This window comes from Citrobacter europaeus, from assembly GCA_020099315.1.
Lineage (GTDB): Bacteria > Pseudomonadota > Gammaproteobacteria > Enterobacterales > Enterobacteriaceae > Citrobacter > Citrobacter europaeus.
Genome location: CP083650.1, coordinates 576,715 through 692,057, shown reverse-complemented (window position 1 = coordinate 692,057; position 115,343 = coordinate 576,715). Strand labels below are relative to the sequence as shown.

Below are 115,343 nucleotides of genomic sequence, written 5' to 3'. Positions count from 1 at the left end.
GAGAGTTGCATTTTTAATTCGGCATAATTTAAGAATCAATTTCAGATAATTCTAAAGAATATTCTTAATTATAATGCGGTTATTTCTGAGAATGGAATAATTGATGACGTCAGAGGCTTATCCCGCCGACATCATCAATTGAGGCTCTTAGTTACGGCTAAGTATACCGCGACGGTACAGATTACGCCGTATACGCGTTAATCCTGGTTTTGGTTTTCGCGGCTCATCCAGGCTTGCCAGCACAATCTCCAGCACGCGCTCAGCAACATCGCGATGACGCTGCGCTACCGCCAGTACCGGGCACTGCAGGAAGTCGAGCAGTTCGTGGTCGCCAAACGTCGCAATCGCCAAATCAGACGGTAACTGCCCGTCGCGACGCAGGGTCACATCCATCACTCCCTGCAGCAGAGCAAACGACGTGGTAAACAGCGCCTGAGGCATTGGATGCGTTTCCAGCCATTTATCAAACAACTGCGCGGCAGCTTCACGTTCATAGCTGTTGGCATAGAGGAAATGCACTTCACGCGGATCGTCTTTCCATGCGGTACGGAAACCCTGTTCGCGCAAGAAACTGACGGATAATTCAGGGAGCGCCCCCAGATAGAGCACGGTTTCAGCAGGGAATTTACGTAACTCCTCCGCCAGCATTTGGGCATCATCCTGGTCTGCGCCCACCACGCTGGTGAAATGTTCGCGATCCAGCGCGCGGTCCAGCGCCACAATCGGGAATGAACTGTTCGCCCAGCGCTGATAGAACGGGTGTTCAGGCGGCAAGGAGGTCGACACAATAATGGCATCAACCTGGCGTTGTAAAAGATGCTCAATACAACGCATTTCGTTATCCGGCTGATCTTCAGAGCAGGCAATCAACAGTTGATACCCGCGCTGACGCGCCTGGCGCTCCAGATAGTTTGCGATCCGAGTATAGCTCGTGTTCTCGAGATCCGGGATCACAAGCCCAATAGAACGTGTGCGTCCAGCACGTAGCCCGGCCGCCACGGCGTTCGGGTGGTAATTATGCTCACGCACCACCGCCATGACTTTTTCGACCGTTTTGTCGCTTACGCGATATTGCTTTGCTTTGCCGTTAATAACGTAGCTTGCAGTCGTTCGCGAAACGCCGGCCAACCGAGCGATTTCATCCAGTTTCACAATTGCCCCTTGCGTAAAATGTACAAACCATAACCTTTTAGATGGCATGGGTTAAACTTCTTAACATCTAAGCGCAGAATAATGACTGCGGCAACCGCTTTTGTCTCTGGTTACTGCTGATTTCGCAAAAAAAAGCAACCGATAGCCAATGCTTCTCGCCCAGGCCGGATAAGCATTAGCACCATCCGGCAAGGTATTATTGCCTGATGCCGACGCTAGCGCGCCTCATCAGGCCTACGTTATCCCTGCACGTTAGCGCATAATTTTATCGCCGCGAGAAAGTCCCACCACGCCGGAACGGGCAACCTCCACAATTTTGGCGACTTCACGCAGGGTTGCCAGAAACGCATCCAGCTTATCGCTGGTGCCCGCCAGTTGTACGGTGTAGATCGACGGCGTAACGTCGATGATTTGCCCGCGGAAAATCTCCGTGTTACGTTTCACCTCTTCCCGGCCATAACCGCTGGCCTGGATTTTCACCAGCATGATTTCTCGTTCAACGTGCGCGCCCTGCCCCAGTTCGCTGACGCGCAGAACATCCACCAGCTTGTGAAGCTGCTTTTCGATCTGCTCCAGGACTTTCTCATCCCCAACCGTCTGAATCGTCATCCGCGATAAGGTCGGATCGTCAGTCGGCGCGACGGTCAGGCTTTCAATGTTGTATCCGCGCTGGGCGAAGAGGCCAATCACACGCGACAATGCACCCGACTCGTTTTCCAGCAATACTGATAATATCCGGCGCATAATCAGGTCCTCTCCGTTTTGCTTAACCACATTTCATCCATCCCGCCCCCACGAATCTGCATCGGGTAGACATGCTCACTGCCATCGACGGTGACATCGACAAACACCAGACGATGGTTACGCACATGTTCCAGCGCTTCGCCCAGCTTGTTCTCCAGTTCATCTGGATGATTAATCTGGATACCAATATGCCCATAAGCCTCGGCAAGGCGTACAAAATCGGGCAGCGACTGCATGTAAGACTGGGAGTGGCGCCCGGAGTAGATCATGTCCTGCCATTGTTTGACCATGCCGAGATAGCGGTTGTTAAGGTTGAGCACCAGCACCGGCAGTTCATATTGCAGCGCCGTCGACAGCTCCTGGATGTTCATCTGAATGCTGCCATCTCCGGTCACGCACACCACCGTTTCATCGGGCAGCGCCATTTTCACCCCCAACGCCGCGGGTAAACCGAATCCCATGGTGCCGAGGCCGCCTGAGTTAATCCAGCGGCGTGGTTTATCGAACGGATAGTAAAGTGCGGCAAACATCTGATGCTGACCAACATCAGAGGTCACATATGCCTCCCCTTTCGTCAGACGCCAGATGGTTTCTATTACCGCCTGTGGTTTAATACTTTCGCTTTGCGTGTCGTATTTCAGGCACTGACGGGCGCGCCATTGTTCAATCTGTTGCCACCAGTCACGGTTATCATCCAGCGGCTGCTGTGATTTTTCCTGCTCCAGCAACTCAAGCATCTGATCCAGCACCAGGCGAGCATCGCCCACAATCGGAATATCCGCCGTGACGGTTTTTGAAATGGAGGTCGGATCGATGTCGATATGCAGTACGGTCGCATTCGGGCAATATTTTGCCAGGTTATTGGTCGTTCGATCGTCAAAGCGAACGCCGACGGCAAAGATCACATCGGAATGATGCATGGTCATATTGGCTTCGTAAGTACCGTGCATGCCCAACATACCCAGCGCCTGGCGATGCGTGGCCGGAAACGCGCCTAACCCCATCAGCGAGGAAACAACCGGCAGATTCAGTGCTTCGGCAATCTGCCCCAGTTGTTGGTGGCAGGCGGCATTCACCGCGCCACCGCCCACATAGACCACCGGTTTCTTCGCCGCTACCAGCGTTTGCAGAGCACGTTTTATCTGACCTTTATGTCCGGTCGTTGTCGGATTATATGAACGCATACTTACAGACTCCGGCCAGCTGTAAGGCAGTTTTTTCGCCGGATTCAGAATATCTTTCGGCAAATCCACTACCACCGGTCCCGGACGACCGCTTGCCGCCAGCCAGAAGGCTTTTTTCAGCACCTGCGGGATGTCTTCCGTTTGTTTAACCAGGAAGCTGTGTTTTACCACCGGGCGGGATATGCCCACCATGTCGCACTCCTGAAAGGCATCGTAGCCAATCAGGGAGGTGGCAACCTGTCCGGAGAGGATCACCAGTGGAATGGAATCCATATATGCCGTTGCAATCCCGGTGATTGCATTGGTTGCCCCCGGTCCGGAAGTGACCAAAACAACGCCGACTTCCCCCGTGGCGCGCGCCAGGCCATCAGCCATATGTACCGCGGCCTGTTCATGACGGACCAGCACATGATCAACACCGCCGACCGTATGTAGCGCATCATAAATATCGAGGACGGCCCCCCCGGGATAACCGAATACCTGCTTCACACCCTGATCGATGAGCGATCGGACGACCATCTCGGCTCCAGACAACATCTCCATGGCTTGCCTCACTCTTATAATGAATTACGGTTTAACAACACATTAACCGCTGACGATGACGCATGGCAATTGACTCCGAAGGGGTGGCACTGGAGTAAATTAGAATAAAACGGAGGAAAGAATCGAATAAATGGAGAATTAAACCATCATAAGCAATTGATATGATAAATAATCGCTTAAAAAGGGAGACTTACAGCAATTACTCTATTTTTTTACAGGTCAGGGTATATATAAAAAGTAGAGTTCAGCATAAAATTTCAGACATAAAGAAAAAAGCAGAATAAACCAGATGTATCCCCCGATTTATTCTGCCAACTGCTACTGCTTGCAGACGGAGACCAACAGCTCTTCCATCCATTGATGTCCTTTATCGCGACCCGCAGCCTCATGCCATGAAAGATAACATGTGCGGCTATTCAATTTTAAAGGTAAAGGCAATATTTGCAGTTCTAAAGAATCGGCGAACTCTTCTGCCAACCAACGCGGCGCAATAGAAACCAGATGCGTTTGCGACACAATATTAAGCACGCTAATTAATGCCATTCCCTGATAAGCCACGCAGGATTGTTTATCCGGTGTGTCATACCACGGCTGGCTGAATGATGCGAAGCGATCGAGGGAAACCACGGCATGCTGTTCATTATAGAGATCGCTTTCCAGCAATGGGCCACTAATACGCGGATGCTTTTTACTCGCCACTAACACCATTTCGTCATTGAATAATGGAATACTGGAGAATTCTGGACGACGGAACTCTTCATAGCTAATAACAAACTCAGTTTCCTGATAACGTAATTGATGCTCAGTATTTTGATTGAGTGAAGATTTAAAAACGACATTAATATTCGGTGCGACTTGCTCAACTCGATTATAAATCAATGAAGTAAGAATATTATCCAACGGGCTACATACACAGAGATTGAAAACACGCTCACTGCTGGCAGGTTCAAAGCCGGAACCAGGCAGTTCATTCTGCACTAATTGCAATGCCTGGCGAACAGAGCCAAACAACTGAAAAGCTCTTGCTGTAGGCTGTATCCCGCGTCCATATCGAACAAAAAGCTCATCGTTAAACATGACCTTCAGGCGCGCGACCGCATTACTGACAGCGGGTTGCGACATCCCCAACGTATGCGCGGCACGGGTAATATTTTGTTCCTGCATCACCGCATCGAAAACGGTTAATAGATTGAGATCAACCATACGAAGCTGTGGCTTACCCATCTCTATAAGATTCGTTTTATCTATTATTTTTACTTCTGGCATATTTAACTCCACTGTCACTCTAAACTCCCTTTTCCCAGACGGAGTGAAGAAATAATCTCCGTTAATATGATTTACCATGCATATAAAATGAGAAAAAGAAAAAACATTAAAATTAGGAAAACATAAAGGCACAAACCTAAATGAACAAAAGACCAATGCGAGCGCAGTGTGGCAGAGGTCACTGCACGATGATTCATATGTTTAAATTTCAAAAACAATATAACCATAAGCACGACGAATACACAATCATACGTATTATGAATGTATATTTAAGTTTTAATTAAATGTTTATATTATTAATACATTAAAAGTTAACATTAATTTATCAATTATGTGGCGTCAGGCTGGCTTAACACATTCAGAGTTACTATAAGAACAGGCAAATCATAAAGATATGAAATCTCAATAGAGTAGTTTTCTTCGATTCATCGTTACAATAAATGCAAATAAATATGCTCAAATATGTCAAACCGTGAAAAGTATGTTCAGCCATCAGCGGATTAATTTTATATACCCAGAAAAATTCAGCACAATTCGCTTAAGTTTTGCAGAAATTTCATCCCTCAATCAGAGCCTTCCCGAGGGATGGGGTTGACATCAGTCTTCATATCCAGTACCACTAAAAGCATATCGCATTCGCCTGGAGCTTGATTGATGACTTACATTGCTCGTTTCAACGGTCTACTACTACTAAACGCACCTTCGTTGCGCGGTAGACTGGTGGACGACATTCAGCATTAAGTCAGCTCCAGTTAAGACAAAAAACCCGCGCCGTTGCGCGGGTTTTTTTATGCTCGAAGCAAGGCGCCCTAAAGACCAAGGACCTAAACCATGAGCCAGCAAGTCATTATTTTCGATACCACCTTACGCGACGGTGAACAGGCGTTACAGGCGAGCCTGAGTGTGAAAGAAAAACTGCAGATTGCGCTGGCCCTCGAACGAATGGGCGTTGACGTGATGGAAGTCGGTTTCCCGGTCTCTTCACCGGGTGACTTTGAGTCCGTACAAACCATCGCTCGTCAGGTTAAGAACAGCCGCGTTTGTGCCTTAGCACGCTGCGTAGAAAAAGATATCGACGTCGCCGCAGAATCTCTGAAAGTCGCCGAGGCTTTTCGCATTCATACGTTTATCGCCACTTCGCCGATGCATATCGCGACGAAATTACGCAGCACGTTGGATGAAGTAATCGAGCGCGCTGTCTACATGGTTAAGCGTGCGCGTAATTATACGGATGACGTGGAGTTCTCATGCGAAGATGCTGGTCGAACCCCTATCGCCGACCTGGCCCGCGTGGTTGAAGCGGCGATTAATGCGGGTGCCAAAACCATTAATATCCCCGATACCGTTGGCTACACTATGCCTTTCGAATTTGGGGCAATCATTTCTGGTCTGTATGAACGCGTACCGAATATCGATAAAGCCATCATCTCCGTACATACCCATGATGACTTAGGCCTTGGCGTCGGCAACGCGCTGGCAGCCGTCCACGCCGGTGCTCGCCAGGTGGAAGGTGCGATGAACGGCATCGGCGAACGCGCCGGTAACTGCTCACTGGAAGAAGTGATCATGGCGATCAAAGTGCGCAAAGATATCCTGAACGTACAGACTCGTATTAATCACCAGGAAATCTGGCGCACCAGCCAGTTAGTCAGCCAAATCTGCAACATGCCTATTCCGGCCAACAAAGCCATTGTCGGTAGCGGGGCGTTTGCCCACTCCTCCGGCATCCATCAGGACGGCGTGCTGAAAAATCGTGAAAACTACGAAATCATGACGCCTGAATCCATCGGCCTGAACCAGGTGCAGCTGAACCTGACTTCCCGTTCCGGACGCGCCGCGGTTAAACACCGTATGGACGAGATGGGATATAAAGAGAATGAATACAGCCTGGACAACCTGTACGACGCGTTCCTGAAGCTGGCGGATAAAAAAGGTCAGGTATTTGATTACGACCTGGAAGCACTGGCCTTTATTAATAAACAGCAGGAAGAGCCGGAGCATTTCCGTCTGGATTACTTCAGCGTACAGTCCGGCTCAAATGACATTGCCACCGCCTCCGTCAAGCTGGCCTGCGGTGAAGAAGTCAAAGCCGAAGCGGCGAACGGTAACGGTCCGGTCGATGCCATTTATCAGGCCATCAACCGTGTGACTGAATACAACATCGAACTGGTGAAATACAGCCTGACCGCCAAAGGGCACGGTAAAGATGCGCTGGGTCAGGTAGATATCGTGGCCAACTATAACGGTCGTCGTTTCCACGGCGTCGGTCTGGCTACGGATATCGTCGAATCTTCTGCTAAAGCAATGGTTCATGTGCTGAATAACATCTGGCGCGCCGAAGAAGTCGAAAAAGAATTGCAACGCAAAGCTCAGAACAACGAGAACAACAAGGAAACCGTGTGATGTCGAAGAATTATCATATTGCTGTTTTGCCGGGTGACGGTATTGGCCCGGAAGTGATGGCGCAAGCCCTGAAGGTACTGGACGCAATCCGCAACCGTTTTAACATGCGTATTACCACCAGCCACTACGACGTGGGTGGTGCCGCTATTGATAACCACGGTCAGCCGCTGCCGCCTGCAACGGTTGAAGGCTGTGAGCAAGCTGACGCCATTCTGTTTGGCTCCGTTGGCGGTCCGAAATGGGAAAATCTGCCGCCAAACCAGCAGCCTGAACGCGGCGCGCTGCTGCCATTACGTAAGCATTTCAAATTATTCAGCAACCTGCGCCCGGCTAAGCTGTACCAGGGTCTGGAAGCATTTTGCCCTCTGCGGGCAGATATCGCCGCGAACGGTTTCGACATCCTGTGCGTGCGCGAGCTGACCGGCGGGATCTACTTCGGTCAGCCAAAAGGCCGCGAAGGCAGCGGTCAACATGAAAAAGCATTTGATACCGAGGTTTATCACCGTTTTGAGATCGAGCGTATTGCGCGTATCGCGTTTGAATCCGCTCGCCAGCGCCGCCGCAAAGTCACATCGATTGATAAAGCCAACGTACTGCAAACATCGATTCTTTGGCGCCAAATCGTCAATGAAATTGCGAATGAATATCCAGACGTTGAACTGGCGCATATGTACATCGACAACGCGACAATGCAGTTGATTAAAGATCCGTCCCAGTTCGACGTGCTGCTGTGCTCCAACCTGTTTGGCGACATCCTGTCTGACGAATGCGCCATGATCACCGGATCAATGGGTATGTTACCGTCCGCCAGCCTGAATGAGCAGGGCTTTGGTCTGTACGAACCCGCAGGCGGTTCCGCCCCGGATATCGCCGGGAAAAACATTGCCAACCCTATCGCCCAAATCCTGTCGCTGGCGCTGCTGTTGCGCTATAGCCTGGATGCCAATGATGCGGCCACCGCTATTGAGAGCGCCATCAATCGCGCATTAGAAGAAGGCATTCGCACCGGTGACTTAGCCCGTGGCGCTGCCGCAGTCGGTACTGATGAAATGGGTGACATCATTGCCCGTTACGTCGCAGAAGGGGTGTAATCATGGCTAAAACGTTATACGAAAAATTGTTTGATGCGCACGTTGTCTTTGAAGCGCAAAACGAAACCCCGCTGTTGTATATCGACAGGCATCTGGTGCATGAAGTGACCTCTCCGCAGGCGTTTGATGGCCTGCGCGCGCATGGACGTCAGGTGCGCCAGCCCGGTAAAACCTTCGCCACCATGGACCACAACGTCTCCACGCAGACCAAAGACATTAACGCCTCCGGCGAAATGGCGCGTATTCAGATGCAGGAATTGATCAAAAACTGCAATGAATTTGGCGTCGAACTGTACGACCTGAACCACCCGTATCAGGGTATCGTCCACGTGATGGGACCTGAGCAAGGCGTAACGTTGCCGGGTATGACCATCGTCTGCGGCGATTCCCACACCGCCACACACGGCGCATTTGGCGCACTGGCCTTTGGTATTGGCACCTCTGAGGTTGAACACGTTCTGGCAACGCAGACCCTGAAACAGGGGCGCGCCAAAACCATGAAGATTGAAGTCAACGGTCAAGCAGCGGCTGGCATTACCGCTAAAGATATCGTACTGGCGATTATCGGTAAAACCGGTAGCGCAGGCGGTACCGGACACGTCGTTGAGTTTTGCGGCGAAGCCATCCGCGCGCTGAGCATGGAAGGCCGCATGACCCTGTGCAACATGGCCATTGAAATGGGCGCCAAAGCGGGTCTGGTCGCACCGGATGAAACGACCTTTAACTATGTGCAGGGTCGTTTACACGCACCGAAAGGCGAGGATTTCGCCCACGCGGTAGAGTACTGGAAAACGCTGAAAACCGACGACAATGCAACGTTTGATACCGTCGTTACTCTGCAGGCAGAAGAGATCGCGCCGCAGGTCACCTGGGGTACGAACCCGGGTCAAGTCATCTCAGTGAACGATAATATTCCCGATCCGGCTTCATTTGCCGATCCCGTTGAGCGCGCATCGGCTGAAAAAGCGCTGGCGTATATGGGGCTGAAACCGGGCATTCCTTTAACTGAAGTGGCTATCGATAAAGTGTTCATCGGTTCCTGCACCAACTCGCGTATTGAAGATTTACGTGCCGCGGCGGAAATCGCCAAAGGACGTAAAGTCGCGCCTGGCGTTCAGGCGCTGGTAGTGCCGGGTTCTGGTCCGGTGAAAGCGCAGGCGGAAGCGGAAGGTCTGGACAAGATCTTCATCGAAGCAGGATTTGAATGGCGTTTGCCTGGCTGTTCCATGTGCCTGGCCATGAACAATGACCGCCTGAACCCTGGCGAGCGTTGCGCATCCACCAGCAACCGTAACTTTGAAGGTCGTCAGGGCCGCGGTGGTCGTACGCACTTAGTCAGTCCGGCCATGGCTGCCGCTGCCGCCGTCACCGGTCATTTTGCCGACATTCGCAGCATCAAATAAGGAAACTACCATGGCAGAGAAATTTACCCAGCATACCGGCCTGGTTGTCCCACTGGATGCCGCCAACGTTGATACCGACGCAATTATTCCTAAACAGTTTTTGCAGAAGGTTACGCGCACCGGTTTTGGCGCACATCTGTTTAACGACTGGCGTTTCCTGGACGAAAAGGGGCAACAGCCTAATCCAGAGTTTGTGCTGAACTTCCCGGAATATAAAGGCGCCTCAATTCTGCTGGCACGGGAAAACTTTGGCTGCGGCTCTTCACGTGAACATGCGCCATGGGCGCTGACCGATTACGGCTTTAAAGTGGTGATCGCGCCAAGCTTCGCCGACATCTTCTACGGCAACAGTTTCAATAACCAACTGTTGCCGGTGACCCTGAGCGACGCGCAGGTAGATGAATTGTTCGCGCTGGTGTTAGCCAACCCGGGGATTAAATTTGAAGTGGATCTCCAGGCGCAGGTGGTGAAAGCAGGCGATAAGTCCTACAGCTTTAAAATCGACGACTTCCGCCGCCACTGCATGCTGAATGGTCTGGACAGCATCGGGCTGACGCTGCAGCATGAAGCGGCCATCACCGAGTATGAAGACAAGCAGCCAGCGTTTATGCGCTAGTCATTGCGATACCGGATGCGCTGCGCTTATCCGGCCTACAAACGCACTCCAACTGTAGGCCGGATAAGCGCAGCGCATCCGGCAACATGATTAGACGTCCTTCACCCGCCCGGTCATCACCAACGTAACGACAGAAATTGCCGCAATCACCCAATAGACGGCAAAGTGGCCGTAGCTTTGCGCAACAGCTCCCTGAATCACTCCCGCCAGGATGACTCCCGTTGAAATACTGTTGGTAAATAGTGTGGTCGCTGACCCCGCTCGTCCGGGCATCAAATCCTGAAACCACAGCATGCCTATCCCGGCGATAATACCGATAAATACCGCGTTAAACAGTTGCAGCACCAGCAGCGCCGTACGGCTGTGAAAGAAGATTAAACCCAGATAAAACAGCACGCCCGCCGCAACTGCCGCGATCATCATTCGCCGTTTACCAAAGCGCTTCACGTAATAGCCCGCCAGAATCATCGCCGGAATTTCCAGCCCAGCCGCCGTTCCCATCAGGATCCCGGCCAGCTTGTCCGGCAAGCCCAGCTCAAGGCTTATCCACAGCGGCATATCGATGATGTACATGGTATTGCAGGTCCACATCAGCGTGGAGGCAATAAACAGCATGCGCACATTTTTGTCCTGCCAACCACCAGTGTGTTCGAGCGGCACATCTACAGGCTGCTCCACCCGCGCGACGGACGGCAGTATCAGCGCAATTAGCACCAGGCTAATGGCAAAAATCCCTGCGGCAATGGAAAACATCGCCGTAAAGCCGTAATTCAGGGCCAGCATGAAGGCCAGCGGCGGTCCAATCACCCATGCCAGTGAAAGCTGCGCACGCATCACCGAGCTAAACATCACCACTTCACGCGCGGAGTTATCAGCATATTCTCGCGCCAGCGCAAACAGCTGCGGCATCGCGGTATTCGCCAGCGAGGCCAGCAGCACACCGCAGGTGATCAGCGTAAGATAGTGGCGATTAAACGCAAACAGCAGCGCGTTGCCAATTGCCATCAGGCAACAGAACATGATCAGCTTGCGCCGATCGCCCTGGCTGTCGGATCGTTTCGCGAGACCCAGGCTGACAACGATCCCGACAATCGCATTGACGGTGTAAAACAGCCCGACCCAAAATGGCTGCGCCCCGACTTCACGGCTCAGGAACAGGCTCAGCGTGGGAGCCTGCAATGCACCCGCCACGCCCATCATAAAAGCGACCAGCATAAATGCCGCGTAAACGCCGTTGAGGCGCCGTCCCATGGTCATAATCCAGAGCATATCTTTCCTTTTAAGCGCAGCTGAAACGAAAAAAGCCAGCAGAAAAAATCTGCTGGCGGGTGATTTTACACCAATACTCAGTCACACATGATGTCTGCAATTCCCAATTCAGGAGTCAGGCTGTCACCTCCCACTGCATCAGCTCTTCGAGCATCTTTAAGCGCTGCGGTGCGCTCAGGCAAGCCAACCAGGACGATTTTTCCGTCGCGGTAAAGTACTCCAACCAGAACTGACGCATAGATGACCCCTTCGTTGTCTCATCGCTTCATCGGAATCTATTATTGGCTTAATATAGGGATTATAAAATTGCTGAGTTTTCCGCAGGAGTTCCCCTTTTATGTCTTCTGGTCGTTTGCAACAACAGTTCATCCGTCTGTGGCAATGCTGCGACGGCAAAACGCAAGACACAACGCTTAACGAGCTGGCGGAGCTTCTGAGCTGCTCGCGCCGCCATATGCGTACGCTGCTTAATACCATGCAGGAACGTGGCTGGTTAACGTGGGAAGCCGAAGTTGGACGAGGTAAACGCTCGCGCCTGACATTCCTCTATACCGGGTTGGCGCTCCAGCAACAGCGGGCAGAAGACCTGCTGGAACAGGATCGCATCGATCAACTGGTGCAACTGGTCGGTGACAAAACGGCCGTACGGCAGATGCTGGTTTCCCACCTCGGCCGCAGTTTTCGCCAGGGTCGACACATCATGCGCGTTCTCTATTATCGTCCCATGCACAACCTGCTTCCGGGTACGGCATTGCGCCGCTCCGAAACCCATATCGCCCGGCAAATCTTCAGCGCCCTCATACGGGTAAATGAGGAAAATGGGGAACTGGAAGCGGACATCGCCCATCATTGGCAGCAGATTTCACCTTTACACTGGCGATTTTTCCTGCGCCCGGGGATCCATTTCCATCATGGCCGCGAACTGGAAATGGAAGATGTCATCGCCTCGCTGATGCGCATTAACGCTCTGCCGCTGTACTCACACATCACGCAAATCGTCTCGCCCACGGCCTGGACGTTGGATATCCATCTGTCCCAGCCTGACCGCTGGCTTCCCTGGTTATTGGGGCAAGTCCCCGCCATGATCCTGCCGCGAGAATGGGAAACGTTAAATAACTTCTCCAGTCACCCGATTGGCACTGGTCCATATGCGGTGATTCGCAATACCAATAATCAACTGAAGATTCACGCATTTGATGATTACTTTGGCTACCGGGCGCTGATCGACGAAGTTAACGTTTGGGTGCTGCCCGACATCGGCGAAGAGCCTGGCGGCGGGTTGACGCTAAAAGGCCCCACGGAGGATGAAAAGGCGATCGAGAGCCGTCTCGAAGAAGGCTGCTACTACCTGCTGTTTGATACGCGCACCCACCGTGGCGCTAATCAGGAGGTCCGCGAGTGGGCTAGCCGCGTTCTCTCGCCAACCCATTTAATCTGCCACGCCGACGAACAGTACCAGCGACTGTGGTTCCCCGCCTACGGTTTGCTTCCCCGCTGGCACCATGCCAGGCCCGGCCATGGTGAAAAACCAGCCGGACTGGAAACGCTGACTCTCACTTACTATCGCGATCACATCGAACACCGGATTATCGCGCAGATCATGAAAACGCTGCTGGCGGAACATCAGGTACAGTTGAATATTCAGGAGATCGACTACGATCAATGGCATGCGGGTGAAATAGTCAGTGATATCTGGCTCAACAGCGCCAACTTTACCCTACCGCTGGACTTCTCGTTGTTCGCGCATCTCTGCGAAGTCCCATTACTGCAAAACTGTATCTCGCGGGACTGGGAAAACGATGCCGCCCGCTGGCGAACGGGCGAAATGAGCCTGGCGGCATGGTGCCAACAACTGCTCGCCACAAAGGCCATTGTGCCGTTGATCCACCACTGGCTGATCATTCAGGGCCAGCGCAGTATGCGCGGGCTACGCATGAATACTCTAGGCTGGTTTGATTTTAAATCGGCGTGGTTTGCACCGCCGGATCCTTAATTGCTGCTGAGCAACAAAATCATTACACTAACGCCGTTCTCAACGGGGTGCTAAATAAAAAACATACACAAAATCATTCGATCTGCGTATGGGCTGAGAGATACCCGTCGAACCTGATCCGGATAATGCCGGCGAAGGGATTTGAGTCAGTTCCTCAAGTCCTTTGCCACCCAACTCTTGAGGTGCAAAGTGTTTAAAAAATGTCTTCCGCTTTTACTGCTGTGCGCAGCGCCTGCCTTCGCTAAACCGGTACTGACCGTCTACACCTACGACTCGTTCGCAGCTGACTGGGGCCCGGGCCCGACAATCAAAAAAGCCTTTGAAGCTGACTGCAACTGCGAGCTGAAACTGGTCGCGCTGGAAGATGGCGTCTCACTGCTTAACCGCCTGCGCATGGAAGGAAAAAACAGCAAGGCCGACGTCGTGCTGGGTCTGGATAACAACCTTCTGGAAGCCGCAACGCAAACCAAATTGTTCGCCAAAAGCGGTGTACCAGGTGACGCCGTTAACGTGCCCGGCGGCTGGAAAAACGATACCTTCGTTCCGTTTGACTACGGCTATTTCGCCTTCGTTTACGATAAGAACAAGCTGAAGAATCCGCCCAAAAGTCTGAAAGAACTGGTAGAAAGCGACCAGAAATGGCGCGTCATTTATCAGGATCCGCGCACCAGCACGCCTGGTCTGGGTCTGCTGCTATGGATGCAGAAAGTCTATGGCGATAAAGCGCCAGAGGCGTGGCAGAAACTGGCAGCCAAAACCGTCACCGTCACCAAGGGATGGAGCGAAGCCTACGGCCTGTTCCTGAAAGGTGAAAGCGATCTGGTGCTCAGTTACACCACCTCTCCGGCCTATCACATCATCGCCGAGAAAAAAGGCAACTACGCCGCAGCCGACTTTAGCGAGGGCCATTATTTGCAGGTGGAAGTCGCCGCCCGTACCGCGGCCAGCAAGCAGCCGGAACTGGCCGAGAAATTCCTGAAGTTTATGGTGTCTCCAGCATTCCAGAATGCAATTCCGACCGGCAACTGGATGTATCCGGTAACGCAGGTCGCCCTGCCGCCAGGATTCGAGCAACTGAATAAACCAGCCACCGCGCTGGAATTTACGCCGCAGCAGGTTGCAGCTCAACGCCAGGTATGGATTAGCGAATGGCAACGCGCCGTCAGCCGTTAATTCCCGGCTGGCTGGTTCCAGGGCTTACCGCCGCCACGCTGATGGTGGCCGTTGCCCTGGCCGCGTTTCTGGCACTGTGGTTTAACGCCCCGCAGGGAGAATGGATCTCGCTGTGGCAGGACGACTACCTGTGGCACGTGGTGCTCTTTTCTTTCTGGCAGGCTTTTTTATCCGCAGTGCTGTCGGTCATCCCGGCGATTTTCCTGGCCAGAGCGCTCTATCGTCGTCGTTTTCCTGGACGTCTGGCGCTGCTGCGCCTGTGCGCGATGACGTTAATCCTGCCAGTGCTGGTGGCGGTCTTCGGTATTCTTAGCGTCTATGGTCGTCAGGGCTGGCTGGCCTCGCTCTGGCATACATTGGGGCTGGAATGGACCTTTTCGCCATACGGTTTACAGGGCATTCTGCTGGCGCACGTCTTTTTCAATCTGCCGATGGCCAGTCGTCTGCTGTTGCAATCACTGGAAAATATTCCCGGCGAACAACGACAGTTAGCCGCTCAGTTGGGTATGCGCGGCTGGCATTTCTTCCGCTTTGTTGAATGGCCATGGCTACGCCGTCAGATCCTTCCCGTTGCGGCGCTCATCTTTATGCTCTGTTTCGCCAGCTTCGCCACCGTTTTGTCGCTGGGCGGCGGGCCGCAGGCCACCACCATCGAGCTGGCGATTTATCAGGCGCTTAACTTTGATTACGATCCCGGTCGTGCAGCCATGCTGGCGTTGATCCAGATGGTTTGTTGTTTAGCGCTGGTACTGCTCAGCCAACGTCTGAGCCGCGCTATTGCTCCCGGCACCACGCTGGTTCAGGGCTGGCGCGATCCCGACGATCGTTTGCACAGCCGCCTGACAGACGCTCTGCTGATTATTCTGGCCCTGCTGCTGTTGTTGCCGCCGCTGCTGGCGGTGATTGTCGATGGCTTTAACCGCCATATGCTGGATGTTCTTAGGCAACCTGTACTGTGGCAGGCGCTGGGAACCTCGCTGCGCATTGCGCTGGCGGCAGGAGCGTTGTGCATTGTACTCACCATGATGCTGTTATGGAGCAGCCGTGAACTACGTGCCCGACAGCAGGTGCTGGCAGGTCAAATGCTGGAGCTGAGCGGCATGATGATCCTCGCCATGCCGGGTATCGTGCTAGCTACCGGCTTCTTTCTGCTGCTCAATAATACTATTGGGCTCCCCGAATCTGCCGACGGCATTGTCATTTTTACCAATGCGCTGATGGCGATCCCTTACGCGCTGAAAGTGCTGGAAAACCCAATGCGTGACGTCACTGCGCGCTACAGTATGTTGTGCCAGTCGTTGGGAATAGAGGGATGGTCGCGCCTGAAAGTGGTTGAACTGCGCGCCCTGAAGCGTCCGCTAGCGCAGGCGATGGCTTTTGCCTGCGTGCTGTCGATTGGCGATTTTGGCGTGGTGGCGTTATTTGGTAATGAGGATTTCCGCACCCTGCCGTTTTATTTATATCAGCAGATTGGCTCTTATCGCAGTCAGGATGGCGCGGTTACGGCGTTATTACTGCTGATCCTGTGCTTTACGCTGTTTACCGTTATTGAAAAATTGCCGGGTCGAAATGTTAAAACTGATTGATATCACATGGCTTTATCACCATTTGCCCATGCGCTTTACGCTGTCGGTCACGCGCGGCGAGCAGGTAGCGGTCCTCGGGCCCAGCGGCGCCGGGAAAAGTACGTTGCTGAATCTGATTGCCGGCTTTCTCACGCCAGCCAGCGGCACGATGATGATTGAAGGTGAAGATCACACCGCCACGCCGCCATCACGCCGCCCCGTTTCCATGCTGTTTCAGGAAAATAACCTGTTCAGCCACCTGAGCGTGCAGCAAAACATTGGCCTGGGCCTTAATCCGGGATTGAAGCTGAACGCGCTTCAGCGGGAGAAAATGCGCCACATCGCCCAGCAAATGGGGATCGACTCTCTGCTGGAGCGCCTCCCCGGTGAGCTTTCCGGCGGACAGCGACAACGCGTGGCGTTGGCGCGTTGCCTGGTGCGAGAACAACCCATTTTGCTGCTCGATGAACCGTTCTCTGCGCTCGATCCTGCGCTGCGCCAGGAGATGCTAACGCTGGTCGCCGAGGTCTGTCGCGAGAAACAGCTTACATTGCTGATGGTTTCTCACAGCGTAGAAGATGCGGCGCGAATTGCGCCCCGATCGGTTGTGGTCGCCGACGGGCGCATCGCCTGGCAGGGCGAAACGGATGAGTTATTACGCGGTCAGGTCAGCGCCTCGGCGCTGCTGGGCATTAAAGCATAGTGCGTTGCCGGATAAGGCGAAGCCGCCATCCGGCAAAAGATTCGTCAGTAACCCACAACCTTACGCAGAATATCGATATACACCGGCATCAGCGGATGACGCAGTAACGCCACCAGCGCGACCACGCCGATCCCGAGCGTCAACGGCGCCAGATACAGCAAACGGCTGCGGGGGAAATACGCGGTTAGGCGATCGACAGCCGCTTTGCCACTGCGCCACAGCCGCCAGCACAGCCAACCCCCCACCCATAGCAGCAGCGCCGTCCCCAGCAGCAACCATTTGAAATCTCCGCTCTGCATATCAGAAGGAATATCGATTGCCGCCCCCGCCAGGATCCCCGGCAAGAAGTAGAACGGTGGCCACAGGATGCAGCCAATAATGTTCGGGACGATAAATTTAGCGACAGGCAGATCCAGCATGCCCGCCACCATTGGCACCAGCGGACGCGTCGGCCCGACAAAACGGCCCACCAAAATAGTAAACATGCTGTGCTGATGCAGCGCGTGCTCGGTTTTATCCAGCAACGCCTTGTTCTTTTTCATAAACGACCAACGGTGCAGCGGCTTTTTAAAGCGCCAACCCAACCAGAAGGAGATCCAGTCCCCCAACAGGCAACCAATGATGCCCGCAAGCCAGGCATGCCAGAAGTTCAGTTCGCCGCTGCCAATCAGCGCCCCCAGCCCCGCCATCATCACGGTCCCGGGCAGAATCAGGCCAACCAGCGCCAGCGACTCCAAAAAGGCCACCAGAAGTACGGCGATCAGAGAGTACAGGGCGGACTGGAGAATAAAGTGTTCAAGCAATGCTTGCATAATGTGTCCGTCAGATTTACGAATCAGGGATTTTGATAACCCTTCTCAACTTCGTCAAGCCATCAATTGTCTGAATAGATTGCGAGTTATGACAACTGTCAGGACACATCATTCACTTTTTATTCACATCCAGCGCGAAACTCGCTCGGGCTGGCGCCGGTACATTTTTTGAAAACACGAGAAAAATAGAGCTGATCGTCAAAGCCAACATTGCGCCCGACGGTGGCGATCGGCATACGTGTGGTACTCAGCAATAGCTTTGCCTGGCTGATGCGCTGATCCTCACGCCAGCTTAATACGCTAATTCCAAGCTGTTGGCGGAAGAGATGCGACAAGCGGGAGGGCGACAGGCAGACATGCTGCGCGACGCTGGCGATGTCAAAATTACTGTCCGCCAGGTGATCGCTGATGTACTGGCAGGCATCGCGTACGCGGTTGTCCATGGGCGGGTGCAGCGATTCGTTAATAGCTTCCATCCGTCGCAGCAATAACTGCTCCAGTAAATTAATCGCTAACAGTTCGGAATAGCGGCCTTCTCCCTGCCCGGCGTTGATTATCTGCCCAAACAGTTCATTAAAATGCGGCTGATGCGCTTCATCCGGACGAAAGAAACCGGTCTGGGCAAAAATGGCCGGCCAGGCCAGCCACTCCTGCCAGTAAGCGCGCGGGCGAAAGTAAACCCACTGGTGATACCATTCGCTGGCGTCAGGATGACGTCCATAATGGTGAATTTCTCCAGGTGGAAATAGCAAAATATCACCAGGCCGGCAGACAAACTGCTTGCCCTGATTATTAATAACCCCTTCGCCACGGATGGTGAGATTGAGGATATAACCCTTCATCCCCAGCGGTCTGTCGATAAAAAAATCCAGGTACCCGTTTGCCTCAATGGGGGTTAATCCGGCCACCAAATGCGCGTTAAACGAATAGCCTGGCAGCAAGGGATCGTTTTGCGTTTCAGCCATAATTTCAATACTCCCTATATTCTGCTAAGAAACAATTTGTCCATATAACGCCAGACATCATCGGCGTCGCCCCTGCGTGCCGCAGTGTTTGCGGTAATGGACCATCAACCCCGCTTGTGAAAAGCAATTTGTAAAAAACATGTACTGGGCCAACGTCAAAATCAGCTAACAAAAGTGTCTATAACTACGGCAGAAATGTCCACATTGATTATTTGCACAGCGTCACACTTTGTGATCCCACAGCATTTTAGTCCATAAGATTAGCGGATCCTGCCTGACGGTTTTTATCCCCACTCACTACTGTTTATCCATACCCGTATTTTTGGATGGAGTAAGACGATGGCGATTGCAATTGGCCTCGATTTTGGCAGTGATTCAGTACGCGCATTGGCAGTGGAATGTGCCACCGGTGAAGAAATCGCCACCAGCGTAGAGTGGTACCCACGTTGGCAGCAAGGGCAGTATTGCGACGGCCCGAACAACCAGTTTCGCCATCATCCGCGCGACTACATTGAATCCATGGAAGCGGCGCTGAAAACCGTACTGGCCGAACTGAGCGCGGAACAACGCGCGGAAGTGGTCGGCATTGGCGTTGACAGTACCGGTTCAACCCCGGCCCCCATCGATGCCGACGGCAACGTACTGGCGCTGCGTCCGGAGTTCGCGGAAAACCCAAATGCAATGTTTGTTCTGTGGAAAGATCACACCTCAGTAGAAGAAGCTGAAGAAATCACCCGCCTGTGCCACACGCCGGGCAAGAGCGATTACTCCCGCTATATCGGCGGTATTTATTCCAGTGAATGGTTCTGGGCCAAAATCCTGCATGTGACTCGCCAGGACCATGCGGTTGCCGAAGCTGCGGTCTCGTGGATTGAGCTATGCGACTGGGTTCCGGCCCTGCTCTCCAACACCGTACGCCCGCAGGATATTCGCCGCGGTCGCTGCAGCGCCGGGCATAAATCCCTGTGGCATGAAAGCTGGGGCGGTCTGCCGCCAGCCAGCTTCTTTGACGAACTTGACCCCATCCTCAACCGCCATCTGCAATACCCAATGTTTACCGATACCTTCACGGCCGACCTGCCGGTTGGCACCCTGTGCGCCGAGTGGGCACAGCGTCTGGGGTTAGCGGAAAGCGTGGTGATTGCCGGCGGCGCTTTTGACTGCCATATGGGTGCGGTCGGCGCGGGCGCACAGCCCAATACGCTGGTGAAAGTCATCGGCACGTCGACCTGCGACATTCTGATTGCCGACAAGCACAGCGTCGGCGAGCGCGCGGTGAAAGGCATTTGCGGCCAGGTTGATGGCAGCGTGGTGCCGCATTTTATTGGCCTCGAGGCAGGTCAGTCTGCATTCGGCGATATTTATGCCTGGTTTAGCCGCGTGCTGAGCTGGCCGCTGGAACAGCTTGCCGCGCAACACCCGGAGCTGCAGTCCCAGATTAAAGCCAGCCAAAAACAGCTGCTGCCAGCGCTAACCGAGGCCTGGGCGAAAAATCCATCGCTTGATCATCTGCCGGTAGTGCTCGACTGGTTCAACGGTCGACGTACGCCCAATGCCAATCAGCGTCTGAAAGGTGTAATCACCGATCTGAATCTGGCAACCGACGCGCCGGCGCTGTTCGGTGGTCTGATTGCCGCCACAGCCTTTGGCGCACGCGCCATCATGGAATGCTTCACCGAACAAGGCATTGCGGTTAACAACGTCATGGCGCTTGGCGGTATCGCGCGTAAAAACCCGGTCATCATGCAGGCCTGCTGTGACGTGCTAAACCGTCCGCTGCAGATTGTCGCTTCAGACCAGTGCTGTGCGCTCGGTGCGGCTATCTTCGCCGCTGTTGCCGCGCAGGTCCATGCAGACATTCCAGCCGCCCAGCAGCACATGGCAAGTGCAGTAGAAAAGACGATGCAACCTCGTCCAGAACAGGCTCAACGCTTTGAACAGCTTTACCGCCGCTACCAGCTGTGGGCGGTAAGCGCTGAACAACAGTACCTTCCGACTGCCGCACCGGCGCAGCAAGCCCCGGTAGACCTGGCAACCCTGACTCATTAAGGACACGACAATGACAATTTTTGATAACTATGAAGTGTGGTTTGTGATTGGTAGCCAGCATCTGTATGGCCCGGAAACACTGCGTCAGGTAACCCAACATGCCGAGCACGTTGTTAACGCACTGAATACTGAAGCTAAACTGCCCTGCAAACTGGTATTAAAACCGCTGGGTACTTCACCTGACGAAATTACCGCTATCTGTCGTGATGCCAACTATGACGATCGCTGCGCAGGCCTGGTGGTCTGGCTGCATACCTTCTCCCCGGCCAAAATGTGGATTAACGGTCTGACTATCCTCAACAAACCGCTGATGCAGTTCCACACCCAGTTCAACGCCGCCCTGCCGTGGGACAGCATTGATATGGACTTTATGAACCTGAACCAGACCGCACACGGCGGTCGCGAGTTCGGCTTCATCGGGGCGCGTATGCGTCAGCAGCATGCCGTGGTCACTGGTCACTGGCAGGATAAACAAGCGCACGAACGCATTGGCTCCTGGATGCGCCAGGCCGTGTCCAAACAGGATACCCGCCATCTGAAAGTCTGCCGTTTTGGCGACAATATGCGCGAAGTTGCGGTCACCGATGGCGATAAAGTCGCTGCGCAGATCAAGTTCGGCTTCTCGGTAAATACCTGGGCCGTAGGCGATCTGGTGCAGGTAGTGAACGCAATTAGCGATGGCGAAATCAACGCGCTAATCGATGAATATGAAAGCACCTACACCATGACGGCGGCGACGCAAGTCCACGGTGAAAAGCGTCAAAACGTACTGGAAGCGGCCCGTATTGAGCTGGGGATGAAGCGCTTCCTGGAACAGGGCGGATTCCACGCCTTCACCACCACATTTGAAGATTTGCACGGCCTGAAACAGCTTCCGGGTCTGGCCGTACAGCGTCTGATGCAGCAAGGCTACGGCTTTGCGGGCGAAGGCGACTGGAAAACCGCCGCTCTGCTTCGCATCATGAAGGTGATGTCAACCGGTCTGCAGGGCGGCACCTCATTTATGGAGGATTACACCTACCACTTCGAGAAAGGTAACGATCTGGTGCTCGGTTCGCACATGCTGGAAGTGTGCCCGACCATCGCGGTGGAAGAGAAACCGATCCTCGACGTACAGCATCTCGGCATTGGTGGTAAAGACGATCCTGCACGTCTGATCTTCAACACCCAAACCGGTCCGGCAGTGGTTGCCAGCCTGATCGATCTCGGCGATCGTTTTCGCCTGCTGGTTAACTGCATCGACACGGTGCAAACGCCGCACTCCCTGCCGAAACTGCCGGTGGCTAACGCGCTGTGGAAGGCACAGCCGGATCTGCCAACCGCATCTGAAGCCTGGATCCTCGCCGGTGGCGCGCACCACACCGTGTTCAGCCACGCGCTGGATCTGAACGATATGCGCCAGTTCGCTGAAATGCACGATATCGAGATCGCAGTGATCGACAACGATACCCGTCTGCCGGCCTTTAAGGACGCACTGCGCTGGAACGAAGTGTATTACGGCTTCAAACGTTAACAACTGCCGGTTGGCGGCGTAGACACCTTATCCGGCCTACAGGGCTGTGCGATTTGTAGGCCGGATAAGCGTAGCGCCATCCGGCAAGATTCATCGGAGAGCATCATGTTAGAAGATCTCAAACGTCAGGTACTGGAAGCCAATCTGGCGTTACCTAAGCACAATCTGGTCACCCTGACCTGGGGGAACGTCAGCGCTGTCGATCGCGATCGCGGCGTGTTTGTGATCAAACCTTCCGGGGTCGATTACAGCGTAATGACCGCAGAAGATATGGTCGTCGTCAGTATCGCTACCGGTGAAGTTGTAGAAGGTACGAAGAAACCCTCTTCCGATACCCCGACGCACCGTCTGCTGTATCAGGCATTCCCAACCATTGGCGGTATTGTTCATACTCATTCACGCCATGCAACCATCTGGGCGCAGGCCGGTCAGTCGATTCCGGCCACGGGTACCACCCATGCGGATTATTTCTACGGTTCTATTCCCTGCACGCGGAAAATGACCGAGGACGAAATCAACGGCGAATATGAGTGGGAAACCGGTAACGTGATCGTTGAAACCTTTGAGAAACAAGGCATTGACGCTTCGCAGATGCCTGGCGTGCTGGTGCATTCTCACGGTCCGTTTGCCTGGGGAAAAAATGCCGAGGATGCGGTGCATAACGCCATTGTGCTGGAAGAAGTCGCCTATATGGGGATCTTCTGCCGTCAACTCGCGCCACAGTTGCCGGATATGCAACAAACCCTGCTGGATAAACACTACCTGCGCAAACACGGCGCAAAAGCCTACTATGGGCAGTGAAATTAATACAAGCGCGCCCGGAAAGAGTGGCGCGCTTTCTTTTTATTCCGTTATATATTCTGCAAACGAACTGCGATACATACAATTATTAGCACAAACGTATTTAATCACGTTATCATAATGTCCCAGAGTATCCTCCCCATCCAGTGAATGAAAGAAAATATAATCTGCAATTGTTGATTGCCAGCGTTGTCCGTTCAATAAATAATTAATAACCGTATCACGATGCCCATTTATTCTGTCATGTCCTTGCCAGTGAAAAAAAGCATTCCCTCGTTCAATAACCTCAGTACGCCAGATTTGCCCTGACCACGTTCTATACTCAATGTATCGACTTACCGACTTAATTGTAGGATTAGATAACTGAGTATTCACGAAGAGATAGTGATCATATCCTACCTGTAACGCCTGAGTATAAACATTCATAATACCTCTCCATCATACAACACACCCAAGCTATTGATATAAAACACTCGAGCTATCAGATGAATAAAATTATATTAAGCGATAAAAATCAAATTATACAGAGAGATATTCCCGACGAAATCGAACTGAAAATCCGTTTTTATCCAGACAATAGCAAGCCATATAAATATATTATATTCAACCTGATAACCCGAATGTTTCGATTAAAATAGTTACACTAACCATGAATAAAAACAAATAAAAATAGGGACAATTTTCTCTGAACCGAGGGATAAGTAACAAAACTGGATGAGCACAATTCCGAAAATGACATAAAAATCCTGATGCGGACTTCCAACTTATGAAAAATACATAATCGAATCACAATAACATAAAAAAACGTCTCAATCATGTGAATAGAATAACTTTCCAGCGTTACTTTAATTAACCATATTCACAAATAAAATATAACTACAGCTTTTACGCAATTGACCGTTATGCTGGTAAAATAGTGTTCGTTTTTTTAACGGTGCGCGGGTATTACCCATGAAATTTCAACGCATAATCACGTTGTCCTTCACTATGTTTACCGCAGTGATAGCTCACAACGCATTCTCCATTTACCAGTTCAGCCATGAAGATCACACGCGAAAGGCGGATTGCGCAATCGTAGCAGGTGCTGGTGTTAACGGAGATCGCCCTTCCCTGGTCTTTCAGGCAAGACTGGATCATGCTGTCTGGCTTTACCAACATAAATTAGTTAATGCACTGGTACTCACCGGCGGTTACAGCGCTGGGGCTTCCACTTCCGATGCCTCGATAGCCCGTCAATATGTAATGGCACAAGGCATCCCTGCAAACGTCATTTTTCTTGAAGAACGTTCTACGGTAACTCGCGAAAACATCCGCTATGCGCAAAAAATACTGAAGCATCAACACTGGCAAACGGCATTGCTAGTCAGCGATCCGTTGCATATGTTGCGATTACAAACAATTGCAAGAGATAACGGAATTAACAGTTGGTCATCGCCCACGCCTTCAACCCGTTATCAATCCTGGTGGTTGCAAACGCGCTTTTTACTTAGGGAATCAGTTTACTACAGCGGATACCATCTTATACGCCTCATACCTGTACAAAATAACAGTACAATCATGTAAACCAGGCTATAATAATGCCTGGTTTTTTAATGGATACGCAGCGTGGCGCAGGCAGGCTTTATTTTAACCCGGCACTGGCGGGACACCCCGCAGGGAACTGAGGTCTCATTCTGGCTGGCTACAGACGACGGGCCGCTGCAAGTCACGCTCGCGCCTCAGGAGTCGGTGGCGTTTATTCCTGGCAGTCAGGTTCCTCGCGTAACATCATTATTACGCACTGAAAACGGCTATCGCCTGACGCCGCTTCAGTTGCAAGACTTCCACCGCCAGTCCGTTTCCGGCCTGTATTGCCGCTCACATCGCCAGCTTATGCGCCTGGAAAAACTGCTGCGCGAAAACGCGGTTACTGTCTATGAGGCTGACGTGCGCCCGCCGGAGCGGTATCTGATGGAGCGCTTTATCACGTCCCCTGTTTGGGTTGAAGGCGACAGACATAATGGCACGCTGGTTAATGCCCGGCTGAAGCCGAACCCGGATTATCGACCGCCGCTGAAATGGGTATCGCTGGATATCGAAACCACGCGCCACGGCGAACTCTACTGTATCGGTCTTGAAGGCTGTGGGCAGCGTATTGTCTACATGCTCGGCCCGGAAAACGGCGACGCCTCAGCGCTGGATTTTGAACTCGAGTACGTCGCAAGCCGCCCGCTGTTGCTGGAAAAACTTAACGACTGGATTGCCCGTCACGATCCCGATGTGATAATCGGCTGGAACGTCGTGCAATTCGATTTACGCGTCCTGCAAAAGCATGCCGAACGTTACCGTATTCCTCTGCGTTTTGGTCGTGATCATAGCGAGCTGGAGTGGCGCGAGCATGGCTTCAAAAACGGCGTGTTTTTCGCACAGGCTAAAGGCCGCCTGATTATCGACGGCATCGAGGCGCTCAAATCCGCATTCTGGAATTTCTCGTCATTTTCGCTGGAGACGGTGTCGCAGGAGCTGCTGGGCGAAGGGAAGTCAATTGATAATCCCTGGGACAGGATGGACGAAATCGATCGCCGGTTTGCCCAGGATAAGCCCGCGCTCGCTACCTATAATCTCAAAGACTGTGAACTGGTCACGCGTATTTTTCATAAAACCGAGATCATGCCATTCCTACTGGAACGATCGACGGTCAATGGCCTGCCGGTCGACCGGCACGGCGGCTCCGTTGCCGCCTTCGGCCATCTCTACCTGCCGCGAATGCATCGGGCGGGTTACGTGGCGCCAAATCTGGGGGAGGTTCCCGCGCACGCCAGCCCCGGCGGCTACGTAATGGACTCACGCCCGGGTTTGTACGACTCCGTACTGGTGCTGGATTACAAAAGTTTGTATCCGTCAATTATCCGTACATTTTTGATCGATCCGGTGGGACTTATTGAAGGGATGGCGCATCCGGATCCGGAGCACAGCACCGAAGGATTCCTTGACGCCTGGTTCTCACGCGAAAAACATTGCCTGCCGGAAATCGTTACCCAGATCTGGCATGGGCGCGATGAAGCCAAACGCCATGGCAATAAACCGCTCTCGCAGGCGCTGAAAATCATCATGAACGCATTTTACGGCGTGCTTGGCACCACCGCCTGCCGTTTTTTCGACCCGAGGCTGGCTTCGTCTATCACCATGCGCGGTCACGCGATCATGCGTCAGACCAAAGCGCTGATTGAAGCTCAGGGTTACGACGTTATCTATGGCGATACCGACTCGACCTTTGTCTGGCTTAAAAAGGCGCACTCAGAAGAGGATGCCGCCCGGATTGGCCGTGAGCTGGTGAGCTATGTCAACGACTGGTGGGCGCAGTCGCTGAAGCAACAAAACCTGACCAGCGCGCTGGAACTGGAATTTGAAACCCACTTTTGCCGCTTTCTGATGCCAACCATTCGCGGTGCAGATACCGGCAGCAAAAAACGCTACGCCGGGATGATTCAGGCGGGCGCTGAGCAGCGCATGGTGTTTAAGGGGCTGGAAACGGTACGAACCGACTGGACACCGCTGGCCCAGCAGTTTCAGCAGGAGTTGTACCTGCGAATTTTTCGTAACCAGCCCTATCAGGAGTTCGTTCGCGAGACTATCGACCGTCTGATGGCGGGTGAACTGGATGAACAACTGGTGTACCGTAAGCGTCTGCGCCGCCCGTTGAGCGAATACCAGCGCAATGTTCCGCCACACGTGCGCGCTGCGCGGCTAGCCGATGAGCAGAATGTCAAACTGGGGCGTCCACCGCAGTATCAGAATCGCGGTACGATTAAATATGTCTGGACGATTAATGGTCCAGAACCTGTTGATTATCAGCAGTCTGCTCTCGATTATGAGCATTATCTGACCCGTCAGATCCAGCCGGTCGCCGAGGGAATTCTTCCCTTTATTGACGATAATTTTGCTACACTACTCACAGGACAACTGGGGTTATTTTGACGCGTGACGAAACCGCCGCCATCCAGTACCATAGCGCCCTTTCCATTCCTGGACCCATTTAACACCACTACCACTGATTTATTAGCCTGGTAGCGGGGTCGTATGCTCTCAATAACGGGGATTAGCCCGGAAAATGACGAGTATTGCCTGCAATTAAAGATATAGAGCCGAACATATATGCCTTTTACACTTGGTCAACGCTGGATCAGCGATACAGAAAGCGAATTGGGACTTGGTACTGTTGTCGCCATGGATGCGCGAACCGTCACTTTACTTTTCTCATCGACGGGCGAAAACCGTCTGTATGCGCGCAGTGATTCCCCCGTGACCCGCGTGATGTTCAATCCTGGTGATACGATAACGAGCCATGAAGGCTGGCAACTGCATGTCGATGAAGTAAAAGAAGAAAACGGCCTGCTTGCCTATATCGGAACCCGCCTTGATACAGAAGAAACCGGTGTAACGCTGCGTGAAGTGCTGCTCGACAGCAAACTGGTATTCAGCAAACCGCAGGATCGCCTGTTTGCCGGTCAGATTGACCGTATGGATCGCTTTGCGCTGCGCTATCGCGCGCGTAAATTTCAGAGCGAACAGTACCGTATGCCGTGGAGTGGTTTGCGTGGTCAACGTACCAGCCTTATCCCCCACCAGCTCAACATTGCCCATGATGTTGGCCGCCGCCATGCTCCTCGCGTTCTGCTGGCTGATGAAGTTGGTTTAGGTAAAACCATTGAAGCCGGGATGATATTGCATCAACAGCTACTTTCCGGCTCTGCAGAACGCGTGCTGATCATCGTCCCGGAGACGCTACAGCACCAGTGGCTGGTCGAAATGCTGCGCCGTTTCAACCTGCGCTTTGCGCTGTTCGATGATGAGCGTTATGCAGAGGCGCAGCACGACGCCTACAACCCGTTTGAAACCGAACAGTTGGTTATCTGTTCGCTGGACTTTGCCCGTCGCAGTAAACAGCGTCTGGAGCACCTGTGTGACGCCGAATGGGATCTGCTGATCGTCGATGAAGCCCACCACCTGGTGTGGAGCGAAGACGCGCCCAGCCGTGAATATATGGCCGTTGAACAACTGGCAGAGCGCGTGCCGGGTATCCTGTTGCTGACCGCAACGCCTGAACAGCTGGGCCTGGAAAGCCACTTTGCACGCCTGCGCCTGCTGGATCCAAACCGTTTCCACGATTTCGCCCAGTTTGTTGAAGAACAGAAAAACTACCGTCCGGTCGCCGACGCCGTCGCCATGCTGCTGGCCGGCAACAAGCTGAGCAACAATGAGCTGAACATGTTAGGCGACATGATTGGCGAACAGGACATTGAGCCGTTATTGCAGGCGGCAAACAGCGACAGCGAAGACGCCCAGAGCGCACGCCAGGAACTGGTTTCGATGCTAATGGACCGCCACGGTACCAGCCGCGTGCTGTTCCGTAATACCCGTAACGGTGTGAAAGGCTTTCCGAAACGCGAACTGCATACCATCAAATTACCGTTGCCAACCCAATACCAGACGGCGATTAAGGTCTCCGGCATTATGGGCGCGCGTAAGAGTGCGGAAGACCGGGCGCGCGACATGCTCTACCCGGAACAGATTTATCAGGAGTTCGAAGGCGACACTGGCACCTGGTGGAACTTTGACCCACGCGTGGAATGGCTGATGGGCTACCTGACCAGCCACCGCTCGCAAAAAGTACTGGTCATCTGCGCGAAAGCCACCACCGCGCTTCAACTGGAGCAGGTACTGCGCGAGCGTGAAGGTATCCGCGCCGCCGTGTTCCATGAAGGGATGTCGATCATTGAACGTGACCGCGCGGCGGCCTGGTTTAGCGAAGAAGATAGCGGCGCCCAGGTGATGCTGTGCTCTGAAATCGGCTCCGAGGGACGTAACTTCCAGTTCGCCAGCAATCTGGTGATGTTTGATCTGCCGTTCAACCCGGACCTGCTGGAACAGCGTATTGGCCGTCTGGACCGTATTGGTCAGGCGCATGATATCCAGATCCACGTTCCATACCTGGAAAAAACCGCGCAATCCGTGCTGGTGCGCTGGTACCACGAAGGTCTGGATGCGTTCGAACACACCTGTCCGACCGGACGCACCATCTATGACACAGTCTATAACAATCTAATCGGCTACCTGGCTGAGCCAGAAAACACCGATGGCTTTGACGATCTGATCAAGACCTGCCGCGAACAGCATGACGCGCTGAAAGCACAGCTGGAGCAAGGGCGCGATCGCCTGCTGGAGATCCATTCGAACGGCGGCGAAAAAGCTCAACGGCTTGCTGAAAGTATTGAAGAGCAGGACGACGATACCAGTCTGATCGCCTTCGCGATGAACCTGTTTGATATCGTTGGTATTAATCAGGATGACCGTGGCGACAATTTGATCGTGCTCACACCGTCCGATCATATGCTGGTGCCAGATTTCCCTGGGCTGCCGGAAGATGGTTGCACCATTACGTTTGAGCGCGATGTCGCTCTGTCGCGTGAAGACGCGCAGTTTATTACCTGGGAACATCCGTTGATCCGTAATGGTCTGGATCTGATCCTCTCCGGCGACACCGGTAGCAGCACCATTTCGTTGTTGAAAAACAAAGCGTTACCGGTCGGTACTCTGCTGGTTGAACTGGTCTACGTTGTGGAAGCGCAAGCGCCGAAACAGCTGCAGTTAAACCGTTTCCTGCCGCCAACGCCGGTACGTATGCTGCTGGACAAAAACGGCAATAACCTTGCCGCGCAGGTTGAATTCGAAACCTTTAACCGTCAGCTCAGCGCCGTTAACCGCCATACCGGTAGCAAACTGGTCAACGCCGTCCAGCAGGATGTTCATGCCATTCTGCAGCTCGGCGAAGCGCAGGTGGAAAAATCGGCCCGCGCGTTGATCGACGCGGCGCGTAAAGAAGCGGACGAGAAGCTGACGGCAGAACTCTCCCGTCTGGAAGCGCTGCGCGCCGTTAACCCGAATATCCGTGATGACGAACTCAGCGCAATTGAAAGCAACCGTCAACAGGTGATGGAAAGCCTGGATCAGGCAGGCTGGCGTCTGGATGCCCTGCGCCTGATCGTCGTGACGCATCAGTAACGGAGCCATACATGGGGATGGAAAACTATAATCCGCCGCAGGAACCCTGGCTGGTTATCCTGTATCAGGATGAGCACATTATGGTGGTCAACAAACCGAGCGGCTTGTTGTCCGTGCCGGGCCGTCTGGATGAGCACAAAGACAGCGTGATGACGCGCATTCAGCGCGATTATCCGCAAGCTGAATCCGTACATCGTCTGGATATGGCCACCAGCGGCGTGATTGTAGTGGCGCTAACGAAAGCGGCAGAGCGCGAACTAAAGCGCCAGTTTCGCGAACGTGAGCCGAAGAAACAGTATGTTGCGCGCGTGTGGGGGCATCCCGCTCCTGCCGAGGGACTGGTTGATTTACCGCTGATTTGCGACTGGCCGAACCGGCCAAAGCAGAAAGTGTGTTATGAGACCGGAAAATCGGCGCAGACCGAGTATGAGGTGGTGGAGTTCGCGGCGGATAACACCGCCCGGGTTGTGCTCAAACCCATTACCGGACGCTCCCACCAGCTGCGTGTGCATATGCTGGCATTAGGGCATCCGATCCTGGGCGACCGCTTCTACGCCCCGCCACAAGCCCTGGCGTTAGCACCGCGCCTGCTGCTGCACGCAGAGATGTTAACCATCACGCATCCCGAATACGGCAACAGTATGACGTTTAAAGTCCCGGCGGATTTTTAAATTCTGAGCCAATTTATGCCGGGGGCGCTTCGCTTGCCCGGCCTACATTCATCAACGTAGGTCGGATAAGGCGCTAGCCGCATCCGGCAATTCAATCACTTGAATCCTTTTTGATCCTTAATCAGCTCGTACGCCTTCTGAATTTCCTGCGCTTTTTGCTTCGCCATTTCCATCATTTCTGGCGGCAGGCCTTTCGCCACCAGTTTGTCCGGATGGTGCTCGCTCATCAGCTTACGGTATGCGCGCTTAATGGTGGTCGCATCATCGGTCGCTTTCACTCCCAGTACATTACAGGCATCTTCCAGCGTCGGGCCGCGTTGCGCTTGCTGCCAGCCGCCGCCGCCGGACTGCTGTTGATACCCGCCGCCAAACTGCGCGCCGCCCTGCATCATGCGCAGGAACTGATCAAATTGGGTACGTGAGATCCCCAACTCTTCAGCAATCACATACAGCACTTCACGCTCGTTAGGATGCAACGACCCATCGGCAAATGCCGCCTGGATCTGAATCTCCAGAAACATGCGGATCAGATCGAATCGACCAAAACAGACGCTGCGAAACTGACGCATCTTTTCACGTAATGGGTAATTGTCTGATTTTCCCACCCGGAAGGCGTGTTGCGCGGCGGTGCGCGAATCTCCGTGCAAATTCATCCGATCCATCAATTGGCTGGCGATATGAATATCGGCTTCCGTGACGCGACCTTTGGATTTGGTCAGATGCCCCATCACCTCAAAGGTGGTGGCAAAAAACAGCGCCTGGCGTTCACGTTGGTTGGCAAACCAAGCCATTTTGCGCATGCGGGCTTTGTCGAACATGTGGCCAACTAACAGGCCCAGAACCACACCCCAGAAGCCGCCGCCCATCATTAAGGCCACGGCTACACCAATTATCTTTCCCCAATACTGCATAGACTCCCCAAACCTTTATGCTCTCAGCCAGGCTATGTCCCACAATATAAGGTGCTTTTACCGATTTGCGGCTGCGGTCAATTGTGGGACATCGCCTATAATTTGCATTATCATACCTGTCATTCAATGCCGTGCCTAACACCACAAACGCTATACCCGTTGGATTTCGAGTTGCAGCAAGGCGGCAACGTAGTGAGTCCCCTGTAGCTTACTCATGTAAGTGACTGGTGTGAACGAGGAAGACAACGACGATGCAGCTTGAAAGGTGGCGGGTATAAAATGGGCAGGATTAATACTAGCGAAGTGAAGATGAGATAAGTTAGGCTGTGACCGTTTGTCACGCGCGACGCTACTGATGATGGAACAATAAATACAACGTATGAAAAAACGTATTCCCACTCTTCTGGCCACCATGATTGCCAGCGCCCTCTATAGCCATCAGGGCCTGGCAGCCGATCTCGCCTCACAGTGTATGCTGGGCGTGCCAAGCTATGACCGTCCTCTGGTACAGGGCGAGACCAATGAATTACCCGTCACCATCAATGCCGACAACGCCAAAGGGAATTACCCGGATGACGCGGTGTTTACCGGCAACGTGGACATCGCACAGGGTAATAGCCGCCTGCAGGCAGACGAAGTGCAGCTTCACCAGAAGCAAGCCGATGGCCAACCGGAGCCAGTACGTACCGTCGATGCGCTGGGCAATGTCCATTATGATGATAATCAGGTTATTCTGAAGGGGCCGAAGGGCTGGTCTAACCTGAATACCAAAGATACCAACATCTGGGAAGGTGACTACCAGATGGTAGGCCGTCAGGGGCGCGGAAAAGCCGACCTGATGAAGCAGCGTGGGGAAAACCGCTATACCATTCTGGAAAACGGTAGCTTCACCTCCTGTCTGCCTGGTTCCGATACCTGGAGCGTTGTCGGTAGCGAAGTCATTCATGACCGTGAAGAACAGGTCGCGGAGATCTGGAACGCCCGCTTTAAACTGGGTCCGGTTCCGATCTTTTACAGTCCTTATTTACAGTTGCCCGTTGGTGATAAGCGCCGTTCCGGTTTCCTGATCCCGAACGCAAAATATTCTACCAAGAACTATTTTGAGTTCTACCTGCCGTACTACTGGAACATTGCGCCCAATATGGACGCCACTATCACGCCGCATTATATGCACCGTCGTGGCGGGATCATGTGGGAGAACGAATTCCGCTACCTCACTCAGGCTGGTGCGGGCCTGATGGAGTTCGATTATCTGAACTCCGATAAAGTGTACGAGGATGAACATCCGAAAGATGACAATTCACGTCGCTGGCTGTTTTACTGGCAACACGCCGGTGTAATGGACCAGGTGTGGCGTTTCAACGTCGACTACACCAAAGTCAGCGACTCCAGCTACTTTAATGATTTCGATAACAAATACGGTTCCAGTACCGACGGCTACGCCACGCAAAAATTCAGCGTTGGCTACGCGGTACAGAACTTTGACGCCACGGTTTCGACCAAGCAGTTCCAGGTCTTTGACGATCAGAATACAAGTAGTTATTCCGCTGAGCCGCAGTTAGATGTCAACTTCTACCAAAATGACGTTGGTCCGTTTGATACCCGCATTTATGGCCAGGCGGTGCATTTCGTTAACACCAATGACGACATGCCGGAAGCCACACGTGTTCACCTGGAACCGACTATCAACCTGCCGTTATCGAATAACTGGGGAAGTATCAATACCGAAGCGAAACTGCTGGCAACGCACTATCAGCAGACCAACCTGGATTGGTACAACAATAACCCGAGTAACGTTAACAAGCTCGATGATTCAGCCAACCGCGTCATGCCGCAGTTTAAAGTTGATGGCAAGATGGTGTTCGAGCGTGACATGCAAATGCTGGCGCCGGGTTATACCCAGACGCTGGAGCCACGCGCTCAGTACCTGTACGTCCCGTATCGCGACCAAAGTCATATCTATAACTATGACTCGTCCCTGCTGCAAGCTGACTATAGCGGCCTGTTCCGTGACCGTACCTATGGCGGCCTGGACCGTATCGCTTCCGCCAACCAGGTGACGACCGGGGTCACATCTCGCGTTTATGATGACGCAGCCGTTGAACGTTTTAATATTTCTGTGGGTCAAATCTACTATTTCACCGAGTCTCGCACCGGCGATGACAACATTAAATGGGAGAATGACGACAAAACAGGTTCACTGGTATGGGCGGGCGACACCTACTGGCGCATCTCCGATCGTTGGGGTTTACGCAGTGGGATCCAGTACGACACGCGTCTGGACAGCGTCGCAACCAGCAGCAGCAGTATCGAATACCGTCGCGACGAAAACCGTATGCTGCAGCTGAACTACCGTTACGCCAGTTCGGAGTATATCCAGGCCACTCTGCCGTCTTACTACTCCACGGCAGAGCAGTATAAAAACGGGATTTCGCAGGTGGGCGCAGTGGCAAGCTTCCCGATCGCCGATCGCTGGTCGATTGTCGGAGCTTACTACTTCGACACCAACGTGAACAAAGAAGCGGACTCCATGCTGGGCCTGCAGTACAACTCCTGCTGTTACGCCATTCGCTTCGGCTACGAACGTAAGCTGAACGGTTGGGATGACACTCAGAAACATGCAGTTTATGACAACACGATCGGCTTTAATATCGAACTGCGCGGCCTGAGCTCCAACTACGGTCTCGGCACCAACCAAATGTTGCGTTCGAACATTTTGCCGTATCAAAGCTCTTTATGATCTGATTGATTTACAACGTAATCCGCATTGCGGTTAATTGAAATGGAAAAAGTATGAAGAACTGGAAAACGCTGCTTCTCGGTATCGCCATGATCGCGAATACCAGTTTCGCTGCCCCACAGGTAGTCGATAAAGTCGCAGCCGTCGTCAATAACGGCGTCGTTCTGGAAAGCGACGTCGATGGCTTAATGCAGTCAGTAAAACTTAATGCAGGTCAGGCTGGTCAGCAGTTACCGGACGATGCCACGCTGCGTCATCAGATCCTGGAACGTTTGATCATGGATCAAATCCTCCTGCAGATGGGTCAGAAGATGGGTGTGAAAATCTCTGACGAGCAGTTGGATCAGGCTATCGCCAATATCGCCAAGCAGAACAACATGACGCTGGATCAGATGCGCAGCCGTCTGGCACAGGATGGCTTAAGTTATTCGACCTATCGTAGCCAGATCCGCAAAGAGATGACCATCTCTGAAGTGCGTAACAACGAAGTTCGCCGTCGCGTCACTATCCTGCCTCAGGAAGTGGATGCCCTGGCACAGCAGGTCGGCAACCAGAACGATGCCAGCACCGAGCTGAACCTGAGCCACATTCTGATCCCATTACCGGAAAACCCAACCTCCGACCAGGTTAACGCGGCTGAAAGCCAGGCGCGCTCGGTTGTTGATGAAGCGCGTAACGGTAGCGATTTCGGCAAACTGGCCATCACTTATTCAGCCGACCAACAGGCGCTGAAAGGCGGCCAGATGGGTTGGGGACGTATTCAGGAGCTGCCGGGTATCTTCGCCCAGGCGTTAAGTACCGCGAAAAAAGGCGATATCATCGGCCCAATTCGTTCAGGTGTCGGCTTCCACATCCTGAAAGTGAACGACATGCGTGGCCAAAGCCAGAGCATCTCCGTGACTGAAGTTCACGCCCGCCACATTCTGCTTAAGCCGTCGCCGATCATGACCGATCAACAGGCGCGTCTGAAGCTGGAACAAATCGCGGCAGATATTAAGAGCGGTAAAACTACCTTCGCGGCAGCGGCTAAAGAGTTTTCTCAGGATCCCGGTTCTGCTAACCAGGGCGGCGATCTGGGCTGGGCTGCAGCGGATATTTTTGACCCTGCTTTCCGCGATGCGCTGACCAAACTTAATAAAGGCCAGATGAGCGCCCCGGTGCACTCCTCTTTCGGTTGGCATTTGATCGAACTGCTGGACACGCGTAACGTTGATAAAACTGACGCGGCGCAGAAAGACAGAGCTTACCGTATGCTGATGAACCGTAAATTCTCGGAAGAAGCAGCAACCTGGATGCAGGAACAGCGCGCCAGCGCCTACGTTAAAGTTCTGAGCAACTAATGACTCGTACTCAACGCGTTGTTATCACTCCCGGCGAACCCGCCGGGATTGGCCCGGACCTGGTGGTTCAGCTCGCCCAGCGCAAGTGGCCTGTAGAACTCGTTGTCTGTGCGGATGCAGCACTCCTCAGTGACCGGGCAGCGATGCTCGGTTTACCGCTTTCACTCCTCCCATACTCTCCAGATATCCCAGCCAAACCGCAATCAGCAGGCACATTGACGCTGTTACCGATTGCGCTGCGGGCACCTGTTGTCGCGGGTCAGTTGGCGGTAGAGAACGGGCAATATGTAGTGGATACGCTGGCTCGCGCCTGCGATGGTTGTCTGCAAGGTGAGTTTGCGGCGCTGATCACCGGTCCGGTTCACAAGGGTGTAATCAATGACGCAGGCGTCCCGTTTACCGGGCATACCGAGTTTTTTGAAGAGCGCTCACAGGCAAAGAAAGTCGTCATGATGCTGGCGACGGAAGAGCTGCGCGTTGCCCTGGCAACCACGCATTTGCCGCTCAGAGCCGTTGCCGACGCCATTACGCCCGCCCTGCTTCAGGAAGTGATCGGCATTTTGCATCATGATTTGCGCACCAAATTCGGCATTGCCGATCCGCATATCCTGGTGTGCGGTCTAAACCCGCATGCCGGTGAAGGCGGTCATATGGGAACGGAAGAGATAGACACCCTCATTCCGGTACTCGATGAACTGCGTGCGCAAGGGATGAAATTAAACGGTCCGCTGCCCGCAGATACGCTGTTTCAGCCCAAATATCTCGACCACGCGGATGCCGTGCTGGCAATGTACCACGATCAGGGTCTCCCCGTGCTAAAATACCAGGGATTTGGTCGCGGTGTGAATATCACGCTGGGCCTGCCCTTTATTCGCACATCCGTCGATCACGGCACCGCACTTGAACTTGCGGGTCGTGGGCAAGCAGATGTCGGCAGTTTTATTACGGCGCTTAATCTCGCCATCAAAATGATTGTTAATACTAATGAATAATCGAGTCCATCAGGGCCACTTAGCCCGTAAACGTTTCGGGCAAAACTTCCTCAACGATCAATTTGTGATCGAAAGTATTGTCTCTGCTATCAACCCGCAGAAAGGTCAGGCTATGGTCGAAATCGGCCCGGGCCTGGCAGCATTGACCGAACCCGTTGGCGAACGCCTGGACAAGCTCACGGTCATTGAGCTGGACCGCGATCTCGCCGCGCGCCTGCAAACACACCCGTTTTTAGGGCCAAAGCTGACGATTTATCAGCAAGATGCCATGACCATGAACTTTGGCGAACTGGCACAAACGATGGGTCAGCCGCTGCGCGTATTCGGCAACCTGCCGTACAACATCTCCACGCCGCTGATGTTCCATCTTTTTACCTATACTGATGCCATTGCCGACATGCATTTCATGTTGCAAAAAGAGGTGGTCAATCGTCTGGTTGCAGGGCCAAACAGTAAAGCGTATGGTCGATTAAGCGTCATGGCGCAGTATTACTGCAATGTGATCCCGGTACTTGAAGTGCCGCCATCTGCATTTACGCCTGCGCCTAAAGTCGATTCCGCCGTCGTGCGTCTGGTCCCTCACGCGACAATGCCGTACCCGGTTAAAGATGTCCGTGTGCTGAGCCGTATTACCACCGAAGCGTTTAATCAGCGCCGTAAAACGGTGCGTAACAGCCTCGGTAACCTGTTTAGCGTTGAAGTACTGACAGAGCTGGGCATTGATCCGGCGATGCGAGCGGAAAATATCTCTGTCGCGCAATACTGCCGGATGGCTAACTATCTGTCAGAAAACGCGCCATCGAAGGAGAGTTAAACATGATCAATTCGCCCCGAGTGTGCATTCAGGTACAAAGCGTCTACATTGAGGCGCAATCCTCACCTGATGATGAACGTTACGTTTTTGCTTATACCGTGACTATCCGCAATTTGGGGCGAGCGCCTGTGCAGCTGTTGGGGCGTTATTGGCTGATCACCAATGGTCATGGTCGCGAAACCGAAGTTCAGGGCGAAGGTGTGGTTGGCGTTCAGCCCCACATCGAACCTGGCGAAGAGTACCAGTACACCAGCGGTGCAGTGATTGAAACGCCGCTGGGCACCATGCAGGGTCATTACGAAATGATTGATGAGCAAGGAATCGCCTTTACCATCGACATTCCCGTGTTCCGACTCGCCGTTCCTACACTCATTCATTAAAACAATAGCTATGGCAACATACCTCATTGGCGACGTTCACGGTTGTTACGATGAACTGGTAGCCTTGCTGCACCAGGTAGACTTTAATCCAGAACAAGACACCTTATGGCTCACCGGCGATCTGGTCGCCCGTGGGCCAGGGTCGTTAGACGTTTTACGCTACGTTAAATCGCTGGGCGACAGCGTACGGTTAGTCCTCGGCAATCACGATTTACACCTGCTGGCCGTGTTTGCCGGCATCAGTCGGAATAAACCAAAAGATCGGCTTACGCCGCTGCTTGAAGCACCGGATGCTGATGCATTGCTTAACTGGCTCCGCCGCCAGCCACTGTTGCAGGTAGATGAAGAGAAGAAACTGGTGATGGCGCACGCAGGGATTACCCCACAGTGGGACCTGCAGACGGCGAAGGACTGTGCTCGCGATGTTGAAGCCGTATTGTCGAGCGATTCGTATCCCTTCTTCCTGGATGCGATGTATGGCGACATGCCAAACAACTGGACCCCGGAACTGACCGGTCTGGCCCGCCTGCGTTTTATTACCAATGCGTTTACCCGCATGCGTTACTGCTTTCCCAATGGTCAGTTGGATATGTACAGCAAAGAGTCGCCAGAAGATGCGCCAGCCCCGCTGAAGCCGTGGTTTGCCATTCCAGGCCCAGTCAGTGAAGCCTATAGCATTGCTTTCGGGCACTGGGCATCGCTGGAGGGCAAAGGCACGCCAGAAGGTATTTACGCGCTGGATACGGGGTGTTGCTGGGGAGGCGATCTCACCTGTCTGCGCTGGGAAGACAAACAGTACTTCGTGCAGCCATCAAATCGCCATTTGAATCTGGATCCCGGCGAGGCGGTCAACGCCTGATAGTCGTCTGCCGGATGCGGTGCTCGCACCTTATCCGGCCTACGAATCTGCCATCAGGCACCCAAATTAACGACGCTCCAGAATCTCGAAGCAATAGCTGTGGGAGTTTTGCGCGTCGGCATCGTGGAATTCACTGAACACCGATTCCCAGTCATCCGGTTCGTAGTCCGGGAAATGCGTATCCCCTTCAACTTCCGCATCGATGTGCGTCAGATACAGTTTCTGCGCTTTCGGCAGGAACTGCTCATACACACGTCCACCGCCAATCACCATAATTTCAGGTTCATCGCCGCAGGCCGCAATCGCTTCATCAACAGACTTCACCCACTGCACGCGATCGTCGGTGCCTGGCTTGCTGCTGATGACGATATTTTTACGCCCAGGCAACGGTCGCCCGATGGATTCCCAGGTGTGGCGTCCCATGACAACCGGCTTATTTAAGGTATTACGTTTAAACCAGGCGAGATCGGCAGGTAGGTTCCACGGCATGGCGTTTTCCATACCGATGACGCGATCTACCGCTAACGCCGCAATCAGACTGATCATTGAATGTTTCCCGGATACAAAAAAATTGTCGCCACTATACGGAAAGCGCAATCTTTCGTCGACTGGCGGAAAGAGGATGAGCATGAAAATTTTCCGTTCTGCTGGCGAACCGACCTATTTAAGGTGGTACGCCAGCATTACAGTAGTTCAAAAACAGCCAATTAGCAGTAAAGTTTGCAGAACATCACATTTTTTACCCTATGCTGACGGTTTCACTTCCGGCTCATCGGCGACGTCGCCCGTATGCTTACCTTCATCCGTGCCTTGCCAGCCATGGCGTTGAATCAACGATAAGTGCTGACGATCTTCCGCAATAATTTCACTCAGCATTGCGCTGGTGCGTTTATAAACCGCCGCGCGGGAAGTCGCGTCATTTTCCCCTTTCACCATCTCCTCAACCATCAGCGTATTGAAGCGGCGGAATACGTCGGCCCGCTCTCGCGCTTCATAGCGGCCAAGCCCGAGCCCTTCCAGTGCCAGGCGTCCGGTCTTCAGTGCGCCTTCAAAGGTTTCACGTTCCGGCATATCCACGCCCGCCTGGCGCAGCCGGATGTAATGATCCACGTCGCGCGCACGGGCAATAATTTGCAGATGCGGGAAATGCTCCTTCACCATTTCGGTCAGTTGCAGGCTGGTTTGCGGATCGTCAATAGCGTTAATAATGACTTCGGCTTTAGCCGCCCCGGCAGACTCGAGCAGATCCATCCGGGTCGCATCGCCATAGAATACCTTCATGCCGAATTTACGCAGCGTTTCGATATGGTCCGGGTCATGGTCAAGAACCACCATTTTGACCCCACTCGACAGCAACAGACGACCGGTTATCTGGCCAAAACGCCCGAACCCGGCGATGATCACCCGCGGCTGTTCCTCGTCAATTTCATCGGCCTCCCGCTCTTCACCGGTCGCCGATTTTTCCAGACGCGTCAAAATCACCAGTAAAATCGGCGTGGCCGCCATCGACAGCGCCACCGCCAGCGTGAGAGATTTCGCCCAGTCAGGGTCAAGCACGTTTGCCATTTGCGCCGCGCCAAACACCACGAAAGCAAACTCACTTCCCTGCCCTAATAATACGGCAAACCATCTGCGCTGCTTGTTCGGTACCTGTAAGGGTTTCGCTATCAGCCACAGCATGACGGTTTTGATAACCAGGAAACCGACCAGCAGGATGATAATACGCAAGGGATTATCAATCAGCGTACCAAAGTCGATAGACATCCCCACACCGATAAAGAACAGTCCCAGCAACAACCCTTTAAACGGCTCAATATCGCTTTCCAGCGCGTGGCGATACTCAGAGCTCGCCAGCAGCACACCGGCCAGGAATGCCCCCATCGCCATCGACAGTCCAACCTCTTCCAACAGCAGACCGAAGCCAAACACGAGGAACAGCGCAACGGCACTGAATACTTCCCGCAGGCCCGAGCGGGCGACAAAACGTAAGGCCGGACGTGTCACATAACGCCCCAACACTACCACCAATACCAGCGCGCCCGCCACCTTAAGGGCAGACAATGCAAACGCCCCAAGCGTTGTTGATGCGCCGCTCGCCGCCAGTAATGGGATCATCGCGACCAGTGGAATAGCGGCGATATCCTGGAACAGCAGCACAGCAAATGCGCTACGCCCCAGTTGCGACACCATCAGGTTACGTTCATTCATCGCCTGCATAGCGATGGCCGTGGAGGAAAGTGCCAGCGTCATGCCGATCAGTTCCGCTACCTGCCAGCGCAGGCCAAGGAACATACAGAACAAACCAATCAGACCACCGCAAACCACCATCTGCAGCGCGCCGCCGCCGAACACCGAGGCTCTCAGTTTCCACAAACGTTGCGGATCCAGCTCCAGGCCGATAACAAACAGCATCAGCACCACGCCGATCTCCGCAAAATGCAGGATTGATTCGGCGTCCGTCACCAGCCTCAGACCCCAGGGTCCGATAATACATCCGGCGATAAGATACCCCAGCACCGACCCCAGCCCCAGCCGCACGGCGATGGGGACAATCAGTGCCGCCGAGCCGAGATAAATCAGCGCCTGTATCAGCGTATGGCTATCCATGATGAACCTCCTGCCACTCCAGCAGACGTTGTTTGTAATGACGCGCCTGCGCCTGCAGGGTTTCATCATCGCAGATAAACGTACAGTGCATCGCAAACGGCGGCAGCCATTTGAGGCCACAATAAAGCGCCGTTGCCTGTAAGGGCTGGGAGAGCACATCAAATCCAGGATGGGAGCCAATATCAAAGTGGTTTTCACCGCCGCCGGTGGTCACTGCCCATAGCAAATGCTTGCCGTGGAGCGCAGTTCCACCGTGACCGTACGCCCAACCGTGCGAAAGGACCTTATCCATCCACAGCTTGAGTAACGGAGGTGTGCTATACCACTGCATCGGATGCTGCCAGATGATCAAATCAGCGCGCGACAGCGCATCCTGTTCAGCGGCAATATCGATATTGAAGTCGGGGTAGAGCTGGTAGAGCGAGCGGATCTCCACGCCCTCCAGCGTCCTTGCCTGTTCAAGCATCCGCTTATTCGCATGCGAGTGCTGCGGATAGGGATGCGCATAAATGATGAGGATCATGATTAGCCTGTTTCACTGCATTATTGTAATAACAGTGAGTTTAGTCAGTTAATCCACAGGCTAACAGTCAATATTATTGAGTAGATAAATGGAAAAATCTGAGTTAGTTGTCCAGCTCGCTCATATCTTTAACCTGGTCGCGGTTAATCTGCTCCGTCTTACCCGTTTGCGCATTTTTGTACGATACCAGGCCGGTATCATCATCGACTTGCGGTTTGCCGTCAGTGACGATGGTTTTGCCATCGGTGGTTTTAACCGCCTGGTTTGAGGAACAACCGGCTACGGTAAACAGTGCTGCTGCGGTAAAAATAGACGTGATCAGGATATGTTTTTGCATGGTGTTCTCCCTGCTTTTCAGTTGTTTTCAGTAAAATACCCAATTAACTGTAGGCTAACTGACTGAGTTGCAGGAAAAATACAGAACACTCCTAATAGCCTGTCCTGGTCACGGGCTTACTGCGAATCGTCATTTGACTGGTTTGCGCCAGCGTCAGCCCCCGCGTTTCCGGCGCGAAAGCAATCGACACCAGCAGGCCAATCAGCGAAATTCCCGCCCCCATCAGCATGACATTACTGATGCCGTATTTGCTAATGAATACCGGCAGGGCCCAGGTTGAAACAATAGTGCCGATGCGGCTTAACGACATTATCACCCCGACGGCAGACGCGCGAATATCGGTAGGAAACAGTTCGTTCGGGTATAGCCACTGCAGGTTTCCTGGTCCCCCCGAGAAAAACGCGTATACGGCAAACGCCAGCACCACCAGCCACGCCCCCATATCAGGGATTAACCCCAGCACGGCCAGCGCCAGCGTCATCATAATAAAGCTGCCAATCAACAGCGGTCGGCGGCCCGCGCTATTGAGCCAGAACATGGGAGGAATGCACCCCAACATAAAGCACAGGCTTATCACCACATTGCCCAACGCGGCGCTTTTCCCGGCACCAAGCCCCAGCAGCCCAACAATCTGCGGACCGAAGGTATAGATGGCGAACATCGGGATCACCTGACAGGTCCAGATAACGGCGACAAACAGGACAAACGGGAAATGACGGCGATTAAACAGCTGTAAGAAGCGCGTCTCCTGCGGCGCTTCTTCGTCGAACACCACCGGTTCGCCGAACAGTTTGATCATCATCTCCTCGCACTCTTTCACCCGCCCTTTACGCAGCAGCCAGCGCGGGGATTCAGGAAGATCGAAACGTCCAATCAGGATCAAAATGCAAGGGATCACCGCGCTGCCCAACATCCAGCGCCATCCACCCTCAACATCATACAAACAGTAACCGACCAGGTCGGCACAGGTGGCGCCGACATACCACATCGCGGCGATAAAACCGATGGAAAAAGCGCGCTGGCGGGTATTGGAGAACTCGGTAATCATCGAGGTAGCGATCGGGTAATCAGCACCAATCACAATGCCGATTAGCACGCGCATCACCAACAGCTCAACGGGCGAGGAGACAAACATTGTTGCCGCCGATATCACGCCAATGGCGATAATATCGATGATGAACATTTTGCGCCGCCCGACCTTATCGGAAATGTAGCCAAACAGCGACGTCCCCACAAACAGACCGGCGAGCGTGCCAGCGCCCAGCAGACCAATCCACTGTGCGTCCAGTTTCAATGCTGGCGTGAGCTGTTCCAGCGCCACGCCAATCATCACCAGCACATAACCATCCAGAAACGGCCCACCGCTTCCCCACAGCATTATCCGGCGGTGAATAGAGGTAAATTTGATGTCATCAAAGTTCCTGGGCTGCTGCATAGCGACTTCCTGTTTCAACACGGGCAAAGCGTCATCTGTAGGCCGGATAAGGCGTTTACGCCGCCATCCGGCATTGGCGCCACATGATTGCCGGATGGCGATGCTACCGCATCTTATCCGGCCTACGGGGGCACAACCTCGTACTTATTAGCCGTAGCGAAATTCCACGCCAAAGGTTCCGCGCGGGTATTCCCACTTTTCCAGCGCGGTATCAAGTCCGAGAATGCGGCACGTTCCGCACTCCAGGCACCCGGCGTAATCAAAACGCACACTGCCGTCGTCCTGCTTTTTATACAGTCCAGCCGGACAGGCCTTAATCAGCACTTCCAGCGCCTGTTTATCAGGTTCGGTTTTGAGAATGATATGCGGGCTGTCTTCATCCACATTGAACTTATTGACGCCCAGTTTGACGTCCACATTGACGGGAGATGTCATAATACGGTCACTCCTTTCAGGCCATCTTTCATCAGGTTGATGAAGCCCACTTTCTTCGCATGGCGCAGGATTTTTTTGCGCATTGGCACCGGAGCGGAACCATCCACGGTGAACAGGTCGCGCGCGATACTGACCGCCATTTCAGGATAGGCGGTAAACATGCGTGGGTTATCAAGGAAAGCGGGAAGCTTCTGATACATGCGCATATCGCGCATCGGACCCTCGTCGAGATGCTGACGATATTCGCCCAACGACTGCTTGCTAAAATCATCGCGCTTCATTGCGGAGAGCACTGTTTTCGCCGCCGCTTCGCCTGCGGATATGGCGAGATCCATACCGCGGATGGTAAAGCCGAGGTTCATACACATTCCGGCAGCATCACCGGCAATCAGGACGCCGTCACCCACCAGTTCTGGCTGCATATTGATACCGGCTTCCGGAACAACATGCGCGGCATATTCCACCAGCTTGCCACCAGCGATCAGCGGGGCTACTGCCGGATGCTGTTTGAAATCTTCCAGCATTTGCGGGACCGATTTTTTCGCGTCTTTCAGATGATGAAGGCCGCAGACCAGTCCCAGAGAAAGGGTCGTTTCATTCGTATAAAGAAAGCCACCGCCCATCAATCCATCGGTTGGCGAACCGGCAAACAGGCAGGCTGCGCCTTCGTTCCCCTGTAACTGGAAACGATCTTCAATTACCGATTTTGGCAGTTCGATCAGCTCTTTTACGCCGACGGCAACATGCGATGCCTCCACGCGCTTTGCCATACCCAGCTTTTCAGCCAGCAGAGAATTCACCCCGTCGGCGAGGATCACCACTTTAGCTTCCAGAATATCGCCGTCGGCTTCCACGCCCACGACTTTACCCTCGCGCTGCACAACGTTATCCACGCGAATACCGGTGATGAGCTGAGCGCCCGCCTCTTCGGCCTGCTCCATCAGCCAGGCGTCAAATTTACTGCGTAAGACGGAATAAGAAACTTGCGACGATGCGGCCTCTTCACCATTGCAGTAATCGATGGTCATCGCCCCTTTGTCGGTCATAAAGGCGAGTTTTTCGTGGGTGATGATGCGTTCAATGGGAGCTTGCTCAGCAAAACCGGGAATGATGCGCTCCAGGCTATGCGCATACATGCGCCCACCGGTGACATTCTTCGCGCCAGCAGAATTGCCGCGCTCGATAACCAGCACCTGTGCGCCTTCCCGAGCCAGCACCAGCGCCGCAACCGAACCCGCCAGACCTGCACCCACGATGATGGCATCAAAGATATCTTCGGACATACGTACTCCTGTCAGCGGCAGGATACCTTCGCATCCTGCCCGAATGGTTTAACGCGCTAAGGCAGCCGTCAGCGCAGGCAGGATCTTCAGCGCATCGCCAACGATGCCATAATCTGCATACTGGAAAATCGGCGCATTTTTGTCTTTGTTGATGGCGAAAATCGTCTGTGCGCCGTTAGCGCCGACCATATGTTGGATCTGCCCGGAGATCCCCACGGCCAGATACAGTTCAGGCTTAAGCATCAGGTTGGAGATGCCGACGTAGCGTTCATGCTCCATCCACTTCTCGTTTTCCGCCACCGGGCGGGAACATGCCAGCTCAGCGCCAATCGTCTGGCACAGCGCTTCTGCCAGCGAGATATTTTCTTTACTGCCGATACCGCGCCCCACGCTGACCACCAGACGGGCTTTGTCGAGATCGACGCTGTTGCTCTGACGCGCCTGAGTGGCTGTACGCGTCACGGCAATGGCCGGAGCCTGCCACTGCACGGTGTGCACCTCGCCGCTGCGGGCGGTATCCGGTTGCTGCGCATCAAATGTTCCGCTGCTGAGCGTGATCACGGCAAACGGTGAGGCGATTGTTTCTGCTCCCATCGCCAGGCCGCCGTAGACCATATGTTTGACCGCCGCTTTTCCGTCCTGCACTGCAACTGCGCTGGCGTCATTTGAGACCGCAGCCGACAAGCGAAAGCCCAGCTTTGCCGCTAGCAGCTTGCCCCGACGCGTATTCGGCAGCAGCACCGCGCCGTCCTCGCTGTGCTGACGAATGGTCTCGGCCATCACATCGGCGTAGTCTTCAACCATACGGTCTTCGGGTTTGCCGCTGAGCAGCCAGACATGTTCCGCGCCTAAATGGCATGCCGTCGCGCCGTCCTCATCGCTGAGCACAAACGTGTTAACTTTTTCACCTAAAGCCTGCGCACCATTCATCAGTTCCGGCAGACGAGAAGGGGTATCGCTGAATACCCAGATACTGGAAAATTTGTTCATAACATCCCCTGATAATTAAATGATTTTGCGAAGATTCTCGACAAACGCGGCAATCTGTTCTTCACCGTCGCCTTCAATGACAACGCGCTGACGCTCGCGCTGCTTCGGCGCAGCAACCTGTTGTTCGGAATACGCCTGCGCGCTGTTCAACCCAATGTCTGCAGGCGACCAGACCTGAACCGGTTTTTTCGCTGCGCCAAGGATGGCTTTCATAGAAGGGATTTGTGGGGTGTTGATATCCGTAGAAACTGCGATCACCGCCGGGAGCGGGATGCTTAGCGTTTCAACTTCATCTTCCAGTTCACGCTCTACCGTCAACGTGCTGTCGGTAAGAGAGAGGATTTTACTCACGCCGTTAATCGCCGGAACGTTCAGCGCTTCGCCCACCAGCAGACCAACCTGCTGAGCATAAAGATCGGAAGAACCGTCACCGCAAATAAGCAGATCGAAACCTGACTTTTTCGCGGCGGCAGCCAGCGCGCTGGCCGTTTGTTGCGGCAGCGCCTGCTCGAATTGATCGTCGATAACAACAATCAGTTCATCCGGGCCACGGGAGAGCACATCTTTGCGCCCTTTTGCATTAGTCAGCGCTTTGCCGCCAACGCTCATGGCGACAACCTGGGCCTCTCCTGCCTGTTGTTTCAACTGACAGGCCGTTTCGATCGCATTCAGATCGTATTGGCTGATTTTGCCATCTGCTTTGCTGAAATCGAGAGAACCATCAGCATTATTAATCACAATATCCTGTTCATCAGGTACGCATTTGTAGCAAGTAATTATCTTCATTGCATCTCCAGAAATCATGAAGGAAACGTATTTATATCGGCGGTGTTAAATACAGATATCACGCTCTTTAATTCGGAAATAAAACATTAATCACCAATATTGAAAATGTCACACATTGAAATTCGTAACTTTCAATAGTGTTACATGCCTCACTAATATTGAAAGAATCATGTCAAACACGAAAATTTTCAATATTGTTTACTGGTTCAACAATATTGAACGCCGGTCACTTAAAAAAGTTAAAAAATCAACACTAAGCATATAATTAATAAAGAAAAAACAAGAAAACACCAACAAAATAGCCAGCATAAAAAAGTGTGACCGCGATAACGGAATAGCCGGAAATGAATACCCATTATGAGTTACTCACTGAGGCGCTCCCAGAGGTTAAAAAGTTATCAACAAATCATTAATAATAAATAAACAAACGATCATGCACGGGTACGCTAAATAAATTTCGTTTTCACACTGGAATTCACTTATGAAAAATGAAAAGAGAAAATCGGGAATTGAACCGAAGGTTTTTTTTCCGCCATTAATAATTGTCGGAATACTTTGTTGGCTAACAGTAAGAGATCTGGACGCGGCTAACGTCGTTATTAATGCGGTATTCAGTTATGTCACCAACGTCTGGGGTTGGGCATTTGAATGGTATATGGTCGTCATGCTTTTCGGCTGGTTTTGGTTGGTTTTTGGGCCGTATTCGAAAAAGAAACTCGGCGACGAAAAACCCGAGTTTAGTACCGCCAGCTGGATTTTTATGATGTTCGCTTCCTGTACATCCGCCGCGGTGCTGTTCTGGGGTTCCATCGAGATCTACTACTACATCTCCACCCCGCCGTTTGCCCTCGCCCCTAACTCCACGGGCGCAAAGGAACTGGGCCTGGCGTACAGCCTGTTCCACTGGGGACCTCTGCCGTGGGCAACCTATAGCTTCCTCTCCGTAGCCTTCGCCTACTTCTTCTTTGTGCGCAAGATGGACGTCATCCGCCCCAGCTCCACGCTGGTGCCGCTGGTGGGCGAAAAGCATGCGAAAGGGCTGTTCGGTACCATCGTCGATAACTTCTACCTGGTGGCGCTGATCTTTGCGATGGGTACCAGCCTCGGTCTGGCGACGCCGCTGGTCACCGAGTGTATGCAATGGCTGTTCGGTATTCCGCATACGCTGCAACTCGACGCCATCATCATTACCTGCTGGATCATATTGAACGCTATTTGCGTGGCCTGTGGGCTGCAAAAGGGAGTCAAAATCGCCAGCGACGTGCGTAGCTACCTGAGCTTCCTGATGCTGGGCTGGGTGTTTATCGTCAGCGGCGCCAGCTTCATCATGAACTACTTCACCGACTCGGTCGGCATGCTGCTGATGTATCTGCCGCGCATGCTGTTCTACACCGATGCCATCGGCAAAGGCGGTTTCCCGCAGGGCTGGACCGTCTTCTACTGGGCGTGGTGGGTTATTTACGCCATCCAGATGAGTATCTTCCTGGCCCGTATTTCTCGGGGTCGTACCGTACGTGAACTGTGCTTCGGGATGGTACTGGGCCTGACCGCGTCTACCTGGATCCTGTGGACTGTCCTTGGCAGTAACACGCTGCTGCTGATGGATAAAAACATCCTCAACATTCCGCAGTTGATTGAACAACACGGCGTGGCGCGCGCCATTATCGAAACCTGGGCCGCCTTGCCGCTCAGCACCGCCACCATGTGGGGCTTCTTCATCCTCTGCTTCATTGCCACCGTAACGCTGATTAACGCCTGCTCTTACACCCTGGCGATGTCCACCTGTCGCGAAGTTCGCGACGGCGAAGAACCGCCGCTGTTAGTGCGTATCGGCTGGTCCATTCTGGTCGGCATCATCGGTATCGTTCTGTTGGCGCTGGGCGGGCTGAAGCCGATACAGACCGCGATTATCGCCGGAGGATGTCCGCTGTTCTTCGTCAACATCATGGTGACGCTGTCCTTTATTAAAGACGCCAAAGTGCACTGGAAAGACAAGTAATTCTTATTAACCCAATTGATCAAGAGGCTGAAAGATGGATTTCAACTTAAATGACGAGCAGGAACTGTTTGTCGCTGGTATTCGTGAACTGATGGCCAGTGAGAACTGGGAAGCTTATTTTGCCGAGTGCGATCGCGACAGCGTCTACCCTGAGCGCTTTGTAAAAGCGCTGGCGGATATGGGCATTGATAGCCTGTTGATTCCGGAAGAACACGGTGGACTGGAAGCGGGTTTTGTCACCGTCGCCGCCGTCTGGATGGAGCTCGGACGCCTGGGCGCACCAACCTACGTGCTGTACCAGTTGCCGGGCGGTTTTAACACGTTCCTGCGTGAAGGGACCCAGGAGCAAATTGATAAAATCATGGCGTTCCAGGGTACCGGTAAGCAGATGTGGAACTCTGCTATCACCGAACCGGGAGCGGGATCGGATGTTGGTAGCCTGAAAACCACTTATACACGCAAAAATGGTAAGGTTTATCTTAATGGCAGTAAGTGCTTTATCACCAGCAGCGCCTATACCCCGTACATCGTGGTGATGGCGAGGGATGGCGCATCGCCGGATAAACCTGTTTACACCGAGTGGTTCGTTGACATGAGCAAAGCGGGTATCAAGGTCAACAAGCTGGAGAAACTCGGTCTGCGCATGGACAGCTGCTGTGAAATCACCTTTGACGACGTTGAACTGGACGAGAAAGACATGTTCGGTCGGGAAGGTAATGGCTTCAACCGCGTGAAAGAAGAGTTTGACCATGAACGCTTCCTCGTCGCGCTGACCAACTACGGTACGGCAATGTGCGCTTTTGAAGATGCGGCACGCTACGCCAATCAGCGCGTACAGTTTGGCGAAACTATCGGCCGTTTCCAGCTGATTCAGGAGAAGTTCGCGCACATGGCGATCAAACTGAATTCCATGAAAAACATGCTGCTGGAAGCCGCATGGAAAGCGGATAACGGCACCATTACTTCAGGCGATGCGGCAATGTGCAAATACTTCTGCGCCAATGCCGCGTTTGAAGTGGTCGATACCGCCATGCAGGTGTTGGGCGGAGTAGGTATCGCGGGCAACCATCGCATCACGCGCTTCTGGCGCGACCTGCGCGTTGACCGTGTTTCTGGTGGTTCTGACGAAATGCAGATCCTGACGTTGGGTCGTGCGGTACTCAAGCAATACCGCTAGAACGACGCAACCTGTAGGCCTGATAAGACGCTTTAGCGTCGCCATCAGGCAATCAATGCCGGATGGCGGCGCGAGCGCCTTATCCGGCCTACATGGACACCCATAAATGCCAGGAGAAAAATTATGCATCATTTACCCATGCCAGCCTTTGGCCCACTTGCCGGGGTACGCGTCGTTTTTTCAGGGATCGAAATTGCCGGTCCGTTCGCCGGACAAATGTTCGCCGAATGGGGCGCGGAGGTTATCTGGATTGAAAACGTCGCATGGGCAGATACTATCCGCGTACAGCCTAACTATCCGCAGCTCTCACGCCGTAACTTGCACGCCCTGTCGCTGAATATTTTCAAAGATGAAGGCCGGGAAGCGTTTCTGAAGCTCATGGAAACCACCGATATTTTCATTGAAGCCAGTAAAGGCCCGGCCTTTGCCCGCCGCGGTATTACCGATGAAGTGCTGTGGGAACATAACCCGAAGCTGGTTATCGCCCACCTTTCCGGCTTTGGCCAGTATGGTACCGAGGAGTACACCAATCTTCCGGCGTATAACACCATCGCGCAGGCGTTCAGCGGCTATTTGATCCAAAACGGCGACGTTGATCAGCCAATGCCCGCCTTCCCGTACACCGCCGATTACTTCTCCGGGATGACCGCAACGACGGCTGCGCTGGCGGCCCTGCACAAAGTACGCGAAACGGGTAAAGGCGAAAGCATTGATATCGCCATGTACGAAGTAATGCTGCGCATGGGGCAATACTTCATGATGGACTACTTCAACGGCGGCGAAATTTGCCCACGCATGACCAAAGGCAAAGACCCGTATTACGCTGGCTGCGGCCTGTATAAATGCGCCGATGGCTATATCGTCATGGAGCTGGTCGGCATCACGCAAATCAACGAGTGCTTCAAGGATATTGGCCTCGCCCACATTCTTGGCACACCGGAAGTCCCGGAAGGTACCCAGCTTATTCATCGCGTGGAATGCCCATACGGTCCGCTCGTGGAAGAGAAACTGGACGCCTGGCTGGCAACGCACACCATCGCCGAAGTCCAGGCGCGCTTTGCTGAGCTGAACATCGCCTGCGCGAAGGTGCTGACCATTCCGGAACTGGAAGGCAACCCGCAGTACGTTGCCCGTGAATCCATTACTCAGTGGCAGACGATGGACGGTCGCACCTGCAAAGGGCCGAACATCATGCCGAAATTTAAAAACAACCCGGGGAAAATCTGGCGTGGCATGCCATCACACGGCATGGATACCGCCGCCATTCTGAAAAACATCGGTTATAGCGAAGCAGACATAAATGAGCTGGTCGGCAAAGGCCTGGCCAGAGTTGAGGAATAAACGCGACGCGCTGACCCGCTCGTTGGTTGGCGCTCACGCCTGATTTCAGTGGATAAAGCAATATGGATATCGTTGGCGGACAAAACTTACGTCAGATGTGGGACGACCTGGCCGGGGTGTACGGAAATAAAACGGCGTTAATTTTCGAATCCTGCGAAGGAATCGTTCGGCAGTTTAGCTATGCCTCGCTCAATGAAGAGATTAACCGCACGGCAAACCTTTTCCATTCCTTAGGGATCCGCAAGGGCGATAAGGTCGCATTGCATCTGGATAACTGTCCGGAATTCATCTTTTGCTGGTTTGGGCTGGCAAAAATTGGCGCCATTATGGTGCCGATTAATGCCCGCTTACTGGGCGAAGAAAGCGCCTGGATCCTGCAAAACAGCCAGGTGAGCATGCTGGTCACCAGCGCCCAGTTTTATCCTATGTACCGCCAGATACGGCTGGAAAATACCACTCCGCTGAATCATATCTGTCTGATTGGCGAGCAGCTTCCGGTTGACGACGGCGTGAGCCACTTTACCCAACTGCAGGCCAGCCAGTCGACCACGCTGTGCTATACGCCCGCGTTATCCACTGACGATACGGCGGAAATTCTGTTTACCTCAGGCACCACCTCGCGGCCTAAAGGGGTGGTGATTACCCACTACAACCTGCGTTTTGCAGGCTACTACACTTCCTGGCAAATCGCTCTGCGCGATGATGACGTCTATATGACGGTGATGCCCGCTTTTCATATCGACTGCCAGTGTACGGCGGCTATGGCGGCATTCTCCGCAGGCAGCACCTTTGTGCTGTTGGAGAAGTACAGCGCCAGAGCGTTCTGGGATCAGGTGCGTAGATATCAGGCGACGGTCACCGAATGCATTCCGATGATGATCAGAACGCTGATGGTACAACCTGCCGCACCAACCGACAGACAGCATCACCTGCGCGAAGTCATGTTCTATCTCAATTTATCTGCGCAGGAAAAAGACGCCTTTACCGAACGCTTTGGCGTCAGGCTGCTGACCTCCTACGGCATGACTGAAACCATCGTCGGTATTATTGGCGACCGTCCCGGAGACAAGCGGCGCTGGCCCTCTATTGGTCGCGTAGGTTTTAGCTATGAAGCCGAAATCCGTGACGATCACAACCGTCCCCTGCCCGCCGGAGAAATTGGCGAAATCTGCATTAAAGGCGTGCCGGGCAAAACAATCTTCAAAGAGTACTACGCCCAGCCGGAGGCTACCGCCAAAGCGCTGGAACCTGAGGGCTGGTTACATACCGGAGATTCAGGTTACCAGGATGCAGACGGCTTTTTTTATTTCGTCGACAGGCGCTGCAACATGATTAAACGCGGCGGGGAAAATGTCTCCTGCGTCGAACTGGAAAATATTATTTCTGCGCATCCGAAAATTCAGGACATTGTGGTGGTTGGTATTAAAGACTCGATCCGTGATGAAGCCATCAAAGCGTTTATCGTCCTTAATGAAGGTGAAACATTAAGCGAAGCTGAGTTCTTCAGCTTCTGTGAAAACAATATGGCGAAATTCAAGGTTCCCTCTTTTATGGAGATCAGAGCCGACCTGCCGCGTAATTGTTCAGGAAAAATAATCAAAAAAAATCTGAAATAAGCCTTCCGGCCGGAATTCCTCCTGCCGGGAAACCTATTTATCTGGAGATGAACTATGAGTGAATCATTACATCTGACCCGTAACGGCTCGATCCTGGAAATTACCCTCGACCGGCCTAAAGCCAATGCCATCGACGCGAAAACCAGCTTTGCCATGGGGGAAGCTTTTCTTAATTTTCGTGACGACCCGGAATTACGCGTAGCGATTATCACCGGCGGTGGCGAGAAATTCTTTTCTGCGGGCTGGGATTTAAAAGCGGCGGCTGAAGGTGAAGCGCCGGATGCCGATTTTGGCCCAGGCGGCTTCGCCGGTTTAACCGAAATTTTCGACCTCGATAAACCAGTCATCGCCGCGGTAAACGGTTATGCGTTTGGCGGTGGTTTTGAGCTGGCGCTGGCGGCGGATTTTATCGTCTGCGCGGAAAACGCCAGCTTCGCGCTGCCGGAAGCCAAGCTCGGGATCGTGCCTGACAGCGGCGGCGTACTGCGTCTGCCTAAACTGTTGCCACCGGCTATTGTCAACGAAATGGTGATGACCGGCAGGCGAATGAGCGCCGAAGAAGCGCTGCGTTGGGGTATCGTCAACCGCGTTGTCAGCCAGAGCGAACTGATGGATAGCGCACGCGAACTGGCGCAGCAGCTGGTAAATAGCGCCCCGCTCGCTATTGCCGCACTGAAAGAGATTTACCGTGCGACCAGCGAAATGCCGGTGGAAGAAGGCTACCGTTACATCCGCAGCGGCGTGCTAAAGCACTATCCGTCGGTGCTGCACTCGGAAGATGCGCTCGAAGGGCCGCAGGCGTTTGCCGAAAAACGCGATCCGGTATGGAAAGGTCGTTAATGTGCCAATGCCGGATAGCGCTTCGCTTATCCGGCCATAAAACCGAGATAAAACGATGAGCTACTACGCCTTTGAGGGTTTGATTCCGGTGGTACATCCGGATGCTTTTGTCCATCCCAGCGCCGTGCTGATTGGCGATGTCATTGTGGGGGCTGGAGTTTATATTGGTCCGCACGCGTCATTGCGCGGAGACTATGGACGCTTGATCCTGGAGGCAGGCGCTAATCTGCAGGATGGCTGCATCATGCATGGCTACTGCGACACAGATACCGTCGTGCATGAAAATGGACACATCGGCCATGGCGCGATCCTGCACGGTTGCGTGGTGGGCAGAGATTCGCTGATCGGTATGAACAGCGTCATTATGGACGGCGCGGTGATTGGCGAAGAGAGCATTGTCGCCGCCATGAGCTTTGTCAAAGCCGGATTTCAGGGGGAGGCAAGGCAGATGCTGGTTGGCTCACCGGTTCGCGTTCTACGCGAAGTCACGGACCAGGAACTTCACTGGAAACGGCTGAACACGAAAGAGTATCAGGACCTTGCTATCCGCTGCCAGACAGGCCTACACGAAACGCTGCCTTTAACGCGGGTCGAAGAAAACCGGCCGCGTCTGAAAGGCACGACGGACGTGAAACCAAAATCAGCACAGTAATTGATGCCGGATGCGCTCACGCTTATCCGGCCTGTGAGTCAATCACCGTTTATGCCGCCATCAGGCAAACTGACAATTAGCGACGCATACTCTTGGAGAGCATCATCTGCCATTTCTGCTCACGGTTGAGCTCTGTTGGAGGAACCGCTGACAGGCGCGGCGTTTTCGCCATGCTCACCTTTTTTTCCTGCAAATTGTGATTCAATCGTCTGTAGAGGTGAGAATCAATACTGATGACTTTCACCAGACGCTGGCACTGGCAACCACGGCCCGCAATCTGATTAGGGATCATCTTAACTTCACAAACAATTTCTCCCACTTCCGACAGAATATAAGAGAGCGTATTAATTGCTTTGCAGTGTTCAATATCAAAATGGCGGGAAATTTCCTTTGCGGTGATCCAACGATCCTCAGCCATCATCCAGTCAGCGATTAACAAATAAAGCGGTCTTTCAACATATTTTTCACACATAAGCACACCATTTCACAAATTAAAAATCTGGCTACGGCCTGTCCAAATTAATAAAAACTAAGCCATATTAAAATTGTGGATATAAAAGATAGTATGCGACTTGAATGTTGATTAGTGTGAGCAACATCGTGCTTATTACATTGAAAATGTGGTTATGAAAGCGCATTTGGCCAGGAATGACCTTACACGAGATTAAAAAAGGGTTTCTTTACAGAAACCCTTTCAAAATTATATTGCTGGTCCGGTTAACGCAATTATCACCGGACCCTTTTTTTATGCCTTTTTGATCTGCGCGTGCATTTCCTGAACCGAGGTCACCTTCTCGGTAGCGTCAGCATTTAGCGCCATCGCCGTCGCGAAACCACCGTTCAGGGTAGTGTCATAATGCACCTTATACTGCAGTGCGCTACGGCGAATCAGCTTGGAGTCTTCAATCGCCTGACGACCTTCGGTGGTGTTGATGATGTAAGTATATTCGCCATTCTTGATACGGTCCTGAATGTGCGGACGGCCTTCATGCACCTTGTTCACCAGACGTGGATTGATACCCGCTTCGCCCAGCACAATCGCGGTCCCGTGCGTCGCATCAAGCTCGAAGCCAAACTTCAGCAGCTTCGCCGCCAGGTCAACCACGCGCTCTTTATCGCCTTCGCGAACGGAGAGCAGCGCACGACCCTGCTTTTTCATGGTGGAGCTACTGCCCAGTTGTGCCTTGGCGAACGCTTCCGCGAAGGTGCGGCCCACGCCCATCACTTCCCCGGTAGAGCGCATTTCTGGCCCTAACAGCGGGTCAACGCCTGGGAATTTGTTGAACGGCAGCACCACTTCTTTCACCGAGTAGTAAGGCGGGATAACTTCTTTAGTTACGCCCTGCTGTGCCAGCGTTTTCCCGGCCATCACGCGCGCCGCGACTTTTGCCAGCGGTACGCCAGTTGCCTTGGAGACGAACGGAACGGTACGCGCCGCACGCGGGTTCACTTCAATCAGATAAACTTCGTTATTCTTCACGGCAAACTGGACGTTCATCAGACCGCGAACCTGCAGCTCGAAGGCCAGTTTCTGCACCTGCTGGCGCATCATATCCTGAATTTCCTGGCTCAGGGTGTACGCTGGCAGAGAACATGCGGAGTCGCCAGAGTGCACGCCCGCCTGTTCGATGTGCTCCATGATGCCGCCAATCAGCACCATTTCGCCGTCGCAGATAGCATCCACGTCCACTTCAACTGCATCATCAAGGAAACGGTCCAGCAGCACTGGCGCATCGTTAGAAACGCTGACCGCAGTCTGGAAGTAGCGACGCAGGTCGGCTTCGTCGTAGACGATTTCCATCGCGCGGCCGCCAAGTACGTAGGACGGGCGCACCACCAACGGGTAACCAATCTCTTTCGCCTTCTCAACGGCCATCTCAATGGCGGTTACGGTAGCGTTCGCCGGTTGTTTCAGCTTCAGACGGTCAACCGCCTGCTGGAAACGCTCGCGGTCTTCCGCCCGGTCGATGGCATCTGGGCTGGTGCCGATAACCGGTACGCCTGCCGCTTCCAGCGCACGCGCCAGCTTCAGCGGGGTCTGGCCGCCGTATTGCACGATGACGCCTTTTGGCTTCTCGATGCGCACGATTTCCAGTACGTCTTCAAGCGTGACCGGCTCGAAGTACAGGCGGTCAGAAGTGTCGTAGTCGGTAGAAACCGTTTCCGGGTTACAGTTGACCATAATGGTCTCGTAACCGTCTTCACGCAGCGCCAGCGAGGCGTGTACGCAGCAGTAATCGAACTCAATACCCTGGCCGATACGGTTTGGACCACCGCCCAGCACCATAATCTTGTCGCGGTCGACGGACGGATTCGCTTCACACTCGTCTTCATAAGTGGAGTACATGTAGGCGGTATCGGTGGCAAATTCTGCCGCACAGGTATCCACACGCTTGTAGACCGGGTGCAGATTAAATTGGTCACGCAGCTTGCGGATTTCCGCTTCGCGTACGCCGGCCAGTTTCGCCAGACGCGCATCAGCGAAGCCTTTACGCTTCAGTACGCGCAGGAAGTCAGCGTCGAGGCCGTTAATGCCAAGGTCGGTGACTTTTTCTTCCAGACGCACCAGCTCTTCAATCTGCACCAGGAACCAGCGGTCGATGTTGGTCAGGTTGAACACGCCATCGATGGACAGGCCCGCACGGAAGGCATCGGCGATGTACCAGATACGCTCAGCGCCCGCGTCTTTCAGCTCGCGGCGGATTTTGGTCAATGCTTCCGGATCGTCGAGGCTTACTTTCGGGTCGAAGCCGGTCGCGCCCACTTCCAGACCGCGCAGCGCTTTCTGCAGCGATTCCTGCTGGGTGCGGCCAATCGCCATCACTTCACCGACAGATTTCATCTGCGTGGTCAGACGGTCGTTAGCGCCAACGAATTTCTCGAAGTTGAAGCGTGGAATTTTGGTCACAACGTAGTCGATGGACGGCTCAAATGAAGCCGGAGTACGGCCGCCGGTGATGTCGTTCATCAGTTCGTCGAGGGTATAGCCCACCGCCAGCTTGGCGGCGACTTTCGCAATCGGGAAACCGGTGGCTTTAGATGCCAGCGCAGAAGAACGGGATACGCGCGGGTTCATCTCGATGACAATCAGGCGGCCGTTTTTCGGGTTTACCGCAAACTGGACGTTAGAACCGCCGGTTTCCACGCCGATTTCACGCAGTACCGCCATCGAGGCGTTACGCATGATTTGATATTCTTTGTCGGTCAGCGTCTGGGCAGGTGCTACGGTGATGGAGTCACCGGTATGGATACCCATCGCGTCAAAGTTTTCGATGGAGCAGACGATGATGCAGTTGTCGTTTTTATCACGCACCACTTCCATCTCGTACTCTTTCCAGCCAATCAGCGATTCATCAATCAGCAGCTCGTTGGTTGGGGAAAGATCCAGACCACGTTCGCAGATTTCTTCGAACTCTTCGCGGTTGTAGGCGATACCGCCGCCGGTGCCGCCCATGGTGAAGCTAGGGCGGATAATGCACGGGAAGCCAACGTCAGCGGCAACCGCCAGCGCTTCTTCCATGGTGTGGGCGATGCCTGAACGCGCGGTATCAAGACCAATTTTTTTCATCGCGATGTCGAAGCGACGACGGTCTTCCGCTTTATCAATGGCATCCGCCGTCGCGCCAATCATGGTCACGCCGAACTCAGCCAGTACGCCCTGACGTTCCAGTTCCAGCGCGCAGTTAAGCGCCGTCTGACCGCCCATAGTTGGCAGCACCGCGTCCGGGCGCTCTTTTTCGATGATTTTACGCACCACTTCCCAGTGAATCGGCTCGATGTAGGTGGCATCGGCCATTTCCGGGTCGGTCATGATGGTTGCCGGGTTGGAGTTCACCAGAATAACGCGGTAACCCTCTTCACGCAGCGCTTTACACGCCTGCGCGCCGGAGTAGTCAAACTCACACGCCTGACCGATAACAATCGGACCCGCGCCGAGGATCAGGATGCTTTTTATGTCTGTACGTTTTGGCATTGTCTTCTCAGCTCCTGATTATTTAGCGGTCTTACGGTATTGCTCTACAAGTTCGATGAAGTGATCGAACAGCGGTGCGGCATCGTGCGGGCCAGGGCTCGCTTCAGGGTGACCCTGGAAGCTGAACGCCGGTTTGTCGGTACGATGAATCCCCTGCAGGGTGCCGTCGAACAGTGACTTGTGGGTCACGCGCAGGTTGGCAGGCATGGAAGCCTCATCGACCGCAAAACCGTGGTTCTGCGCGGTGATCATCACGGTGTTGTTATCAATATCTTTTACCGGATGGTTGCCGCCGTGGTGGCCAAACTTCATCTTAATGGTCTTCGCACCGCTCGCCAGCGCCAGCAGCTGATGGCCGAGGCAGATGCCAAATACCGGAATATCGGTTTCGAGGAATTTCTGAATCGCGGTAATCGCGTAGTCGCACGGCGCCGGGTCGCCAGGGCCGTTGGACAGGAAAATGCCATCTGGATTCATCGCCAGCACGTCTTCTGCGGAGGTCTTCGCCGGAACCACCGTCAGGCGGCAGCCGCGGTCCGCTAACATACGCAGAATGTTACGTTTGGCGCCGAAATCGTAAGCCACAACGTGGAACGGCAGTTCATCGGCGGATTTAGCTTCCGGCAGGTCACCGGCCAGCGTCCAGCTCCCCTGCGTCCAGCTATAAGGCTCCGCGGTGGTCACTTCTTTCGCCAGATCCATACCGTTCAGACCCGGGAAGGCTTTCGCTTTTTCCAGTGCCAGCGCCGCATCCGGGTTATCGCCCGCGATGATGCAGCCGTTTTGTGCGCCCTTTTCACGCAGCAAACGCGTCAGCTTACGGGTATCGATATCGGCAATCGCCACAATGTTATGGCGTTTGAGGTAAGAAGAGAGGTCTTCAGTATCGCGGAAGTTGCTGGCAATCAGCGGCAGGTCGCGGATGACCAGGCCTTGCGCATGTACCTGAGAAGATTCTGCATCGGCTTCGTTGGTGCCGACATTACCGATATGAGGATAAGTAAGAGTGACGATTTGGCGGGAATAGGAAGGATCAGTGAGGATTTCTTGATAACCGGTCATTGAAGTATTGAAAACGACTTCCCCAACCGCCGAACCTGTTGCCCCTATGGCCCGACCGTGAAACTGGGTTCCGTCTTCCAGAACCAATAGCGCTGACTTAATCAAAACACCCTCCAGAGAATATTCACTCACTTTATTTGCATATTAATTCATTAACACCTCATGAATCAATGCAAATTTGCTTACCTATGGATTTCTGGCAAACGGCGGCATTCTAGAGATAGCCCACGTAAAAGTCTACCCAAAAGGGCATTTTTTATTATTATTTTACGCCACTGGGATAAATCACACGATTTAACAGGCAAAAAGATCAGCTAACTCGGAGTGGAAAACGCTTGCGGCAGGCAAAGAGTGTAAAAACATGAAGCATGATAGAAAAAAGTGGACCATTTGGTCAAAATTTACATTGAGATAACAAAATCATCCAACAAAATACAGACAAACGCCAGATTAAAAGAAAAAACACACTCAAAAGCAAAAAATAAAAGGGCAATAAAATATTGCCCTATGTAATCAAGTAATTATGATTACAATAACCACATCACGAAGGGTAATAAAAGCTATAAATTGCGTAAATTAAGCACATCTTTCATATCAAAAAGACCATTTGACTTTGATTTCAGCCAAATCGCCGATCGCACTGCGCCATTGGCAAAGGTCATACGGCTGGACGCTTTATGCGTGATCTCAATACGCTCGCCAATATCGGCAAACATCGCGGTATGCTCACCGACGATATCCCCCGCCCGCACCGTGGCAAAACCGATCGTGCCCGGTACGCGCTCGCCGGTGTAACCTTCACGCGAATAGACCGCGCACTCTTTTAAATCTTTATCCAGCGCCCCGGCAATCGCCTCGCCCATCGCCAGCGCAGTGCCTGACGGCGCATCCACTTTATGGCGGTGGTGGGCTTCAATAATCTCAATATCGGTGTAATCACCCATCACTTTCGCCGCCTTCTCCAGCAGCTTAAGCATGACATTGACGCCAACGCTAAAGTTCGCGGCGAAAACGATAGCAATCTCCTGCGCGGCATCGCGAATAGCCTGTTTACCTGCGTCATCAAAGCCGGTGGTGCCAATCACCATCCCTTTACCGTGCTGGCGGCAAAACGCCAGATGCGCCAGCGTGCCTTCCGGGCGGGTAAAATCGATGAAAACATCGAAATCATCTTTCACCGCTTCAAGGCTACTTTGTACGGTAACGCCCGTTTTCCCGGCTCCCGCTAACTCTCCAGCATCGCTTCCCAGTAAGGAAGATCCTTCGCGCTCCAGCGCCGCGCCGAGCTGTACGCCATCCATGCCGAGAGTGGCCTGAATCAACTGACGCCCCATGCGTCCTCCGGCTCCCGCGATGGCAACGCGGATATGTGCATCATGCATAGCTATTCTCTTTTGTTAATTTTACGTAAATCGTTTTCAGATTAACCAGCGCGACGCTGCGCCGCCAGCCGAAAACGTCGATAATTAGAATTTAATGATAAACAGGCAGAGATATCAGTAAAAGGCATGACGATCAGCTAAAACCACATGATTCTCTGACCACCAGCGCAGGCGGCAGAATAATACGTTTCGGTGGCTCGTCATTTCCCTGAATGCGACTGTAAAGTAGCTCTCCAGCCTTACGACCTATCTCTTTTGCCGCCACCGACACGGTGGTGAGCGCAGGTTGAACCAGCGCCGCTTCGGTGATGTCGTCGAACCCCACCAACGCAAAATCGCGTCCTGGTTCACGCCCCATCTTACGCAATGCCTGCATGACCCCAAGCGCCACGATATCCTGATAGCAAACGGCGGCGGTAATTTGCGGGAAACGCAGAAGAAGAGACTCCGCCGCTTTTGCGCCGTCAATTTGGCTGGCCTGCGTCGCCACTATCCATTGCGGGTTCGGCGATATTCCATGCTCCAGCAATGTGCTGGTGAATCCGCCGATACGCTGCGCCCGGCTGCCGGAACTTGGGCTCCCGCCAATAAACGCAATATTCTTGTGCCCCATTTTGACTAAATGGGTGGTCGCCATTTGCGTGCCGAGAAAGTTATCGGTGCCCACAAAATCAAAATCAGGATCGCTAAGGGGACGGACCACCATGATGGCGGGAATATTGCGCCTTTTCAGCGCTTCAAAGAAGGATGTCGGCGTTTCGCGCGCCGCACAGAGCACCATGCCGCAGGCATTATTGCGCATCAACGAATCAACAAATTTTTGCTGCCGCTCTCCTGACTCTTCGCTGTTTGCCAGAAACAACAGCAGGTCATGCCGTTCCATCTCGTGGCTTAGCCCTGCCGTCATCTCACCGTAAAAAGGGTTCGTGATATCGTGTAACAACAATCCGACCTGATTACTGCTCCGGTTACGCAGGTTGGCGGCAGTTTGGTTATAAACGTACCCAGCATCATCCAGCGCTTTGAGCACCCGGTCACGCGTGGCCTGAGAAATGCGCCCCCGGTTACGCAACACCATTGAAACGGTTGCCGTGGAGACTCCCGCGCGTTCAGCTACCTGCGCCAACGTGACTGTTGTCATGACTTCTCCTGATTTATTACGAAGGTTAATCGAATAACCGAAATCTTGTCTTTTTACCTGTGATTCACATCACGCTAACGCGTATTTCACCGCACTGGATTCTGATTATGGCGGGTTAATCGCGTTAACCACACTATGAAAACAAGGTTAATCGATTAATCTTAAATAAGCCAACACGGAGAAAGAAAATGCGTACAACCTATAATAAATACCCTGAGGTTAACGTTCAGGGCTATGACAACCACGCCTGGCAGGGTTGGTCGTCAATCCATTCTGTGCTTAACACCAGGGTTTCTGGCGCAGCCAAAACCGTATTGATCGTGGATTGCTATCCGGGCGTGCGGCTTGAGGAGCTGGAGCAACAGCTTATCAGGACGTTTGATACCGCTCTGGTACTGAATATTGAATCCGCTCGTCGCGATGAGCAGGCCCTGCATGATTTACTGGCACGTAACCTGACCGACGATCGCGTATTCGGCGTGCTTTCCTGTCATCACCTGGATGAATTTTTTGATAGCGACAAACTCAGCCAGCTCCGCCAACAGATTGATGCCGTTAGTGAAGGACTGGTCGTGGTATACGGCTCTGGCGCTGCATTGGCGCACCCGGGTGACGTGCTGGTTTATGCTGACCTTCCGCGCTGGGAAATTCAGCAACGCATGCGCCATAACGGGCTGGGTAACTGGGGGGCAGAAAACCAGGATGAAGATATTCTTCGTCGTTACAAACGTGCTTTTTTCATTGAATGGCGGGTCTTCGACAAACACAAAACGCCGTTACTCAAACGCGCCGATTATTTGCTCGATACCACGGTAGAAAATAGTCCTGCGATGGTCAGCGGCGACGCGCTACGCGCCGGTCTGCAACAAACCACCCAACAACCGTTTCGCGTTGCCCCTTTCTTTGACCCCGGCGTCTGGGGCGGGCAATGGATGAAACAACGCTTCGATCTCGATCCCTCAGCCCCCAATTACGCGTGGTGTTTTGATTGCGTGCCCGAGGAAAACAGCCTGTTACTGCGTTTTGGCAACGTGCGGATCGAGATCCCCTCTCAGGATCTGGTGTTGACCTGTCCCCGCCCCCTGTTAGGCGAAAAAGTCCATGCGCGCTTTGGCGCGGAATTCCCGATCCGTTTTGACTTTCTTGACACCATTGGCGGTCAGAATTTGAGCTTTCAGGTTCATCCGCTCACCGAATACATTCAGCAGCAGTTTGGCATGCACTATACCCAGGATGAGAGCTATTACATTCTCGAAGCCGAGCCGGACGCCATGGTGTATCTCGGCACCAAAACCGGGATCGCGCCGCAGGATATGCTCGACGATCTGCGTGCCGCGGGTCGTGGTGAAAAAACGTTTGATGATGAACGATTCGTGAATCAGATCCCTGCGCATAAACACGATCACTTCCTGATCCCCGCCGGAACCGTTCACTGTTCGGGAGCAGGTACCATGGTGCTGGAGATCAGCGCAACGCCGTATATTTTCACCTTCAAACTGTGGGACTGGGGTCGCTTAGGGTTAGACGGCTTACCGCGCCCGGTACATCTGGATCACGGTCAGCAGGTTATTGACTGGCAGCGTGACACGCAATGGGTGCACGACAACCTGGTCAACCGTATTGAACCCCTCGCTGAAGGAGAAGGTTGGCGAGAAGAAAGAACCGGAATGCACGAACGCGAATTTATCGAAACGCGTCGCCACTGGTTTACGGCACCGGTCACTCACCATACCCATGGCGGCGTAAACGTCCTGAACCTGGTCGAAGGCGCGCAGGCCGTTGTCGAAAGCCCGAGCGGCGCGTTTGCCCCGTTTGTCGTCAACTATGCAGAGACCTTTATCATCCCAGCCGCCGTTGGAGAGTATCGCATTTCGCCGTTTGGCAAAGGCATAGGACAACAGCTCGCCACGATTAAGGCCTGGGTTAGAGGATAAGCGCATGATTAACGTTATTGTTGCCACCCATGGTCCCCTGGCGGACGCGCTTCTCGCCAGCGGTCGTATGGTTTACGGAGAATTACCACATGTTTATCCCGTCACGCTGAGCGAACAGGCAGGTATCGAAGGGTTTAAACAGACGTTCTCTCAGGTTCTCGCAAGTGCCGGGAAAGACGCTGACGGCGTTCTGGTGCTGTGTGACATGCAAAGCGGTACGCCGTGGAATGTCGCCTGCCATCATGCGTTTTCTGCACAAACGGTTCCTCCCGTTGCCGTGGTAGCGGGAGTTAATTTCCCGATGCTGTTACAAAGCGAGGAGATCTGCCATTTAACGGACGTTCACGCCGCAGCCGTCGAGCTGCTGGCGTTGACGGTACCCACGCTGATTAAAGCCGCCCCGGTTTTATCCGTTCAGTCCGACGATTTTTAAAGGAAACCACTATGAGTATTTCTTTTGTACGTATCGATGACCGCGTAATCCATGGGCAGCTCGTGACACGTTGGGCCAAAGAGCTGCCCTGTGACGGAATTGTCGCGATAGACGACGCCGTCGCGGCCGACCCTCTGCTCTCTTCGGTGATGAAAGGCGCCGTGCAGGACACCAAAGTCTGGTTGTTTGATACGGCCACCGCGATTGAAAAACTGCCGAAAGTCATTGCCAGCGAGAAGCGTTATTTCGTCATTGGCAAATCCCCCGTGACGCTCAAACGCATTGAAGAAGCCGGTATCAGCCTGAAAAATGCCAACGGCAAGATTAATGTGGGCCCAATGAGTGCCCGTGCTGATACCACCACCATCGGCCCGAATCAGTCGGTCAACGGGGATGAAATTGCCGCCTTTGACTGGCTGACGCAGCATGGGCATCTGGTTGAGTTTCGCCTGGTTCCTGATGCCAGTTGCTACAGCTGGCAGGACGCACGTCAGAAGCTGAAATAAGGAGCGCACGATGATTATCGAAGCTACGTTGATTGGCATACTTTGCTATCTCGGCGCCCTCAGCAGCCCCTGGCTGCTGGGACTGACCGGCGGCTGGTACCTGATCACCCGCCCGCTGATTTCCGGAATGCTGGTCGGGATTATCCTCGGCGACATTAAAACCGGGATCATGATTGGCGTTGCGGTTCAGGCGGTGTATATCGCGATGGTTACACCCGGCGGTTCGATGCCCGCCGACCTCAACTTTGTGGCTTATCCGGCAATTGCTTTAGGGATCCTTTCCGGAAAAGGCCCCGAGGTCGCGGTTGCGCTGGCAGCCACCATCGGTATCGCCGGAACCATTTTGTTTAACGCGATGATGGTACTGAACTCCTTCTGGAATCACCGGGCAGATGTGGCGCTGGAACGGGGCGACGAACGCGGCATTTACCTGAACAGCGCCATCTGGCCACAGGTGACAAACTTTGTCCTGCGCTTTGTACCGACCTTTATTGCAGTCTACTTCGGGGCACAATACATCAGCGGTTTTATGGACAGTTTACCGAAAATTGTTCTGTCGACGATGAACGTACTGGGCGGCATTTTACCCGCCGTCGGGATCGCGATTTTGCTCAAGCAGATCATCAAAAACTACACCATGCTGATCTACTTCCTCGTCGGTTTTGTCTGCATCGTCTTTTTAAAACTCAACATGGTCGCGCTGGTGATCGTCGGTTCGCTGCTGGCGTTGATCCATTACAACTACAAACCGGAACCGCCGCAGGCCGCGAATGCAAAGTCGGTAGCCGATGATGATGAGGATGAATTCTGATGGAAGAACGTACACTTACACGTAAAGATCTTCGCCGCTGCTGGCGCGCATGGATGATGCACAACTTGTCATCGATGAGCTTTGAACGTCTGGAATCTTTTGGCTTTTGCCTGAGTATGCTCCCGGTGGCGAAAAAGCTCTATCCCGACGCAGCCCAGCGTACTGAGATGCTGCGCCGCCACGCCTCGTTCTATAATACGGAACCCCAGATAGGCGCGATCGTAAATGGCATGGTGCTGGGGCTGGAAGAGAAAAAAGCGAACGGTGAGCCGATCGATGGGGAGACCATCAATACCCTGAAGGTTGGTCTGATGGGCCCTATTGCCGGGATCGGCGATTCAATGATCCCTGGCATGTTGATCCCTATCTTGCTCAGCATCGGTATGGCCCTGGCGGCCGGCGGTAACATTCTGGGGCCGCTGTTTTATACCGTTGCCTGGCTGGCTATCATCATTCCCGGTTCGTGGTTCCTGTTCCTGAAAGGCTACAAGATGGGTTCCGGCTCGGTGGAAATGCTGGTGAGCAGCAAGTCTGCCCGTCTGCGAGAAGCGTTATCGCTGCTGGGCGTGTTTGTTATGGGAGGCGTGGCGGCAAGCTACGTTAAACTGGGTACCGGGCTGGAATTTATTACCAAAGATGGGGTGAATATCCACGTTCAACAAATGCTGGACGGTATCTTCCCACAGTTACTACCGTTGATTGTGGTGCTTGGCACCTGGTATCTGATGGCCAAACGTGGTGTGTCGCCAGTGAAGGCGATGATTTTACTGTTGATACTGGCCGCCATCGGCGTCGCCACGGGCCTGTTTGCAGGGTAACCTGTCATTTGCCGGATGGCGCATCCGCTTATCCGGCAATATCAGTACCGGGGCTATGCCCCGGCTCTTTATGGATGAAAGTTTTGCCACAACTCAGAGTGCTTATCCGGGCGCGAGATAAATTGAAAACGCGCCGGGTCCTCGATGAATTGCTGGTAAACAGGTGCGGAAGTAATCGAAAGCTCGGTATATTGTCGGGGCGTTACGGCCTGCAGTCGTCCAGGAGTGTAACGCGGATTATGCTGCCAGATAACGTTGTTTCCCTGCAGTAACGGATACCACGCCAACCCTTTATGCGCACGAACGGCCTCGTACTCAAAACCATATTCACGATCGCACCACGCGCCAAAAGTTAACGGTACATTCGGGTCTGCGGATATGGTCGCATGTCCCCAACCGGGTGGTACCAGCACTTTCTCACCGGGTTCAGCGATCACAGCGAAACAGCGGCCCGGGTCGTCCTCAACATACTCCTGCATATAGATTATCGCTTTTCCCTGCCAGATTTCGTAAAGCTCCGGCGGGGACCAGCCGCTGTGCTGACTGATACGATGAATATGTCCCTGACTACGCACCGGCTCCTCCCCCAGCCGTCCCGCCGCATAGGTCACCACGCCAAACAACAGCATCCGCTTTTTCAACTCTTCGCGATCCTGCATTCGCGCCACATCCATCGCAATGGCATACACCTCTTGCGGCCCTTCACAGTATGGATCGCGCAGCGAGGCGCGGATGTCATCGAGTTGACGAATTTCCGGCATCGGCCCGGTAACCTCATCCCCATAGCTAAAACCAAGCGGGCAATGATGAACCGTCATATCGAGGCCGTAAGAATGCGCTAAGTCAGCCATTCTGTACCTCCTTCGCCTGAACCCTCTTATTTTCTTCAAAGACTCTTATTCTGAAGCCCCTGGCAAGCGCCGCATAATCATGTCCCGCAATCCCCGGCCATACGGCGAGCGCCGACAGCACCTCCTCCCCGGTGTTGATTAGCCGATGTGCGGTAAAGCCAGGGATAATGTGGACGGATCCGGCGAATACCTTTTCCAGCCTCGCGTCGCCCTGTTCGGTTTGCAACAGCAGCAAACCGGTGCCACGCAAGCCGAAATAGACTTCCCCCTGTTCGCGGCGCGCATGGAAATGCCCGCGGGTCATAAAATATTCGCAGCCGACCCGGCCAGGATAAAGATGAGTAACGCCGGTGTAGAGTTCACCATCTGCGGGAGATGTATCCAGCATCTCAACGTCATACACGACCTGCTCGCCAGCCAGTTGCTGACGGGCGTTTTCATCGGCAAAAACGTGAGTAAGATCCTGAATACGGGTGGATTTGCGCAATAACGGGCCATCGGCCAAAGCGCCGCTTGCCCACGCCACCTGCGGTGGCTGGATAAAAGAAAGGTTCATATGTGTCTCCGGCCCGAGGAGAACAACAGGGTAAGATTAGCAGATTAATCGATTAACCTGCTAATTCTGTTTGCATATTGCGGGCCGGATCACAGCCTCATGGCGCCAGCGCCAGCACCTCTGCCACCCACTGCTGGAACCCCTCAACGTCAAGGCCCAGCGCGACCTGGGCATTTGCCGGATGACCCAAACGCCCTTCAATATCCACCACCGTCGTACCCGAGGTATATTCGCCCTGGGTTTCAACCGCCACGAAGCACGGCTGCAGGGTAAACAGTTCTGGGCGCACCAGCCAGGCAATAGCGCACAGGTCGTGCATTCGCAGCCCCGTATTCATGCTGCCGCTACGGTAATGGCTAAACAGCGCGTGCAGCATTTTTCCCGTCTGGTTAAGCTGAGGCAACGTCGCCAGATAGTCTGGGGCGAGCATGGCCTGATTAGTGACATCCAGCCCACACATCACAATCTCCAGCCCGCTCTGGAAAACTTTCGCGGCAGCCTCGGGATCGATAGCAATATTAAACTCGGCGTTTGGCGTGAAGTTCCCGCGCCCGGCTGACCCCCCCATAATCACCAGACGCTGAATGTTGAATACGCATTCAGGATAATGGGTCAGCAGCAACGCAATGTTGGTCAGCGGGCCAATCGCCACCAGCGTCACGGGCTGCGGGGCATGCATCAGCGCATCGCGAATCGCCTGGAAGGCGGGTTTTGCCATCACCTGGCGATCGTGCTCGACAAACTCATACCCTTCCATACCGGACTCGCCGTGTACGGAAGCGGCATCACGCAGCGGTCGCACCAGCGGCATCGATGCTCCCTGCGCCAGCGGAACATCCGCATTCCAGAAGTGCAGCAGTTGCAACGCATTACGGGTGGTTTTTTCCACCGACACATTGCCTGCTACCGTGGTCATTAGTTGCAGATCCAGCTCAGGGGCAAACAGCGCGGCGGCAATAGCGGCGGCATCATCAATGCCGGGATCGGTATCAAGAATGATCGGTAAGCGCATGGTTTCTCCATAAAAAAATGCCAGACGTTAAGTCTGGCATCTTCTCATAATCGTAACCGGAAAGACTTACTCTACTTCACGAACATCCACACGCAGCTCTTTCGGTACTTCGAAAACAATGTTTTCTTCACGGCCTTCCAGCGGAATAGCTTCTCCACCGCCAAGCTCTTGCAGACGAGCAATCACGTTTTGCACCAGGATATCCGGCGCCGAGGCTCCGGCCGTCACGCCTACGCACGTAGCTTCTTTCACCCACGCTTCCTGGATGTCGGTCGCATCGTCAATCAAATACGCTGCTTTCCCCATTCGCTGGGCCAGTTCAGCCAGACGGTTGGAGTTAGAGGAGTTTTTCGAGCCGACCACCAGCACAACATCAGCCTGTTCCGCCAGCGCGCGAACCGCTTCCTGACGGTTGGTGGTGGCATAACAGATATCGTCTTTGCGCGGCCCGACAATTTTCGGGAAGCGTTGGCGCAGCGCGTCAATGACGTCAGAGGTGTCGTCAACGGAGAGCGTGGTCTGCGTCATGAAGGATAATTTGCCTTCATTTTTGACGTCCAGTTTCAGCACATCTTCCGGTGATTCAACCAGATACATTCCCCCTTGCGGGTTGCTGTACTGGCCCATTGTGCCTTCGACTTCCGGGTGACCAGCGTGGCCGATAAGAATCGACTCTTCACCGCGACGGCTGGCGCGGGCAACTTCCATATGCACTTTCGTTACCAGCGGGCAGGTCGCATCAAAAACCGTGAGGTCACGGCCTTTGGCCTCGTTACGTACCGCCTGAGATACGCCATGAGCGGAGAAAATCAGGATCGCGCCATCCGGCACTTCGCTGATTTGCTCGATAAAAATAGCGCCGCGCTCGCGCAGGCTATCCACCACATAGCGGTTATGCACCACTTCATGACGGACATAAATCGGCGCGCCGTAAATAGCCAGCGCGTTTTCCACAATGCTGATAGCGCGGTCTACACCAGCGCAAAAACCGCGCGGGTTGGCCAACAGGATCTGCATTTTACGCCTCCAGTGCCGGTTCGACTTCCAGCACTTCAATATCAAAATGAACGGTATGCCCGGCCAGCGGATGGTTGAAATCAACCGTGATCGAGTCACCGTTAATTTCGCGGATCACGCCAGGCATCTCACTGCCGTCCATTGCGGTAAAGAGCATGATAGCGCCAATTTCTGGCTCACCCGCGTCCATAAATTCCCGACGCGAGAAATACTGAATTAAGTCCGGGCTTGACACGCCAAAGGCGGCATCCGGTTCCAGAGCAAAAGTGGTTTTATCACCTTCTTTTAACCCCAGCAGGTGTTGTTCCAGTCCTTCAGACAGAGAACCGTCGCCCAGGCGAAACAGCGCAGGCTTGCCGTTATTGCGGGTTGACTCTGCGGTGGAGCCATCGTCGAGCTTAAGGGTGAAGTGCACCAGCACCGCACTGTTACTCTGTACTGATTTAGACATGCAGGTTGCTCTTTAAAATTGCTGCCGCCTGTTTGCCCGGCGGCGCTACGCTTACCGGGCCTACAAGCATCGCAGTATATTGTAAGCCGGATTAGCATAGCGCCATCCGGCATTTTTTTATGCGGCTTTTTTCTCTTTCGACGGCAGGAAGCCTTCGAGAACAATCAATGCCGCCCCGATACAGATAGCTGTATCGGCCAGATTGAATGTCGCGAAATGCCAGTCGCCGACGTAAAAGTCAATCATATCAACCACGAAGCCGTGCCACAGGCGGTCGAACAGGTTGCCCAGCGCACCGCCAATGATTAATGCATACGCGATGTTGTTTAGCTTCTGCGTTGCCTTCGAGCGATACATCATCACCATCAGGATAACGCAGATACCAATAGCGATACCGGCAAAGAACCAACGTTGCCAGCCGCCGCTGTCAGCTAAGAAGCTAAACGCCGCACCATAGTTACGCGCGTAGTGCAGATTAAGCGACGGAAACAGCGACACCGTATCCCCCAGAGCAAAGTTCTGGAGGATCAGGTATTTGCTGCCTAAATCGATAATCAGCACGACTACCACCAGCCACAGCCAGCGTAGTCCTGTTGAACAAAGAGGCTTACTCATCAGGCAAACTTACGTTGTTCGCCATCACCGGCGATGTTGCTGACACAGCGTCCGCAGATTTCTGCGTGTTCCGCCACCTGGCCGACGTCGGTAGTGTAATGCCAGCAGCGCGGGCATTTCTCACCTTCGGCTTTGCCGAGAACGATTTTCAGACCTTTGAGCAGTTCGCTCTGCTGAGCATCAGCAGGAGCCGCTGCATAATCCGCAACCGTCGCACCGGAGGTCAGCAGAACAAAACGCAACTCTTCGCCCAGCGCGGTCAGTTTCGCCGCCAGTTCTGGTTCAGCGTACAGGGTCACTGCCGCCTCCAGAGAACCACCGACTTTCTTATCCGCACGCGCCTGCTCGATGACCTTGTTCACTTCGCCGCGCACTTTCAGCAGCTCGTCCCAGTAGGCGTCATTCATCGCTTCGGTTTCACCTAAACCAAACAGACCTTCGTACCATTCCCCGGTAAAGACGTACTTCTCACGATCGCCCGGCAGGTAGCCCCAGATTTCATCGGCGGTGAAGGACATGATCGGCGCCATCCAGCGAACCAGCGCTTCTGCAATATGGAACAGCGCAGTCTGGCAGCTACGACGCGCCACACTGTCCGCTTTCGCGGTGTACTGACGGTCTTTGATGATGTCGAGGTAGAACGAACCCATTTCTACAGAGCAGAAGCGCATCAGACGCTGTACCACTTCGTGGAAGTCATAGGCTTCGTAAGCTTTCAGGATTTCTTCCTGCGCCGCTTGCGCACAGCCTACCGCCCACCTGTCCAGTACCACCATCTCTTCCGGTTTCACCATATCTTTTACCGGATCGAACCCGTTCAGGTTCGCCAGCAGGAAGCGCGCGGTGTTACGGATACGACGATAGCTGTCGGCAGCACGTTTCAGGATTTCGTCAGAAACGGCCATTTCACCGGTATAGTCGGTTGAAGCGACCCACAGACGCAAAATATCCGCGCCCAGTTTGTTCATCACATCCTGCGGAGAAACCGTGTTACCGATAGACTTGGACATCTTACGGCCCTGACCATCAACGGTGAAACCGTGGGTCAGTACCTGGCGATAAGGTGCTTTGCCTTTCATGGCGGTGGAGATCATCAGAGAGGACATGAACCAGCCGCGGTGCTGGTCAGAGCCTTCCAGATACATATCGGCCGCATGGCCTGCAAACTCAGGGCGCACGTCCACGACGGATGAGTGGGTTGAACCAGAGTCGAACCACACGTCCAGTGTATCCGGGACTTTGACATACTGGTCAGCTTCGTCGCCGAGGATATCTTTCGGATCGAGATCCCACCACGCCTGAATGCCGTCAACTTCAACGCGTTTGGCGACTTCTTCCATCAGTTCGACAGCGCGCGGATGCAGCTCTTCAGTGTCTTTGTGAACAAACAGAGACATCGGCACACCCCACGTACGCTGACGGGAGATACACCAGTCAGGACGGTTGGCAACCATCGATTCAATACGCGCCTGACCCCAGTCAGGGATCCACTGCACGCCTTTGATCTCTTTCAGCGACTGCGCACGCAGACCTTTCTGATCCATGCTGACGAACCACTGCGGCGTCGCGCGGAAGATGATCGGCGACTTGTGGCGCCAGCAGCACGGATAGCTATGCTGCATCTTCTCAACGTGCAGTAGCGCGCCTTTTTCGCTCAGCAGCGCAACAATTTTGTCGTTAGCTTTAAAGACGTTCACACCGTCAAGTTCCGGATAGGTACCCGCCAGGTATGCGCCGTCCGGGCCAACCGGGTTAGCGATTTCCAGACCGTATTTCTGGCTGATGACGTAGTCATCCGGACCGTGACCGCCAGCGGTATGGACCGCACCGGTACCCGCATCCAGCGTAACGTGATCGCCAAGAATTGCCGGCACGTCAAAGCCCATAAACGGATGGGTAAAGCGCAGCAGTTCCAGTTCAGCGCCTTTCACCGTGCCAAGAACAGTGTATTCAGCCGCGCCAATACGCTGCATGACGCTTTCAACCAGATCCTTCGCCAGAATCACGGCCTGCCCGTCAATCTGCACCAGCGCATAGTCAAAATCAGGCGCCAGAGAAATTGCGCGGTTCGCGGGTAACGTCCACGGGGTGGTGGTCCAGATAACCAGTGAGATCGGGCCGTTGACGTCAGAAACACCAAATTTCGCTTTCACCGCGTCCTGATCGGCAGCGTGGAACGCCACGTCGATGGACGGGGAGGTTTTGTCATAATACTCAACTTCCGCTTCCGCCAGCGCGGAACGGCAGTCAACGCACCAGTGCACCGGCTTCGCACCTTTGTGCAGGTGACCGTTGCCGATGATTTTACCCAGCGCGCGAATGATGTTGGCTTCAGTTTTGAAGTCCATGGTCAGGTACGGATGTGACCAGTCGCCCAGCACGCCAAGACGGATAAAGTCTTTACGCTGACCGTCAACCTGCGTAGCAGCGTATTCACGGCATTTGGCGCGGAACTCCGCGGCGGTGAACTTCTCGCCCGGCTTGCCGTATTCCTGCTCTACTTTCAGCTCGATTGGCAGACCGTGGCAGTCCCAGCCCGGAACGTAGGGCGAGTCATAGCCCGTGAGTCCTTTGGACTTCACGATAATGTCTTTCAGAATCTTGTTAACCGAGTGACCAATATGAATGCTGCCATTCGCATAAGGAGGGCCATCATGCAGAATGAAGGTTTTTTTGCCTTTTTTGGCCGCACGAATGATGCCGTACAGGTCATCATCAGTCCAACGCGCCAGCATTCCCGGTTCACGCTTGGCGAGATCGCCGCGCATCGGGAACCCTGTTTCCGGCAAATTCAGGGTTGATTTATAGTCACTCATCAGATTCTCGGTTCCGTATTTAAAACTCGTATAGGCATTAAGCCGGTTTTGTAAGCCCAAAAAATTCGCGGGCAGTCAACTCATCACGCGCAATCTGCGCTTTTAGTTCATCCAGCGAGGCAAATCGCTGTTCGCTGCGTATTTTTTTACGCAGCACTACATCTATATGGCGACCATACAGGTCCATTACAACGTCCAATAGATGCACTTCCAACTGTTGGCGTACCCCTGCTACCGTCGGGCGGGTACCGATATTGGCGACGCCGGGCAACGGTTTGTCACCCAGTCCCATAACTTCAACCGCATAAACCCCTTTCACCGGAGAAACCTGGCGACGAAGCGGTAAATTTGCCGTCGGAAAACCAATGGTGCGCCCTAACTCATCACCGTGAACGACGCGTCCTGAGATAGTAAAAGGATGCCCAAGCAGGCTTTCGGCCAGTTGCAGGTTATCTTCTGCCAGCGCCTGACGTACCGCGGTGCTGCTAATGCGCACACCGCCTTCACAGAAGGTTTGGGTGCTGGTGATATCAAAACCATACTCAGCGCCCGCTTCCTGTAATAACAAGAAATCGCCCGCACGGCTAGCGCCAAAGCGGAAATCATCGCCAACGGCAAGAAATTGTACACCAAGGCGCTTAACCAGCAGATCGCTGATGAAGGTCTGCGCCGTTAATGCCGCAAAGCGCCTGTCAAAACGCACGCACAGCACGTAATCAACGCCGCACTCTGCCAGATAACGCAGTTTTTCCCGCAGGCGGGTGAGGCGCGCAGGTGACTTGTCCGTCGCAAACAGCTCAAGCGGCTGCGGCTCGAAAATCATCACCATCACCGGTAAATTGCGTTTGCGTCCTTCTTCCCGTAAGCCCTGCAGCAACGCGCGGTGGCCACGGTGCACGCCGTCGAAATTACCAATAGTCAGCACACACCCATGCGGGGCCTGACTGAGATTATGTATGCCTCGTATCAGCTTCATGTCTGGCTCAAAACAGTGAAAATCGTGAAAGTATACCCTGTACCGCGGTCAACGTTAACCGGCGATTGTTTCTACGAAACAGAAAGAGGATTGTTTTCATTGTTATGAAACAAATTGCAGACCTTCTACGGCACGCTAATGCAATTTTTCTCGTGGAAAAGCTGTATTCACGCCACGCAAGCTGGTAGAATCCTGCGCCATCACTACGCAACGAGTGCTGCAATTTAAACGGCGCTTATTTGCACAAATCCATTGACAAAAGAAGGCTAAAAGGGCATATTCCTCGGCCTTTGAATTGTCCATATAGAACACATTTGGGAGTTGGACCTTGGCTAATATCAAATCAGCTAAGAAGCGCGCCGTTCAGTCTGAAAAGGCCCGCAAGCACAACGCTAGCCGTCGCTCTATGATGCGTACTTTCATCAAGAAAGTATACGCAGCTATCGAAGCTGGCGACAAAGCTACTGCACTGAAAGCATTTAACGAAATGCAACCAATCGTGGACCGTCAGGCTGCTAAAGGTCTGATCCACAAAAACAAAGCTGCACGTCATAAAGCAAACCTGACTGCACAGATCAACAAACTGGCTTAATCGCCTGCTTGTTGTCGCTTTGTGAAAAAACCCGCGCAAGCGGGTTTTTTTATGTCTGTCGTTTGCAGCCCGCTTCGACAGCCCCCTCATTTGCTGAACTTGTTCATCCCCACTCCTGCCCGTTTCTCCTGTCAGCCAGCCGTCCCACCAGAGACATGAAAGTTATTTTCTTTCACTGTTTAACTTTTTTAATTTCATTGTAGGGGAAATTGTGACCACCATAACAAATGACATAATAACTTAGCCAAAAACGAATAAACGCAATCCTGAAGTAAGATTTGATAATTGATCGCGATGCCTGGGTTAACTATTTTTCACAAAACCAATTAACCACTATTTCAATCCAAAGGTGAACATTTCCTGGCAACAAAAAATAAAAAACACCCTACTGCTTAGAAAGTAAAAGCTGTTTTTCTGGGCGTATCACACCAATATCGGAGTTATCATTATGAGTTCTGTTATTGAGGATACCCAGTCTTGCGGGTCAGCATCATTATCTTTACTGCAGCGTATTAGCTACGGCTCTTTGGATGTAGCGGGTAATCTGCTGTACTGTTTCGGTTCAACCTACATCTTATATTTCTACACCGATGTTGCGGGTATCAGCCTCGCCGTAGCCGGGGTTATCCTACTGCTGGCGCGTATTGTAGACGGCATAGACGCCCCCATCTGGGGGATCATCATCGATAAAACGCGTTCGCGTTACGGTAAATGCCGCCCCTGGTTTTTATGGTTACCGCTGCCTTTTGGTGTATTTAGCGCGCTGTCATTTTGGTCTCCTGATATCAGTATGACAGGAAAAGCCATCTATGCAGCAATATCCTACATGATCGCCAGTATTCTATTTACCGGACTTAATACACCTCTCAGCGCAATATTACCCTTGATGACCCTGTCCCCTAATGAGCGTCTGGTATTAAATTCCTGGAGAATGACCGGCGGGCAAATTGGGGTGTTATTAATGAATGCCACTGCGTTGCCCCTGGTTGCATTTTTAGGTAATGGAAACGACCATGCAGGTTTTATTTATACGGCAATTTTGTTTGCCGTCATATCCTGTTCGTTAACGCTTTTCGCCTTTAAAAATATCCGCGAAATGGATGCGGATAAAATTCAGCAAGAACCCAGATTGCCGATGAAAAAAAGCTTCGCGGCGATGAAAGGTAACTGGCCATGGATCTTAATGGTGCTGGCAAATTTGATCTTCTGGATTGCCCTACAACAGCGCTCCACGACCATTGTCTACTATCTGACCTACAACCTCGACCGCAAAGATCTGGTTCCGCTGATTAACAGCCTGGCGACAATTCAGATCCTGTTTATCATCGCCATTCCATTCTTTAGCAAATACCTCGCTAAAACCTGGATATGGGTAGGTGGTCTGCTGGTCGCCACGCTTGGCGGCGTCATGATGTGGCTGGCTGCGGACAACATTCCTTTCCTCATCGCCGCCTGGGTACTTGGCAATATAGGCAGCGGTATCGCCTGTTCAATGCCGTTTGCCATGCTGGGCTTCGCCGTCGACTTCGGCGCATGGAAGACGGGTATCAAGGCTACCGGCATTCTTATCGCCTTCGGCAGTACTTTTTGCATCAAGATGGGCAGTGGTTTGGGTACTGCATTCGCCGCCTGGATCATGAACAGTTTTGGCTATGTTCCGAACCACGCCCAGAATGCTGCAGGTCTGGAGGGAATTACCTGGGCCTTTATCTGGGCGCCCGCCCTGCTCTTCGCTCTCGCGGCGATCCCGCTGCTTTTCTTCCGTAAATACGAAGCGATGGAAGAGAAGATTCGCCACGATCTGGAAACTATCAACCAATAACTTACCTTCACCCTCGAAATACGGGAGGCACCACCATGCCATTTGTGCAACATGATCCGCGTCGTCTGGTCTGGCAGCAAAACGATCGCTATTTGTGGATTGAACCCTGGGGCGAGAACAGTCTGCGCGTACGCAGCGGTCGTCATCTCGCGGTAATGAGAAATGAAGACTGGGCATTGAATGAGCCCGTCGCAGAAAGCCTCTGCCACATAGTTTATGAGCACCACCAGGCGACGCTGACCAACGGTAAAATCACCGCTATCGTCAATCAAAAAGGACAGGTCTCCTTTTACCGCCATCCGCATAAGCCTCTGTTACAGGAGTTCTGGCGTCTGCGGGGTGAAATCGGCGAGGACGAGTCTTCACACGGGCAGTACGTCAGCGCGCTAAACCTGGAGGGGCGCGAGTTCCGCCCTATTCCGGGAGGAAAATATTCGATTAAAGCCCGCTTCGAAGCCGCCGAAGGGGAAAAAATCTATGGCATGGGCCAGTATCAGCAGGCCAATCTGGATCTCAAAGGATGCGTTCTGGAACTGGCACAGCGTAACTCCCAGGCCTCTGTACCGTTTATGCTCTCAAGCCTGGGCTACGGATTTTTATGGAACAACCCGGCAGTGGGTCGCGTAACGTTCGCTAACAACGTAACCGAATGGGAAGCTCAGGTCAGCGAACAACTGGACTACTGGATCACCGCTGGCGATACCCCCGCGGAAATCAGCCAGGCTTACGCGCTCGCTACCGGCACACCGCCGATGATGCCGGATTACGCCATGGGTTTCTGGCAGTGTAAACTCCGCTATCGAACCCAGGAAGAGCTGCTGGCGGTCGCCCGCGAATATAAACAACGCAACCTGCCCATCTCGGTTATCGTTATTGATTTCTTCCACTGGCCTAACCAGGGTGACTGGATGTTTGACCCGCGCGACTGGCCCAATCCCGACGCCATGATCGCCGAACTAAAATCACTGGGTATTGAGCTGATGGTCTCCGTCTGGCCGACGGTGGATAATCGCACCGAGAGCTATCGGGAGATGCGCGAAAACGGCTGGCTGGTGCAAACGGAACGCGGATTGCCGATCAATATGGATTTCCTCGGCAACACGACGTTTTTTGACGCCACCCATCCTGGTGCGCGCGATTACGTCTGGGGTAAAGCTAAGCGCAACTATTACGATAAAGGCGTAACGCTCTTCTGGCTAGATGAAGCCGAACCTGAATTCAGCGTTTACGATTACGACAACTATCGCTATTACGCCGGGCCGGTACTGGAAGTGGGTAATATCTACCCACGAATGTACGCCAAAACTTTTTTTGATGGTATGAAAGCCGATGGCGAAGACCAGGTTATCAACCTGCTGCGCTGCGCCTGGGCCGGCAGCCAGAAATATGGCGCGCTGGTCTGGTCCGGTGATATTCACTCTTCGTTTCGATCGCTACGCAATCAGTTTGCCGCCGGACTCAATATGGGGATCGCGGGGATACCGTGGTGGACAACGGATATCGGTGGTTTTCATGGCGGTAATATTCACGACCCCAAATTCCATGAGTTGCTGATTCGCTGGTTCCAGTGGGGCGTCTTTAGCCCGGTGATGCGCCTGCACGGCAACCGCGATCCGCAGATTTTACCAGAACATCCTTACCGTGATGGTATTGCCCAGTGTCCGACCGGTGCGGCGAACGAAGTGTGGAGCTATGGTGAAGAGGTGTGCGAAGTGTTGACCGGCTGTCTGACGTTGCGTGAAAAGTTAAAGCCGTACATCAAAGCGGTAATGGCGGAAACGCACGAACGCAATGCGCCGGTAATGCGCACCCTGTTTTTTGAATTCCCAGAACAGACAACAAGTTGGGAGATTACCGATCAATACTGTTTTGGCCCCGACCTGCTGATTGCGCCGGTCATGCATGAAGGTATGCGCGAGCGTGACGTTTGGCTACCAGAAGGGGAAACATGGACGGATCTTGCGACCGGCGAAAGTTATTCTGGAGGGCAAACGCTGCGCTATGCCGCACCACTGAACAGAATACCGGTATTTATCCGCGAAGATGGTCAGTACCGGGGTTTGTTAAGGCTGTAGATTGATTCCGGCTGCGGGCAACCACCGCAGCCGGAAGGATTATGACGTTCTGGCTTACTGCAGCTTAAATAATGCCGAGTAGTCCGCATTGCAAATACGCTGCACCGCCGGATGCTGGATCATTCTTTCCGCAAATATGGCGTGATACTCCTCCATCACATTCTCTACGCGTCCAATTTCAACAATAGAATCATCGGCATAGAAATTGTGCGAATAGAGCGTAGGCGCAACAAATATAGCGTTGTGCGTTGCGCCAAACGCTTTCATCAGCGCGGCGTCGTCAAACTCGCCGAGGATTTCAACGTTCAGTCCTTGTGAGTTAATCCAGTTCAGCAGCTTACGCCCGAGCATCGAACGACGCCCGGGGATTAACAATCGACGCTCTTCCAGACAAGCCGGGAATGGTTTCTCAGGCAGCGGCTGGGTGCACCAAAAACTCACGCTGCATTCGCCAATCCGCACAGAGAATAACCCTTCCTGCTGCGTTGAATCGATCGGGCAGTCGGAGATGATCATATCCAGCTTATGTTGGCTCAGCTGATCAAGCAGCATCTCGTGCGTTGATTCAAAACAGCGCAAATGGATTTGTTCATCTTCAACAACTGCGGCATCCAGCACGCTGCTGACCAGCTGTTTGGACAACGCATCTGCCACACCGACATCGAACAGTAAATTCGACTCTTTGCGGTAGTTCACGATATCCAGCATTTCCTGGCTTAACGTGAACATCTTATCCGCATAACGAAAAACTAATTCGCCTAACTCGCTTGGCTCCAGCCCACGCCCCTTGCGCTTGAACAGCTTTCCCTGCAAACGTTCCTCAAGCGCTTTAATCTGTCCGGTAATGGTCTGCGGCGTCAGATAAAGCGCTTCTGCAGCGCCAACCACCGAACCTTCTTTATAGACATGCCAAAAGTAGTACAGGTGGTTGTAGTTTATATGAGACATACTCACTCCCTGAAAATTGTCACAAAAGGGTTATCCCGTCAGGCTGACGCGTTCAACCGGGTGCGTAACCAGCAGTAACCTATTATCGCCGACAGCAAGGAACCGATCAGGATCCCCAGTTTCGCCCAGTTAATCAGCTCAGGATCGACGTTCCCAAACGCCAGGCTGGCGATGAAAATTGACATCGTAAAGCCAATGCCGCACAGAATGCCGACCGCCATAATTTGCTGGAAGTTCGTTCCCTCCGGCAATTGCGCCACCTTAAGGCGTAACGCCAGCCAGCAAAACAGGCTGATACCCAGCGGTTTGCCGATCAACAGGCCGGCAATGATCCCCAGCGGTAATACCGAGGTCAGTCCATCAACAGTAACGCCCTGCAGTGAAACGCCCGCGTTAGCGAAGGCAAACAGCGGCAGGATCAGGTATGCCACCCACGGGTGCAGAACATGCTCCAGTCGCTTCGCCGGTGAACGCCCGTGTTTTTCCTTCAACGGAATGAAGAAGCCGACGATCACGCCCGCCAGCGTCGCATGCACGCCTGACTTCAGTACAGCCGTCCACAGCACTACGCCAACCAGAATATAAATACCGGTGCGTCTTACACCGCACAGATTCAATGCCGCCAGAACGAGGATCGCGCACGCGGCTACGCCCAGCGACAGCAGCGAGAGATCGCTGGTATAGAACAGCGCGATGATGACGATAGCGCCGAGGTCATCGATAATCGCCAGCGCCATCAGGAAAATTTTCAACGCCAGTGGAACACGACTGCCCAACAGCGCCAGCACGCCTAATGCAAAAGCGATATCCGTTGCCGCCGGGATAGCCCACCCCTCACGGGTGACAGGGTCGGCATAGTTGAATGCCAGATACAGCAGCGCCGGGACAATCATGCCCCCGATTGCGGCAATGATCGGAAACGCCGCCTGACGCAGGCTGGCCAGTGAACCTTGCATCAACTCGCGCTTCACTTCCAGACCAATCAACAGGAAAAACACCGCCATCAACGCGTCGTTGATCCACAGCAGCATATTTTTGTTGATCTCAAGCGCGCCAACCCTTAGTTGAACGGGCGTTTCCAGAAAGGCGTGGTACCATCCACTGGTCACCCCGATATTTGCCATCAGCATAGCGACCACGGCAGCGATGATCAGAATGATGCCCCCCGAGGCGTCACTACTAAAAAAACGATGCAGATGTTTCACTTTTATTCTCTCTATTGGGTGAATACTTCGTAAATACTATCTTACACCCTCAAAAAGCTCGTTAAAATTAGATTATTCATGATGAATAGGTCGGTTTTTACGATGATATCTTCATTGCTCAGGCAACGTGCCTGGCAGGACAATGCGCGAGATCATGCTTCAAATCTCACCTGGCCTTGGCCATGAGTTTGTGAAGCTCTGCGTCGTTTCAACAGAACATCAACCTATTCTTGATATCGACTATTTATTAATAATATTTAATATCGGTCATTTGCCATAGAGAGTATAGGCAAGTTGGCACAATCAATAACGACAACTAAAAGCACAGCAATTGCTTTTTATTACAACTTCCACTAAAAACAGAATATTAGCTACGCTCAACTCCCGCCATAAACCGTGATTAAACGCTCTATATTAAAATAATTCATAGTGCAGACAATTCTCATCTATTGAAGAATACAAAATCTCCGCCTACGATGCAGAACCCACAGGAAACCAATGGTAAATAGAATCATGACCATATATACAATCAACAATCAATGTACTTATGATGATAAAACTCATGAAATCAAAAATCTGAAAAGCTCAGATAGATTAATAATGACAAGTATGAGGGTAAGATGTCTAAGATATATGATCCAAAATTCACACGAGGAAGTTATTCACAAGAAACAGCTTGCGCAGGCTCTATGGGGAGAACGCTGCCAGTTTGTGAACGACGCAAACCTGACTCAGCTATTATATTTATTGCGTAGAGATCTCAGAGAATGTGGTCTGCATGATTTTTTCTCTACCATCCCGAGGCTAGGTGTAAAAGTTAATGCTGACATCATTATCAATAAACCGGTGAAAAAATTATGGCTTCATCAGCGGTTGTGTAAAAACATACTATTTATTACTGTGTTAATTATTTTCTCCGTTCTGGCATTCATATTCATTCATTAATCACTGGGTCAATCATTAGAACCTATAACAGGCATCTCATAATGGACATAGGGATATGTCATGACATTTTATTTTTATCAAGAATAGATTGCAGTAATAGAATAAAATCTTTTGCTACTTGATAACGCTCACTTTTAACAGATATGCAGGCATAGACAGGCAATTTTTTAAATGAAAACTCACTGGGTGGTCGCATAATTTTCACTTTGTAATTTCTGACATCACGAAAATACAAAGCATAATTTAAAGGTACCAGCGCAATCATATCGCTTCGTTCCACAACATTAAAAACCCCAACTAATGAATCACTATGATAACCCGCATTCCTGCGTCCTTTGCAAAAAACTGTGTTCTCATACAAATCAACCACGTCCGCCGCTGCTGGGGTAAAGATATCCGTATGATACATTGCATGTTTACTGGCATAGAAATTATGCAGCGACAGTGCATCTAACTCATACAGTAAATTATGACTACCACATATGCACACATAGTCTTCAATATAATCAATAAGATGAACATCTACCAAATGATGTTCAATGGCTGTGAGACCAAAAGAAATATCGATACGTCCCTTTATCAGCATCGTACTTAACGCGTTTTTTTCATTTTTCCTGGCTGAGTAGTGGTTAATAATATAATTACTGAATAAATCGCAATCATTAAATACAGAAAAGTAGTAACTCTCAATAATATCACCCCCTAAAATAATGATCTCATTATCTTCTTTGGCGTGATGTTGGCTATTGAGGGTTGCATCGATAGCAGAAATAACTTGCCGAAACACCTGGTGCAAATCTTTTCCTGCCACAGTTGGCACCAGACCATCTCGGGTTCTGATAAAGAGATCTTCGTCATAGATGGTGTGCAGCCTGACAAGAGCATGAGAAACCGCCGCTGGCGTCACCTCCAATTTTTGAGCTGCCCGGGTTGCATTTCCCTCCGTGATAACAGCATCAAATACTTTAATCAGGTTGAAATCAAGATTTTGGTAATGTTTCTTTCCAACAACCATTCACGTATCCCTGTATCAATATGAAAATTTTATCGCGGCAACAGATTACCTTCGGGGATAATTTATTACAATAAAATTACCAGATAACAAGTTATAAATAAACAATACTATTGTAATTACCTACTTTATAAGTATCAGACTCGCCATCAAGATTCATAGCGTAAATGCATGTACAAAAAACGCACATCAACCGTAATAAAAAAAGATAAAAACATTATCACAATTGTTGTTTATCTAAATTAACAATAAATGATTTCTCAACACTCAGGACTTAATCTAGCCTAAAGTCTGATATTAACCAACGAGTGGATTTACAGGCGGCATATTAAATACTGATAACCTGTATTTTCTTATTATGTTAGTGAGGCGCAATAAATTAATGAAACAGTATAAAATCAACGATACGATTATTTATAATGAGTCATTACGAGAAATCACATCATTACAAGATAAAACGATAATAAAAATGACGCATATGCGGGCACAATGCTTAAGCTTTTTGCTTCGCAATGCAAAGCGAGATCTGATTACGCGCGAGATGGTCACAGAAGCCGTCTGGGGGCAAAAAGGGAAATTTATCAGTGACGCCAGCCTGACCCAGCTGCTTTATCTGTTACGTCGTGATTTAAAACAAATTGGTTTGGACGAATTGTTCACAACATTGCCACGCCAAGGATTAAAAATTAATGATGATATTAATATCACATTCAATGATACCCCAACCAGCTATACCTCACCAGCAATAAAAAATAAAACATTACAGGCAATATTTCTAATCACTTTATTGCTCACAATTTCATTCGCACTTGTCAGATATATGTAGGCCAATTGGGGAAAACGCATCATGAATAAGACTCTGGAGAACATTTTGATACTGGAAGGGGGTTATGTTGATAACCCGAAAGACAAAGGTGGTGCAACCAACTGGGGAATTACTGAGGCAACCGCCCGTAAACATGGGTTCTTGAATGATATGCGAGATTTAACTCGCAGCGAAGCCTACGCTATCCTCGAAGAGGATTACTGGATTAAACCAGGGTTTAAAGATGTTGCAAACCTATCCGAATCTATTGCATTTGAGCTATGTGATGCGGCAGTCAACATTGGACAACATCATCCTGTTTTATGGTTACAGCGCTGGTTAAATGTTCTCAACCGAGAAGAGAGAAGCTATCAGGATATTGTCGTGGACGGAAAAATCGGCCCATACACCATGGCAACGCTGCAATATTACCTGACCGTACGTGGCAAAGAAGGTGAGGAGGTATTGGTGAAAGCGCTAAATTGTAGCCAGGGGGCCTGGTATCTGAGTCTCGCCGAGAAAAACCAACAAAATGAAGAATTTATTTATGGCTGGATGAAAAATCGAGTCTCATAACATACTCAATTATGTTATCCCCCGGCTCATGGAAGAGCCTGCTTAAAGAATAAAAGAATATTTAAGCTTTCGCATTATCAAGCATACGTTTTATCTTATCTCCAAGAACCTTCAGAATGGGTCCAGCAAAGACACCACCAAGGCCAGCGGCCAATAACACCATATTAAAGCTGAGCTCTTTTTCAATCGCCAGAGCACTCAACAGGAAGCTGGTAAAACACGAAATAACCATCTGTGTTAAGCAATACCTGATTTTATCGAAAATACTTCGTTTTTCTCTATTTTCTTTTCTCAGCAGAAAGCTGACTACACCTCCCCAGGCGCCAATTGCAATTACCGTCAATAACACTTCCAGTTCCAGCAGCACAACTTCAGACGTAGCTAAATGATTTGAAATAGCCATGATTAACGCTCCAGTTTATAGGTGAAATAGTGTTTACAGCTGGAGTTTATGCGCATTAACAAGATGAGAAAAATCACAGTGCATCATCTGTCAGCACAGCGTATCAAAGAAGAGAAATGATATTTCTCATGCACGGCATTAAGGCATGAAAATCGATAGCGAATTAGGCATTACGTTGAGGATAAAAAAACCTGGGCTATTTGCCCAGGTTCAGAGGAGTTCAACACTGAAGCTTAGCGCGTCAGATCGTCGAAGAACTTCTTCACACCATCGAAGAAGCTTTTAGAGCGCGGACTGTTTTGCTCGCCGGTCGGGCCGCCAAAGCTGTCCTGCAGATCTTTGAGCAGTTGTTTCTGCTTGTCGTTCAGGCCCACTGGGGTTTCAACCACCACGCGGCACAGCAGATCGCCCTGAGCGCCACCGCGTACAGACTTGACGCCCTTTCCACGCATGCGGAAAAGTTTGCCAGTTTGCGTTTCGCCCGGAATTTTTAACTTCACGCGACCGTCCAGCGTCGGGACTTCAATTTCGCCGCCCAGCGCTGCCATCGCAAAGTTAATCGGTACTTCGCAGTACAGGTTATTGCCTTCACGTTCGAAAATTGGGTGCTGTTTTACCTGCACCTGAACGTACAAATCACCCGCTGGCGCACCATGTTCACCGGCTTCACCTTCACCCGCTAAACGAATACGGTCGCCGGTATCAACCCCTGCCGGGATCTTAACGGACAGCGTTTTGCTTTTCTCAACGCGACCATGACCGTGGCATTTGTTGCACGGATCTTTAATCAACGTACCGCGACCCTGACAGTGTGGACAGGTCTGCTGTACGGCAAAAAAGCCCTGACGCATCTGTACCTGACCGGAACCGTGACAGGTTGGACAGGTCTGCGGCTGAGTCCCTGCCTTCGCACCGCTGCCGTGGCAGACATCACACTCTTCCAGCGTCGGAATACGGATCTCTTTGGTGACGCCACGCACGGCTTCTTCCAGAGTGAGATCCATGTTGTAACGTAAATCAGCACCACGTGAGGCGCGCTGACGACCACGACCGCCGCCAAAGATATCGCCAAACACGTCACCAAAGATATCGCTGAAGTCAGCCCCGCCGCCAAAACCGCCGCCGCCGCCCATGCCGCCTTGCTCAAACGCTGCATGGCCGTACTGATCGTAAGCCGCACGTTTTTGCGCATCGGTCAGGATCTCGTACGCTTCTTTGATCTCTTTAAACTTGGCTTCGGCCTCTTTATCACCCTGGTTGCGGTCCGGGTGATATTTCATGGCCAGGCGCTTGTAGGCCTTTTTGATTTCACGCTCTTCCGCTGATTTGGAAACGCCTAAAATCTCGTAATAGTCTTGCTTAGCCATCTCTTTTTATCTGCCCCTAACATGCGTGCACGGGCGGAGAGGAAACCTCTTCGCCCGTGCCAGTAATTACCCGTTCAAAGGGCGATTATTTTTTATCTTTCACTTCTTCAAACTCGGCGTCGACAACGTCGTCATCTTTCGCGTTGTTTGCAGAAGCATCAGCGCCTGCTGCGCCAGCCTGCTGCTGTGCGTGCTGCTGCTGAGCGATTTCCATCAGTTTCTGGGAAACCTGTGCCAGCGCCTGCATTTTCGCTTCGATATCTGCTTTGTCTTCGCCTTTCAGAGAAGTTTCCAGCGCGGTCAGTGCAGACTCGATGGCAGTTTTGTCATCAGCCGGCAGTTTGTCGCCTGCTTCTTCAACCTGCTTGCGAGTGCTGTGCAGCAGATGGTCACCCTGGTTACGGGTCTGAACCAGCTCTTCAAACTTACGGTCAGATTCTGCGTTCGCTTCTGCTTCGCGAACCATTTTCTGAATTTCTTCTTCGTTCAGACCAGAAGAAGCCTTAATGGTGATCTTCTGCTCTTTACCGCTGTTTTTGTCTTTCGCGGAAACGTGCAGGATACCGTCGGCATCGATGTCAAAAGTCACTTCGATCTGCGGCATACCGCGCGGAGCCGGGCTGATACCATCCAGGTTAAATTGACCCAGATCTTTGTTATCAGCGGCACGTTTACGTTCACCCTGCAGCACGTGGATGGTTACCGCAGACTGGTTGTCTTCAGCGGTAGAGAACACCTGGCTGTGCTTGGTCGGGATAGTGGTGTTTTTCGCGATCAGTGGAGTCATTACGCCACCCATGGTTTCGATACCCAGAGACAGCGGGGTAACGTCCAGCAGCAGCACATCTTTCACATCACCGGTCAATACACCACCCTGAACGGCAGCACCGATTGCCACTGCTTCGTCCGGGTTAACGTCTTTACGCGGCTCTTTACCGAAGAACTCAGCAACTTTCTTCTGTACCATCGGCATACGAGTCTGACCACCGACCAGGATAACGTCCTGAACGTCGGAAACAGACAGACCAGCGTCCTGCAGAGCGACTTTCAGCGGCTCGATAGAACGGTTAACCAGGTCTTCAACCAGGCTTTCCAGTTTCGCACGGGTCACTTTGATGTTCATGTGTTTCGGACCGGTCGCGTCTGCAGTGATGTACGGCAGGTTCACGTCGGTCTGCTGAGCGGAAGACAGTTCGATCTTCGCTTTCTCAGCGGCTTCTTTCAGACGCTGCATCGCCAGCGGGTCGTTACGCAGGTCGATACCCTGATCTTTCTTAAATTCGTCAACCAGGTAGTTGATCATACGGCTGTCGAAGTCTTCACCGCCCAGGTGGGTATCACCGTTGGTTGCCAGAACTTCGAAGGTTTTTTCGCCGTCAACTTCGTCGATTTCGATAATAGAGATATCGAAAGTACCACCACCGAGGTCATAAACCGCGATAGTACGGTTGCCGACTTCTTTATCCAGACCGTAAGCCAGCGCGGCTGCGGTCGGTTCGTTGATGATACGTTTTACTTCCAGACCTGCGATACGACCGGCGTCTTTGGTTGCCTGACGCTGAGCATCGTTAAAGTATGCAGGTACGGTGATAACCGCTTCAGTTACCGGTTCACCCAGGTAATCTTCAGCCGTTTTCTTCATTTTTTTCAGCACTTCAGCAGAAATCTGCGGCGGTGCCATTTTCTGACCTTTTACGTCAATCCATGCATCACCGTTGTCAGCACCGATGATTTTGTACGGCATGATGGCTTCATCACGCTGTACTTCTTCGTCCTGGAAGCGGCGGCCAATCAGGCGTTTAATCGCAAACAGGGTGTTTTGCGGGTTTGTCACTGCCTGACGTTTAGCCGGCTGACCAACCAGAGTTTCACCATCCTGGGTATAAGCAATGATAGAAGGCGTGGTGCGATCGCCCTCGGCGTTCTCCAGCACACGTGCAGTAGTGCCATCCATAATCGCTACACAAGAGTTGGTAGTACCCAGGTCGATACCAATAATTTTACCCATCTAAACGTCTCCACTAAAAATTCGGTCATCATGTGGTTGTGAATCTGTAATAAGGGCGAAACGTGCGGTTTCAACTACCCTGAATCGTTTTTTTTCAGACTCACCACTGCGGTTGTCTACAAGATGGGGTCGTAACCCACTTCATCAAGGGGGGAATGAAAATTTTTTTTAGCCTTGTGGCAATAAAATCACAGAAAAAAGGCTAAAAGATAAAAAATGAATAGTTGCCAACCAGAATTAATTCACACCAGCAATTAAATAAATAAAGCCATTCACATAAAAATTGTAATAAAAAGAAAAGATTACGAGCATGAATCATTTTTCCGACGGCGGTAAGATGGTCTGAAGTCACACACTTTTGCAGCCGTCAAAGAGAAATCCCATGAAATCCTCGTTAACCCTTTCCGCCAGCCTGTTTATGGGCCTGCTGCTGAGCAGCGCCGCGCACGCTAACGATCATAAAGTTTTGGGTATGATTGCCATGCCCCGTAACGAAACCAACGATCTGACCCTAAAACTTCCCGTTTGTCGCGTGGTGAAACGCATTCAACTCACGGCCGATCATGGTGATTTACAGCTCAGTGGCGCATCTGTTTATTTCAAGGCTGCCCGCATGTCCAGCCAAAGTCTGAATGTGCCTTCCTCCATCAAAGAAGGGCAAACGACCAACTGGATCAACATTAATAGTGACAACGACAATAAGCGCTGCGTCAAAAAAATCACCTTCTCCGGCCATACGGTGAACTCCTCTGATATGGCAACGCTGAAAATCATCGGCGACGACTAATTCCGCACACTTTTATTCAGAAGCCATAGAAAACATGAATGTCACGTATTTGAATGACGACGACCTCGACTTTCTTCAGCATTGTAGTGAGGAGCAACTCGCCAATATTACCCGCCTGCTCACGCATAATGAAAAAGGGAAAGCCCGTCTGTCGAGCGTACTAAACCACAACGATTTATTTAAATCGATGGAAGGACACCCGGAACAACATCGCCGCAACTGGCAGCTGATTGCCGGCGAGCTTCAGCATTATGGCGGCGACAGCATTGCCAATAAACTCCGCGGCCATGGAAAACTGTATCGGGCGATTTTGCTGGATGTTTCGAAGCGTCTGAAGCTGAAAACCGACAAAGAGATGTCCACATTCGAAATTGAACAATATCTGCTGGAACACTTTTTACGTAATGCCTGGCAAAAAATGGATGCGGAACACAAGCGGACCTTTTTACAGGCCGTTGATGCAAAAGTCTCTGAACTGGAAGAACTTTTGCCACTATTAATGAAGGACCGTCATCTGGCGACAGGTGTATCTCACCTGCTCTCCAGCCAGCTTAGCAAGATCCTAAGAACACACGCCGCCGTCAGCGTCATCGGACACGGATTACTGCGTGGAGCCGGACTTGGCGGCCCGGTCGGCGCCGCATTAAACGGAGTTAAAGCGGTGAGCGGCAGCGCCTATCGCGTGACGATTCCGGCGGTACTTCAAATCGCCTGCCTGCGCAGAATGATCGCCCACGCGCAAGCGTGATGCCCATCACAGGGAAAATAATTCATTTTCCCTTCGTTAGATCATAGACAGTGCCCTTTCCCCTGATTATCATGCCGCGCCCCGAAGACTGCGATCGTTATTCGGGGAAACTATTTCACCATTCAATCAATGATGATTTTGAGGAATTATGGGCAACACTAAGTTGGCTAATCCGGCACCGCTGGGCCTGATGGGCTTTGGCATGACCACCATTCTGCTTAACCTGCACAACGCGGGTTTCTTCGCCTTTGACGTTATTATTCTGGCGATGGGCATTTTCTACGGCGGTATCGCGCAAATTTTTGCCGGTCTGCTGGAATATAAAAAAGGCAACACCTTCGGTTTAACCGCCTTTACCTCCTACGGTTCGTTCTGGCTGACGCTGGTTGCGATCCTGATCATGCCGAAAATGGGCCTGGCGGATGCAACCAATGGTCAGTTCCTGGGCGTGTATCTGGGTCTGTGGGGCGTCTTCACTCTGTTCATGTTCTTCGGCACGCTGAAAGCGGCTCGTGCGTTGCAGTTTGTCTTCCTGAGCCTGACGGTGCTGTTCGCGCTGCTGGCCGTTGGCAACATTGCTGGTAACGAAGCGATCATTCACGTTGCTGGCTGGGTTGGCTTAGTGTGTGGCGCAAGCGCCATTTACCTGGCGATGGGTGAAGTGCTGAACGAACAGTTTGGCCGTACCATCCTGCCGATTGGTGAAGCGCACTAATCTGACGTTATCCCCCCTGACGGGGGGATATTCCTTACAAGCGCTGTAACTCTGCCTGCACGTTCGAATCGCGATGATAAATATCCTGTCGCAGCCAAATTCCCAGACCTAACCCCACCAGCGATAGCGCCAGCACATACCAGGCCGGAGCCATTGGCGACACGCTCATTAACATCGTCACGGCGATTGGCGTCAGACCACCAAAAATGGCGTACGACACGTTGTAAGAGAAGGATATTCCGGTAAAGCGGACTTCCGCCGGAAACGCTCGAACCATGACATAAGGCACAGCCCCCACCACGCCAACGCACAACCCCACCAGCCCATACAACAGGAACAAGTGCTGAGGATGGCTGCCGGTCAGGTGATAGAAAAACCAGCTTGAACAGGCCAACAGCAGGCTGCCGACAATAAAGGTTTTGCTGGCGCCGACCCGGTCGACAATAAACCCGGCCAGCAGACAACCCACGCACAGCATAATAGTCGCGACACTGTTGGCTTGTAACGTCAACGCCGGCGCAAAGCCATACTGTTTCTGCAACCACACTGGCGACATCAGGATCACCACCACAATCCCGGCCGACAACAGCCAGGTCAGCAGCATGGAAATGACCACCGCTTTTTTATGTTTGCTCACCACCGACTTCACCGGTAGCTCTTGCGCCAGCGCTTTACGTTGCTGCATTTCGAGGAATATAGGCGTCTCCTGCAGCCAGCGGCGCAGGTACATTGCCACCAGCCCAAACACACCCCCCAGCAGGAATGGAATACGCCAGCCGTAGTCATGCACCGCCTGCTGCGTCAGGCTGGTGTTCACCAGCGTCGCAACTACCGACCCCAGCAGAATTCCCACCGTCAGCCCGGCGGTTAGCGTGCCACAGGCAATGCCGATGCGGCGCTCCGGTACGTGCTCCGCCACGAACACCCACGCGCCCGGCACTTCTCCGCCGATGGCAGCGCCTTGCAAAATGCGCATCAGCAGTAACAGCAGCGGCGCGAGGATCCCCATTGAGGCGTAAGTAGGCAATAGCCCAATCGCCAGCGTTGGTATCGCCATCAGCAAAATGCTCAGGGTAAACATTTTCTTGCGCCCGACCAGATCGCCAAAGTGCGCCATGATAATGCCACCCAGCGGACGCGCCAGATATCCGGCCGCAAAAATGCCGAAGGTTTGCACCTGGCGTAGCCATTCAGGAATGTCTGCCGGAAAGAAGAGTTCGCCAACAACAGCGGCAAAGAAGACGAAGATAATGAAATCATAAAACTCAAGCGCACCGCCGAGGGCAGCAAGCGTAAGGGTTTTATAATCCTGGCGATTCAGCGATCGAGTGTGTTGTGACATAGCAAACCATGAGTCAGTGGAGTAATTGAATCTGTCTGTCGATACATGTAAAGCAAAAATTACTATATCGTAAACAATTCAATACTCCACTATCATTGGCACTTATGTCACGATCGCGCTACTTTCAGGGGTTTGTATCGCGAATTGCGCTTTTAGGGCGAAAAGATGCTACAACAGCCGGTGCGGTTTCCACATACGGCCCATCCAACAACTGTATACAATACGGTACACTTGCAAAAATACCCGGTACGATAACTTTACCGTCGGCATCTTTCACACCTTCCAGCGTTTCTTTGATCGACTTCGGCTGTCCAGGCAGATTCAGGATCAGCGCCTGCTTGCGAATCACGCCAACCTGGCGGGAGAGAATAGCCGTTGGCACAAAATGCAGGCTTATCTGGCGCATCTGCTCGCCAAAGCCCGGCATCTGGCGGTCGGCTACGGCCAGCGTGGCATCAGGCGTCACGTCGCGACGGGCCGGACCCGTTCCGCCGGTAGTCAGCACCAGATGACAGCTCATTTCATCCACCAGCTCGCATAAGGTCTGTTCGATGATCGCCTGTTCATCCGGGATCAACCGCGTTTGCAGCTCAAAAGGGGTGGTAAGGGCAGACGCCAGCCACTCTTCAAGGGCCGGGATACCTTTATCCTGGTAAACGCCGCTGGAAGCACGGTCAGAAATGGAAACCAGGCCAATGCGTAAAGTATTCATGATTATTCCGTTTAAACAGTCTCGTTAAACAGAATGATACACTGCGAAGGGAAGGACAGACAGGTTTCAGAAGAGGTAGCGTGACCCATATCAGGGCCACGCGCTAATGATTACAGCAGATCGCCGATCATTTTTTCCAGTTTACCCTGGTCTACAGCAAACTTACGGATACCGTCCGCCAGTTTGTCTACAGCCATCGGATCCTGGTTGTGCTGCCACAGGAACTCAGCTTCAGTGATGCGTGCAGGGCGCGCTTTCACTTCGCCGGAGAAGGACAGTTTACGTTCGATAGCGCCTTCGCTTTCCGCCAGCTCTTTCAGCAGTGCCGGTGCAATCGTCAGACGATCGCAGCCTGCCAGTTCAATGATTTCGCCAATGTTACGGAAGCTCGCACCCATCACCACAGTTTCGTAACCGTGTTGTTTGTAGTACTCGTAGATTTCCGTTACGGAAACCACACCCGGATCTTCTGCCGGTGCATACTCTTTTTTGTCGGAGTTGGCTTTGTACCAGTCAAGAATACGGCCAACGAACGGAGAAATCAGGTATACGCCAGCTTCTGCACATGCACGCGCCTGCGCGAAGGAGAACAGCAGAGTCAGGTTACAGTTGATGCCTTCTTTTTCCAACTGCTCAGCGGCACGGATGCCCTGCCAGGTTGAAGCCAGTTTGATCAGAATGCGATCGTTGCTGATGCCAGCATCGTTGTACATTTTGATCAGGCGTTTTGCTTTTGCGATAGACGCGTCGGTGTCGTAGGACAGACGAGCGTCAACTTCAGTGGAGATACGACCCGGGACCAGTTTCAGGATCTCCAGACCGATATTTACTGCCAGTTTGTCGGTCGCGTCGACGACCTGCTGCGCACGGTCGTTGCTCTGCTGCTTAGCCCAGGCTACAGCGTCATCAATCAGCTTGCGGTATTCCGGGATCTGCGCTGCGTTAAGAATGAGAGAAGGGTTAGTTGTGGCATCCTGAGGCTGATACAGCTTCATTGCCGCGATGTCTCCGGTGTCGGCCACTACTGTGGTGAACTGACGAAGGGAGGTCAATTTGTCCGTCATGATAGCGATTCTCTTTAAACAGCTTGTTAGGGGGATGTAACCGATCTTCCCTGATGATAGCACGACGCACTCTCAGCGCAACCGCCTGGATTCTCCGACCAGCCGCTCAGCCCTGATTACGCATCTCAAAGCCCGAGATGCGCAATTAAGGATATAACGATTGTTATGATAAACTCCCGCAATCAATCACCTTTCAAGGTATATACTGGTCGATTATTGGTAGCGCTTACACGGAAATCCTCGCGCTAACCGGCATCAACAAGAGGGATGTTAATGCCTGATTTTTTCTCATTTATTAATGAAATACTCTGGGGTTCGGTGATGATCTACCTCCTGCTTGGCGCAGGATGTTGGTTCACCTGGCGTACAGGGTTCGTTCAGTTTCGCTACATTCCCCAGTTTGGCAAAAGTCTTAAAAATAGCATCAGCCCGCAGCCGGGCGGTTTAACTTCCTTTCAGGCTTTATGCACCAGTCTTGCCGCACGAATCGGTAGCGGCAATCTGGCAGGCGTGGCGTTGGCGATTGCCGCCGGCGGCGCGGGAGCCGTTTTCTGGATGTGGGTTTCGGCGGTTATTGGCATGGCAACGTCATTTGCCGAGTGCTCGCTTGCCCAACTGTACAAAGAACGCGACAGCAAGGGACAGTTTCGCGGCGGTCCTGCGTGGTATATGGCGCGTGGGCTGGGCATGCGCTGGATGGGCGTGCTTTTTGCCATCTTTTTACTCATTGCCTACGGGCTGATTTTTAACAGCGTTCAGGCAAATTCGGTTTCTCGTGCGCTAACCTTTGCGTTTGATATCCCTCCCCTCTTCTCCGGAATCACCCTGGCAATCGTGTCATTGCTGGCAATCGTCGGCGGCATTAAAGGCGTTGCCCGCCTGATGCAATGGTTCGTTCCGATGATGGCTCTGCTGTGGGTCGGTTGCAGTATCATCATCTGCCTTTGGCATTTCGGGCAGCTTCCCGGCATTATCATGACCATTATAAAAAGCGCATTCGGCTGGCAGGAGGCCGCGGCCGGTGCCGCCGGGTATACGCTAAGCCAGGCCATTGCCAGCGGCTTTCAACGCGGTATGTTTTCTAATGAGGCCGGGATGGGATCAACTCCGAATGCCGCCGCCTCGGCAGCGTCCTGGCCCCCGCATCCGGCGGCACAAGGTATTGTGCAAATGATCGGAGTATTAGTTGATACGCTGATTCTCTGTACCGCCAGCGCGATGATCGTTCTGTTGGCAGGCAATGGCACCAGCTATGTGCCAATGGAAGGCATCCAACTGCTTCAGAAAGCGATGGTAACGCTCACGGGGGAATGGGGAGCCGGATTTGTGGCTTTCATTGTGATTCTGTTTGCCTTTAGCTCTATCGTCGCCAACTACATCTACGCGGAAAATAACCTGGTTTTCCTGAAGATGGACAACATGCGCGTCATCTGGCTATTACGGATCGCCACCGTTAGCACCGTGGTCGGCGGAACGTTAATCAGTGTCCCGCTGGTCTGGCAATTGGCCGACATCATTATGGCCTGTATGGCCATCACTAACCTGACGGCGATTTTGCTGCTTTCTCCAGTTGTACATACCATCGCCAGCGACTATCTGCGCCAGCGTAAACTCGGGGTGCGCCCGCAATTCGATCCGCGCCGTTATCCTGATATCAGACAACAGCTTGCGCCCGAAAGCTGGGATGAAACGCCGCGCGAATAGCGCGGCAATCGCAACCATCGATCAATTCAGTCGTTTTTTTTGCTAAAGTCGCAGTAAATTTCCTGCAAGGACTGGATATGCTGATTCTGATTTCACCTGCAAAAACGCTCGACTACCAAAGTCCGCTGGCAACGACACGTCATACGTTGCCCGAACTGCTGGATCACTCCCAGCAGCTGATTCACGTGGCGCGCCAGCTCTCTGCCCCGCAGATTGGCAAGCTGATGGGGATTAGCGACAAGCTGGCGGATCTGAATGCCACGCGTTTCCATGACTGGCAGCCTGACTTCACGCCGGAAAACGCGCGCCAGGCCATTCTGGCGTTTAAAGGCGACGTGTATACCGGGCTGCAGGCTGAAACCTTCAGTGAGGCGGATTTCGACTTCGCTCAGCAGCATTTACGCATGTTGTCCGGGCTTTACGGCGTTTTGCGTCCGCTGGATTTGATGCAGCCTTACCGTCTGGAAATGGGCATTCGTCTGGCCAATGCTAAGGGTAAAGATCTCTACCAGTTCTGGGGAGATATCATCACCGATAAACTTAATGAAGCACTTGAAGCGCAAGGCGACAGCGTGGTGATTAACCTCGCCTCGGATGAGTATTTTAAATCCGTGAAGCCGAAAAAGCTCAACGCAGAGCTTATCAAACCGGTCTTCCTTGATGAGAAGAACGGCAAGTTCAAAGTCATCAGCTTCTATGCCAAAAAAGCGCGCGGCCTGATGAGTCGCTACATTATTGAGAATCGCTTAACGCAGCCAGAACAACTGACTGCTTTTAACAGCGAAGGCTATTTCTTTGATGAAGAAGCGTCAGGGAATGGCGAACTGGTGTTTAAACGCCACGAGCAGTAGCGTACATGCCGGATGGCGGCAGGTTTTGTAGGCCCGCTAAGCAAAGCGCCAGCGGGCACCACCGTTAACCGCGAGTCATCATCAGCTTACGCAGCGCAGCAAAATCAGCAGGCAGGTGATGAGAAAGCAGCGGCAGGTCCGCGCGCTCCGCCAGCTCTTTTGGCAGAGCCAGCTTCAGGTCAAGAATCTCTTCAACGCTTTCTTTAAACTTCGCCGGATGCGCAGTACCGAGGAACAGGCCGTACTCGCCAGGGTTCAACTGGTCGCGCAGCGCACGGTACGCCACCGCCGCATGCGGTTCTGAGGTGTACCCCATCTCATGCAGCTCACGCATCGTATCCTGCGTAGTAGCATCATCAACGGCAGCATAACCCAGCTCATTCAGGCGCCAGATTTTACGGCGGAACAGTTCTTCCACGCGCGGCCAGTTGTTCGGCTGGCTGACATCCATCGCATTCGACAACGTCGCCTGAGTCGCTTTCGGCGCCCACTCACCTTGTGCAAGGAAACGCGGAACCGTATCGTTGACGTTGGTCGCCGCAATAAAACGTTTCACCGGCAAGCCCAGCGATTTCGCCAACAGCCCGGCGGTTAAATCGCCAAAGTTACCGCTGGGAACGGAGATTACCAGTTGATTACGCGCCTCTTGCGGCAGTTGGGCCACGGCCTCAAAGTAATAACAGATTTGCGCCAGCAGACGGCTGATGTTGATCGAGTTAGCCGAGTTCAGCCCCAGAGCCGTCTTCAGTTCTTCGTCATCAAACGCCTGTTTCACCAGCGCCTGGCAGGCATCAAAATCGCCATCAATTGCTACGGTTTCAATATTGCCGCCCAGCGTACAGAACAGTTTTTCCTGTAATGGGCTGATCTTGCCGTTCGGGTAGAGGATTACCACGCGCACATTTTTCAGGCCATAAAAGGCATGTGCGACCGCCGCCCCAGTGTCTCCGGAGGTCGCCGTCAGAATGGTGACCGGTTTGTCGCCGCTGATATGCGTCAGCATCTGCGCCATAAAGCGCCCGCCAAAGTCTTTAAATGCAAGCGTTGGGCCGTGGAACAGTTCCAGACAGCCGACATCCGCGGCAACCTGAGCAACCGGCGCCGGAAAGGCAAATGCCGCACGCACGCGCTCTTCCAGAATTTCCTGAGGGATCTCATCCCCGATAAATGCGGAAAGGATCTTCGCGCTGCGGCTAACGAAATCCAGGTCCAGCATCTCATCAACTTCTGTCAGATTGAATTCCGGCAAATCGTGCGGAAAAAACAATCCCTGATTCTTGCCAAGTCCTTGCGTGACGGCCTGCGCAAAGCTGACCTGTTCGTTGTGATCTTTCAGATTATACAGTTTCATTGATTATCCCAGTACCCGTGCGCCCGCCGTGTCCAGCCGGCAAATATGAACAAAGCCTTCCTGATTTTGCAGATAATTTTTCCCCAGCCAATCTGCTACGCGCTGCGCTGTATCCGGTTTGTCGCACAAGGCAAACAGCGTCGGCCCCGACCCGGAGATACCGCTGGCCAGCGCGCCGATTTCCGCTACCGCCTGACGCGCCTGGCTAAAGCCTGGCAGCAAGCGGGTACGGTACGGCTCAGCAATGACATCTTTCATCAGCTTCGCAGCAAGCCCAGGCTGACGGGAATAGCAGGCATGAATAAATCCAGCCAGATGTCGCCCGTGGGCGATACAGTCCTGACGGCGATACTGCGCAGGTAAAATCGCCCGTGCTTCTGCCGTTGACACTTTAATCCCCGGATACGCCAGTACCCACAGCCACTCATCAAAGCCTGGCACCTGCTGGCTGATAATGCCGTTTTCTTCGATCATTAACTGCATGCCGCCCAAAAAGCACGGGGCGACGTTATCGTAATGAATACTGCCGGAGATACGCCCTTCCAGCTCGCCCATTATCGCTAACAGGCGCGTATCGTTGAGCGGCTTACCGCAGTGTTCGTTCATAGCGACTAACGCCGCCACGACGGAACAGGCGCTGGAGCCTAACCCGGAGCCAATCGGCATATTTTTTTCCAGCGTCATCGCCACCGGAACGCTTTTACCCAGCTCCTGACAGAATCGCTCCCAGCACTGGTAGACAATATTTTCTCGCGGCTCAGGCGGCAGTTTGTTGGCAAAGCGCCCGAGGTTGTTAAGGCTGAAATGGTCGGCCGCTTCAACGGACACCACATCTCCCAACAGCGAACCGTCCACCGGGGTTACCGCCGCGCCGAGCACATCAAACCCGACGCTCATATTGGCACTGGAAGCCGGGGCATAAACTCTCACCATGTCAGACTCCTAACTTCCATGAAAGGGTGCGTAGCAGGTCGGCAAAGACGCCCGCCGCCGTCACATCGTTACCCGCGCCGTATCCGCGCAGAACCAACGGTAACGGCTGATAGTAGTGGCTATAGAATGCCAGCGCGTTTTCACCGTTTTTCACTTTGAACAGCGGATCGTTGCCGTCCACTGCATCAATTTTCACGCGACAAACGCCGTCCTCTTCGATATTGCCAACATAACGCAATACTTTTCCCTCATCACGGGCTTTCGCCACGCGCGCGGCAAAGGCGTCGTCCAGTTGCGACAATTTCGCCATAAACGCGGAAACATCACCAGAATCATCAAACTCTTTTGGCAGGACCGGCTCAATGACAATGTCAGAAAGCTCCAGCTCACGACCGGTTTCACGGGCCAGGATCAGCAGCTTACGCGCCACGTCCGTACCGGAAAGATCGTCACGCGGATCGGGTTCGGTATAGCCCAGTTCACGCGCCATTGTGGTGGCCTGGGAGAAGCTCATGCCTTCATCGAGCTTGCCGAAAATAAACGACAGCGAACCGGAAAGAATGCCTGAGAATCGTTGCAGTTCATCGCCCGCGCTGAGCAGATTTTGCAAGTTTTCAATAACCGGCAAGCCCGCGCCCACGTTGGTGTCGTACAGGAATTTACGACGCGACTTCGCCGCGGCAAAACGCAACTGATGGTAGTAATCCATCGACGACGTGTTGGCCTTTTTGTTCGGCGTGACCACATGGAAGCCTTCGCGCAGAAAGTCAGCATACTGATCCGCCACCGCCTGGCTTGAGGTACAGTCGACAATCACCGGGTTGAGCAGATGATATTCTTTCACCAGACGAATGAGGCGCCCAAGGTTGAATGGCTCTTTTGCGCTTTCCAGCTCCGTCTGCCAGTTTTCCAGATTCAAACCGTGGACGTTGGTCAGCAGAGCCTTCGAGTTCGCCACGCCGCACACGCGCAGATCGATATGCTTGTTTTTCAGCCAGGTTTGCTGACGTTTAAGCTGTTCCAGCAGCGCACCGCCCACTCCGCCTACGCCAATCACAAACACTTCAATCACCTGGTCGGTGTTGAACAGCATCTGATGGGTAACGCGTACGCCGGTGGTCGCGTCATCGTTGTTCACTACCACCGAAATAGAACGCTCGGACGACCCCTGGGCAATCGCCACGATGTTGATGTTCGCACGAGCCAGCGCGGCAAAGAATTTCGCCGAGATGCCGCGCAGCGTGCGCATACCATCGCCAACGACGGAGATGATAGCCAGTCGCTCAGTCACCGCCAGCGGCTCCAGCAGGCCTTCTTTCAGTTCGAGATAGAATTCATCCTGCATGGCGCGCTGCGCACGCGCGCAGTCGCCCTGTGGGACGCAGAAACTGATGCTGTATTCAGAAGAGGATTGGGTGATCAGCACGACCGAGATGCCCGCACGCGACATCGCGGCGAAAACGCGCGCCGCCATACCCACCATGCCTTTCATCCCAGGGCCGGAGACGCTAAACATCGCCATATTATTGAGGTTAGAAATGCCTTTTACCGGCAAATCGTCGTCATCACTGCTGGCACCGATCAACGTACCGGGCGCTTGCGGATTACCGGTATTTTTAATCAGGCACGGGATCTGGAACTGAGCAATAGGGGTAATGGTGCGCGGGTGCAGAACTTTGGCGCCGAAGTAAGAAAGCTCCATCGCTTCCTGATAAGACATCGACTTCAGCAGCCGGGCGTCGGGTACCTGACGCGGATCGCAGGTATATACGCCGTCAACATCGGTCCAGATCTCACAACAATCAGCGCGCAAACAGGCGGCCAGTACGGCGGCAGAGTAGTCAGAGCCATTACGCCCCAGCACCACTAATTCACCTTTCTCATTCCCGGCAGTAAATCCGGTCATCAGAATCATATGGTCAGCAGGAATACGGCTGGCGGCAATACGGCGCGTAGATTCGGCGATATCAACGGTAGATTCGAGGTAATGGCCTACTGCCAGCAATTTCTCCACCGGGTCAATGACCGTCACGTTGTGCCCGCGCGCTTCCAGCAGGCCTGCCATGATGGCGATCGACATTTTTTCACCACGGCAGATAAGCGCGGCATTGATACTGTCCGGGCACTGTCCCAGCAGGCTGATACCGTGCAGGACGTGCTTAATCTGGGCAAATTCTTGTTCAACAAAGGCTTTGAGCGGAGCCAGCGGGAAATCCGACTGTGCGGCGGCCAGACCCACCAGCAGTTCAGAGAAAATGCGTTCGGCGTCGCTGATGTTGGCTAAAGCATCCTGACCACCGATGGTCTTTTCAATCATCGCCACCAGATGGTTGGTAATTTTTGCGGGGGCAGAGAGTACGGTCGCGACCTGCCCCTGTCTGGCATTGCTTTCCAAAATATCGGCAACCCGCAGAAAGCGCTCTGCATTTGCCACTGATGTACCGCCGAACTTCAACACTCGCATGGTTTACCTCATTGCCTTTGGTCGAAAAAAAAGCCCGCACTGTTTAGGTGCGGGCTTTTTCTTGTGTTTCCTGTACGCGTCAGCCCGCACCGTTACCTGTGGTAATGGTGATGGTTGTGGTAATAGTGATGCTGATGCGTTTCATGATGTTGTGTGCTCTGTAATTATTATCTGTCTGTGCTGTATTCTTTTAGGGTTAAAGTATCTGCTGGCCTAAGTCAATAAATTTTTAAATTGATCACATTCCGAAATTTGTTCACGAGCGACTGCTTGCCCTTTTACTTTCAACCAAAACAGCATGTTCCCCCCACTTGAAGTCAGAATAAAAAACCACGTAACAAAAACTGCTTGAAATTTTATTTTGTGATGTTTTTTTCTATATCATGTAAAAAACGGTGCAACATTGCCGTGTCTCGCTGCCCTAACAGGCCCATTCGCTGTTGCAGCCAGTCCGTCAGCTTGATGTCGTCAGAAACGTTCAGCGTGGCTAATAAACGTAAAACGCGCGCGCGCAATGCCTGTAGCTGAAGCTCATCCGTCACCTCACTATTTTTAGCCGGTTGTTGTATTAAACCTGCTAATTGATAGCAATACACCATCACCGCCTGTCCCAAATTGAGTGAGGGATAGTCAGCCACCATAGGTACACCGGTGAGCACATCCGCCAGAGCCAATTCTTCGTTGGTCAGCCCCGAATCCTCGCGACCAAAAACCAGTGCGGCGTGTTCCATCCACGTTGATTTTTCCTGCAACAGGGGAACCAGTTCGACCGGCGTAGCGTAATAATGAAACTTCGCCCGGCTGCGCGCGGTGGTCGCGACGGTAAAATCCACGTCGTGGAGCGCCTCCGCTAACGTTGGAAAAACGTTAATATTATCAATAATATCGCCCGAACCATGCGCAACCCATCGCGTAGCGGGTTCCAGGTGGGCTTCGCTGTCAACGATCCGTAATTGGGTGAACCCCATAGTCTTCATAGCGCGGGCAGCCGCGCCGATATTCTCCGCTCTGGCGGGGGCAACCAGAATAATTGTTAAACGCATTTCGATACTCTTTTTGGCCAGTCTGCAAGGGATTATGTGACGTAGGTCAACATATTACGCTGCGCGAATTTACATATTTTTAACAGAAATCACTGAAAAAGCATTTCGCATACGTTAAAAAATGCTAAACTATTTCCAGGCTGTACTATTGCTTTTTATGTTAACAAAAGTTGCATATCCCTCTGTTTATCCATGATAATTTAATTTAAAATGGATCGCACTGGTTGGATTCATTACATTTATTAATTTGCTCGTGCAACTAGTTGTAATATTGCAATTTTGTGATGAAAGCAAACATTTGGATACGTTGATTTCATCAAACTGTTAACGTGCTACAATTGAACTTGATATATGTCAACGAAGCGTAGTTTTATTGGGTGTCCGGCATGTCTTAGCCTGTTATGTTGCTGTTAAAATGGTTAGGATGACAGCCGTTTTTGACACTGTCGGGTCCAGAGGGAAACTACCCACGACCAAGCTAATGATGTTGTTGACGTTGATGGAAAGTGCATCAAGAACGCAATTACGTACTTTAGTCATGTTACGCCGATCATGTTAATTTACGGCATGCATCAGGCAGGTCAGGGACTTTTGTACTTCCTGTTTCGATTTAGTTGGCAATTTAGGTAGCAAACATGCAGACCCCGCACATTCTTATCGTTGAAGACGAGTTAGTAACACGCAACACGTTGAAAAGCATTTTCGAAGCAGAAGGCTATGATGTATTCGAAGCGACAGATGGCGCGGAAATGCATCAGATTCTCTCTGAATATGACATCAACCTTGTGATTATGGATATCAATCTGCCTGGGAAAAATGGCCTGCTGTTAGCGCGCGAACTCCGCGAACAAGCTAACGTTGCGCTGATGTTCCTGACGGGCCGTGATAACGAAGTCGATAAAATTCTCGGCCTCGAAATCGGCGCAGACGATTACATCACCAAGCCGTTTAACCCGCGCGAACTGACTATCCGTGCTCGTAACCTGCTGTCCCGTACCATGAACCTTGGTACTGTCAGCGAAGAACGCCGTAGCGTCGAAAGCTACAAGTTCAATGGCTGGGAGCTGGACATCAACAGCCGCTCTCTGATTGGTCCTGACGGCGAGCAGTATAAACTGCCGCGCAGCGAATTCCGTGCCATGCTTCACTTCTGTGAGAATCCGGGCAAAATCCAGTCTCGCGCAGAACTGCTGAAAAAAATGACCGGTCGCGAACTGAAGCCGCATGACCGTACCGTTGACGTGACGATCCGCCGCATTCGTAAACATTTCGAATCAACGCCGGATACGCCAGAAATCATCGCCACCATTCACGGTGAAGGCTACCGTTTCTGCGGCGACCTGCAGGATTAATTCAATTCTGATGGGTAAAAAAAACGGCGCGTTATGCGCCGTTTTTCATTTCTCTACGGGTCTATTTCCATAAGCGAAACGCGTCACTCTGCTCAGGCTGAGATGCCGGAAGTTCTGACGGTTTTGGTTTTGGCTGCGCCAGCGAGTGCCAGTCAAGATTACGCGTCAGGAACATCACCCCACACAGCGCAAACAACAGCACACCGGTACCCAGCAGTAAAGAGCTGTCCTGTGAACGCAGCAGCACCCACATCACGCCATCCAGCGCCAGTAGCGCCACGGTGAACAAAATACTGTTCCGCCAGCCCTGCAATATCGCCTGCAAATACACCCCGTTCATTAACGCGCCAACCAGGCTTGCCGTTATCCACGCCGCCGTAAAACCAATGTGTTCTGACAGCGCCAGCAGAAGCAGATAAAACATCACCAGCGATAACCCCACCAGCAGATACTGCATCGGGTGCAGACGCAGACTGGTCATGCTCTCAAGCACGAAGAAAGACATAAAGGTCAGCACAATCAGCAGGATGGCATATTTTGTTGCCCTGTCCGTTAACTGATACTGATCTGCTGGCGTGGCGACGGCGACGCTAAACGCAGGCATGCCCTCCCAGCCAATTTTTTCGCCATCAAAGCGCTCGCCGAGGTTATTGGCAAACCAACTGCTTTGCCACTGGGCCTTGAATCCTGATTCACTGATTTCGCGCTTAGCCGGAAGAAAGTCCCCAAGAAAGTTGGGATGCGGCCAGTTGCTGGTTAAGGTCATTTCACTGTTACGCCCAACCGGTACGACGGAGAAATCGCCGGTACCGCTCAAATTGAGCGACAACACCAGGCTCAGATTTTGCTCCGCCCAGCCCGCGTCAGGTAGCGGAATGTGAATTCCCTGCGCACGTCCATCCAACCCCGTCCCCGGCTCAACGACCAGCGACGTGCCATTGACCTGTGGCGCTTTTACCACGCCAATCCCGCGCGCATCACCCACACCAACTACAATAAACGGTTTGCCGACGCTGACGTTGGGATGGTTTAAATCGCTCAAGCGCTCGGCGTTAAACTCGGCCTTCACCGAAACATCGTTGTGCCAGACCTGGCCTTCATAAATACCGATTTTACGCGCTTCTACGTTCTGATTCCCCTCAACGACCAACGACTCCGGCAGCCAGAAATGGATATAGCTGCGTTTACGCTGGACCTCTTTGCCATCCTCCAGCGAGGTATAAAGTTCTGTCACCGGAACGGCAATCAGCGGCCCTACCATCTTTTGCGGCCCGCTGGTGCTCTGACGGATAGCATCTTCGACGTCATCACGATAATCCGATCGCTCAACGATTATCTGCCTGACCATCGTCAGCGGAATTAACAGCAGCAGTATTGCGCCACCTAAGGTGACGATTTTCCAAAACAGGGGGGATTTAAACATAGCGTTCTCCTTTGCAATATCAGCAAGGTAGAACAGCTATGTGCGGAGAATTTGAAGTTATGTGAAGTGACGGTGAAGCGTAAACAGAGCCTGTACGCCCCCTTCCGGTCGGTTAGACAATGTCACCGTACCTGCGTGAAGTCGCGCAACTTCGCTGACAAACGCCAGCCCCAAACCGCTGCTCTTATGCCCATTCTCACGGGGCAGCGAGTAAAAGCGCTCAAAAATACGCGGTAACGCAAAGTCGGGGATCCCGCTGCCACTGTCGATGACCTGCAACGTGACCCGCTCCTCCTGCTGATGCGAACTCAGCGTAATCGTCCCGTCCTGCGGCGTGAAGTCGATCGCGTTGTCGAGCAAATTCCCCAATGCCTGCTCCAGTAACGCAGGGTCGGCGGCGACGCTAAGCGATGAAGGTATAATGGTCAGCGTGATGTTTTTTGCCGCCAGTTGCACGCTGCGTGCCTCTTTAAGCTGAGCAAACAGCGCGTCTACTGCCACCGCCATCAACGTTATGTCCTGTCGATTCTCCAGTCGCGCCTGACGTAGCAGAGTTTCGACCAACGCCTGCATGCGCGCATTTTGCGTCAGAATATTATCGGTAAAGCGCGCAACCACGTTCGGCGGCGGACCTTCGCGCAAAATTTCAGCTGCGCCACGGATGGCCGCCAGCGGACTTTTCAGCTCGTGCGTTAACGCGTAGACATATTGCTCAATGTAGTTTTTGCCCTCAAGCTTCAGACGCATACTTTCCAGCGCCTGCGCCAGTTTACGTAGCTCGCTGCTGCCTAAATCAGGCAGTGGGACGGGGCGATTCTCAGTAACGGAGTCGGCATAGCGCGCCAGCCGGGCAATAGAGCGGTTTATCCACCCTACCATCCCGACGCCGATCACTAAGGCAATGCCCAGTAATACGGCGCTGGCCCACAGCATCCGCCGTTCACTGCGTTTAATCACCGGCGCCATCGCCGCATTCGGTTTACCGACGCTAAGCACGCCGATAATACGCCCGCCGTCAACGATCGGCGCGGCAACGTACATCACCGAACTTTCCGGATCGTTCGGGTTTTGCGGCGTACTGCGGGCGCCATATTGCCCACGCAGGGTTAACCACACGTCGTTCCAGCGGGAATAGTCCTGACCGACGGCCTGGTTGGCGGAATCAAACAATACCTTGCCCTGCGCGTCGGTCATGTAGACATGGTATTCGTTACGAACTTTGTTAATGCCGCTGATATTGGCACTGAATGGACGGTTATGCAGTTGCGAAAATGCCTGCGCCAGCTTGCCGTTGGCGGGAGAGTCAGAGAGCAAGTCATCGCGCGCCAGCGCGGCCAGCAGCGTGGCGGTATCAATCAAGGTGCCTTCGGTCGCCCGGCGAACACCTGGCTTAATTTCCTGCACAAAGATCGACAAAACGAACCAGGCGGCGACGGCAACAATCAGAAAATAGCCGAGCAGCAAACGCATGCCAATGCGCATCAGACGCTCCTCAGGCTGTATCCCATACCGCGATGCGTATTGATAGGGGAAAACTCGGGGTTGATAGCCCGCAGCTTGGCGCGCAGCGTTTTGATGTGGGTATCGACCGTTCTGTCGAAGGTATCCTGCGCATCGGCCCAGACTAAATCCATCAACTGCTGGCGAGAGTAAATACGCCCCGGCGACATCAGCAGCGTTTTCAGCAACAGAAACTCATAGCGCGTCAGGTTTAACGGCCTGCCAAACCAGGTTATCTGCGCGGCCAGTTCATTAAGCTCAAACTCCCCACAGCGCGTCATTGATGAAGGAGCGGAGAATTTCTGCACCCGCCGCAGGAGCGTACGCACGCGGGCGCACACCTCGCGTGGAGAGAAAGGCTTGGCAACATAGTCATCCGCGCCGATTTCCAGCCCCAGCAGGCGATCCACCTCATCGCTGCGCGCGGTCAAAAACAGGATCGGCAACGCCGGATGACGCTCCAGCAGACGTCGGCATAGTTCAAAGCCGCTGATATCGGGTAGACCGACATCCAGAACGATCGCATCAGGACAGCGCTGGCGAGATTTTTCCAGCACCGGTAACCCGCGCTCAAACGCTTCCACGCTAAAACCTTCCTGCGACAGCATGTAGATAAGCGTATCGGCGATTCCCTGCTCATCCTCAACTAACCAGATCAACGGCTGTTGCATTTTGCTTCCTTGTTATTGCCGCCACGGCATGATGGGCACCGCGCTGATGGCATTTTTGGGCGATCCATCGACCACTTTATCTGAATAGGCCAGATAGGCCAGCGCATTACGTTTCGCGTCGTAAAAACGCACGACCTGTAAGGATTTAAACACCAGCGAGGTACGTTTTTTAAACACCACTTCGCCCTGCGCTTTGCCGTTCTTGATTCTGTCGCTCAGTTCTACCGGCCCTACCTGCTGGCAGGAGATGGCGGCATCGGAGGTATCTTCCGCCAGCCCCAGTCCACCTTTGATGCCGCCGGTCTTCGCCCGGCTCACGTAGCACGTCACGTTGGTCACATCCGGATCGTCAAACGCTTCGACCACAATTTTATGATCCGGCCCAAACATTTTGAAAACCGTATCGACAGATCCAATCTGCTCCGCGTGGGCGACCTGCGCCAACATCAGTAGAATTGAGGAAATGATTAAGCTCTTATATTTCATATTGTTACCATTCTTAAAAGTTACTCTGTGTAATTATTCGACATTTTAAGATAAAACGTATACAGATCACAGGATTACAATAATCACGCTTTCGTATGTCCGAAAAAAGCATTTATGAGCAAAAAAAACACTGAATGCTAAAACAGCAAAAAATGCTATTATCCACATACCTGACGTCAGGTACTCGTTGTTGAAAGGATGAGGATATTTTATGGATCAGGCTGGCATTATTCGCGACCTATTAATCTGGCTGGAAGGTCATCTGGATCAGCCTTTGTCGCTTGACAATGTGGCGGCAAAAGCAGGCTATTCCAAGTGGCACCTGCAGAGAATGTTTAAGGACGTGACGGGCCATGCTATTGGCGCCTACATCCGCGCCCGTCGTTTATCGAAATCTGCAGTGGCGCTGCGCCTGACTGCGCGCCCAATTTTGGATATTGCGCTGCAATATCGCTTTGACTCTCAACAAACCTTTACCCGCGCGTTCAAGAAACAGTTTTCCCAGACGCCTGCGCTGTATCGCCGCTCCCCGGAATGGAGCGCGTTCGGTATTCGCCCGCCAATGCGACTGGGTGAATTTACGATGCCTGCGCACGAGTTCGTTACGCTGGAAGATACGCAACTGCTTGGCACCACGCAAAGCTATTCCTGCTCGCTGGAACAGATTTCAGATTTCCGGCATGAAATGCGTATTCAGTTCTGGCGCGACTTCCTTGCTAATGCTCCTTCAATCCCGCCGGTGCTGTACGGGCTGAACGAAACGCGTCCGAGCATTGAAAAAGATGACGAGCAGGAAGTGTTTTACACCACGGCACTGACGCCGGAACAAGCCAATGGCTATGTGCCGTCGGCGCAGCCTATCCTGTTACAGGGCGGCGAGTACGTGATGTTTACCTATGAAGGGCTGGGTACCGGCGTGCAGGAGTTTATCCTGACAGTCTACGGCACATGCATGCCGATGCTGAACCTGACGCGCCGTAAAGGGCAAGATATCGAGCGATACTACCCGGCAGAAGATGCCAAAGCGGGAGATCGCCCGATCAACCTGCGCTGCGAATTCCTGATTCCGATTCGCCGCTAGCGCTGCAGTTCATCCAACGCAGGGGCATCCAGATGAGAAATGTCCCCTGCCGTTTCAACCACCCATCCCGGCGCCAGCCATAAGCTTTCCTGGTAATCGACGCGAGAAATAGAACAGTTGCGCAGACGCAGGCGACGTTCAGCCCAGGCCGGTAATCCCAGAATCGTACTCACCAGGCAACCCAGCGCGATACCGTGGCTGACCAGCAGTGGACGACTTCCCGGCGGCAGCTCCAGACAGGATGCCAGCGCCGCGTTGACGCGATCGCTCAGCTCCTGCATCGATTCCCCTTCCGGAATACGACCATCCACCGTACCGTTCACCAACTGGCGACGCCAGCCCTCTTCCTCCGGCGTCAGCGTATCGATATGACGCTGCTCCAGCACGCCCATATTCAGCTCACGCAGACGGGAGTCATAGGTGATATCACAGCCACAGGCCTGGGCGATGATTTCTGCGGTGCGTCGTGTACGACCTAAATCGCTACTGATGACATGCGTAATTCCAAACGAGCGGGCGCGTTCTCCCACCTGCATGGCTTGCTGTTCACCTTTAGCGGTCAGTGGGCTGTCTGACTGGCCTTGAATACGTCGCTCGGCGTTCCACTGCGTTTCGCCATGGCGAACAAGGTATACCTGTAACATGCTTTTTTTCCGTTATATACTCGTCATACTTTGAGTAGACTCTGCGATGAATTTTCAAACTGAGCTTAATTATGCACAAGGTTATCTCTGCAACCACCAATCCTGCCAAAATTCAGGCAATTCTGCGGGCATTTGAAGAGATTTTCGGGGAAGGATCCTGCCATATTGAACCCGTCGCCGTCGAGAGTGGCGTGCCGGAACAACCTTTCGGAAGCCAGGAAACGCGCACTGGCGCACGAAATCGCGTTGATAACGCGCGCCGCCTGCACCCGCAGGCTGATTTCTGGGTCGCTATTGAAGCGGGTATTGACGATGACGCCACCTTCAGTTGGGTGGTGATTGATAACGGCATCCAGCGTGGAGAAGCCCGTTCAGCCACACTGCCATTGCCAGCTGTCATTCTCGACAGAGTCCGCCAGGGTGAAGCGCTCGGCCCGGTGATGTCGGACTATACGGGTATTGATGAGATTGGCCGTAAAGAGGGCGCAATCGGCGTCTTTACCGCGGGCAAGCTGACGCGCTCGAGCGTCTACCACCAGGCAGTGATTCTGGCGCTCAGCCCATTTCATAACGCGGTGTATCGGTAATGATTTGCGCTACGTTGTAGGCCTGATAAGCACAGCGCCATCAGGCATTTCGCGGCGATGTTGCCGGATGGCGGCTTCGCCTTATCCGGCCTACGACGAATCAGCCGTTTTTGAGTAACACCAGCTCCAGCCAGTGACGCAGATCCACCGGTGCGGATTTGAGGCTGTTCGACCCCCGCGTAATGGTGGCGATCCCCGCTCCAAGCTCGTTTTTAAGCTCGCGCTGGCTCATCTCGCCACGCAGCAGCTCTTCAATGATACGCACACGCGTGCCTAACGCTTCGCGCTCATCCGGCGTTAACATCAAATTGAGCAGGGGCAGGTGTAAATCTTGTTCATAGGCGTGTTTAAGCAGATCGACAAAACGTAACCACTCCTGGTGACGCTGTTCTGCCATCTCTGCTGAATAGGGTGATTGCTGAGTCATAAGATATCGCCATCGTTGCGGGGGAAGCGTGCTTGCTTCCCCCTTTTGTACTCTTTAACGAGTACGATAGCATAACACAACCGACGCGATCAGTAACGACGTTGCCATTCTGCGTCGCTCATCAACTCCGGTTTATCACCGAGGAAATAGCGGTAGTACGCATCGTAAGCCAACACGTTCTTCACGTAACCACGCGTCTCTGAGAATGGAATGCTCTCGACAAACGCGACGGCATCAATCCGGCCCGCGCTATTGCCAAGCCAGGTGCGAACGCGCCCCGGTCCGGCGTTATAGGCCGCCGACGCAAAAATGCGGTTATTACCGAATTGCTGGTAAACATACTGCAAATAGCTGGTACCAATGTTGATGTTGGTATCAGGATCCAGTAGCTGGCTCGGGCTGCTGTAACCCGCAATCGAGAACATTTTCACCGTATGCGTCGCCGTGCCTGGCATAATCTGCATCAGTCCGCTGGCGCCGACCGGCGATTTCACTTTCGGGTTCCAGGCGCTTTCCTGACGCGCTATCGCCATCGCATAGCTCGGCTGAATATCCTTGCCGCTGGTGTAACGGGTAAACAGATCCTTGTAGGCCAGCGGGAAGCGCTCTTCCAGATGATCCCACAGCTTACCGGCGATCGTCGCCTGCACGCTCAGATCCCACCAGTGATTATTGAACGCGTAACGCGCCAGTTGAGCCTGCTCAGACTTGGTGCGGCTGGTGACCAGATTCGCCCATTCACTGCGTGCGGTATTGTCCATGTTCCAGTACATCAGCTCGCGTACGCGCGCCATTTCCGGGCCCTGAGTTAACGCAGAGTCAACGTTGGCTGGGGCTTTATCCACTTTCAACTCATACTCTTCGCCCAGACGCTGTGCCGCCACCATCGGATAGAATCCGCGCTGCTGCATGAGCTGATGCAGGATCTCTTTGGCTTCCGCTTCGCGTCCGCGTTCCAGCAGCAGATCGGCCTGCCAGTAGCGCCACTCATCTTTTTCTTTTGCTTCCATTGGCAGACGCGCCAGCCAGGTATTCAGGCCACGACGATCGCCGGTTCCCAGCGCCATGCGCACGCGACGCTCCACAAGCGAGGTGGAATTCGAACGCATAATGGCGTCATCGCGCCATTTGGCCTGCTCGTCGGTGACGTCGTTGCCCATCAAACGCCAGGCAACAATGTCGCGCAGCTCCTGAGTTTGCTCGTCATTCAACTGCTGCGCTTGTGTCAGAGACGGGATCATCAGGCGGGCATTCTCCACATCCTGACGCGCCACGCTGGCAAAGGCCACCGCTGCCATCTGTCGGGTGAAATCCGTGGCGCCAGTAGTGCGAGCAAAGGTCATCACCGAATTTGGATCATTGGCCAGCGCAATGATCGCCGAAGCGATAGTTTGATATTGCGCGGGCATCTGTCCGGCCAACGCGGTGACCAGTCCGGTATTCCCGGCTTTCATCGCCAGACGAATACGTTCCAGATACGCCAGCGGATCCTGGGTGCCTGAGGCGCGCCATACGCCGAATAATTTGTCACAAGCGTTCGGCTGGCTTTTCCCGGTCAACCACAGTTCTTTCGCGCCCTGCCAGGCTTCTTCGGTTTGCCCGGTGCTCCATTTCGCAAAGTAATAGTTACATTGCGCTTCCGTGGTACCCGGTTTTTCCGGACTGAATGCCAGCAGTCCACGCCAGTCTTCCCGTCGCGCCAGTTCATTCACGAAACGTGATTGCAGAGTACGCGCTGGGGGCAGCGTCGGGTTGGCGCGCACAAAATTGGTGACGGTAATGGTCGGCTGATTCATCAGATCGTCCGTAATCTGACGATATTCCAGATAAGGATACAGAGGATAGCTCTTCAGGCCGGGCATCATCTGCTCGACGACATCCATCTGGCGGTTATCCCAGGCCTGCTTAATTTGCGCATAGCGATTGCGCTGCTCATCCAGGGAATCGGCTCGCGCCACTTGACTGACCGTCAGCAGACATACGCTGGCCGCCAGCAGGCGCCAGGTAAATTGATTGGCTTTGTCCACAAGCTCTTCCTCTTCTCATGTTACGTCTGTGCAGCATCATGCCGCTTAATTCATTCATGCTAACCAGACATTGCAGAATGCGCCACGTCACGGACACTTTTTTACTTTTGTTGCGAGTGAGATCTGCTGGCTGGGATTGAGCAATGAAAAAGGCTACACTTCGCCTTTGAAAACTCTATTCATCACTATAAAAGAGGCGAAGTCCACGTGGCTCAATTCGTTTATACCATGCATCGTGTCGGCAAAGTCGTTCCGCCGAAACGTCATATTCTTAAAAACATCTCACTGAGCTTCTTCCCTGGCGCCAAAATCGGTGTACTCGGTCTGAACGGCGCGGGTAAATCTACCCTGCTGCGCATCATGGCCGGCATTGATACCGATATCGAAGGTGAAGCTCGCCCACAGCCTGGCATTAAAATCGGTTACCTGCCGCAGGAGCCGAAACTGAACCCGGAACATACCGTTCGCGAATCCGTTGAAGAAGCGGTTGCAGAAGTGGTTAACGCGCTGAAAGGCCTGGATGAAGTGTACGCGAAGTACGCCGAGCCGGACGCTGACTTCGACAAACTGGCCGCGCAACAGGGCAAGTTTGAAGAGATTATTCAGGCCCATGACGGTCATAACCTGAACGTGCAGCTTGAGCGTGCCGCCGACGCCCTGCGTCTGCCGGACTGGGACGCTAAAATTGAGAATCTCTCCGGTGGTGAACGCCGCCGCGTCGCGCTGTGCCGCCTGCTGCTGGAAAAACCAGACATGCTGCTGCTCGACGAACCGACCAACCACCTGGATGCGGAATCCGTGGCATGGCTGGAACGCTTCCTGCACGATTTCGAAGGCACCGTAGTGGCGATCACCCACGACCGTTACTTCCTCGACAACGTAGCGGGTTGGATTCTGGAGCTTGACCGTGGTGAAGGTATTCCGTGGGAAGGCAACTACTCCTCCTGGCTGGAGCAGAAAGATCAGCGTCTGGCCCAGGAAGCCTCTCAGGAAGCGGCTCGCCGTAAATCCATTGAGAAAGAGCTGGAGTGGGTACGTCAGGGCGCTAAAGGCCGTCAGTCTAAGGGCAAAGCCCGTCTGGCGCGCTTTGAAGAGCTGAACAACACCGAATATCAGAAGCGTAACGAAACCAACGAACTGTTTATCCCACCTGGAGCTCGTCTGGGCGATAAAGTCGTTGAAGTCACCAATCTGCGTAAATCCTACGGCGATCGTGTGCTGATTGACGACCTGAGCTTCTCGGTACCGAAAGGCGCCATTGTCGGCATCATCGGTCCGAACGGCGCGGGTAAATCAACCCTGTTCCGTATGATGTCCGGTCAGGAACAGCCTGACAGCGGCACCATCACGCTGGGTGAAACCGTCAAACTGGCCTCCGTTGACCAGTTCCGTGATGCGATGGACAACAGCAAAACCGTATGGGAAGAAGTTTCCGGCGGGCTGGATATCATGCGTATCGGCAATACCGAAATGCCAAGCCGCGCCTACGTGGGCCGCTTCAACTTCAAAGGTGTGGATCAGGGCAAACGCGTCGGCGAGCTGTCCGGCGGTGAGCGTGGTCGTCTACATCTGGCGAAGCTGCTGCAGGTTGGCGGCAACATGCTGCTGCTCGATGAACCAACCAACGACCTGGATATTGAAACCCTGCGCGCGCTGGAAAACGCCCTGCTGGAATTCCCGGGCTGCGCGATGGTTATCTCGCACGACCGTTGGTTCCTTGACCGTATCGCGACTCACATTCTGGATTACCAGGATGAAGGTAAGGTTGAGTTCTTCGAAGGTAACTTTACCGAATACGAAGAGTACAAGAAACGCACGCTTGGCGCGGATGCGCTGGAGCCGAAGCGTATTAAGTACAAGCGTATTTCGAAGTAATTACCGTTAAGCGCCGTATCCGGTCTACGAGGTTAGTGCGACTTGTAGGCCGGATAAGCGCAGCGCCATCCGGCATTTAAACTATCTCTGCTCGCCCATGAGCTCTTTCACCAACTCCACGCAGCGCAGGAATCGACCGTCGTAGTCCGGCTCCTGAACGTGCACAAAATTGATATTGTTTTCCTGCAGCATCTCAACCAGCAGCGTCTGAAACGCTTTTCTGTCAACCGAACTACCAAGGCTGCGCAAACCATCCGCCACCCACGGGGTGTTGTTTTCCAGTAGGATCACCAGGTCAAAGCGATACTCGTCAATCAGCGCCTGCACAAACGGGTGTTCACGCCCTTCATACTTTTTACAGAAGGCCTGAGTGGTCACGAAATCGGTGTCGATGAACGCCACTTTATTGGCATACTTAACAGCAAAATCA

At 52.8% G+C, this 115,343-nt stretch carries 104 protein-coding genes, 1 riboswitch and 1 other annotated feature (1 of these 106 running past the window's edge); of the genes, 48 read left to right on the top strand and 56 right to left on the bottom strand.

The window, feature by feature from the left end; translation table 11 throughout:
• Positions 1-147: 147 nt before the first annotated feature.
• From cra to leuO, 4 genes are all read right to left on the bottom strand, one after another.
• Positions 148-1,152: a catabolite repressor/activator gene (gene cra / locus LA337_03280; protein ID UBI16732.1), complete on the bottom strand. Its 1,005-nt coding sequence runs from the start codon at positions 1,150-1,152 to the stop codon at positions 148-150.
• Positions 1,153-1,404: 252 nt separating this feature from the next.
• Positions 1,405-1,896, bottom strand: coding sequence for an acetolactate synthase small subunit (gene ilvN / locus LA337_03275; GenBank protein ID UBI16731.1), 492 nt, complete (start codon positions 1,894-1,896; stop codon positions 1,405-1,407).
• Between the two features lie 2 nt (positions 1,897-1,898).
• Positions 1,899-3,623, bottom strand: coding sequence for an acetolactate synthase 3 large subunit (gene ilvI, locus LA337_03270; GenBank protein ID UBI16730.1), 1,725 nt, complete (start codon positions 3,621-3,623; stop codon positions 1,899-1,901).
• A 318-nt stretch (positions 3,624-3,941) separates the two neighbouring features.
• Entirely contained in the window at positions 3,942-4,889 is a 948-nt protein-coding gene (gene leuO, locus LA337_03265; protein UBI16729.1) for a transcriptional regulator LeuO, read from the bottom strand.
• A 654-nt stretch (positions 4,890-5,543) separates the two neighbouring features.
• Here leuO and leuL point away from each other — a divergent pair.
• The 5 genes from leuL (at position 5,544) to leuD (ending at position 10,402) form a co-directional block, all read left to right on the top strand.
• Positions 5,544-5,630 (top strand): leu operon leader peptide, encoded by an 87-nt coding sequence (leuL, locus tag LA337_03260; GenBank protein ID UBI18394.1) that lies wholly within the window; start codon positions 5,544-5,546, stop codon positions 5,628-5,630.
• Positions 5,631-5,720: 90 nt separating this feature from the next.
• Positions 5,721-7,292, top strand: coding sequence for a 2-isopropylmalate synthase (gene leuA / locus LA337_03255; protein ID UBI16728.1), 1,572 nt, complete (start codon positions 5,721-5,723; stop codon positions 7,290-7,292).
• Positions 7,292-8,383, top strand: coding sequence for a 3-isopropylmalate dehydrogenase (leuB, locus tag LA337_03250; GenBank protein UBI16727.1), 1,092 nt, complete (start codon positions 7,292-7,294; stop codon positions 8,381-8,383). Before leuA ends, leuB begins: the two co-directional genes overlap by 1 nt.
• A 2-nt stretch (positions 8,384-8,385) precedes the next feature.
• Positions 8,386-9,786, top strand: a complete 1,401-nt coding sequence (gene leuC / locus LA337_03245; protein ID UBI16726.1) for a 3-isopropylmalate dehydratase large subunit — start codon at positions 8,386-8,388, stop codon at positions 9,784-9,786.
• A gap of 10 nt (positions 9,787-9,796) precedes the next feature.
• The gene (gene leuD, locus LA337_03240; GenBank protein ID UBI16725.1) at positions 9,797-10,402 is read left to right on the top strand and encodes a 3-isopropylmalate dehydratase small subunit; all 606 of its coding nucleotides are present in this window, start codon (positions 9,797-9,799) and stop codon (positions 10,400-10,402) included.
• Between the two features lie 90 nt (positions 10,403-10,492).
• On the opposite strand, the gene LA337_03235 is transcribed toward leuD, so the two are convergent.
• Both LA337_03235 and LA337_03230 read right to left on the bottom strand, forming a co-directional pair.
• Positions 10,493-11,671, bottom strand: coding sequence for a sugar efflux transporter (locus LA337_03235; protein UBI16724.1), 1,179 nt, complete (start codon positions 11,669-11,671; stop codon positions 10,493-10,495).
• Positions 11,672-11,786: 115 nt separating this feature from the next.
• Positions 11,787-11,909, bottom strand: coding sequence for a glucose uptake inhibitor SgrT (locus LA337_03230; protein UBI16723.1), 123 nt, complete (start codon positions 11,907-11,909; stop codon positions 11,787-11,789).
• A 99-nt stretch (positions 11,910-12,008) separates the two neighbouring features.
• Here LA337_03230 and sgrR point away from each other — a divergent pair, with 99 nt between their 5' ends.
• The 4 genes from sgrR to thiQ all read left to right on the top strand — a co-directional run bounded on the left by sgrR (position 12,009) and on the right by thiQ (position 17,105).
• Positions 12,009-13,664, top strand: coding sequence for an HTH-type transcriptional regulator SgrR (gene sgrR / locus LA337_03225; GenBank protein UBI16722.1), 1,656 nt, complete (start codon positions 12,009-12,011; stop codon positions 13,662-13,664).
• A 33-nt stretch (positions 13,665-13,697) separates the two neighbouring features.
• Positions 13,698-13,822, top strand: a riboswitch (TPP riboswitch).
• Positions 13,823-13,853: 31 nt separating this feature from the next.
• On the top strand, positions 13,854-14,837 hold the full coding sequence (thiB, locus tag LA337_03220) for a thiamine ABC transporter substrate binding subunit (protein ID UBI16721.1): 984 nt from the start codon (positions 13,854-13,856) through the stop codon (positions 14,835-14,837).
• A complete protein-coding gene (gene thiP / locus LA337_03215; GenBank protein UBI16720.1) occupies positions 14,813-16,423 on the top strand; it encodes a thiamine/thiamine pyrophosphate ABC transporter permease ThiP in 1,611 nt (536 codons plus the stop codon). Before thiB ends, thiP begins: the two co-directional genes overlap by 25 nt.
• Positions 16,407-17,105 (top strand): thiamine ABC transporter ATP-binding protein ThiQ, encoded by a 699-nt coding sequence (gene thiQ / locus LA337_03210; protein UBI16719.1) that lies wholly within the window; start codon positions 16,407-16,409, stop codon positions 17,103-17,105. Before thiP ends, thiQ begins: the two co-directional genes overlap by 17 nt.
• Before the next feature lie 44 nt (positions 17,106-17,149).
• Here the strand turns inward: thiQ and LA337_03205 are convergent, their stop codons facing one another.
• A complete protein-coding gene (locus LA337_03205) occupies positions 17,150-17,917 on the bottom strand; it encodes a DedA family protein (GenBank protein UBI16718.1) in 768 nt (255 codons plus the stop codon).
• A gap of 119 nt (positions 17,918-18,036) precedes the next feature.
• Positions 18,037-18,882 (bottom strand): arabinose operon transcriptional regulator AraC, encoded by an 846-nt coding sequence (gene araC / locus LA337_03200; GenBank protein UBI16717.1) that lies wholly within the window; start codon positions 18,880-18,882, stop codon positions 18,037-18,039.
• A 339-nt stretch (positions 18,883-19,221) separates the two neighbouring features.
• Between araC and araB the strand changes: the two genes are divergently transcribed.
• The 3 genes from araB to araD all read left to right on the top strand — a co-directional run bounded on the left by araB (position 19,222) and on the right by araD (position 23,245).
• Positions 19,222-20,931 (top strand): ribulokinase, encoded by a 1,710-nt coding sequence (gene araB, locus LA337_03195; GenBank protein ID UBI16716.1) that lies wholly within the window; start codon positions 19,222-19,224, stop codon positions 20,929-20,931.
• Positions 20,932-20,941: 10 nt separating this feature from the next.
• Complete coding sequence (gene araA / locus LA337_03190; GenBank protein ID UBI16715.1) at positions 20,942-22,444, top strand: L-arabinose isomerase; 1,503 nt, start codon at positions 20,942-20,944, stop codon at positions 22,442-22,444.
• A gap of 105 nt (positions 22,445-22,549) precedes the next feature.
• Positions 22,550-23,245, top strand: coding sequence for an L-ribulose-5-phosphate 4-epimerase (gene araD / locus LA337_03185; protein ID UBI16714.1), 696 nt, complete (start codon positions 22,550-22,552; stop codon positions 23,243-23,245).
• 42 nt (positions 23,246-23,287) lie between these two features.
• On the opposite strand, the gene LA337_03180 is transcribed toward araD, so the two are convergent.
• On the bottom strand, positions 23,288-23,671 hold the full coding sequence (locus tag LA337_03180; GenBank protein UBI16713.1) for a DUF4751 family protein: 384 nt from the start codon (positions 23,669-23,671) through the stop codon (positions 23,288-23,290).
• Positions 23,672-24,196: 525 nt separating this feature from the next.
• On the opposite strand from LA337_03180, the gene LA337_03175 reads away from it, so the two are divergent.
• The 4 genes from LA337_03175 (at position 24,197) to rluA (ending at position 30,957) form a co-directional block, all read left to right on the top strand.
• The gene (locus LA337_03175) at positions 24,197-24,808 is read left to right on the top strand and encodes a YdcF family protein (GenBank protein UBI16712.1); all 612 of its coding nucleotides are present in this window, start codon (positions 24,197-24,199) and stop codon (positions 24,806-24,808) included.
• Positions 24,809-24,850: 42 nt separating this feature from the next.
• The gene (gene polB, locus LA337_03170) at positions 24,851-27,202 is read left to right on the top strand and encodes a DNA polymerase II (protein UBI16711.1); all 2,352 of its coding nucleotides are present in this window, start codon (positions 24,851-24,853) and stop codon (positions 27,200-27,202) included.
• 177 nt (positions 27,203-27,379) lie between these two features.
• Positions 27,380-30,286, top strand: coding sequence for an RNA polymerase-associated protein RapA (gene rapA, locus LA337_03165; GenBank protein UBI16710.1), 2,907 nt, complete (start codon positions 27,380-27,382; stop codon positions 30,284-30,286).
• Positions 30,287-30,297: 11 nt separating this feature from the next.
• Positions 30,298-30,957, top strand: a complete 660-nt coding sequence (gene rluA / locus LA337_03160; protein UBI16709.1) for a bifunctional tRNA pseudouridine(32) synthase/23S rRNA pseudouridine(746) synthase RluA — start codon at positions 30,298-30,300, stop codon at positions 30,955-30,957.
• Between the two features lie 95 nt (positions 30,958-31,052).
• On the opposite strand, the gene djlA is transcribed toward rluA, so the two are convergent.
• Positions 31,053-31,868 carry a co-chaperone DjlA gene (djlA, locus tag LA337_03155; protein ID UBI16708.1) on the bottom strand — a complete coding sequence of 272 codons (816 nt, stop codon included), beginning with the start codon at positions 31,866-31,868 and terminating at the stop codon, positions 31,053-31,055.
• A 379-nt stretch (positions 31,869-32,247) separates the two neighbouring features.
• Between djlA and lptD the strand changes: the two genes are divergently transcribed.
• The 6 genes from lptD to apaH are packed head-to-tail and all read left to right on the top strand — an operon-like array spanning position 32,248 to position 38,993.
• Positions 32,248-34,608 (top strand): LPS assembly protein LptD, encoded by a 2,361-nt coding sequence (gene lptD, locus LA337_03150; protein ID UBI16707.1) that lies wholly within the window; start codon positions 32,248-32,250, stop codon positions 34,606-34,608.
• Between the two features lie 53 nt (positions 34,609-34,661).
• Positions 34,662-35,948, top strand: coding sequence for a peptidylprolyl isomerase SurA (gene surA / locus LA337_03145; GenBank protein UBI16706.1), 1,287 nt, complete (start codon positions 34,662-34,664; stop codon positions 35,946-35,948).
• Positions 35,948-36,940: a 4-hydroxythreonine-4-phosphate dehydrogenase PdxA gene (gene pdxA, locus LA337_03140; protein UBI16705.1), complete on the top strand. Its 993-nt coding sequence runs from the start codon at positions 35,948-35,950 to the stop codon at positions 36,938-36,940. Before surA ends, pdxA begins: the two co-directional genes overlap by 1 nt.
• Entirely contained in the window at positions 36,933-37,754 is an 822-nt protein-coding gene (gene rsmA, locus LA337_03135) for a 16S rRNA (adenine(1518)-N(6)/adenine(1519)-N(6))-dimethyltransferase RsmA (GenBank protein ID UBI16704.1), read from the top strand. Before pdxA ends, rsmA begins: the two co-directional genes overlap by 8 nt.
• Positions 37,755-37,756: 2 nt before the next feature.
• Positions 37,757-38,134, top strand: coding sequence for a Co2+/Mg2+ efflux protein ApaG (gene apaG, locus LA337_03130; protein ID UBI16703.1), 378 nt, complete (start codon positions 37,757-37,759; stop codon positions 38,132-38,134).
• A 10-nt stretch (positions 38,135-38,144) separates the two neighbouring features.
• Positions 38,145-38,993, top strand: a complete 849-nt coding sequence (gene apaH / locus LA337_03125) for a bis(5'-nucleosyl)-tetraphosphatase (symmetrical) ApaH (protein ID UBI16702.1) — start codon at positions 38,145-38,147, stop codon at positions 38,991-38,993.
• Between the two features lie 66 nt (positions 38,994-39,059).
• Here the strand turns inward: apaH and folA are convergent, their stop codons facing one another.
• From folA to LA337_03080, 9 genes are all read right to left on the bottom strand, one after another.
• Positions 39,060-39,539, bottom strand: a complete 480-nt coding sequence (gene folA, locus LA337_03120; GenBank protein UBI16701.1) for a type 3 dihydrofolate reductase — start codon at positions 39,537-39,539, stop codon at positions 39,060-39,062.
• A gap of 198 nt (positions 39,540-39,737) precedes the next feature.
• Positions 39,738-41,600, bottom strand: coding sequence for a glutathione-regulated potassium-efflux system protein KefC (gene kefC / locus LA337_03115; protein ID UBI16700.1), 1,863 nt, complete (start codon positions 41,598-41,600; stop codon positions 39,738-39,740).
• Positions 41,593-42,123: a glutathione-regulated potassium-efflux system oxidoreductase KefF gene (kefF, locus tag LA337_03110; protein ID UBI16699.1), complete on the bottom strand. Its 531-nt coding sequence runs from the start codon at positions 42,121-42,123 to the stop codon at positions 41,593-41,595. The genes kefC and kefF overlap by 8 nt, the downstream gene beginning before the upstream one ends.
• A gap of 103 nt (positions 42,124-42,226) precedes the next feature.
• Positions 42,227-42,460 (bottom strand): YgdI/YgdR family lipoprotein, encoded by a 234-nt coding sequence (locus tag LA337_03105; GenBank protein UBI16698.1) that lies wholly within the window; start codon positions 42,458-42,460, stop codon positions 42,227-42,229.
• A 91-nt stretch (positions 42,461-42,551) separates the two neighbouring features.
• Positions 42,552-43,895 carry an MFS transporter gene (locus tag LA337_03100; protein ID UBI16697.1) on the bottom strand — a complete coding sequence of 448 codons (1,344 nt, stop codon included), beginning with the start codon at positions 43,893-43,895 and terminating at the stop codon, positions 42,552-42,554.
• Between the two features lie 147 nt (positions 43,896-44,042).
• On the bottom strand, positions 44,043-44,330 hold the full coding sequence (gene fixX, locus LA337_03095; protein UBI16696.1) for a ferredoxin-like protein FixX: 288 nt from the start codon (positions 44,328-44,330) through the stop codon (positions 44,043-44,045).
• Positions 44,327-45,613: an FAD-dependent oxidoreductase gene (locus tag LA337_03090; protein ID UBI16695.1), complete on the bottom strand. Its 1,287-nt coding sequence runs from the start codon at positions 45,611-45,613 to the stop codon at positions 44,327-44,329. Before LA337_03090 ends, fixX begins: the two co-directional genes overlap by 4 nt.
• A 48-nt stretch (positions 45,614-45,661) precedes the next feature.
• The gene (locus LA337_03085) at positions 45,662-46,603 is read right to left on the bottom strand and encodes an electron transfer flavoprotein subunit alpha/FixB family protein (GenBank protein UBI16694.1); all 942 of its coding nucleotides are present in this window, start codon (positions 46,601-46,603) and stop codon (positions 45,662-45,664) included.
• Between the two features lie 15 nt (positions 46,604-46,618).
• The gene (locus LA337_03080; GenBank protein UBI16693.1) at positions 46,619-47,389 is read right to left on the bottom strand and encodes an electron transfer flavoprotein FixA; all 771 of its coding nucleotides are present in this window, start codon (positions 47,387-47,389) and stop codon (positions 46,619-46,621) included.
• A gap of 481 nt (positions 47,390-47,870) precedes the next feature.
• On the opposite strand from LA337_03080, the gene caiT reads away from it, so the two are divergent.
• The 6 genes from caiT (at position 47,871) to caiE (ending at position 55,014) form a co-directional block, all read left to right on the top strand.
• On the top strand, positions 47,871-49,388 hold the full coding sequence (caiT, locus tag LA337_03075; protein UBI16692.1) for an L-carnitine/gamma-butyrobetaine antiport BCCT transporter: 1,518 nt from the start codon (positions 47,871-47,873) through the stop codon (positions 49,386-49,388).
• A 34-nt stretch (positions 49,389-49,422) separates the two neighbouring features.
• The gene (gene caiA, locus LA337_03070) at positions 49,423-50,565 is read left to right on the top strand and encodes a crotonobetainyl-CoA dehydrogenase (GenBank protein ID UBI16691.1); all 1,143 of its coding nucleotides are present in this window, start codon (positions 49,423-49,425) and stop codon (positions 50,563-50,565) included.
• Positions 50,566-50,688: 123 nt separating this feature from the next.
• A complete protein-coding gene (gene caiB, locus LA337_03065; protein ID UBI16690.1) occupies positions 50,689-51,906 on the top strand; it encodes an L-carnitine CoA-transferase in 1,218 nt (405 codons plus the stop codon).
• 62 nt (positions 51,907-51,968) lie between these two features.
• Positions 51,969-53,522, top strand: coding sequence for a crotonobetaine/carnitine-CoA ligase (gene caiC, locus LA337_03060; protein ID UBI16689.1), 1,554 nt, complete (start codon positions 51,969-51,971; stop codon positions 53,520-53,522).
• A gap of 54 nt (positions 53,523-53,576) precedes the next feature.
• A complete protein-coding gene (caiD, locus tag LA337_03055; GenBank protein UBI16688.1) occupies positions 53,577-54,362 on the top strand; it encodes a crotonobetainyl-CoA hydratase in 786 nt (261 codons plus the stop codon).
• 55 nt (positions 54,363-54,417) lie between these two features.
• Entirely contained in the window at positions 54,418-55,014 is a 597-nt protein-coding gene (gene caiE / locus LA337_03050; protein UBI16687.1) for a carnitine operon protein CaiE, read from the top strand.
• A 76-nt stretch (positions 55,015-55,090) separates the two neighbouring features.
• On the opposite strand, the gene caiF is transcribed toward caiE, so the two are convergent.
• From caiF to LA337_03025, 5 genes are all read right to left on the bottom strand, one after another.
• Positions 55,091-55,486, bottom strand: a complete 396-nt coding sequence (caiF, locus tag LA337_03045; protein UBI16686.1) for a carnitine metabolism transcriptional regulator CaiF — start codon at positions 55,484-55,486, stop codon at positions 55,091-55,093.
• A 273-nt stretch (positions 55,487-55,759) separates the two neighbouring features.
• On the bottom strand, positions 55,760-58,987 hold the full coding sequence (carB, locus tag LA337_03040) for a carbamoyl-phosphate synthase large subunit (GenBank protein UBI16685.1): 3,228 nt from the start codon (positions 58,985-58,987) through the stop codon (positions 55,760-55,762).
• Between the two features lie 18 nt (positions 58,988-59,005).
• Positions 59,006-60,154: a glutamine-hydrolyzing carbamoyl-phosphate synthase small subunit gene (carA, locus tag LA337_03035; GenBank protein UBI16684.1), complete on the bottom strand. Its 1,149-nt coding sequence runs from the start codon at positions 60,152-60,154 to the stop codon at positions 59,006-59,008.
• Positions 60,155-60,609: 455 nt separating this feature from the next.
• Entirely contained in the window at positions 60,610-61,431 is an 822-nt protein-coding gene (gene dapB / locus LA337_03030; protein ID UBI16683.1) for a 4-hydroxy-tetrahydrodipicolinate reductase, read from the bottom strand.
• A 133-nt stretch (positions 61,432-61,564) separates the two neighbouring features.
• Positions 61,565-62,572: a LacI family DNA-binding transcriptional regulator gene (locus LA337_03025; GenBank protein UBI16682.1), complete on the bottom strand. Its 1,008-nt coding sequence runs from the start codon at positions 62,570-62,572 to the stop codon at positions 61,565-61,567.
• A 188-nt stretch (positions 62,573-62,760) separates the two neighbouring features.
• Between LA337_03025 and LA337_03020 the strand changes: the two genes are divergently transcribed.
• From LA337_03020 to LA337_03000, 5 genes are read left to right on the top strand one after another with little or no spacing between them, the layout of a single operon-like run.
• Positions 62,761-64,506, top strand: coding sequence for a class I mannose-6-phosphate isomerase (locus LA337_03020; protein ID UBI16681.1), 1,746 nt, complete (start codon positions 62,761-62,763; stop codon positions 64,504-64,506).
• Positions 64,507-64,510: 4 nt separating this feature from the next.
• Positions 64,511-64,939, top strand: coding sequence for a PTS fructose transporter subunit IIA (locus LA337_03015; protein ID UBI16680.1), 429 nt, complete (start codon positions 64,511-64,513; stop codon positions 64,937-64,939).
• 11 nt (positions 64,940-64,950) lie between these two features.
• Positions 64,951-65,445: a PTS sugar transporter subunit IIB gene (locus LA337_03010; protein ID UBI16679.1), complete on the top strand. Its 495-nt coding sequence runs from the start codon at positions 64,951-64,953 to the stop codon at positions 65,443-65,445.
• Positions 65,446-65,455: 10 nt separating this feature from the next.
• A complete protein-coding gene (locus tag LA337_03005) occupies positions 65,456-66,256 on the top strand; it encodes a PTS sugar transporter subunit IIC (protein UBI16678.1) in 801 nt (266 codons plus the stop codon).
• Entirely contained in the window at positions 66,256-67,074 is an 819-nt protein-coding gene (locus LA337_03000) for a PTS system mannose/fructose/sorbose family transporter subunit IID (GenBank protein UBI16677.1), read from the top strand. Before LA337_03005 ends, LA337_03000 begins: the two co-directional genes overlap by 1 nt.
• A 68-nt stretch (positions 67,075-67,142) precedes the next feature.
• Here LA337_03000 and LA337_02995 read toward each other — a convergent pair whose 3' ends face one another.
• The 9 genes from LA337_02995 to LA337_02955 form a co-directional block, all read right to left on the bottom strand.
• Entirely contained in the window at positions 67,143-67,925 is a 783-nt protein-coding gene (locus LA337_02995; GenBank protein ID UBI16676.1) for a glucose-6-phosphate isomerase, read from the bottom strand.
• Positions 67,918-68,481 carry a glucose-6-phosphate isomerase gene (locus tag LA337_02990; GenBank protein UBI16675.1) on the bottom strand — a complete coding sequence of 188 codons (564 nt, stop codon included), beginning with the start codon at positions 68,479-68,481 and terminating at the stop codon, positions 67,918-67,920. Before LA337_02990 ends, LA337_02995 begins: the two co-directional genes overlap by 8 nt.
• 97 nt (positions 68,482-68,578) lie before the next feature.
• Positions 68,579-69,493: a ribonucleoside hydrolase RihC gene (gene rihC / locus LA337_02985; protein ID UBI16674.1), complete on the bottom strand. Its 915-nt coding sequence runs from the start codon at positions 69,491-69,493 to the stop codon at positions 68,579-68,581.
• Between the two features lie 66 nt (positions 69,494-69,559).
• Complete coding sequence (gene ispH / locus LA337_02980; GenBank protein UBI16673.1) at positions 69,560-70,510, bottom strand: 4-hydroxy-3-methylbut-2-enyl diphosphate reductase; 951 nt, start codon at positions 70,508-70,510, stop codon at positions 69,560-69,562.
• Between the two features lies 1 nt (position 70,511).
• On the bottom strand, positions 70,512-70,961 hold the full coding sequence (fkpB, locus tag LA337_02975; GenBank protein UBI16672.1) for an FKBP-type peptidyl-prolyl cis-trans isomerase: 450 nt from the start codon (positions 70,959-70,961) through the stop codon (positions 70,512-70,514).
• A 117-nt stretch (positions 70,962-71,078) separates the two neighbouring features.
• On the bottom strand, positions 71,079-71,576 hold the full coding sequence (gene lspA / locus LA337_02970; protein ID UBI16671.1) for a signal peptidase II: 498 nt from the start codon (positions 71,574-71,576) through the stop codon (positions 71,079-71,081).
• A complete protein-coding gene (ileS, locus tag LA337_02965) occupies positions 71,576-74,392 on the bottom strand; it encodes an isoleucine--tRNA ligase (GenBank protein ID UBI16670.1) in 2,817 nt (938 codons plus the stop codon). The genes lspA and ileS overlap by 1 nt, the downstream gene beginning before the upstream one ends.
• Positions 74,393-74,429: 37 nt before the next feature.
• The gene (gene ribF, locus LA337_02960) at positions 74,430-75,368 is read right to left on the bottom strand and encodes a bifunctional riboflavin kinase/FAD synthetase (GenBank protein UBI16669.1); all 939 of its coding nucleotides are present in this window, start codon (positions 75,366-75,368) and stop codon (positions 74,430-74,432) included.
• A gap of 7 nt (positions 75,369-75,375) precedes the next feature.
• Positions 75,376-75,591: a DUF2575 domain-containing protein gene (locus LA337_02955; GenBank protein UBI16668.1), complete on the bottom strand. Its 216-nt coding sequence runs from the start codon at positions 75,589-75,591 to the stop codon at positions 75,376-75,378.
• A gap of 105 nt (positions 75,592-75,696) precedes the next feature.
• On the opposite strand from LA337_02955, the gene rpsT reads away from it, so the two are divergent.
• From rpsT to LA337_02940, 3 genes are all read left to right on the top strand, one after another.
• The gene (gene rpsT, locus LA337_02950) at positions 75,697-75,960 is read left to right on the top strand and encodes a 30S ribosomal protein S20 (GenBank protein ID UBI16667.1); all 264 of its coding nucleotides are present in this window, start codon (positions 75,697-75,699) and stop codon (positions 75,958-75,960) included.
• 448 nt (positions 75,961-76,408) lie between these two features.
• Positions 76,409-77,782 carry an MFS transporter gene (locus LA337_02945; GenBank protein ID UBI16666.1) on the top strand — a complete coding sequence of 458 codons (1,374 nt, stop codon included), beginning with the start codon at positions 76,409-76,411 and terminating at the stop codon, positions 77,780-77,782.
• A 35-nt stretch (positions 77,783-77,817) separates the two neighbouring features.
• The gene (locus LA337_02940) at positions 77,818-79,857 is read left to right on the top strand and encodes a glycoside hydrolase family 31 protein (GenBank protein UBI16665.1); all 2,040 of its coding nucleotides are present in this window, start codon (positions 77,818-77,820) and stop codon (positions 79,855-79,857) included.
• A 54-nt stretch (positions 79,858-79,911) separates the two neighbouring features.
• On the opposite strand, the gene nhaR is transcribed toward LA337_02940, so the two are convergent.
• Together nhaR and nhaA are read right to left on the bottom strand one after the other, a co-directional pair.
• Complete coding sequence (gene nhaR, locus LA337_02935; protein ID UBI16664.1) at positions 79,912-80,805, bottom strand: transcriptional activator NhaR; 894 nt, start codon at positions 80,803-80,805, stop codon at positions 79,912-79,914.
• A 38-nt stretch (positions 80,806-80,843) separates the two neighbouring features.
• Positions 80,844-82,010: a Na+/H+ antiporter NhaA gene (gene nhaA, locus LA337_02930; GenBank protein ID UBI16663.1), complete on the bottom strand. Its 1,167-nt coding sequence runs from the start codon at positions 82,008-82,010 to the stop codon at positions 80,844-80,846.
• Between the two features lie 513 nt (positions 82,011-82,523).
• On the opposite strand from nhaA, the gene LA337_02925 reads away from it, so the two are divergent.
• On the top strand, positions 82,524-82,955 hold the full coding sequence (locus tag LA337_02925; protein UBI18393.1) for a winged helix-turn-helix domain-containing protein: 432 nt from the start codon (positions 82,524-82,526) through the stop codon (positions 82,953-82,955).
• 58 nt (positions 82,956-83,013) lie between these two features.
• On the opposite strand, the gene LA337_02920 is transcribed toward LA337_02925, so the two are convergent.
• On the bottom strand, positions 83,014-83,970 hold the full coding sequence (locus tag LA337_02920) for a LysR family transcriptional regulator (protein ID UBI16662.1): 957 nt from the start codon (positions 83,968-83,970) through the stop codon (positions 83,014-83,016).
• A 379-nt stretch (positions 83,971-84,349) separates the two neighbouring features.
• Between LA337_02920 and LA337_02915 the strand changes: the two genes are divergently transcribed.
• Both LA337_02915 and LA337_02910 read left to right on the top strand, forming a co-directional pair.
• Positions 84,350-84,793: a winged helix-turn-helix domain-containing protein gene (locus LA337_02915; GenBank protein UBI16661.1), complete on the top strand. Its 444-nt coding sequence runs from the start codon at positions 84,350-84,352 to the stop codon at positions 84,791-84,793.
• 21 nt (positions 84,794-84,814) lie between these two features.
• Complete coding sequence (locus tag LA337_02910) at positions 84,815-85,348, top strand: hypothetical protein (GenBank protein ID UBI16660.1); 534 nt, start codon at positions 84,815-84,817, stop codon at positions 85,346-85,348.
• A gap of 61 nt (positions 85,349-85,409) precedes the next feature.
• Here the strand turns inward: LA337_02910 and LA337_02905 are convergent, their stop codons facing one another.
• The 3 genes from LA337_02905 to dnaK form a co-directional block, all read right to left on the bottom strand.
• A complete protein-coding gene (locus LA337_02905; protein ID UBI16659.1) occupies positions 85,410-85,751 on the bottom strand; it encodes a phage holin family protein in 342 nt (113 codons plus the stop codon).
• Positions 85,752-85,984: 233 nt separating this feature from the next.
• A complete protein-coding gene (gene dnaJ, locus LA337_02900) occupies positions 85,985-87,118 on the bottom strand; it encodes a molecular chaperone DnaJ (GenBank protein ID UBI16658.1) in 1,134 nt (377 codons plus the stop codon).
• 85 nt (positions 87,119-87,203) lie between these two features.
• Positions 87,204-89,126, bottom strand: coding sequence for a molecular chaperone DnaK (gene dnaK, locus LA337_02895; protein UBI16657.1), 1,923 nt, complete (start codon positions 89,124-89,126; stop codon positions 87,204-87,206).
• Between the two features lie 382 nt (positions 89,127-89,508).
• Between dnaK and LA337_02890 the strand changes: the two genes are divergently transcribed.
• The 3 genes from LA337_02890 (at position 89,509) to satP (ending at position 91,376) form a co-directional block, all read left to right on the top strand.
• Entirely contained in the window at positions 89,509-89,913 is a 405-nt protein-coding gene (locus LA337_02890) for a DUF2541 family protein (GenBank protein UBI16656.1), read from the top strand.
• 34 nt (positions 89,914-89,947) lie between these two features.
• Positions 89,948-90,661, top strand: a complete 714-nt coding sequence (gene msyB, locus LA337_02885) for an acidic protein MsyB (GenBank protein UBI16655.1) — start codon at positions 89,948-89,950, stop codon at positions 90,659-90,661.
• Positions 90,662-90,809: 148 nt separating this feature from the next.
• Entirely contained in the window at positions 90,810-91,376 is a 567-nt protein-coding gene (gene satP, locus LA337_02880; protein UBI16654.1) for an acetate uptake transporter, read from the top strand.
• 34 nt (positions 91,377-91,410) lie between these two features.
• Here satP and LA337_02875 read toward each other — a convergent pair whose 3' ends face one another.
• From LA337_02875 to tal, 3 genes are all read right to left on the bottom strand, one after another.
• Complete coding sequence (locus tag LA337_02875) at positions 91,411-92,718, bottom strand: MFS transporter (GenBank protein ID UBI16653.1); 1,308 nt, start codon at positions 92,716-92,718, stop codon at positions 91,411-91,413.
• A 124-nt stretch (positions 92,719-92,842) separates the two neighbouring features.
• Positions 92,843-93,430, bottom strand: a complete 588-nt coding sequence (gene mog, locus LA337_02870) for a molybdopterin adenylyltransferase (GenBank protein ID UBI16652.1) — start codon at positions 93,428-93,430, stop codon at positions 92,843-92,845.
• A gap of 110 nt (positions 93,431-93,540) precedes the next feature.
• A complete protein-coding gene (gene tal, locus LA337_02865) occupies positions 93,541-94,494 on the bottom strand; it encodes a transaldolase (protein ID UBI16651.1) in 954 nt (317 codons plus the stop codon).
• 273 nt (positions 94,495-94,767) lie between these two features.
• Here tal and LA337_02860 point away from each other — a divergent pair, with 273 nt between their 5' ends.
• Entirely contained in the window at positions 94,768-96,198 is a 1,431-nt protein-coding gene (locus LA337_02860; protein UBI16650.1) for a sodium:alanine symporter family protein, read from the top strand.
• Positions 96,199-96,275: 77 nt separating this feature from the next.
• The gene (gene yaaA, locus LA337_02855; protein UBI16649.1) at positions 96,276-97,049 is read left to right on the top strand and encodes a peroxide stress protein YaaA; all 774 of its coding nucleotides are present in this window, start codon (positions 96,276-96,278) and stop codon (positions 97,047-97,049) included.
• Positions 97,050-97,113: 64 nt separating this feature from the next.
• Here the strand turns inward: yaaA and thrC are convergent, their stop codons facing one another.
• The 6 genes from thrC to LA337_02825 all read right to left on the bottom strand — a co-directional run bounded on the left by thrC (position 97,114) and on the right by LA337_02825 (position 103,380).
• Positions 97,114-98,400 (bottom strand): threonine synthase, encoded by a 1,287-nt coding sequence (thrC, locus tag LA337_02850; protein ID UBI16648.1) that lies wholly within the window; start codon positions 98,398-98,400, stop codon positions 97,114-97,116.
• A 3-nt stretch (positions 98,401-98,403) separates the two neighbouring features.
• Positions 98,404-99,333: a homoserine kinase gene (gene thrB / locus LA337_02845; GenBank protein ID UBI16647.1), complete on the bottom strand. Its 930-nt coding sequence runs from the start codon at positions 99,331-99,333 to the stop codon at positions 98,404-98,406.
• A gap of 1 nt (position 99,334) precedes the next feature.
• Complete coding sequence (gene thrA, locus LA337_02840; protein ID UBI16646.1) at positions 99,335-101,797, bottom strand: bifunctional aspartate kinase/homoserine dehydrogenase I; 2,463 nt, start codon at positions 101,795-101,797, stop codon at positions 99,335-99,337.
• Between the two features lie 23 nt (positions 101,798-101,820).
• Positions 101,821-101,947 (bottom strand) — a sequence feature (Thr leader region).
• Positions 101,877-101,942 (bottom strand): thr operon leader peptide, encoded by a 66-nt coding sequence (gene thrL / locus LA337_02835; protein ID UBI18392.1) that lies wholly within the window; start codon positions 101,940-101,942, stop codon positions 101,877-101,879. (Overlaps the previous feature by 66 nt.)
• A gap of 206 nt (positions 101,948-102,153) precedes the next feature.
• Complete coding sequence (locus LA337_02830) at positions 102,154-102,840, bottom strand: tRNA/rRNA methyltransferase (protein ID UBI16645.1); 687 nt, start codon at positions 102,838-102,840, stop codon at positions 102,154-102,156.
• Between the two features lie 399 nt (positions 102,841-103,239).
• The gene (locus tag LA337_02825; GenBank protein UBI16644.1) at positions 103,240-103,380 is read right to left on the bottom strand and encodes a hypothetical protein; all 141 of its coding nucleotides are present in this window, start codon (positions 103,378-103,380) and stop codon (positions 103,240-103,242) included.
• Positions 103,381-103,475: 95 nt separating this feature from the next.
• Here LA337_02825 and arcA point away from each other — a divergent pair, with 95 nt between their 5' ends.
• A complete protein-coding gene (gene arcA, locus LA337_02820; GenBank protein ID UBI16643.1) occupies positions 103,476-104,192 on the top strand; it encodes a two-component system response regulator ArcA in 717 nt (238 codons plus the stop codon).
• A 61-nt stretch (positions 104,193-104,253) separates the two neighbouring features.
• Here the strand turns inward: arcA and creD are convergent, their stop codons facing one another.
• From creD to creA, 4 genes are read right to left on the bottom strand one after another with little or no spacing between them, the layout of a single operon-like run.
• Positions 104,254-105,615, bottom strand: a complete 1,362-nt coding sequence (gene creD / locus LA337_02815) for a cell envelope integrity protein CreD (GenBank protein UBI16642.1) — start codon at positions 105,613-105,615, stop codon at positions 104,254-104,256.
• Between the two features lie 57 nt (positions 105,616-105,672).
• Complete coding sequence (gene creC, locus LA337_02810; GenBank protein ID UBI16641.1) at positions 105,673-107,097, bottom strand: two-component system sensor histidine kinase CreC; 1,425 nt, start codon at positions 107,095-107,097, stop codon at positions 105,673-105,675.
• Complete coding sequence (gene creB, locus LA337_02805; protein ID UBI16640.1) at positions 107,097-107,786, bottom strand: two-component system response regulator CreB; 690 nt, start codon at positions 107,784-107,786, stop codon at positions 107,097-107,099. The genes creC and creB overlap by 1 nt, the downstream gene beginning before the upstream one ends.
• Positions 107,787-107,798: 12 nt before the next feature.
• On the bottom strand, positions 107,799-108,272 hold the full coding sequence (creA, locus tag LA337_02800) for a protein CreA (protein ID UBI16639.1): 474 nt from the start codon (positions 108,270-108,272) through the stop codon (positions 107,799-107,801).
• A gap of 211 nt (positions 108,273-108,483) precedes the next feature.
• Here creA and robA point away from each other — a divergent pair, with 211 nt between their 5' ends.
• A complete protein-coding gene (gene robA / locus LA337_02795; protein ID UBI16638.1) occupies positions 108,484-109,353 on the top strand; it encodes an MDR efflux pump AcrAB transcriptional activator RobA in 870 nt (289 codons plus the stop codon).
• Here robA and gpmB read toward each other — a convergent pair.
• The gene (gpmB, locus tag LA337_02790; protein ID UBI16637.1) at positions 109,350-109,997 is read right to left on the bottom strand and encodes a 2,3-diphosphoglycerate-dependent phosphoglycerate mutase GpmB; all 648 of its coding nucleotides are present in this window, start codon (positions 109,995-109,997) and stop codon (positions 109,350-109,352) included. The genes robA and gpmB overlap by 4 nt on opposite strands.
• A gap of 71 nt (positions 109,998-110,068) precedes the next feature.
• Here gpmB and yjjX point away from each other — a divergent pair, with 71 nt between their 5' ends.
• Positions 110,069-110,584 carry an inosine/xanthosine triphosphatase gene (yjjX, locus tag LA337_02785; GenBank protein UBI16636.1) on the top strand — a complete coding sequence of 172 codons (516 nt, stop codon included), beginning with the start codon at positions 110,069-110,071 and terminating at the stop codon, positions 110,582-110,584.
• Positions 110,585-110,684: 100 nt separating this feature from the next.
• Here yjjX and trpR read toward each other — a convergent pair whose 3' ends face one another.
• Positions 110,685-111,011, bottom strand: a complete 327-nt coding sequence (gene trpR, locus LA337_02780; GenBank protein ID UBI16635.1) for a trp operon repressor — start codon at positions 111,009-111,011, stop codon at positions 110,685-110,687.
• An 89-nt stretch (positions 111,012-111,100) separates the two neighbouring features.
• Entirely contained in the window at positions 111,101-113,038 is a 1,938-nt protein-coding gene (gene sltY, locus LA337_02775) for a murein transglycosylase (GenBank protein UBI16634.1), read from the bottom strand.
• Between the two features lie 207 nt (positions 113,039-113,245).
• On the opposite strand from sltY, the gene ettA reads away from it, so the two are divergent.
• Positions 113,246-114,913 carry an energy-dependent translational throttle protein EttA gene (gene ettA, locus LA337_02770; GenBank protein UBI16633.1) on the top strand — a complete coding sequence of 556 codons (1,668 nt, stop codon included), beginning with the start codon at positions 113,246-113,248 and terminating at the stop codon, positions 114,911-114,913.
• A gap of 81 nt (positions 114,914-114,994) precedes the next feature.
• Here the strand turns inward: ettA and nadR are convergent, their stop codons facing one another.
• Positions 114,995-115,343 carry the 3' portion of a multifunctional transcriptional regulator/nicotinamide-nucleotide adenylyltransferase/ribosylnicotinamide kinase NadR gene (gene nadR / locus LA337_02765; GenBank protein ID UBI16632.1) on the bottom strand. 884 nt of this gene lie beyond the right edge of the window, so only the last 349 of its 1,233 coding nucleotides appear in the window; the start codon falls outside the window, past its right edge; the stop codon is at positions 114,995-114,997.

Bases quoted from the DNA above. Each gene is read 5' to 3' on its own strand.
- ilvN (UBI16731.1), bottom strand. From the start codon at position 1,896: ATGCGCCGGATATTATCAGTATTGCTGGAAAACGAGTCGGGTGCATTG.
- ilvI (UBI16730.1), bottom strand. From the start codon at position 3,623: ATGGAGATGTTGTCTGGAGCCGAGATGGTCGTCCGATCGCTCATCGAT.
- leuO (UBI16729.1), bottom strand. From the start codon at position 4,889: ATGCCAGAAGTAAAAATAATAGATAAAACGAATCTTATAGAGATGGGT.
- leuL (UBI18394.1), top strand. From the start codon at position 5,544: ATGACTTACATTGCTCGTTTCAACGGTCTACTACTACTAAACGCACCT.
- leuA (UBI16728.1), top strand. From the start codon at position 5,721: ATGAGCCAGCAAGTCATTATTTTCGATACCACCTTACGCGACGGTGAA.
- leuB (UBI16727.1), top strand. From the start codon at position 7,292: ATGTCGAAGAATTATCATATTGCTGTTTTGCCGGGTGACGGTATTGGC.
- leuC (UBI16726.1), top strand. From the start codon at position 8,386: ATGGCTAAAACGTTATACGAAAAATTGTTTGATGCGCACGTTGTCTTT.
- leuD (UBI16725.1), top strand. From the start codon at position 9,797: ATGGCAGAGAAATTTACCCAGCATACCGGCCTGGTTGTCCCACTGGAT.
- LA337_03235 (UBI16724.1), bottom strand. From the start codon at position 11,671: ATGCTCTGGATTATGACCATGGGACGGCGCCTCAACGGCGTTTACGCG.
- LA337_03230 (UBI16723.1), bottom strand. From the start codon at position 11,909: ATGCGTCAGTTCTGGTTGGAGTACTTTACCGCGACGGAAAAATCGTCC.
- sgrR (UBI16722.1), top strand. From the start codon at position 12,009: ATGTCTTCTGGTCGTTTGCAACAACAGTTCATCCGTCTGTGGCAATGC.
- thiP (UBI16720.1), top strand. From the start codon at position 14,813: ATGGCAACGCGCCGTCAGCCGTTAATTCCCGGCTGGCTGGTTCCAGGG.
- thiQ (UBI16719.1), top strand. From the start codon at position 16,407: ATGTTAAAACTGATTGATATCACATGGCTTTATCACCATTTGCCCATG.
- LA337_03205 (UBI16718.1), bottom strand. From the start codon at position 17,917: ATGCAAGCATTGCTTGAACACTTTATTCTCCAGTCCGCCCTGTACTCT.
- araC (UBI16717.1), bottom strand. From the start codon at position 18,882: ATGGCTGAAACGCAAAACGATCCCTTGCTGCCAGGCTATTCGTTTAAC.
- araB (UBI16716.1), top strand. From the start codon at position 19,222: ATGGCGATTGCAATTGGCCTCGATTTTGGCAGTGATTCAGTACGCGCA.
- araA (UBI16715.1), top strand. From the start codon at position 20,942: ATGACAATTTTTGATAACTATGAAGTGTGGTTTGTGATTGGTAGCCAG.
- araD (UBI16714.1), top strand. From the start codon at position 22,550: ATGTTAGAAGATCTCAAACGTCAGGTACTGGAAGCCAATCTGGCGTTA.
- LA337_03180 (UBI16713.1), bottom strand. From the start codon at position 23,671: ATGAATGTTTATACTCAGGCGTTACAGGTAGGATATGATCACTATCTC.
- LA337_03175 (UBI16712.1), top strand. From the start codon at position 24,197: ATGAAATTTCAACGCATAATCACGTTGTCCTTCACTATGTTTACCGCA.
- rapA (UBI16710.1), top strand. From the start codon at position 27,380: ATGCCTTTTACACTTGGTCAACGCTGGATCAGCGATACAGAAAGCGAA.
- rluA (UBI16709.1), top strand. From the start codon at position 30,298: ATGGGGATGGAAAACTATAATCCGCCGCAGGAACCCTGGCTGGTTATC.
- djlA (UBI16708.1), bottom strand. From the start codon at position 31,868: ATGCAGTATTGGGGAAAGATAATTGGTGTAGCCGTGGCCTTAATGATG.
- lptD (UBI16707.1), top strand. From the start codon at position 32,248: ATGAAAAAACGTATTCCCACTCTTCTGGCCACCATGATTGCCAGCGCC.
- surA (UBI16706.1), top strand. From the start codon at position 34,662: ATGAAGAACTGGAAAACGCTGCTTCTCGGTATCGCCATGATCGCGAAT.
- pdxA (UBI16705.1), top strand. From the start codon at position 35,948: ATGACTCGTACTCAACGCGTTGTTATCACTCCCGGCGAACCCGCCGGG.
- rsmA (UBI16704.1), top strand. From the start codon at position 36,933: ATGAATAATCGAGTCCATCAGGGCCACTTAGCCCGTAAACGTTTCGGG.
- apaG (UBI16703.1), top strand. From the start codon at position 37,757: ATGATCAATTCGCCCCGAGTGTGCATTCAGGTACAAAGCGTCTACATT.
- apaH (UBI16702.1), top strand. From the start codon at position 38,145: ATGGCAACATACCTCATTGGCGACGTTCACGGTTGTTACGATGAACTG.
- folA (UBI16701.1), bottom strand. From the start codon at position 39,539: ATGATCAGTCTGATTGCGGCGTTAGCGGTAGATCGCGTCATCGGTATG.
- kefC (UBI16700.1), bottom strand. From the start codon at position 41,600: ATGGATAGCCATACGCTGATACAGGCGCTGATTTATCTCGGCTCGGCG.
- kefF (UBI16699.1), bottom strand. From the start codon at position 42,123: ATGATCCTCATCATTTATGCGCATCCCTATCCGCAGCACTCGCATGCG.
- LA337_03105 (UBI16698.1), bottom strand. From the start codon at position 42,460: ATGCAAAAACATATCCTGATCACGTCTATTTTTACCGCAGCAGCACTG.
- LA337_03100 (UBI16697.1), bottom strand. From the start codon at position 43,895: ATGCAGCAGCCCAGGAACTTTGATGACATCAAATTTACCTCTATTCAC.
- fixX (UBI16696.1), bottom strand. From the start codon at position 44,330: ATGACATCTCCCGTCAATGTGGACGTCAAACTGGGCGTCAATAAGTTC.
- LA337_03090 (UBI16695.1), bottom strand. From the start codon at position 45,613: ATGTCCGAAGATATCTTTGATGCCATCATCGTGGGTGCAGGTCTGGCG.
- LA337_03085 (UBI16694.1), bottom strand. From the start codon at position 46,603: ATGAACAAATTTTCCAGTATCTGGGTATTCAGCGATACCCCTTCTCGT.
- LA337_03080 (UBI16693.1), bottom strand. From the start codon at position 47,389: ATGAAGATAATTACTTGCTACAAATGCGTACCTGATGAACAGGATATT.
- caiT (UBI16692.1), top strand. From the start codon at position 47,871: ATGAAAAATGAAAAGAGAAAATCGGGAATTGAACCGAAGGTTTTTTTT.
- caiA (UBI16691.1), top strand. From the start codon at position 49,423: ATGGATTTCAACTTAAATGACGAGCAGGAACTGTTTGTCGCTGGTATT.
- caiB (UBI16690.1), top strand. From the start codon at position 50,689: ATGCATCATTTACCCATGCCAGCCTTTGGCCCACTTGCCGGGGTACGC.
- caiC (UBI16689.1), top strand. From the start codon at position 51,969: ATGGATATCGTTGGCGGACAAAACTTACGTCAGATGTGGGACGACCTG.
- caiD (UBI16688.1), top strand. From the start codon at position 53,577: ATGAGTGAATCATTACATCTGACCCGTAACGGCTCGATCCTGGAAATT.
- caiE (UBI16687.1), top strand. From the start codon at position 54,418: ATGAGCTACTACGCCTTTGAGGGTTTGATTCCGGTGGTACATCCGGAT.
- caiF (UBI16686.1), bottom strand. From the start codon at position 55,486: ATGTGTGAAAAATATGTTGAAAGACCGCTTTATTTGTTAATCGCTGAC.
- carB (UBI16685.1), bottom strand. From the start codon at position 58,987: ATGCCAAAACGTACAGACATAAAAAGCATCCTGATCCTCGGCGCGGGT.
- dapB (UBI16683.1), bottom strand. From the start codon at position 61,431: ATGCATGATGCACATATCCGCGTTGCCATCGCGGGAGCCGGAGGACGC.
- LA337_03025 (UBI16682.1), bottom strand. From the start codon at position 62,572: ATGACAACAGTCACGTTGGCGCAGGTAGCTGAACGCGCGGGAGTCTCC.
- LA337_03020 (UBI16681.1), top strand. From the start codon at position 62,761: ATGCGTACAACCTATAATAAATACCCTGAGGTTAACGTTCAGGGCTAT.
- LA337_03015 (UBI16680.1), top strand. From the start codon at position 64,511: ATGATTAACGTTATTGTTGCCACCCATGGTCCCCTGGCGGACGCGCTT.
- LA337_03010 (UBI16679.1), top strand. From the start codon at position 64,951: ATGAGTATTTCTTTTGTACGTATCGATGACCGCGTAATCCATGGGCAG.
- LA337_03005 (UBI16678.1), top strand. From the start codon at position 65,456: ATGATTATCGAAGCTACGTTGATTGGCATACTTTGCTATCTCGGCGCC.
- LA337_03000 (UBI16677.1), top strand. From the start codon at position 66,256: ATGGAAGAACGTACACTTACACGTAAAGATCTTCGCCGCTGCTGGCGC.
- LA337_02995 (UBI16676.1), bottom strand. From the start codon at position 67,925: ATGGCTGACTTAGCGCATTCTTACGGCCTCGATATGACGGTTCATCAT.
- LA337_02990 (UBI16675.1), bottom strand. From the start codon at position 68,481: ATGAACCTTTCTTTTATCCAGCCACCGCAGGTGGCGTGGGCAAGCGGC.
- rihC (UBI16674.1), bottom strand. From the start codon at position 69,493: ATGCGCTTACCGATCATTCTTGATACCGATCCCGGCATTGATGATGCC.
- ispH (UBI16673.1), bottom strand. From the start codon at position 70,510: ATGCAGATCCTGTTGGCCAACCCGCGCGGTTTTTGCGCTGGTGTAGAC.
- fkpB (UBI16672.1), bottom strand. From the start codon at position 70,961: ATGTCTAAATCAGTACAGAGTAACAGTGCGGTGCTGGTGCACTTCACC.
- lspA (UBI16671.1), bottom strand. From the start codon at position 71,576: ATGAGTAAGCCTCTTTGTTCAACAGGACTACGCTGGCTGTGGCTGGTG.
- ileS (UBI16670.1), bottom strand. From the start codon at position 74,392: ATGAGTGACTATAAATCAACCCTGAATTTGCCGGAAACAGGGTTCCCG.
- ribF (UBI16669.1), bottom strand. From the start codon at position 75,368: ATGAAGCTGATACGAGGCATACATAATCTCAGTCAGGCCCCGCATGGG.
- LA337_02945 (UBI16666.1), top strand. From the start codon at position 76,409: ATGAGTTCTGTTATTGAGGATACCCAGTCTTGCGGGTCAGCATCATTA.
- LA337_02940 (UBI16665.1), top strand. From the start codon at position 77,818: ATGCCATTTGTGCAACATGATCCGCGTCGTCTGGTCTGGCAGCAAAAC.
- nhaR (UBI16664.1), bottom strand. From the start codon at position 80,805: ATGTCTCATATAAACTACAACCACCTGTACTACTTTTGGCATGTCTAT.
- LA337_02925 (UBI18393.1), top strand. From the start codon at position 82,524: ATGACCATATATACAATCAACAATCAATGTACTTATGATGATAAAACT.
- LA337_02920 (UBI16662.1), bottom strand. From the start codon at position 83,970: ATGGTTGTTGGAAAGAAACATTACCAAAATCTTGATTTCAACCTGATT.
- LA337_02915 (UBI16661.1), top strand. From the start codon at position 84,350: ATGAAACAGTATAAAATCAACGATACGATTATTTATAATGAGTCATTA.
- LA337_02910 (UBI16660.1), top strand. From the start codon at position 84,815: ATGAATAAGACTCTGGAGAACATTTTGATACTGGAAGGGGGTTATGTT.
- LA337_02905 (UBI16659.1), bottom strand. From the start codon at position 85,751: ATGGCTATTTCAAATCATTTAGCTACGTCTGAAGTTGTGCTGCTGGAA.
- dnaJ (UBI16658.1), bottom strand. From the start codon at position 87,118: ATGGCTAAGCAAGACTATTACGAGATTTTAGGCGTTTCCAAATCAGCG.
- dnaK (UBI16657.1), bottom strand. From the start codon at position 89,126: ATGGGTAAAATTATTGGTATCGACCTGGGTACTACCAACTCTTGTGTA.
- LA337_02890 (UBI16656.1), top strand. From the start codon at position 89,509: ATGAAATCCTCGTTAACCCTTTCCGCCAGCCTGTTTATGGGCCTGCTG.
- msyB (UBI16655.1), top strand. From the start codon at position 89,948: ATGAATGTCACGTATTTGAATGACGACGACCTCGACTTTCTTCAGCAT.
- satP (UBI16654.1), top strand. From the start codon at position 90,810: ATGGGCAACACTAAGTTGGCTAATCCGGCACCGCTGGGCCTGATGGGC.
- LA337_02875 (UBI16653.1), bottom strand. From the start codon at position 92,718: ATGTCACAACACACTCGATCGCTGAATCGCCAGGATTATAAAACCCTT.
- mog (UBI16652.1), bottom strand. From the start codon at position 93,430: ATGAATACTTTACGCATTGGCCTGGTTTCCATTTCTGACCGTGCTTCC.
- tal (UBI16651.1), bottom strand. From the start codon at position 94,494: ATGACGGACAAATTGACCTCCCTTCGTCAGTTCACCACAGTAGTGGCC.
- LA337_02860 (UBI16650.1), top strand. From the start codon at position 94,768: ATGCCTGATTTTTTCTCATTTATTAATGAAATACTCTGGGGTTCGGTG.
- yaaA (UBI16649.1), top strand. From the start codon at position 96,276: ATGCTGATTCTGATTTCACCTGCAAAAACGCTCGACTACCAAAGTCCG.
- thrC (UBI16648.1), bottom strand. From the start codon at position 98,400: ATGAAACTGTATAATCTGAAAGATCACAACGAACAGGTCAGCTTTGCG.
- thrB (UBI16647.1), bottom strand. From the start codon at position 99,333: ATGGTGAGAGTTTATGCCCCGGCTTCCAGTGCCAATATGAGCGTCGGG.
- thrA (UBI16646.1), bottom strand. From the start codon at position 101,797: ATGCGAGTGTTGAAGTTCGGCGGTACATCAGTGGCAAATGCAGAGCGC.
- LA337_02830 (UBI16645.1), bottom strand. From the start codon at position 102,840: ATGCGTTTAACAATTATTCTGGTTGCCCCCGCCAGAGCGGAGAATATC.
- LA337_02825 (UBI16644.1), bottom strand. From the start codon at position 103,380: ATGACTAAAGTACGTAATTGCGTTCTTGATGCACTTTCCATCAACGTC.
- arcA (UBI16643.1), top strand. From the start codon at position 103,476: ATGCAGACCCCGCACATTCTTATCGTTGAAGACGAGTTAGTAACACGC.
- creD (UBI16642.1), bottom strand. From the start codon at position 105,615: ATGTTTAAATCCCCCCTGTTTTGGAAAATCGTCACCTTAGGTGGCGCA.
- creC (UBI16641.1), bottom strand. From the start codon at position 107,097: ATGCGCATTGGCATGCGTTTGCTGCTCGGCTATTTTCTGATTGTTGCC.
- creB (UBI16640.1), bottom strand. From the start codon at position 107,786: ATGCAACAGCCGTTGATCTGGTTAGTTGAGGATGAGCAGGGAATCGCC.
- creA (UBI16639.1), bottom strand. From the start codon at position 108,272: ATGAAATATAAGAGCTTAATCATTTCCTCAATTCTACTGATGTTGGCG.
- robA (UBI16638.1), top strand. From the start codon at position 108,484: ATGGATCAGGCTGGCATTATTCGCGACCTATTAATCTGGCTGGAAGGT.
- gpmB (UBI16637.1), bottom strand. From the start codon at position 109,997: ATGTTACAGGTATACCTTGTTCGCCATGGCGAAACGCAGTGGAACGCC.
- yjjX (UBI16636.1), top strand. From the start codon at position 110,069: ATGCACAAGGTTATCTCTGCAACCACCAATCCTGCCAAAATTCAGGCA.
- trpR (UBI16635.1), bottom strand. From the start codon at position 111,011: ATGACTCAGCAATCACCCTATTCAGCAGAGATGGCAGAACAGCGTCAC.